Below are 115,343 nucleotides of genomic sequence, written 5' to 3'. Positions count from 1 at the left end.
CGGCAGGTGCGGAATGGGCGCAATCAGGTACAGGTAGTTCATGCCCTCGCCCGCGCTCAGCACGGCCGTGGCCATGTACGACAGGATGGTGAGGCAGGCCGCAATGGCGGCGTTGCTCTTGCTGGTGGTGTTTAGCAGCACGTTGTAGGCGCCGCCGTTGAGGGGCAGCGCTCCTACTACCTCGCCGTAAATCTTGCGGAACAGGTACAGCAGCCCCGCCACAATGAGCAGGGCAATCCAGGCATACTGCCCGGCAAAACCGATGGAAAGTGCCGATACGTAGAGGCACGACGACGAAATATCGTTGCCGCAAATGGCCGTGGCTTCCAGCTGATTCAGCTTTTTATGATGAACGGCGGGTAGGGGAGTGGGCATAAGGAGCGGGTTGGAGGAACAAAGCGGGTGGCGTGAGCGGCGGCTCACCCGGGTGGGAGTGAGGTAAAGAAACGAGAAATTGCCGGCCGTGGCCGAACCGACGGCCGATTATTCGGCTTTAGTACTTACTCCCAGGCGCTACCGCCCAGCGGCCGGCCTGTTATCTTTGCTGAAATTCCCACCTCCAACTCCCAATCTCCGCCCATGTCCTCCGAAGCCGACGTTCTCTCCCCCGAAGCCAAAGCCCACACCGCCCAGAAAGGCAGCACCAACGCCAACGGCTTCACCGATTATTTCGACCTCGACGGCCTGCTGACCGAGGAGCACCTGCTCATCCGCCAGTCCATCCGCGATTTCGTCAAGAAGGAAATCAGCCCCAACATCGAGAAATGGGCGCAGGACGCACACTTCCCGAGCGAAATCGTGAAGAAGTTCGGCGACGTGGGCGCTTTCGGTCCCACCATCCCGCAGGAGTACGGCGGCGGCGGCCTTGACTACATTAGCTACGGCCTCATCATGCAGGAAATTGAGCGCGGCGACTCCGGCATGCGCTCCACCGCCTCGGTGCAGGGCTCGCTGGTGATGTTCCCCATCTATGCCTACGGCTCGGAGGAGCAGCGCAACAAGTACCTGCCCAAGCTCGCCAGCGGCGAGTGGCTGGGCTGCTTCGGCCTCACCGAGCCCGACCACGGCTCGAACCCCGGCGGCATGACCACCAACATCAAGGACATGGGCGACCATTACTTGCTGAACGGCGCCAAGCTCTGGATTTCGAACTCGCCCGAGTGCCAGGTGGCCGTGGTGTGGGCCAAAAACGAGCAGGGCCGCATCAAGGGCGTCATCGTGGAGCGCGGCATGGAAGGCTTCAGCACCCCCGAAATCCACAACAAGTGGAGCCTGCGCGCCAGCACCACCGGCGAACTGGTGTTTGAGGACGTGAAAATCCCCAAGGAGAACATTCTGCCCAACATCGACGGCCTCAAAGGCCCGCTGTCCTGCCTCGATTCGGCTCGCTTCGGCATTGCCTGGGGTGCCATCGGCGCGGCCATCGACTGCTACGAATCGGCCCTGAAGTATTCGCTGCAGCGCGAGCAGTTCGGCCAGCCCATCGGCGGCTTCCAGCTCCAGCAGAAGAAGCTGGCTGAGATGATTACCGAAATCACCAAGGCCCAACTCATGGCCTGGCGCCTGGGCGTGCTCAAAAACGAAGGCAAAGCCACCAGCGCCCAAATCTCGATGGCCAAGCGCAACTCGGTCGATATGGCCCTGCACGTCGCCCGCGAAGCCCGCCAGATTCACGGCGGCATGGGCATCACGGGCGAGTATCCCATCATGCGCCACATGATGAACCTGGAGTCAGTGATTACCTACGAGGGCACGCACGATATTCACCTGCTGATTACGGGTGCAGATATTACTGGAATTCAGGCGTTTAAGTAGGTTTTGGCCGAAGTTTGCTTAGATACTAGTCACATTGCCGGCCGCTTCATCTGAGGCGGCCGGCTTTTATTTACCTCAAACCAGCGGCACCTTCTACTTGGAATTAATTCTTATTCTTGTCTTAGCTGCTGTAGTGCTTGGAGCAATATGTTACCCGCTGGGCTGGCGTGGCACGTTGCTTTGGTTGCTTGCTTGTGGCATAGTAACGCTGTTCGTGAGGGGCATAAACTGGAGGGGTGACGGCGGCTGCGATGGAGGCCTGTGCATATTTGGTTACTTAGCCGGTGGTGTAGCTTGGTTAGCCGGCTGTGTAATCGCTTGGTTAATCTCTTTTAATGTGCTGTCGGCAGAATACCGCCATTGGTGGGACCGTAAAAACCCGCCGCCTATGCCGTAATTTGGCCCCATGATGAAAGTCGTCCCTGCTACCGAACCCCTCGTGCTGCTCGAATGCCTCGTGGCCGGCACCTCGCACCGCCCCAACTTGGAGAAGTACGAGCCCAAGCTCAAAGTGGGGCAGGCCCTGCAGCTCAGCCGCGAGCCCGACAACCACTACGACGACTGGGCTGTGCAGGTGCACACCGCCCCCGCCACCGACCCCGCCAACGTCTGGCTCGGCTACTTGCCCGAGGGCCGCAACGAAACCGTGGCCCGCCTGCTCGACGCCGGCAAGCACCTTACAGCGCGTCTCAATCACAAATCCTGGGAAACCGACTGGCTGCATCTGGACATTGAAGTGCTGCTGCACGAGTAGTAGCGGTTTTTGTTAAGAAGCACGTCATGCCGAGCGCAGCCGAGGCATCTCGCTCGCTTCATTGACCGATTGGGTCACTATTGCACGCGAGATGCCTCGGCTGCGCTCGGCATGACGTTATTTATTCTTTGCCAAAGGAGCTTTTTTACACTCAAATAAGTTACTCATTAACTTAGCAAAAAGCGACCAATCATTTTAGCAATATCATTATGCGCGAAGCCTATCTCACCGGCGACAACGAGCACTTCGATGCCACCGACAAGGACATCGATAAAGCCCTTCGTCCGCTCAGTTTCGATGATTTCACGGGCCAGGAGAAGATTCTGGAGAACCTGAAAGTCTTCGTGGCCGCCGCCAAAATGCGCGGCGATGCCCTCGACCACGTCCTGCTGCACGGCCCTCCCGGCCTGGGCAAAACCACCCTCTCGCACATCATCGCCAACGAACTGGGTTCGGGCATCAAGATGACCAGCGGCCCGGTGCTCGACAAGCCCAGCGACCTGGCCGGCCTGCTTACCAACCTGGAGCCGCACGACGTGCTGTTCATCGATGAAATCCACCGCCTCAACCCCGTGGTGGAGGAGTACCTGTACTCGGCGATGGAAGACTACCGCATCGACATCATGCTCGATTCGGGCCCGAATGCCCGCTCGGTGCAGATTTCGCTGTCGCCCTTCACCCTGGTGGGCGCTACCACGCGCTCGGGCATGCTCACGGCCCCGCTGCGGGCCCGCTTCGGCATCTCGGCCCGCCTCGAATACTACGACTCGAAGCTGCTGACTACCATTGTGCTGCGCTCTGCCGAAATTCTCGGTACGCCCATTCACGAGGATGCGGCCTTTGAAATTGCCCGCCGTTCGCGCGGTACCCCGCGCATTGCCAACAACCTGCTGCGCCGTACCCGCGACTTCGCCCAAATCAAGGGTGATGGCACCATCACGGTCGAAATCGCGCAGTTTGCCCTCAATGCCCTCGACGTGGATGCCCGTGGCCTTGACGACATGGACAAGCGCATTCTCACCACCATCATCGACAAGTTCAAGGGCGGTCCGGTGGGCATCAGCACCATTGCCACGGCTTGCGGCGAGGAAGGCGAAACCATCGAGGAAGTGTACGAGCCGTTCCTGATTCAGGAAGGATACATCAAGCGTACCAGTCGTGGCCGTGAGGCCACGGAGGCGGCGTACCAGCACTTGGGGCGGCTGTTGCCAAACCACCTGCGCGGCAACAACGGCACCAGCCTGTTCGACGAGATAACGTCGTAGTCTACCGTGGACTCTGCGAGTCCGCGAATGAACAATACTCGAACTACCCACGCGCGGACTCGCAGAGTCCACGGTACACTCAACGGAACGCGCCGCCCTCAGCGGCGCGTTTTCTGTTTCTTTGCAGCCCCTTTAGCCCCATTGCCCATGCTTCCCCAATCCCAATGGGCCCCGTTCATAAAGCGCCGCGCGGCGGAGCTCGGCTTTATGGCCTGCGGTATTTCAAAGGCCGAATTTCTGGAGGAAGAAGCCCCGCGCCTCGAAACCTGGCTCACGCGCCGCATGAATGGCAAGATGGGCTACATGGAGAACCACTTCGACAAGCGACTAGACCCGCGCCTACTGGTGGACGGGGCCAAATCGGTGATTTCGCTGCTGCTCAACTACTACCCCGCGCCCGAAACCCAGCAGCCTGATGACACCCTGAAAATCAGCAAGTACGCCTACGGCCGCGACTACCACTTCGTCATCAAAGACAAGCTGAAAACGCTGCTGGGCGACATGGAAGCCGAAATCGGGGCCATTGGCGGGCGCTGCTTCGTCGATTCTGCGCCGGTGCTGGACAAGGCCTGGGCCAAGAAATCGGGCCTCGGCTGGGTGGGTAAAAACGCGAACCTGATAACGCCCGGCCACGGCTCGTTCTACTTCATCGCCGAGCTGATTGTGGACGTAGAACTGCCCGCCGATGGCCCCATCCGGGACTACTGCGGCACCTGCACCAAGTGCGTGGACGCCTGCCCCACCCAGGCCATCACCGAGCCTTACGTGGTGGACGGCAGCAAGTGCATCAGCTACTTCACCATCGAGCTCAAAGACCAGATTCCGACCGAAGTGGCCGGGCAGTTTGGCAACTGGGTATTCGGCTGTGACATCTGCCAGGACGTGTGCCCGTGGAACCGCTTTTCGAAGCCGCACAACGAGCCCCAGTTCAACCCCGCGCCCGGTCTCAAAGACCTGACGCCCGGCGACTGGCGCGAAATCACCCACGAATTATTTACGGAGCTGTTCCGGCAGTCGGCCGTGAAGCGCACGGGCTACGAAGGCCTGAAACGGAACATCAAGTTTGTAACAGATGTGCGGTAAGCTTTAGCTTGCCGAATCAACGAAAAACTGACTAACAGCAAGCTAAAGCTTACCGCACAGGGCTACATGCCCAAGCTAAGCTCGCCAAATACCCGCTTCAGCACCCGCCGGTAGATGCGGGCAAACTGCCGGTAGCACCAGGTGCGGAAATCAGGCACCTCAATGGAGGGGATTACATTGAGCGCCTTGCGCAACTCTTTCTCAAATAGGGCCTTGTTGAAGCTGACTTTGGTCAGAATCATTTTCATGTAGTCTAGCATAGCGGAAGGAAAAAGGACGGTGAAATAACAGGTAAATAAGCAGCCGGTTTTATTGGTAAGCCAGACTGCGCGATATTAAAGTTACTATATATACTCGATATTTTCACAATCCCCGAGGCACCTGAAGCGGTACATCAGCTGCCCCGATACGCAAAAAGAGCAGCCAGGGCCACTCTTTTCGAATAAAAAGCCGAAATCTTACAACTACTGCTCAGACGAACAGGTTGAGGGCCGTCTGGGCTACTGCGCTGCTTACGGGCTCATCAAAAGCCTCAGCCAGCGCCGGGTCGTGAATAGCCGTGTTGGTGCTGATGAGCAGGAACGAAGCGAACGGCACCGGCACCCCCGGCGTCAGGTACTGAACGCCCGTTTCCTCGCCGCCGGTAGCGGCCGTGGTCAGGCCCTGCGCGGCGGTGGGCCGCACAATGGCGGCATCTTCCTCGCTGGGCCAGTGCTGCACTACTGCGCCCCGGCTCTTGCGCAGCCCCCGAATGTGGGCCGAATGCTCGGCCTCAACGGAGTGAATGCGCAGGAATGCTCGGAGAAGCTGCGGGTCGGTGATAATGAAGATGTAGTTCTTGTAAATGCGCACGCCCAGGTCTTCCAGCTGCTGGGCCAGGGCCAGAAAGGCATCGTAGCTGGTGAGCACGGCCGGGAACAGCTCCGGGTTGGTGGCTACGCTGTGCCGGCCGCTGAAATCGAACCGGGGCAGGACCGGCACCACCGCGCCGGCATCCTGCAGCGCTTTCAGCAGCAGGGCAGCATGCTGGGTTTGGTGGGCCAGCATGCGCTGGAAATCGGCGGTCTGGGCCGTAGGGATTAGGCCGGGGGCCGCCAGGCCCTGGGTGTAAAGCGCCACCTGAGTACGCTCCAGCAGGAGCAGCTGCGTTACGGCATCGTAGGACGTGTCGGTGGGCGCGGCGGCGACAGACAGTGCCGTGGCACCCAGCGGCAGTGCCGCCACGGCGGCGCGGCCCAGTTGGGCCAGCAGGGCGCGGCGGGGAGCCGGCGCGGCAGTGGCTGGGGTGGCGGCCAATTGGTCGAGAAGGGAAATCAGCTTCATACAGGAACAGCCAGGCCGGCCACGGAAATAACGTAAGGAGCGAAGTAGGGGGCCAGGGCCGCTATCACCTCGGTAGGGGTTTTGGTGAGCAGCTGGCCGGCACTGTCCACCACGTCGCTGTTGGCAAACGAGCCGGGCGTGAGCAGGTCGCGTACGGCCGCCGCGTGGCGGGCCTGTACCGATGACATCTTGAGAAGCAGGGTGCGCTGCGGAATGCTGCTGGTAGTGAACAACGTCAGCAGCACGGGGTAGGCCGCGGCGGCCAGGTCGGCCAGCTGTTGCGCGGCAGCCAGTACGCCGGCGCGGGTGGTCAGCGTGAACTTGCTGAGGCTGAACGCAAAATCGGTGGGCAGCAGCTGATTGATGCCCGTGGGGTCGATGAGGTAGCGGATGGTTTGCTGGTGCACTACTTTATGGTCGCGCAGGTCGACGAAAACGGCGCGTTCGGCGGCGGTCAGGTCGGTGGGTGGGGCATCCATCACCTTCTGGTAGAGGGTGGTCTGGGCCAGGGCCATCATGTAGGCGAAGTACAGCAGGCCCGGGTCGCCGGTTGGCAGCGCCAGCTGGTAGGGGTCGGCGGGGGTGGGAGTAACAGTGGTGGTGGAGCAACCCGCCGCAATCAGGGCCACTGAGGCAGCCGAAGCGGCCGAAACCCGTAGAAACACGCGTCGCCCCAGCGACTGCTCCCGCCAGGCGGGCAAAAAAGTGTGGTCAGACATTGGTAAAGTATTCAAGCCAGCCCGCTAACCCGAGAAGCCGGGTTCCAGCCATTACAAAGGTACTCGCTACCCATCTATTGGTTGCAAAGCCCTAAAAAACAAAGCCCGCCCTGCGGCGGGGCACAGCCGGCCGGCGGCCGAAAAAGTGCTGCTCAGACGTTGTTATTCCGATGCAGGAGGAATCTGGATAAAGCCAGCAAATGCCTGCCCCCGATTCCTCCTGCGTCGGATTGATAGCCGCATTTACGCCAGCAGGCCCCCAGCGCGGGAGCTGTCCAGCACCTCGGCGGCCTGCAGGGGCTCGTCGAAGGCGGCGGCGGCGTCATCGGCCAAGTAGGTGGTGCTGCCGATGCCCGTGGTGATGAGCACGGCGAGCTTGGTGCCGGCGGCTCCCTGCTGCTGGTTGCTCTCGGCCGGGCTGGGCTGGGCCGGGTTGTAGGCCGGAATGCCGTAGGTAGTGCCGCCCAGGGCGATGGCCGTCTTCGTGCTGCTGGCCACGCCGCTGGTGTAAGCAGCCTGGAACCGGGCATCGGTGGCGAGGTCGTCGCCGAGGCTCACCCAGGGCTGCTGGCCGCGCATGGTGCGGATGTGCGCCGCGTGCCGGGCTTCAATGGAGTGAATTTGCAGCACCGGCGTGAGCAAGTCGGTGCCAATCAGCTCGGCGGCGCGGCCTTTGTAGGCGCGCACGCCGGTGTCTTCCAGCACCTGGGCGTATTTCAGCTGGTCGGCGTAGGTGGCGGGCAGCAGGCTGGGGTTGAAGCGGATGCCCGTGGTGGCCGTGCCCGAAACCGGTGTGCCCCCGGCCGCGATGATGGCGGTGCGCAGGTAGGCAACGTGCACGTCTTCATGGTTTTTAATGACGGTGATGGCATTAAAGTCGGCACCGGCCGGAATCTGGCCGGCGGCGAGAAACTGGCGGTAGAAGTCGGCTTCGAGCAGCTCCAGCGTCAGGGCGTAGTTCAGAATGTCGGTGGGCAGGGAGGCCGTGCCGGCGTAGGCTTTCTGAAATAGCGCGCCCAGAAAAAGCGGCGACGTGGCCAGGGCCGTGCGCTGGGCCACTGTGCCCAGCGAGTTGAACACGGCGCGGCGCGAACTGAAACGGTCCAGTACGTCGGGGTCAGCTTCCGCCAGCAGGTCGATGATGTTGAAGAAATTCATGGCAAAGGAGAAGTCGGAAGAAGAAGATTACTGGCCGATGGTGCTGCCGTTGAGCGTCTGCTCCACGTAGTTCTGCGCGATGGTGAGCACGGCGGCGGGGGCCAGCTGCCGGTCGAAGCCGAGCACGTCGCCCGCTTCGTTGGTGGCGAAAGAGCCGGGCAGAATCAGGTCGCGCACGTAAGCCGCGTGCCGCGCCTCAACCGAGACAATCTGGCCCGCGATGCCCAGGTACACCGGGCTTTTGAGCAGCTTGGCCGCGCCGTTGTAAGCGGCCACGCCCAGGTCTTCGAAGGCCTTGGCGGCATCGAGAATGCCCAGCTTGGTGTCGGCGGGAGCCTTCACGCGCTTGGTGAAGTCGATGCTGTCGAATTTCGGGGTGAGGTCGGGGATGATGGTGCCGCCAAAGTCGCGGTTGATGGCCGTGCGCAGAAAGTCGCGGTGAATGGCCTCGTGGGTGGCCACTTTGGCAAAATACGGCACCTCGGCGGCCAGCAGGGGCGAAACTGTGAGGGCCGCTACCTTGGCGTAGAAGGCGGCTTCGAGCTGCTCCAGGGCGTAGGCATAGTTGAGCACACTGGCATCGCCGGTGCCGAAGCTCACGTTGCCCGTGGCGCTGCTGGGCGTAGAGGTATCCTTCGAGCAGCCGGCCAAAACCAGCGCCGTGGCCCCGGCCGTAGCGCCGGCATACATGAAGAAGGACCGGCGCTTGATGCGTGCCAGCAGGGGCTGCCCCGGCTGCGGGCTTTGGGAATCGGTGGGCCGAAGCGTATCGGACATAAAAAAATAGCGTTTGATGAACAAAAGGAGTGGCAAATGCGAGAGCCCACGGCCCGGCGCGAACCAGGGCGAAAGCCGCCACTCGCCCCCTGCGCCCGAATACCAAAAAGGATTCAGCAGGAAGATGCCGATACAAAGCTAACTCGTTGCAAACCCCGGAAACGAAACCCCGGCTCCGGCGGGCTGTATAAATCGCAAAGCCGGCCCCGCGTGAGCGGAGCCGGCTTTGTTGGAATTTGGTGCTTTAGAAAAGCAGCCTTCGTTGGTTAGGCACCAATCAGGCCACCAGCGCGCGAGTTATCGAGCACTTCGGCAACCTGCAGGTACTCGTCGAAAGCAGCTGCCGCATCGCTGGCAGTGTACGTAGCTCCCAGACCAGCTTTGATGTCCACGTTCGATTGGGTTGTGTTGTTCTCAACCGGGCTAGGCGCCGTGTACGGCGGTACCACGAGGCCAAAGGCCGCCGGGGTCGAGCCAGTCGTTACGCCGCTCGTGTACACGGGGTGAGCTGCCAAGTCATCAGCAGGGTTTACCCAGGCGCGCTGGCCGCGCATGTCGCGGATTTTAGCGGCGTGGCGGGCTTCCACCGAGTGGATTTGCAGCGCCACGGTGAGCAGGTCGGTACCGAGCAGTTCGCCGGCGCGGCCTTTGTAGGCGCGCACACCGGTGTCTTCCAGCAGCTGGGCAATGCCGAGCTGGCTGGTAGCAGCAGCACCGGTTTTGAAGGTCGTGAGACCCGCAAACACAGCCGCCTTAAACGTAACGCCGGTTACCGGAGTAGCGCCGAGGCCGCTGATAGCGCCGCGCAGCAAGGTAACGTGCGAGTCTTCGTGCTTTTTGATTTGGTCGATGGCCGCCTTATCGGCAGCCGAAGCGTTGGCGTAAGGCGACGAAGCCTTCACCTTGGCGTAGAAGTCCTGCTCGAACAATTCCAGGGCCAGGGCATATTGCAGCACCTCAACTCCGGTGGCAGCAGTGCCAGCGTAAGCCTTCTGGAACAAGGCACCCAGGAACAGCGGCGTAGCGGCCAGAGCCGAGCGCTTGGCAGCAGTGCCCAGCGAGCCAAACACCGCGCGGCGCGAGTTGAAGCGGCCCAGTACGTCAGCGTCCACTTCCGAAAGCTGGTCAATTATTTTGAAGAAATCCATAACAAAAATTGATTACAAGTGAAGGGAAGGGGGGTTATTTGCCAACCGTGCTAGCGTCCAGCTTCTCCGTGATGAAGTTCTGGGCGATGGCGATAACATCCGTGGGCGACTTCTGGTCGTCGAGGCCCGAAGTGGCGTTCACGATGTCGTCGGCGGCAAACGAGCCCGGCGTAACCAACTCGCGGATATAAGCCGCGTGGCGGGCTTCTACCGATACAATTTGCCCAGCAATAACCAGGTAAGCGGGGGTTTTGATGAGCTTGCCGGCGCCGTTATAAGCAGCTACGCCAAGGTCTTCGAATGCTTTGGCCGTGGCCAGAATGTTGGTGCGGTCTGTGAACGTAGCAGCCGGGTACTTGGGATTGAGGCCGCGCAGCACCTGGCCGCTGGCGTCACGCGTCAACGCCGCCTTAAAGAAGTCGCGGTGAATGGCTTCGTGCTTGGCTACCTCCTGGAAGTAGGTGTACTCGCTGCCGGTAAGAATGCCGGAAGGCAAAGCGGCCACTTTGCTGTAGAAGTCGGCTTCGAGCTGCTCCAGAGCATAGGCGAAGTTCAGCACGCCCACATCGCCCGAACCCAGGCTGATGGCACCGCTGGAAGTCACGCTATTGCCGGCGGGCAACGAAGGAGTTGCGTTGTTGCTGTCTTTCGAGCAGCCGGCCAGTACCAAGGCCGAAGCCCCGGCCGTAGCGCCGGCATACATGAAGAACGAGCGCCGCTTAATAGGAGTGTATAGCGGCTGAGCGAACGAGGTGTCGTCGGAGCCGCGGGGCTGGAGGTTGTCAGACATGAGCGTGGATTAATTAAGTGAAAATTGAAGCCAGCGGAGAAGGCAATACAATTCTGGACGGTGCCAAAAGCCCGTCTGTGAAATGAAAAACCGCAACCGTGAGGTGATTTGTGACCAGATACGGCAATTGCCGGGGCAAAGGATTGATTTGGCCCGCATTTTTTGCAGTGAGGCTGGGATTGGCCTGCGAATTCCGGAGTATGATTTTGGCTGGAATAGCTGAATTCAGCGCTTTCTGCTACTTTTAGGGGGTGATAATGCGCTAGTGACTATGGGAGGACTTTTTTGGGCGTTGGGACTGCTGCCGGGGCTGCTACTGGCCGGACCGGGCCAGGCCCCACCAGTGGCCCCACCCAAACCGAACCCGGCCGCGCCGGCTGCCCAGCCCCGGCCCCCGGCCACCCCGCCGGCCGATGTGGAGCTGCTGCCCGGGCCGGCCACGCTGCCCGTTACGGGGATATTCACGCTGGCCTTCCGGCTGCGCGGCGGCGCGCTCGACAAATACTCGGAGTTTCCGGAGCTGGAGGGCTTCAAGAAAAGCGGCAAAACCAGCACCACCACTACGCGCATCGTGCAGGGCCGGCGGTTTTCTGACCTCACCATCACCCAGCGCTACGTGCCCTACGGCGAGGGCGAAATCGTTATCAAGCCCTTCCAGCTCACGGTGAATGGCGTGGTGCTGCGTAGCAAAGCCGCCACCGTGCGCGTGGAGCCGGCCAGCCCGCCCAATCCGGGCGCTATCACCAAACCCGCCAACCCTACGGCCCCCCTGCAAGCCGTGGCCGACCTCGACAAAATGTTTGGCAAGCCCAAACCGGTGCTTTACGAAGAGCGGGCCGACCACGCCTTCCTGGCCGTGGTGGCCGACCGGCCGCGCGTGTTTGTGGGCGAGGGCGTGCGCGTGGGGCTGTATTTCTACCTCAAGCCCGAGGACCAGGCCCTGCTGGCCTTCCACGATTTTACCGACCAGCTGCCGCCCCTGCTGCACGAGCTGCACCAGTCCACCGCCTGGCAGGAGCCCGGCCCCGAACCCAGCGTGACGCCCGACACCGTGCGCCACCTGGGCCAGAAATACCTGCGCTTCCGGCTGGCCGAAAACCTTTATTATCCCCTCACGGCCCAGCCCCTGCGCTTCCCCGCCCTGGCCCTCACCATGGTGAAGTTCAAGCTCCTGAAAAAGCCCGAGCCCGGCCAGGAAAACCGTCTGGCGGGCTACAAAACCTATACCTCGCCCGGCGTGGAGGTGGCAGTGCAGCCGCTGCCCCCGGCCGCCCCTGGCAGTCCGGTGGCCGTGGGCCGCTTCACGCTGCAGGAGGCTGTGAGCCGGACGAAGTTCCGGGTGGGCGAGTCGTTTACTTACACCTTTGGCGTGGCCGGGTCGGGGAATTTATCGGCGGTGCTGGCCCCGGTGGTGGCCCCCTGGCCGGGCCTGGACGTGTACGGCCCCGACGTGCGCGAGGAGCCCGCGCCGGGCGGCGGCCGCAAGCTGTTTCGGTACCGGCTGGTGGTCCGGCGGCCCGGCGCGCTGCCCCTCGATAGCCTGTTGCAGCTGGTGGTGTTCAACCCCGCTACGGCCCGCTACGAGGTGCTGCGCCCCGGCCTGCGGCCGCTGGTGCAGGGCGTGGTAGCCGCCATCGAGCCCCTGGCCCGGCCCGAAGACGACCCGTTCTACGGCCCGGCGCTGGCCGGGGCCGATACCACCATGCAGTCGCTGGACGTGTACCGCGACGTGCGCCGCTACGCCGACTGGCTGCTCATCGGGCTGGCGGGCGTGGCTGCCTTCGGCTGGTGGCGGGCGGGGCGGCGGGCGTAGTTTTGCGGAGATTTGTGGCTGTCCCGCCTGTCATCCTGAGCTTGCGAAGGACTTTATCAAGCCAGAACAGGTTGCAATGATATCAATCAGCGCAAGCGTGAGAAGGTCCGCTGCGCTCAGGATGACAGGTCCCAGGCACCAAGCACCAACAACCAAGCACCCCAAAAAATGTCCAATACTTTCGGCTCCCTTTTTCGCATCACCACATTTGGCGAGTCGCACGGGGCGGGCATCGGCGTGATTATCGATGGCTGCCCAGCGGGCGTGGCCGTCGATGCCGCTCACATTCAGGCCGCCCTCGACCGGCGGCGGCCCGGCCAGAGTGACCTCACCACTCCGCGCAAGGAGGCTGATACCGTGCACATTCAGTCGGGCCTGTTCGAGGGCGTGACCACCGGCACGCCCATCAGCCTGTTCATCCCCAACGCCGACCAGCGCTCCGACGACTACTCGCACATTGCGAATGCCTACCGCGCCAGCCACGCCGACTACACCTACGACGCCAAGTACGGCCGCCGCGACTATCGCGGCGGGGGCCGCAGCTCGGCCCGCGAAACGGCCGCTCGCGTGGCCGCCGGCGCGGTAGCCATGCGCCTGCTGGCCCATTTCGGTATCGAAATCGCGGCCTATGTCTCGGCCGTGGGCGAGGTAGAAGTGCCCATGGGCTACGAGCTGCTCGATTTGAGCCTCATCGACAGCAACCTGGTGCGCTGCCCCCACCCCGAAACGGCCGTGCTTATGGAAGCCCGCATCCGGGCCGCGCAGGCCGCGCACGACACCGTGGGCGGCGTGATTACGGGCGTGGCGCGCCACGTACCCGCCGGCCTCGGCGAGCCGGTATTTGATAAGCTGCCCGCCCTGTTGGGCCAGGCCATGCTCAGCATCAATGCCGTGAAGGGTTTCGAGTTCGGCTCGGGTTTCGAGGGCACCAAGCTGCCGGGCTCCGAGCACAACGACGAGTTTTACACCGATGCCCTGGGGGCCGTGCGCACCCGCACCAACCACAGCGGCGGCAGCCAGGGCGGTATTTCGAATGGCCAGGATATTTATTTTCGGGTGGCGTTCAAGCCCGTGGCCACGCTGCTCCAGCCCCAGCAAACCATCAATGATAAGGGCGAGGCCGTGACGCTGGTGGGCCGTGGCCGCCACGACCCCTGCGTGCTGCCCCGCGCCGTGCCCATCGTGGAAGCCATGACCCAGCTGGTGCTGGCCGATTTGCTGCTTCGGGCGCGGGCCAACCGGCTGTAACGTGGCCGCTGCGAGTCCGCGAGTGGGCGATATTCAAACGTCATCTCTCATGCGCGGACTCGCAGGGGCCACGGTATCTGAAATTCATGTACGTACATTTGCAACCTCCACCGCCCCGTTGTGGTTGTACCTTTGCAGCTGCCGCCACGGCGGCGCTTCCCCCTGATTTTAAGCCCCGAAACCATGTCTGCTGTTTCCATTTATGCCGAAGCCTCTCCCAACCCGGAGAGCATGAAGTTCGTTCTTAACCAAAACCTGCTGGTGGATGGTGTGAGCGTGGATTACCCCAATCTCGAAGCCGCCGCTAACTCGCCGCTGGCGCAGGAGCTGTTCGGGTTCGACTACGTGGGCCGCGTGTTCATCGCCCAGAACTTCGTCACCGTCACCAAATCTCAGCCCGAGTTGGCCTGGACCCAGCTCATTCCTGAGCTGCGCCAGTTCCTGAAAAGCTACGTGGAGGCCGGCGGCCCCATTTTCCTCGTCGACCCCGCCGCCGAGCAGAAAGCAGCTCAGGCCGCCGTTGCTGGCGACCCCACCCAGCAGGACGGCCAGATTGCCCAGAAAGTCATCGACTTGCTCGATAACTACGTGCGCCCCGCCGTGGAGCAGGACGGTGGCAACATCACCTTCAAAAGCTACCACGAAGGCATCGTGACCGTGAATCTGCAAGGTTCGTGCTCCGGCTGCCCCTCGGCCACCGTCACCCTGAAATCCGGCATCGAGAATCTCCTCAAGCGCATGGTGCCCGAAGTGCAAAGCGTAGTAGCCGAAGGTATTACGGTTTAGCCAGCATTATCCCGGCTCGCGCCGGCCAGAAAAAGCCCCGACGTCCGCAAGGTCGCCGGGGCTTTTCGTTTGTGTCGACCGTAGCGGGCAAACACACGGCTGGCCCACCTCATCAGCCGCAAAGCGGCGACACGTTGGTAGTAGTAAGCTGAAAACAGCGCAGAGCCGCAAAGCGGCGGCACCCTCGCCCGCGCCAGTGGTGCCGCCGCTTTGCGGCTCAACATCCGCCAACAACAGACTACCAACGTGTCGCCGCTTTGCGGCTAATGAAACGGCGCAACCGCGTGTCCGGCAGGCACAAAAAAAGGCTGCCCGAAGGCAGCCTTTTTTCAATAAGGTCAATCGAAATAATCGGCCACGCAAGCCGAGAAATCCGTGGTTCAGACTAAACCGTGGTGGTGCTCAGCTTGGGGGCGTCGCCCGAGAGGTTGCTCACGTCCTCACCAGCGGCGAGGCGCTCACGCTCCTCTTTCTTGCCGTAGGTGTCGAGGATAATCGGGGTGGCGATGAACAGCGACGAGTAAGTGCCGAAAATCACACCGATAATCATGGCGAAGGAGAACGAGCGCAGCGTTTCGCCACCGAAGATGTACATCACGAGCACCACCAGGAATACCGTGGTGAACGTAATCATCGTCCGCGAGAAGGTCGAGTTCAGGGCCGGGTTCACCACTTGGGCAAACGTCAGCTTGGGGTTCTCGCGCAGGTACTCGCGGATACGGTCGTAGATAACCACCGTGTCGTTCATCGAGAAGCCGATAACCGTGAGCACGGCGGCCACGAAAATCTGGTCCATCTCGTAGTTCAGGCCGAAGAGGCGGGCAATCGGGTAGGCCGCGATTACCAGCAGCGCATCGTGGAACAGGGCCACTACGGCCGCCATCGAGTACTGCCACTTATCGAAGCGGAACAGCACGTACACGAAGATGCCCAGCAGCGTGAGACCCAGCGACAGCACCGAGGTGCGCTTGATGTCGTCGGCAATGGTAGCACCTACTTTCGAGGTCGACTTGATAGCCGGGGCATCGGCGCTGTACTGCTGCAGGCCCTGGTTGAGGGCGGCCACTACTTTGGCATCGGCGGCGGGGCTTTCGTCCTCAGCCAGGTAGCCGGTGGTAATGCGCAGGCGGTCGGGGGCGCCGTACTGCTTCACTTCGAGGCCGGCATCCTGGAACGCGGGACGGATTTTATCGGCCACGTCGGAAGCTACCATCGTCTTGTTGAAGTCGACCACGTAGGCGCGGCCACCTTTGAAGTCCACGCCCAGGTTCGGGCCGCCCTGCACGTACATCAGGCCGAAACCGATGAGGATGAAGATGGTCGAGAAGGTATAGGCAATTTTGCGCTTGCCCACGATGTCGAAGTTCAGGTTTTTAAACAGGTTGCGCGAAATCGAGGTGCTGAAGGTCATCGGGTGGTTCTCGTTGCCCTTCACCATCCACTCGATGATAAGGCGCGACACGAACACAGCCGACAGGAACGAGGTGAGCACACCAATACCGAGCGTAATAGCGAAGCTTTGCACCGGGCCCGTGCCGAAGAAACCGAGAATCACGGCAATCAGCATGGTCGTCACGTTCGAGTCAAAGATGGCCGAGAAAGCGCGCGAGTAGCCTTTGTTGATGGCATCCATTAGCCCCAGCCCGTGGTCCAGCTCTTCCCGAATCCGTTCGAAAATCAGTACGTTGGCATCTACCGAAGTACCCATCACCAGAATCAGACCGGCGATGCCGGGCAGCGTGAGGGCGGTGCCGAACTGCGCCAGCACCCCCAGAATCAGGAAGATGTTGAAGAGCAGCGCAACGTCGGCCACTACGCCGGCACGGCCGTAGTAGAAGGCCATAAACAACATGATAATCACCACACCGGCCAGCGACGAGTACAGGCCCTGGTTGATGGCCTCTTTGCCGAGCGAAGGACCAACTACGGCCTCTTCCACAATGCGCGTAGGAGCGGGCAGCTTACCAGCTTTCAGCTGGTTGGCAAGGTCCTGGGTATCTTCGATGGCGAAGCTGCCGGTGATGCTGGTGCCACCGCCCGAAATCTCGCTCTGCACCACGGGGGCCGAGCACACGTAGTCGTCGAGCACCATGGCCACCTGCTTGCCAATGTTGGCGGCGGTCATTTTCTGCCACTTGCGGGCGCCCGAGGGCGTCATGCTCATCAGTACTTCGGGCTGGCCGTTCTGGCCAATGTCGGAGCGGGCATCGCTCACTACTTCGCCGCCCAGGGGGGGCACGCCGTCGCGGGTTTTGCGCACCGGAATCAGCTCCAAGTACTCCTGCTTGTCAATGGTGGTCGGCTTCAGGCTCCAGAGCAGGGCCAAGGTGGGGGGCAGGGTCGCCTTGGCTTCGGGCGAACGCAGGATGGTGTTCATGGCCGACGTGTCGCGCAGGTTCACGCCCAGGCGGCCGGGCATGGTGAAGAGCTTGGCCAGCGCACCAACCTTGTTGGCAGCGGCCGACGAGTCGGCGGCACCGCCCGATTTCTTCGCCAGCTGCTTAGCCAGCGAGGTAGCCGAGTCGCCCGTAGCGGCGGTAGTAGTGTTGTCGGCCATGTTGATGGCGGCGGCGGGGCCGGCTTTGGCGGCGGCGTCCCGGGCCTGCAGCTGCTTGTCGAGGGCTACCAGGTAGGGGCCCACTTCGTTCTGGTTCCACACTTCCCAGAACTCCAGCTTGGCCTGGCCTTGCAGCAGTTTGCGCACACGGTCGGGGTTGTCTACGCCGGGCAACTCGATTTGCAGGCGGCCGGTGCCTTTCACCCGCTGAATGGTGGGCTGGTTCACGCCGAACTTATCGACGCGGGTACGCAGGATGTTGAAGGAACGGTCGATGGCTTCTTCTACTTCCTTATCAATCGCGCCAATCACCTTCTCGTTCGAGGAGTTGATGTCGATGTTGCGGCTCTTGTTGGTGGTGTTGGCAAAAATGCGGGCCAGCGGCTGGCCGGGCGCGTTCTGCTGGTAAGCCTGGGCAAACAGCGCCGTGAAGGGCGTGCCCGAGTTGGTTTTCTGGGCCTCCTGGGCCTGTTCCAACGCCTTGTTGAAGGCCGGGTCTTTGCTGTTGCCGCTCATGGCGCGCACGATTTCCACTGGCGAAACTTCCAGCGTCACGTGCATGCCGCCTTTCAGGTCGAGGCCGAGACCGAGCTCGCTCTGGCGCACCTCGCGGTAGGTGAAGGGGCCGAATACGGGTGCCCGCCACACCGAGTCGAGGTAATGCTGGCGCTGGCCTTCGTCGAGTTTGCCATCGTGGGTGGCATAGGCTACGGCCTTCTGCTGCACCCCACGCGAGATGTAGGTGAAGAACAGAAAGTACGCGCACAACGCCGTGACGACGAGGGTGAGCGCGATGATTAATCCTTTGTTACGCATTATTAGAAGTGTTGAGTGTTAAATGTTGAGGGTTGAATTCCCGAAGTTGAAAACGGAGAATAAGCGAAGCGGAAATGGAAAGGGTTGAATGCTGCGTGAGGCTTCCACCATTTGGCGAAACCTCATTCAACATTCAACCCTCAAAAATCAACACTTCATTAGGGTGCCTGCGGCGACAGAGCCACGGCCAGCAGCCGTGCCCGGAAAATCTCGCCGGCCCGCACGCCCGCCAACGGGCGTGGCACGGCCATAGCGCGGCGCAACGCCGGCAGCCAGGCGGTGCCCAGCGTGGGCAGGGGCAGCCAGGCATCGGCCGGCGGGGCCACGAAATGCTTGAGCGAAGCCGTGGCTTCAAACTGCACCTTCTGCTTCACTACCGTGGCCTTGGGCGGGGCGGCGAGGTGGCTTTGGTCCGTGCCCTGGGGCAGGCGCAGCACGCTCACGGCCCGCTGGTTCAGGCCCAGCACCAGCAGCACCGTGGCAGCAAGCCAGGCGAAGCGGAGCGAAAACCAAAAACGAGCAATCAGTTGGGACATGGCGGCAAACGGGGTCTGCAAAGATACCAATTTGAGGCGAATAGGCGCAAGCACTGTCGCCGCCCCTCAAACGCGCCTCCTCACCGCCCCCGAAACGAAGCCTGTAAAGCCGGGCAGCCATAGTACAGGCGGTATCTATTGGCCGGCGGCTGCCGGCGGGCACACCCACTGCGACAGGTGCTTACCTCGCCGCACGGTCAGCTCAACGGAGTGAGGGCGCTTGTTGATGGAATCGCCGGAGTGTAGGTATTGGTTCAGGCTGCCGCCGTCCGACCGGAGTTGCTCCTGGCCCTTTGCCAGCGTGAAGGCGTCGAAGTCGTACCGGGTAGTCGTCTCATCGTTTAGGAAAAAGGAATGAGAGTCCCGGACATGAACAACGCCGCTGACGCGGCCTTTCAGTGCCGTGTCCGTCACCACTTCTATGCGAGGAAAGCGGTGCCGGATGCCGTACGAAACCCCGAGATAAGCCAGTAGCGCCACCACACCCAGTACAAGAATAAGTTTAGTAGACATGGCAGCAATATAGCGCCCGCTACTTCAGCGCATCAAACGAATACTGCGCATCGGCCCAAAACGCATCAAGCGCAATGAGCCGGGGCTTGAAGAACGAAATCAGCGCCGGCCAATCTTCGCGGTTGAACAGGTTCACGCCCGGCAGGTCGTGGTAGATGCGGCTCAGCGGCTGGCCCTGCGCATCGGTGGTATCGGCCGACCAAGTCCAGGTTTCGCCCAGGGTTTCGTGCAATAGGGTCTTCAACTCCAGAAACTGCTCCCAGAACAGCTCGCGGATGCCCGCGTCGGGGTGCGTGAGCTCAATGGCGATGCTGGCCCGCGCCTTATCAGCCTGCATCCGGAAATACACGTTCTTAACGCCCGTCTTGTAGTTTATCCAGTTGGTCGTGTCGCCCTCGGCCGAAGGCACCGGGGCCATGTACTGCCCAAATGCCGTCCAGAAGGCCTGGCGTAGTCGGGTGATTTCTGCTTTGCTATACATTTAGAGGTAATTATGAATTAAAAATTATGAATTATAAATTCACAGAAAAGCCGTTTCCGCAAATTCATAATTCATAATTTTTAATTCATAATTTAAAGTGGTGTGGCCCACCAGCCGGCTTCGTTGTTTTGAATAGCCACGCCGCCCGCGTTCTGGTAATACTCCGACACGCACTCCCGGAAGCCGGGGTTATAGGTGCTGGCAAAGCACACGGCATGGTCGGCGGTGGGCAGCGGGCCGGTGTGCACGGCAAACATACTGCCGCGCTCGGCCTTGGTAATGATGAGGTAGGTGGTGTCGCTCAGCTTGCTGGTCGACGCGTCAAATGCCTGGTCGTATTCCTTGTCGGGCGTCACGGGCACGCGCAAAGCCTTGTTTCCTGCCGGGTGCTGCAGCACGCCGGTCTGGCCATTTTTGTCACAGCTGGTCAGCCCCACCAATCCCGCCACCGCCAGCACCACTAGTTGAAAAGAACCCTTCATCGTTGTAAGAATAGCGTGTAAAAGAGAATTATACGGAACATTCTACCCTTTGGCCAACCCCGACCGGTGCGCCTTCAGGAATGATTTTGTTTCGATTTTGGTCCAATATAATCTATTTTAACTGCTAATTATACGAAGGCTGCAAAAAGCGCTGGCCGGCTTAGCCCGCTGTTTTGCGTAATAATGGCCTTCTACGGCAGTCTTTCTGTTGCTAAAAGCCTTATTCTCCGGCGTTCACCTTGGTGCGCAGGAAGCCCACCAGTACCTCCAGGCCGCGCTCGAAGTGGCGGTTGTTGGGAATAACGATATCGGCGTAATGCTTGTAGGGCGCGATAAACTGTTCGTAGGTGGGCGCTACGTGGTGCGTGTAGCGGTAGAGCACGTCGGCCAGGTCGTAGCCTCGCTCGTCGCGGTCGCGAATGATGCGGCGGTGCAGCTTCACGTGCTCCTGGGCATCGATGTACACTTTCAGGTTGAGGAGCTTGGCAATTTCCTCGAAGTGAAACACAAAAATGCCCTCTACCACCACAATGGGGGCGGGCCGGAACACCAGCTCCTGCGGCGTCACGGCGGCATTATTGAAGGTGTATTCCTTGCGGCGCACCTCGCGGCCCTGGCTGATGCTGAGCACATCGGCCGCGTAAGCAGCGGCGTCGATGCTGGCCGGCAGGTCGAAATTTTCAACCCCCATGTCGTCGCGCAGCTGTTTTTCGCGCGGGTGATAATAGTTGTCCTGCGAGATGAGGCAAATCTGTTCCTCCGGGAATGCTTCCAGCAGCCGGCGCAGGAAGGTGGTTTTGCCAGAAGCGCTGCCGCCGGTAATGCCAATTAAGTAGGGGGTCTGCATAGCTGGCAAAGGTAGCAGTTGAGATGGAGAATATGGGGTAGGGGAGGCGGGATAAGCATGAACGTCATGCGGCGCGCAGCGCCGCATGACGTTCATGCTTTATTGTTCCTACGCTTCATTCAAAAACGCCACCAGCCCGGCCACAGCCCGCGCCCGGTGGCTGATGCGGTTCTTCTCAGTCCCGCTCATTTCGGCAAACGTGCGGCCGTCGCCCTCGGTGGGCGCAAACACGGGGTCGTAGCCGAAGCCGCCGGTGCCCCGCTGGTCTTCCGTAATACGACCGGCTACTTCGCCCGCAAACTCGTGCATCGTGCCATCGGCTCCGGCCAGCGCCACCACCGTGCGGAAGCGGGCCGAGCGGTCGGGCTGGCCGGCCAGCTCCTGCAGGAGCTTGGCCACGTTGTCTTCGGCCAGGCGCTGGGGGCCGGCGTAGCGGGCCGAGTACACGCCCGGCGCGCCGCCCAGGGCGGTTACTTCCAGGCCGGTATCGTCGGCGAAGCAGGCCATGCCGTAGTGCTGGCGCACGTATTCGGCCTTCTGGCGGGCGTTGCCTTCCAGGTTGTCCTGGGTTTCGGGCAGCTCTTCGTGGCAGCCGATGTCGGCCAGGCTCAGCAGTTCCAGGCTGGCCGGCAGCAGCGGGCGGATTTCATCGAGCTTGTGGGCATTGTTGGAAGCGAAGCAGAGGCGCATTTTGGCGGAATGGTGGGTTGGTGGAGTAATGGGTTGATGGGCTGGGTGCAAAATGACGTAAAAAAAGCCGCGTTTACTATAACGTGGCCTCAGCTTCAATAAAACCCCTCCCCTCCGTTATTCCACCAATCCACCATCTACCGGAACATCGACTTGATGGTGCCCCAGGAGCGCTGCACGGCGCTGGGCGTGCCGGCCAGCCCGGTGAGGTAGCTCTGGTCGGCCCCGGGGCCGCGCACCGTGAGGCGATAGGTATAGGGGCCGTTGCCGGCCGAAGGCGCGGGCGTGGTGCCGCCGGTGGTGCGGTATACGTTGGCATCGAGGTACTGGTAGTGGCGCATGCCGGTAACGGCGGTGGTATTCACCACGGTGTAGCTGGTTTCGGTGGCTCCCTTGCGGGCCAGCTCGAAACCGGTGACATCGGTTTCGGTGTTCACCTCCCAGTCGACCTGCACCATGGCGCCGGAGTAGGCCGCCGTGAACACCGTGAGCGTGGCCGCATACACCACCGCCACGCTCCACAGCACCAGTAGCAGGGCTACGGGGCCGGAACGGCGCAACAGATGGCGAACGAGTACAGATTTCAGCACACGCAACGGGCCGGCCCCGAGTGTAGGTCGAATTCAAATGTACAACCTTTTCAGAAAGCCAACAAGCTCAGCCGCACGGGGTGGCGAGGGCCGTTGCGGCGAAAATATTGGACCCAGAGTTGGGTATTTCCGAGCTAAGCCGTACTTTTGCAGTCCCTTCCGCAAAATCGGCCGGGTTCAACTGGTAAAATAGGCCCTCGATATGAAAAAAGACACGCACCCCGAGTATCAGGAAGTAGTATTTCAGGATTCTTCTTCCGATTTCAAGTTCATCACGCGCTCCACGATGAAGCCGACCGACACCATTGTAATGGAAGACGGCAAAACGTACCCGCTGGTGAAAATCGAAGTTAGCTCCGCTTCGCACCCCTTCTACACCGGCAAAAACATGTTCATTGACACGGCCGGACGCGTGGAGAAATTCCGCAGCCGCTACGCCAAGAAAGAGCAGGCCAGCGCCAACAAAGAATAGCTGCTTTTCAGCTTTTAGCCAATGGCTGATAGCTGTTAGCTTTTTAAAAACTCCTTTCGGGAATACCGGAAGGAGTTTTTTATTGGCCCTTTGCCAAGTCGTCTGCCGTAAATTTGGGCCTATTTCAAAAGAAGCTAACAGCTAGGGGCTATTAGCTAATAGCTTAAGAAAAATGCACGTTCTCCTCTTCGACGACCCGGCCATTCGGCCGCACCTGCTGCCCTTCACCTTCACGCGGCCCGTGGCGGCGCTGCGTTGCGGCATTCTCACGCTGGCCGAAAAGTGGCAGCACCGGCTGGGGGTTGATGCCGTGGGCTACCTCACGCAGCCTTACCTGCAGGCCAAGTACCCGGCCGGCGAGGTGAGTGGCCCGGCCCTCATCATCAACGGCGCGGTGTGCCCCGACGACCTGCTGACCCGGCAGGTGCAGGCCCTGCAGCCCGGCCAGGCCCTGTATTGCGACGAGCTGCTGGTGGCCGCGCACGTTGCCGATGCTTCGCTGGTGGCCGAACTCATTCAGGACGGCATTCCTGAAACCCGGCAGGTAGCCGAGCCCGTGACGGTGATTGACCGGCCATGGCAGCTGTTTCTGCGCAATGGCGTGGAAATCCGCCGCGACTTCGCGCTCCTCACCAAGGGCCGCACCTCGCAGCCGGTGGGCGACGCGCATACCATTGTGTATGGGGCCGAAAACATCTTCATCGAACAAGGCGTGAAAATCCGCGCGGCCATTCTCAATGCCGAGGATGGCCCGATTTACTTGGGTAAGAACTCGCAGGTGCACGAGGGGGCCATCATCAAAGGTCCGCTGGCGTTGTGCGAGGGCTCGCACATCAACGCCGGGGCCAAAATGCGCGGCGACAACACCGTGGGCCCGTTCTCGAAAGTGGGCGGCGAAGTGGGCAACAGTATCCTGCTGGGCTACTCCAACAAGGGCCACGACGGCTACCTCGGCAACTCCGTCATTGGCGAGTGGTGTAACCTTGGGGCCGACACCAATACCTCGAACCTCAAAAACAACTACGCGCCCGTCAAAATCTGGAGCCACGTTGAGAAGCGCTTCGTGGATACCGGCCAGACCTTCTGCGGCCTGATGATGGGTGACCACAGCAAGTGTGGTATCAACACCATGTTCAATACCGGCACGGTGGTGGGCGTGGGGGCCAATATTTTCGGGGCCGGCTTTCCGCGCACCTTCATCCCGAGCTTCAGCTGGGGCGGCGCGGCGGGCTTCGAAACCTTCAAGCTGCCCAAGGTGAACGAGGTGGCCGAGCGCGTGATGGCCCGGCGGAATTTACCGTATGATGCGGTGGAGCAGGGGATTATGAAGACGGTGTTTGAGGCTACGGAAGAGGACCGGGTTTGGGAGAAGGCAAAAGCATGACCTTCGCCGACATCCCCAACCAATCTGCCGTTAAGGCCCTGCTACGCCAATCCGTGGCGCGGCAGCACGTAGCGCATGCCCAGCTTTTCCGGGGGCAGGAGGGCGGCGCGGCGCTGGCCCTAGCCCTCGCCTACGCCCAGTTTCTGAACTGCGAAGCCCGCGCCGCCGATGCCCAAGACAGCTGCGGCCACTGCCCGGCCTGCACCAAAACGGTCAAGCTCGCCCACCCCGATTTGAACTTCATCGTGCCCGTGACCACCACCAAGTCGGTGGCCAAGGACGCGGTGAGCAGCAAGTTTATGGGCGAGTGGCGAGCATTCGTGCTCGACAACCCCTACCAGGGCCTCAACGACTGGATGCAGCACATCGGGGCCGAGAACAAGCAGGGCAACATCAGCAAGGACGAGGCCGTGCAGATTCTGAAGCTGGTGAGCCTGAAAGCGTTCGAGGCGCGCTTCAAAATCGTGATTCTCTGGCTGCCCGAGCTCATGCACCCCGCCGCCGCCAACGCCGTGCTGAAATTGCTGGAGGAGCCGCCGCCCGCTACCATTTTCCTGCTGGTGAGCCATGCGCCCGAGCAGCTCATGCCCACCATCATCAGCCGGGTGCAGCCGGTGGTGGTGCGCCCGTTTTCGGAGGATGACATCACCGATTTCCTGCACGAGCACTACCAGGTGCCCGAAGTGAAAGCCCGCCAGGTCGCCCAGCTGGCCGAAGGCAGCCTGGGCGCGGCCATTGCCAGCCGTGACGCCAACGCCGACCACGACTACTTCGAGTTCTTTAGCGGCTGGATGCGCCTGTGTTTCAGCTATGGCAGCAAGGCGGGCGACATTCTGAAGAAGAGCGAGGAATTTCAGAAGCTGGGCCGCGAAAACCAGAAGGAGCTGCTGAGCTACTCGCTGGGGCTGGTGCGCAAGGTGCTGCTGTTCGGCATCGACCCGAAATTTGTGCCCCACCTGGCCACCGGTGAGCAGCAATTTGTGACCGGCTTCGCCAAATTTGTGACGCCCCGCAACGCCGATTTACTAACCAAAGAGCTGACCGATGCCCACTACCACATCGAGCGCAACGCCAACGCCAAAATGGTGTTTGTGGATAGCTCGCTGCGGCTGGGCGGCTTTTTAAGAGTTTGAGTGTTGAATGTTGAGGGTTGAGTTGCTGCTACCGGCCGCGTAGCACTTCGCGAGTTCCCACTCAACATTTATCATTCAACCCTCAACCCTCAAAACTCAACCCTTAGAATGACCATTCGCCTCGCTACCCGCGCCAGCCGCCTCGCCCTCTGGCAGACCGAGCACGTTGCCCACCTGCTGCAAAAAGCCGGTTTCGAAACCGAAATTGTGCCTATGCAAACCACCGGCGACGCCGTGCAGGACCGTAGCCTGGCCAAAATAGGCTCCAAAGGCGTGTTCACCGAAGAGCTGGAAAACAGCTTGTTGCGTGGCGAAACCCATCTCGCCGTGCACTCGGCCAAGGACGTGCAAAGCAGCATCCCACGCGAGCTGGAGCTGCTGGCCTTCTTGGAACGCGAGCAGGTGAACGACGTGGTGCTCAGCTTCGACGAGAATTTTTCGCTTGACAAGCCGGGTATCGTGCTGGGCACCAGCAGCACCCGCCGCAAGGCCCAGCTGCGCCGCTTCTACCCCAATGCCACCACCGCCGAGGCCCGGGGCAACCTCCAAACCCGCCTGCGCAAGCTCGAAGAAGGCCAGTTTGATGCGCTGGTGCTGGCCTACGCCGGCGTGCACCGCATGGGCTACGAGCATCTGGTGCGCCACACGCTGCCCGCCCACCAATTTGTGCCCGCCACCGGCCAGGGCAGCATCGCCATCGAGTGCGCCGCCAACTTGGACGAAGCCCTGAAGGCACGCCTAAAAGCTGCCCTCGACCATGCCGCCACCCATACCTGCCTGCTGGCCGAGCGCGCCTTTCTGCACACCATGGAAGGCGGGTGCAGCATCCCATCGTTCGCCCTGGCCACGCTCGACGGCGACCGGCTGCGGCTGCACGGCGGCCTCATTAGCCTCAGCGGCGAGGAGTACGTGGAGGAAATCCAGACCGTCGAGACCACTGCTGAAGCCCTGGCGCTGGGCATCTCGGTGGCCGATGCCGTGCTGGGGCGCGGGGGGCGCGAAATTCTGGCCAGCATCCGCGAGCATCGCGGCTAGGGGCTATTGGTGCGGCCCGGGCGCTTGGTCGGGGCCTGCAAATCCACGTAGTTTTGGGGCTTTAACCCCTTATTTCTGCTTTTTATTTTATGAAATCCTTTCTGTTCTCCTGGGCTAGTACGCTGTTTCTGGCTCTGTTGTGGCTGACTTCACCCTCCTTTGCGGCTGATAAGCCGGCCAAGCCCGCCAGGCATAAAAACAAGGATGAAGTCGTAACCATCACCACGGCTCAGGGGACTATTCGCCTAGTTTTGTTCGATGACACGCCCCTGCACAAAGCCAATTTTCTGAAGAAAGCCAAGAGCGGATTCTACAACGGCACCAGCTTTCACCGCGTTATCGACGGCTTTATGATTCAGGGCGGCGATGCCAATTCCAAAGACGCCGACCCCAGCAACGACGGCCTGGGCCAGCCCAACGAAGGCACTGTTCCCGCCGAGCTCGCGCCCGGCCACCAGCACAACTACGGTTCCCTGGCCGCGGCCCGCATGGGTGGCCCGGCCGGTACGCCCAGCAGCATCACGCAATTTTACTTGGTTGAGAACCACGACGGTGTCCATTTTCTCGATGGCCAGTACACCGTTTTCGGCCAGGTAATTCAGGGCCTCAGCGTAATTGATAAAATTGCCAAGCTTCCCAAAGACGGCCGCGACCGTCCCCTGGCCGATGCTAAAATGACCATGAAAGTGGAGAAGATGCGGCGCAAGAAAATCACGAAAGAATACGGCTACACCTATCCGTAAAGCACTGAGGCATCGTGCTGATTATTAGTATAGGTGAGGGTATTAGGTAATAACCGATTGCAATGGCGTACCGCATGAAAATCCTGCTCACGGGTTCCAACGGCCTGCTCGGGCAGAAGCTCGTGGCCTTACTGCGGCAGCAGCCCGACGTAGCCCTCGTCGCCACATCGCGGGGCCCCAACAAGTTGGCCGGCTTATACCCGGGCGTTCGTTTCATAGAATTGGATGTGAGCGACGCCGCTCAGGTGCAGCAGGTGCTGGCCCGGGAGCAGCCCACCCACCTCATCCACACTGCCGCTATGACCAACGTGGACGAGTGCGAGCTTAACCGCGAAGCCTGCTGGCAGCACAACGTCACGGCCGTGGAGCACCTGGTGCAGGCCTGCGCCCGGCAGCAAATTCACCTCACGCACCTCAGCACCGATTTTATTTTCAGCGGCGAAGCCGGCCCCCTGGCCGAAGATGCCGTTCCGGAACCGGTCAATTTCTACGGCGAAAGCAAGCTGGCCGCCGAGCAGGCCGTGCAGGCCAGCCCGGGCCCCTGGGCCATTGCCCGCACCGTACTGGTGTATGGTGTGGCGCACGATTACGGCCGTACCAACCTGGTACTCTGGGTGCGCGACTCCCTACGCGCCGGCAAGCCCATCAAAGTAGTGGCCGACCAGTGGCGCACGCCCACCCTGGCCGAGGACCTGGCCCAGGGCTGCTGGTTGCTGGCCCGGCAGGCTGTCCAAGGCATCTACCACCTCAGCGGCGATGAAATGCTCACGCCCCACGCCATGGCCCTGCGCGTAGCCGCGCATTTTGGCCTCGATGCGAGCCTGATTGAACGAGTAGACGCCAGCACCTTCACGCAGCCCGCCCGGCGGCCGGCCCGTACCGGCTTCATCATCGCCAAAGCCCGGCACGACCTCGGCTACCGCCCCCACACCTTCGCCGAAGGCATTGCCCTGGTTAGCGCCCAAAACGAAACGGCCGCCAGCTAGCAGCACCTGGTATCGGGCGGGGCATTGGTTGCCGCGCACCGGACAAAAAAAACCCGCCGGGGTAGACGGCGGGTTGAAGCTCAACTGGGGTAGCCGGTGAGCGGTAGATACTGGATTATGGGTAGCATATTATACCAGATTCGGGAAGGGTAGTCGAGGGCTGGAAATCGAGAAACAGGAAAGGTGGAACAGCAGTGGAAGCACAGGCTACGCCTGTGGCCATACCCCAACAAGAAGCCCTCCTACCAAAACGGCCGTGTGGCCCAGCAACGCAGCTTCACCCAAGGCTCGGGGTACTACCATTCCGTCGGGAGTGACGAAATCGAGGCCCGTTGAGGTTGGGCGAGCGGTTTCATTCGGGGCTTTTGGCCGGCGAGGAGTGCTCAATGACGGGTATATGAGTAGGTACATAAGAATATAGATAAGACGTCGGTAGAAAAAGATGCGCTACCTGGGGGAAGTAGCGAGGGCTTGGGTTAAAATCAATACAATGTTACGGCGGCACTTATGCCCATAAAAGGACATTGTGCTACCAATTGTGACATTGAAAAAGTAGGCTAATGTGGTGTTTGCTGAAAATTTATAGTGAATAAAATCATATTCAACAAAATATATATAAAACGTGTTTTTGTCAAACAAATGATTTTCAGATGAATAGTTGTAATCGGCGCTCGATGTAAAAGGCCCTTAGCTCTCTGAAAAAAGAACCAATTGTGACATCGGATTAACATCCTCGTTCTGCTTAATTATTAAACGACCGCCCCTTTTTGTACGCCGGGAATTAAGCCCTTGATGTGGACATCCGGCTTAAGGTATTTAAGCTCAAGATGCTCAGGGTGAGTAATAAAGAGGGGAACAGCAGGGCCCACCAGGCACTGGGCTCATCGCGCACGGTGGCGAGCAGCCGGCCCCAGCTGGCTACCTCCGGGGGCAGGCCAATACCCAGAAATGACAGGGTGCTTTCCAGGCCCAGCAGCCCCGCAACGCTCAGCGGCAAGGCGGTGCGGAGCGGGTGCAGGGCGTGGGGCAGCGCGTGCCGGAACCATATCTGCCGTTCCGGGAGACCGGCCGCCCGCGCTGCTTCTATAAACGGCAGCTGGCGCACGCGCAGCATTTGGGCCCGCACCAAACGGGCCATTGGCGGCCACGCGGTCAGGACCATTACCGCCAGCAGGCCGGGGGCCGAAAGCCCGATACTCGCCACCACGGCCACCACCACAATCAGGCGCGGGATGGTGTCGAGGGCCGTGGCCGTGCCCACCACCAGGGCATCGACCGGGAGTGGCCAGGTGGGGAGCGGGCGGTTTTGCAGGCGCGCCAGCAACGCCAACAGTGCGCCGATAAGCATCAGCCCCAGTCCCAGCATGGGCAATGGTAGCTGCAAAACCCACCATGTGCCGCCCGTGCCCACCAGCCAGTAGGCCAGGGGCACCCGGGCAGAATTTTCCCAAAAGCCGGCGGCGGCCCCGGCCAGGCCCCCCACCAGTGCCGCCAGCAGGGCGGCCGGCAGCGTGAGCAGCACGGCCGTGCGGGCACCATATACCAGAATGCTCAGTACATCGCGCCCCTGAGGGTCGGTGCCCAGCCAGTGCCGGGCGGCGCTGAATGGTGGCACGGCCATGTTGGCCAAATCGGGCAGGCCCGGCGGGTAGGGCAGGGGCAGCAGGGGCGCTACTGCCGCCACCAGCACCAGCAAAACCAACCAGCCCAACGCCAGCCGCTGCCACCAGGTGAAGCGGAAGGCGGTCAGGACTGCCAACGGATGCGGGGGTCGGCCCATAAATAACACAAGTCGGCGAGGAGCAGGGCCAGCAGGCGAACCGCACCGGTGAGCAGCACGCCGCCAATCAGCACGGGATAGTCGCGGGCGGCGGAGGCCTCCGCCAGCAGGCGGCCCATGCCCGGCAGGGCAAACACGACCTCTACCACCACGGCCCCGGCCACGAGGGCGGGCAGGAACTCGGCGATTTGGGCCAGGGTGGGAAGCAAGGCATTGCGCAGGGCATGGTGCCGCACCACGGCCGCTGCCGACAGGCCTTTGGCGCGGGCCGTGGTGGCGTAGGCCGTGCCCAGCTCCTGCTGCAGGGCTGCGGTGAGCTGAAGCGTGAGCTCGGGCACGGCCGTAATAACCAGCGCTGATACGGGCAGAATTAAATGCAGGAAACCATCGGCCAGCTGCTGGCTGGTGCTCGGGTTCAGCTCATTGGGGCTGCCGAGGCCATACGTGGGCAGCCAGTCCAGCACATCGGGATTGGCAAATACCAGCAGTAGCACCAGGGCCACCACGAACAGCGGTAGCCCGTGCACGGCCACCAGCACCGCCCGCATAGGGCGCTGCCACCACGGGGCCGTGGCCAGGCGCTGCGCCAGAGCCAGCGCGCTCAGCACCGCGAGCACGGCCGCCGTGCCCGTGAGCGGCAGCGTGAAAGCCAGGGCGTGGCGCAGGCTGCCAGCCACGCCCTGGCCCGTCCGAAACGAGGTGCCCCAATCGCCGTGCGCCAGCCCCCGCAGCCACTGGTGGTACTGGTTGCGGCCGCCATGCCAATGCCAGGGCCGCACCCCGGCGGGCGAAGCCGGCCCGCGGCTCACATAAAAAACGGGTAAGTCGAGGCCAAAACGCCGGCGCAGGGCCTGCTGAGCAGCCTGCTGGTTCTCGGGTAGCAGGGCCGCGCCGGAGCCCGCTTGGCTGGCGGCATCGGGCAGCGACAAGCGCAGGGCCGTGTCGAGGTCGTGGCGGCTCAGCAGAAATACGCCCGATGCCAAGGCCCAGATTGCCAGGAAAGTGCGGGCCAATCGCCAGAAAATAAAGCCGGCCATGCGCTACGGAGCAGGAGTAGCCCGGGCCGCGCGCACGATGGTAGTGGCCAGGTAGCCCGGCTTGAGGCTGCCCACGTTCAGCCCGCTCAGGCGTTTATCGGCTACCGTGCGGCTCGGTAGGAAAAACAAGGGCACCATGGGCATCTCCTGTTGCATAAGGGCCTGGAACTGGCGCAGAAGCCGTTGCCGGGAGGCGTTGCTGCTGGCGGTGGCAATGGCTTCGATGAGGCGGTCGCTGGCCGGGGTGGTGAACCGCGTGAAATTGCCCACCCCAATGCCCTTCGAATGCAAAAAAGGTGTGAAGTTAAACATAAACGGATTGCCTTTCAGCACCTGGGCATACATGTCGAAATCGCCGACGCGCAGGACCTCCGAAAAAGACCCCGCTTCGGTGGGCAGCAGCGAAACCGGGATATCGAGCGGGGCCGTAGCTGCCTGAAACTGCAGCGCGATGGTGGTAAGCAAGGGGTCGCCGGCGCGGTAGCGCATGGTCAGGCGCAACTGCTGGCTCGTGCCAGCGGGGCCCGGCCGGAACCAGCCGGCCGTGGGCGCGGCCGCCCGCCGCCAGCCGCCCTGGCGCAATAAGGCCGCTGCCTGAATGGGGTCGAAGGGGATGAGGGCCAGCGCACGGTTGTAGTTCGCCGTGTCGGAGGGACTGATGAAGCCCACGGTGCGCTGGCCGGCCCCCAGCTGGGTGGCTTTCATCAGGCGGCCGGCATCAAAGCAGCGGCTCAGGGCCCGGCGGGTAGCGGCATCGGCCAGGACCGGGCGGCTGGTATTGAAGCCCGCCGTCACCACATTGTACGAGTCCGTGGTGTAAAACTGCAGGGCTGCCCGCGTGGCCGGGGCGGTGCGCAGGCGCTCAAATTCGCGGGCCGGCATTTGCGGAAATACATCCAGTTCGCCGCGTCGCAGGGCGAGAATTGCCGTGGCCACATCCGGAATAATGACGTATTCCAGCTGCTGTGGCTTGGCCCGGAGCATTAGGGGCGCGGGGTGCAACTGGTCGGCCCACCAGTGGGACTTGCGCCGCAAATGCAGGAAACGGTCTTTTTCCCAAGTCACCAGCTCGTATGGCCCGCAACCGGGCAGTTGCCCCGGCGGGTGGCCGGCATAGCCTTGCTGGTATTGGCGGGCCAGGGCTTGCAGGGCCGTATCGGCGGGGGCCGTTGGCGCGCGGTGTTGCAGCTCGGCCAGGGTGAAGCGGCTGAGGCGGCCGGCGGGGTCCAGCGTGGCGGCCGGCAGGATGCAAAAATCACCGGTGGCCTTTACGTATTCCGGCGCCTGCCCCCGGCACACAATGGTGAACCGGCGCGGGGTGGCCGGGTCCGTAATTACCGCTTTAATAAAGTGGTATTGGTTCCTGACTACTTCATTAGGCAGGCCCGGGCAAAACATGAGCTTGACGGTGAAAGCTACGTCGCTTCCCAGTATGGGGCGGCCGTCGTCCCATGCGGCCACCGGCCGCAGCTCATAGGTGATGTGCATCAGCGAGTCGCCAACCAGCCGCACTTCCGGCAATGCAGCGGCCAGGGCTGGCACGTACTGGTGGTTTGTTAGATTGGCCTGTATCAGGCTGAGATGAAGCAGGTTATTTACCTCAATGGCGGCCTGGTTAGTGAGGGCCATCGGGTTAATGGTTTCGGGGTCGTGGACCCATCTTATTCGGATGGCTTCATGCGAACTGCCTTTTGAGGAGCAGCTACAAGCCAGCAGCGAGCTGAAGATGAGCCAAAGCAGAACTCCTGAGGGATTTTTCTTTGGAACGAGCATCGAATATTACCATTTCACCAAGGTGAATAGGCAATATAAGGATGAAATTGTGCCGCCCGTTTAGGCGATGTCGCCGCCCCAGCCGCCCGTGCCGCCATCGAGGGCGATATCGCCGCCCCAGCCACCCGTGCCGCCGTCTTTAATCATGGCAATGTCTCCACCCCAACCGCCGGTGCCGCCGTCCTTGGTCATGGCAATATCGCCGCCCCAACCGCCGGTTCCGCCATCAAGGGTAATATCGCCGCCCCAACCGCCAGTTCCGCCGTCATTAGCCATGGCAATATCACCACCCCAGCCACCGGTACCACCATCAAAAGCAATATCACCACCCCAGCCGCCGGTTCCGCCATCAAGGGCAATATCACCGCCCCAGCCACCCGTGCCGCCGTCGAGGGCGATGTCGCCGCCCCAACCGCCGGTGCCGCCATCCTTGGTCATGGCAATATCGCCGCCCCAGCCGCCGGTGCCACCGTCGAGGGCGATGTCGCCACCCCAGCCACCGGTGCCACCGTCTTTAATCATGGCAATGTCGCCGCCCCAACCGCCGGTGCCGCCGTCTTTAATCATGGCGATGTCGCCGCCCCAGCCGCCCGTGCCGCCTGGCAGAATTGAGGTCACGATAGTCGGGGTTGCCAAAGCCTGTTTGGCAACGTTTGACTGTGCGCCAACAGAAGAAAAGCTGGCAACTTGAATGAGGGCGATGGCGAGGAGGTTCAGCACGATATGGAGGAGTTAGAAGATGTGTCAGGCGATTGATTGACACAAAGTTGCGGCCTCCATGGGGCTTAGAAAAGGACTATATTGAGCTAAAGTTGACTAGAATTATATTAATAAATTAAATAAACAAAAAAAGTTTTTTTTCTGAAAAGTCTATTGGGTAGAGACAGTCACACATTTTTTATTTGAACTTTTGGAAAAAACAAGCCAAATTGTGACATCATCGCTCAGAAATACCCTATTGCGTCACGATACAAAGGTGATTGTTGTGTTGAGATTAAAAAAGGAAAGTATACCGGTTTTTAAGACATCGGTTTTAAGAGGAAAAATTTTACAAAAAGCCTGATTTATGGCTTGTAAGGCACTTTTTCCATGAATGAAATTGCGAATTTGGCGCGAATTGTGACATCGCGTAGTCTGTCTTCTCTGCCAATCCTGGATTTGCGGAACAACCAGGCAAACAAAGAAAACCAGTTCGTGGAATCCCTGAATAAGTCGCCGGAAGCCACCCAATTACAGGTGGTGAAAGCCTTATATGGCAAGACCACGCAGGCCAATGTGCGGGCCCTGCACAAGCTGCAGTCGCGGGTGCGCAGCAAGCTGCTCAACCAGCTGTACTTCCTGGACCACTCCGACCCCCGGCTGCTGGTGTCGCGGCGCTACGAGCTGGAATGCCTGGACCTGCTGCACAAGGTGAGTATTCTGTATGCCGAACGCGAGTACAAGCTGTCGGAGCGGCTGCTGCAGCGCTGCCTGCGGCTGGCCGAAGCCGGCGAGTTTACGCAATACGTGGTGATGTGCGCCCGCATGCTGCGCAACCTGCACGCCGAGCGGCAGCAAACCACTCTATATAAGAAGGCAGCTAAGGTGTTTCAGCGTGCGCAGCAGGTATTGGCCTGGGAGGACGAGGCCGAGCAGCTGCACACCGAAACCCAGCTAGCCCTGAGCGGAACCGTAGCAACCCGCCGGGCCGTGCTGGCCGTGCTACCCGACCGCATTGCCCAACTCGACGCCCTGCACCGCCGGGCCCGCAGCTTCACCACCTATAACATTGTGTACCGGGCCCGGCTGGCTTACGAGGAACTGCAAGGCAACTACCAGGAGATGATTCGGGTGACGGCGCTGGCCTCGCGGCGGCTGCGGGCGGGCAAGCTGAATGACCGGCGCTTTGATATTCGCTTCAACCACTTTGTGAGCGTGTATGCCTACCTGCGCAGCCGGCAGCCGGTGCAGGGCCTGCGGCTGGCCGAGGAGTACAACCGGGATTTTCACCCATCGTCCCACAACTGGTTCTATTTTCAGGAGCACTACGTGCTGCTGGCCCTGCACGCCCAGCAGTACGAACGGGCGCAGCAGCTGATGAGCATTATTGCCAAGAACCCGGCCTATTCCATTCAGCGGGATACGGCCTTGCAGCGGTGGGACTTATATCGGTCGTACGTCGATTTTGTGATGCCGCCCGCCCGCAACACTACGGCCCGCCAGCGGCAGCTGGCCCAATGGGTGCTGATGCTGCCCGAATACAGCCGCGACAAGCGGGGCCACAACGTGGCCATTCTGGTGCTCCAGTTGCTACACTTCCTGCGCGAGCGCAACCTGGAAGCCGTGATGCAACGCCTGGAACGCCTGCGCAAGTACCAGCAGCGCCATCTGTACGAAGCCAATACGCTGCGGAGCCGCCTGTTTCTGCGTCTGCTGCCGATTATCGTGGAAAAGAATTTCGACGCCGACCGCATTGCCGAGCGCGGCAAAGCCCTGCTCCAGCAGCTGCGCGACACGCAGCCACCCGGCGAGGCCTTTGCCGAGGTCGAAATCATCCCGTACGAGCATTTGTGGGAGCTGGTGCTGGACTTGCTGCGCGAAGGCCCGCCGGTACCAAACGAAGCGCCGTAGCACGAGCGGCAGCATTGACTCAGAATACAGGAGTTTCTAAGCGCTTGTCATTCTGAGCGGAGCGAAGGACCTGCTCACGATTACACCGACTCGATTACTGCAAATCGTTGGGTCGTGGGAAAGTACTTCGCTCCGCTCAGGGTGACGTTCTTACCTAACACGGTATCAGCCCCGCCAGGGGGGTATATCTTCCCCTCAGCTTAGGGCTCGACTACGATTTCGCGCGAAACGCAGTGGCTGGCCACGCAGTCCTGCGAGCCGTAGCCGCGCATGCTGAAGCGCACCGAATACGTGCCAGGCCGGCGGAAGCTATGCTGGGCCGTGCGGCCCTGCGTAATGGTGCCATCGCGAAAATCCCAGACATACTGCACGTTGCGGCAGGTGATGAGCTGGGCCTCGGGCGAATCGAAGGACACGGGCTGGCCCACGCGCACGCGGGTGGTGGTGGTAGTGAAATCGACGATATCCTGCTGCACGAGGTTGACGGGAATGTACTTCTGGCCGCGCCGGATTTCGCCGGTTTTGTCCACGATGACGTCGAGCTCGACCACGTAGTTTTTACGCTCCTTGTAGCAGTAGCTCACCGTGGGGCCGGTGAGGGTGGTGCCGTCGCCCATATGCCACTGGTAGGTGAAGGGCCCGGCGGGCTCGTCGATGGACGGGCGGCCGTCGAGGTCTACGCACAGCATGCGGGGCAGCGGCGGGCCGCAACTTATGCTGGTGGTATCGCCGGCCTGCTGGGCCTGGGCGGCAAAGCCCACCAGCACGAGCAGGGCGGCCAGCAGCGAGGTTTTGGCGGAAATAACGGCTAATGAAAAGCGCATATCAGAGAAGTAGACAGGAGGAAAGCGCGGTGGCTAGAATTTGTTCAGGCGCTGCATGACCTCGCGCAGGTAGGTCTGGCCCACGGGAATGTGCTTGGCTTCCACAATAACCGAGTTGTCCTCAAGGGCCTGAATGCGGTTGAAATTGACAATGAATGAGCGGTGTACGCGCACGAAGCGGTTGCTGGGAAACTTCTCCTCCACGGCCTTCATGGTGCTGTACACGATGAGTTTGCTCTGGCCCGTGACGATGTGCACGTAGTCGCCGAGGGCTTCCACGTAGCGCACTTCGTCGAAGCCCACGCGCACGAGCTTGTTGTCGACTTTCACGAAGGTGAAATCGGCGTCGGCGTCGGGCACCTCGATGGCGTCGGGGGTGGTGGAGGCGCGGCGCTCGGCCATTTCCAGGGCTTTTTGGGAAGCCTGCAGGAAGCGGGCGTAGCTCACGGGCTTCACCAGGTAATCGACCACGGCATGCTCAAAAGCCTGCACCGCGTAGTCTTTGCTGCTGGTGATGAGCACGACCAGCGGCGGGTGCTGGAGCATGCCCAGTAGCTCGATGCCGGAAAGCAGCGGCATTTCCACGTCGAGAAACAACAGGTCGACGGGCGCGGTACGCAGGGCCTCAGCTGCTTCGATGGGGTTGGTAAAGCTGCCGGTGGCCGTCAGAAATGGCGTGTTGTTGATGCAATTGAGTACTACCTGAACCGAGAGCGGGTCGTCATCAACCACTAAGCAACGCAGATTAGAAACAGCCATATACAAGCAAAATTGAGAGGATTTTGGTAACGAATGTAGGGCGTACCGGTCAATTTTCAAGTTCCGGCCCGCTCCTCCAGTTGCGGGTACAGCTCGGCCAGCTGCTGGCGGATGGTGTGGAGCAACGGCTCGCAGTAGGGCAGGGCCGGGTGGCGGGCGGCACGCTCCAGCTCATCGAGCTGGGTGTGCAGCACCGGCACGCCAAAGTAGGCCACCTGGCCCTTGAGCTTGTGGGCGGTGCTTGCCAGGGCGGCGGGGTCGTGGGGGCAGGTGGCGGCCAGCAGGGCTTCCAGGGCCGGGGCTTCATTGAGGAAGGTGGTGATGATTTGGCGCAGGAAGCCTTCGTTGCCGCCGGCTAATTCTTCCAGGAGGTGCCAGTCGGGCTTGATTAGGCTTTTAAGGGTAGGAGGGTAGGAGGGTGGAAGGGTAGGAGTTTTGGGGCCTGCATCTTCAGAAGTCGCCGTGGAAGTCACTGCTTGCGCACTGAATTCGTTCCCGGTTTCCTCAATCTCATCGCCCTCCTGCCCTCCTGCCCTCCTACCCTCATACCCTAAAGTGAAGTGGGCAATGCGGGCGTAGAGCACGGCCGGCTCGAAGGGCTTGGCGAGGGTATCGTTCATGCCGGCGGCCAGGGCCAGGGCGCGGTCTTCGGGCAGCACGGAGGCCGTGAGGCCGATGATGGGCAACTGGCCGGCATCGGGGAAGTGCCGGCGGATTTCGCGGGTGGCCCCGTAGCCGTCGAGCTCGGGCATCTGCACGTCCATCAGAATGGCGTCGAAGGGCTGGGTGGCGCCGGTGATGGCCTCCACGGCCAGGCGGCCGTTTTCGGCGATGACGACCTGCACGTTCCAGGCTTCGAGGGTTTTGCGGGCCACCAGCTGGTTGAGGGCGTTGTCTTCGGCCACCAGGATGCGCAGGGCGGGCTCGAAGGGCGTGAGCAGGCCGGCGTGGGCGTCGGGGCGGGCGGCGCTGGCGTCGGCCGCTTCGTAGGGCAGCTCGAAGAAGAACTCGGAGCCGTGGCCTTCCTCGCTGGTCACGCCGAGCTGGCCGCCGTGCAGCTGCACCAGGTTGCGGGCAATGCTCAGGCCCAGGCCGGTGCCGCCAAACTCGCGGGTAGTGGAGGTGTTCGCCTGCGAAAAATCCTCGAAAATGGCTCCCAGCTTATCATTCGGGATGCCAATGCCGGTGTCGCGCACGGCGAAGCGGATGAGTGGGTTGGTGGATTGGTGGGTTTGCGAGTCCGGACCTGCTACCTCTTCCACTGTCACCGTGACGCCGCCGGTGCGCGTAAACTTGATAGCGTTGCCTACCAGATTTACCAGAATTTGGTTCAGGCGCACAGGGTCGCCGAGCACGGCGGCGGGCACGTTGTCGGCCACATTCACCGCGAAAAACAGGCCCTTGCTCTCGGTGGCAAACTTGAACATAGCCCCCAGGCGGCGCACGGCCTCGGGCAGGCGGAAGGGCACCTGCTCCAGGGTGAGCTTACCGGCCTCCATTTTGGAGCTGTCGAGGATGTCGTTGATAATCACCAGCAAATTCTGCGACGACGACTCGATGGCCGTGAGGTATTCGGCTTGCTCGGTGTTGGGTCGGGTGGCTTGCAGCAGGTTGGTAAGGCCGATAACGGCGTTCATCGGCGTGCGGATTTCGTGGCTCATGTTGGCCAGAAACTGTGCCTTGGCCCGGCGCGAAGCCTCGGCCGCGTCGCGGGCCACCACCAGGTCGGCATTCATGTCTTCGATGTGGGCTTTTTGCTGGCGCAGCTCAGTGGTGCGCTCGCGTACGGTGCGCTCCAGCACAAACTGCGTGCGGCGCAGCGTGCGCTCACGGAAGCGTATCAGCCCATAAGCCAGCCCCGCCAGCGCCAGCAGCGCCAGCGTGCGGAACCACCAGGTGCGCCAAACCGGCGTGGCCACGCCAAACGCGGCCGCTACCACCGGGCTCCACGGGCCGGCCGCACCGCGCCGCACCCGCGCCTCAAACACGTACTGGCCGGCATCGAGGCCCGGAAACTGGGCTTCGGCGGCGGGGCCGGGGTGGCTCCATTCTTCGGCGAGGCCGCGCAGGCGGTGCTGGTACATCAGCGCTTCGCCGGGGTTGAGGCTGATGCCTTGGAAGGTGAAATTCACGCGGTGGCGGGTGGCCGACAAGGTGCCCAGCGCATCGAGGGCGCGGGGCTCGCCGTCGATTTCGACTGCGGTAATAGCCAGGCCGGGCCGGCGGGCAGCCACGAGGTGGCGGGCAGCATTTACATCCACGCGCAGCAGGCCGGCGCGGGTGCTTAGCCACGCTACCGCATCGGCGCCGGGGCCGGCGGCCAGGGCAGCAGGGCCGAGGCAGTCGCGCACCAGCGGGTCGTCGGTGGCGGCGAGGGGGGTGAAGGCGTGGGTGCGGCAGTCGAGCAGCGTGAGGCCCTGGCGGTGCACCAGCAGCAGCTGCGGGCCGGCGTGGCCGGCCGTGGCGGGCAGCGGCAACAGGCCATACGCATAGTCGGAAGGCAGCTGGCTGGCGGCGGTGAGATGCTGCCACTGGCCGGAGCGCTGGCGGCAATAGATGCTCTGGCCCTCGGTGCCCACCCAGATGCGGCCGTCGGCATCCTCGGCCAGGCTGCTGGCGTCGAGGCCCACGGAGCCGAGGCGGTTGTGCATGAATTCGTCCAGCCCGGGGTCGTAGGCGGCGATGCCGGTGCCGTGCGTGGCCACCCACACGCGGCCGGTATGGTCGGCCAGCAGGGCGTAGGTGGTGTTGTGCAGCAGGCCGTTGGCGGTGGTGAAATGGCGGATGCGCAGCGAAGAGTCGGCGGGCAACAGGTAGATGCCGTCAGCGGCGGTGCCCACCCAGAGGCCGGAGCCGGGCGCGTAGGCCAGGGCCGTGACGTTGAAATCGGTGTTATTTGATAGGCCCGGGACCGCCTGCGCCGGTTGGCCGGGATTGGAAGTAGTGTAAAGCCCCGTCGAAGTGCCCACCCAGAACCCGCCGCCCAGCCGCGCCGGGCGCGGCAGCAGGGCTTTCACGGGCTCGCCGGGCAGGGGTGGAGCGAGGGCATTTCCTGCTACATAAGGAAGGGAATGATGGGGGCGCAGCTGAAAGAAACTGTTGCCACTGAAAGTGCCCCAGGCTTCTGCAATACCTTTTGCCGTCACCGTCGCCAGTGCTGGCCCCTGACCAGAGCGGACAGCCGGCTGAACTTCCATTCGCAAATGCCGGTCCGAATGCCGCAGCAGGCCCTGGCCGGCGGTGCCCAGCCAAGCATTGCCCTCGCGGTCTTCGAGCAGGCAGGTGATTTCGGTGCCGACTGGCAGGTGCAGGTGGTAGCGCCGCAGGTAGCGGCCAATGGCGGCGGTATCAACGGGCGGCGGGCCGTCGGCAGACAGGTGCAGGCCGGCGGGCACGGCACTGCGCTTGGCGGAGATGAAGGAGCCGGCGGCCGTTTTCTTCACCGAAATGCCGCCCTGGTAGTGGCCCACCCAGAGCCGGCCGGTGGCGGGCTCTTCGCGCAGCGACACCACAAAATCCTCGGCTAGTCCGTCTTTTTTGGTGAAAGTGATGAACTGCGTGCCGTCGTAGCGGATGAGGCCTTCGCCGGTGCCCAGCCAGAGGTAGCCCTGCCGGTCCTGCAGCAGTGCGTACACGAAGGCCGGGCGAAAGCCTTCGGTGGGGCCAAACTGGCGCAGATAGACCTGCTGCGCCCGGGCCGACCGCGCCCAAAACAGCAGCAACCCGAGCAGCGCCAGTAGCAGCAGCCCCAGCCGGCGCATATAGAAAAAGCGGAGAAGTAGTTTCAAGCGGAAAATGCCACCTGCCGGATTGGGCAGCGGTTTAGACGCTGCAAGGTAGACCGGGGCGTGTGGCGGCGGGCCGGGTTTACGATTATCAAAGTGCAGAACCCGACGAATACGGCGTTTTGCCCGATGTCAGCGCAAACTTTTAGCCCGCGTGTAGGTCCTTCAGGCGCGGACTAAAAGTCCCTCCGGGTACGACCGCGCCACAACTCACTTGGCGGTCACCTTGAACTCGGTGCGGCGGTTGAGCTGGCGGTTGCCTTTGCTGGTGTTGGGCACTTCGGGCTTGCTTTCGCCGTAGCCCATGGCCGTGAGGCGGGCGGCGGCGATGCCGTGCTGCGTGAGGTAACTCACCACGGCCTGGGCGCGGCGCTGGCTCAGGTCCTGGTTCATGGCGGCTTCGCCCACGTCGTCGGTGTGGCCGGCCATTTCCAGCTTCAGGGCGGGCGTTTCCGTCAGGAGCTTTTGCAGGCGCTCCAGCTCGGCGGTGCTTTCGGGACGTAGGGTGGCTTTGCCGGTATCGAAGAAAATGTTGCGCAGCACAATGGTGGTGCCGATTTCGAGCTTCTTGAGCGGAATGTCCTTCACCACTTCGGCGAAGGCCGCGCCGGCGGGCAGGTCGAAGTTTTCGGAGTGAAACAGGTAGCCGTCCTGCCGCACCACGATGCCGTAATTGGTGCCCGAGGGCAGGCTGACCAGGTAGCGGCCCGAGGTGGCGTTGCTGCGGAAGTTGGCAATGGTCTGGCCGCTGGTGTTGTCGATGAGGTCGATGGCGGCATCCACGGGCTGCTTGGTGGCGTCGTCGGTCACGGTGCCTTTCAGAATGGTGACCTGGGCCGTGGCCACTGCCACCGCCGGGGCCAGCACCGTTTGCTTGATGGGCGCGAGGCGCGAGGCCAGTAATTGGTCTTCTTCGCTCAATAAAGGCTGTTTTTCGGGCCCCAAGAAGGTGATGCGGTAGATGTCCTTTGCGCCGAGGCCGCCGGGCCGCTCGCTGCTGTAGTAGCCGTGCCGCCCCGAGGCCGAGGTTACGAAAAACACGTCGTCGTCCGGTGTATTAATTGGCCAGCCCAGGTTTTCGGGCGTGCTCCACTTGCCATTCTCCAGCACCGATTTGAAGATGTCGTAGCCACCCATCGAGTTGTGGCCTTCGGAGGAAAAATACAGCGTTTTGCCATCGGGCGCCATAAACGCGCCTTCTTCCCCATAGGCCGTATTAATGGCCGGGCCCAGGCTCACGGGCGTGTTTTTGCCGGCGAGGTCCACCTTATATATATCGGAGCCGCCCGCGCCGCCGGGCCGGTCGCTCACGAAATAGAGGTAGCGGCCATCGGGCGAGTAGCTGGCCGAGGTCTCGTGGGCGTTGGTGTTGATGCGGCTGTTGAGGCGGCGGGGCTTGTTCCAGGTGCTGCCGCTGAGGGTGGTTTCGAGCAAGTCGCCGCCGTTGGTGCCCACGTACACCAGCATGCGCTGGCCGTCGGGGGCCAGGCCCACGGTGGCGTTGTGGTCGTCGGTGTTCACGGGTGCGCCCAGGTTGGTGGCGCGGCTCCAGACCTTACCCTTCCAGGTCGATTGGTAGATGTCCTCAAAATAGCCGTCGCCCGCCGGGTCCTTCTTGCCGCCCGTCGAGCCCTCGCGGCGCGAGGTGATGAGGATGGTCGACTCATCGGCCGATACCACCGGGCCGTAGTCCGAGGCCGGCGAATTCAACTCCGGCCCGGCGTTGTCGATGAACACGCGGGTGGGGTGGGCCATCAATTGCTGGCCGTTGCGGCACTCCTGCATGCGGCGCTGCAAGTCGTTGGGCGTGATGGTGCCCGCGTCGCCGTTGCGGGTATTGCTGGCCACGGGCGGGGCCAGCTGGTATTCGGCCATGGCCTCGCGCCACTTCGCGCTCAGGTGTAGGGCGCGGGCCAGCAGGTAGTGCGTGCGTGCATCGGCGGTTGCATCCAGTTTGGCGGCCTTTTGCAGGTAGGGCAGGGCGGCGGTCTTGGTGGCCGAATTCAGGTAGCAGTCGCCGATTTTAACGTTCAGGGCCGCGTTGTTGGGGTTGAACAGCTGGGCCGCGAGGAAGTGCTGCAGGGCCTGGGCGTAGCGCGGCGGGTCGTCGCGGTAGTCGTCGTCGCCGGCTTTCAGCTCGCGGTTGGCTTCGCGCAGGCCGTCCTTGTCGTTGCTGAAATTGTCTTTGGTGAAGGCCACGCTTTGGGCCGCGGCGGGCAGAGTGGCGCTGGCGCAGAGCAGGAGGAGTAGCAGGCGATTGAGGAAAGGCATCGCAGTAATTTAGGGATAAGTGTGGCCGTCATGTCGAGCGCAGCCGAAACATCTCGCTCGAAGTCGTTGAATCGATTGGATTGCTATTGCACGCGAGATGTCTCGGCTGCGCTCGACATGACGTTCTGATTGTTGGCTCCTTGCTCGTTCTCCACTACTCCGCCGCCTCGCCCGCACAGCCGGCGGCGGCGGCGTAGCTATTGCCCACCGCAATGCCCAGCTCGGCGGCTTTGCGCCAGTCCTGGCAGGCCTCATCGGCCTGGCGGAGCATTTCGCGGGCGTGGCCCCGGTTGAGGTAGGCTTCGGCGTAGTCGGGTTTCAGCTTGAGGGCGGCGCTGGCATCGGCGGCGGCATCGGCGTATTTCTCCAGCTTGAGGTGGGCGGCGGCGCGGTTGTTCCAGGCGTAGGCGTACTTCGGGTCGAGCTGCAGGGCCTGGCTGAAATCGGCAATGGCGCCGGCGTAGTCCTTGTTTTCGAAACGGGCGCTGCCTCGGTTGTTGTAGGCCAGGGCATTGTCGGTTTTCTTCGCCAGGTAGGCGTCGTAGTCTTTCAGGGCCTGGGGCAGCTGGCCGGTGCGGCGCTCGGCGGTGGCGCGGTTCAGCAGGGCCGAGAGTAGCTCCGGCTGCAAGGCCAGGGCCTGGGTATAGTCCTGGGCGGCGGCGGCGTAGTTGCCAAGCTTCTGCTGGGCGCTGGCGCGGTCGTGGTAGGCGTAGGCCAGCTTGGGGTCGGCTTTGATGGCCCCGTCGAAATCGTCGCGGGCGGCCTGGTAGTCGCCTTTCTCGAAGCGCAGCACGGCGCGGTTGTACCAGGCCGGCGCGTAGTCAGCCCGGGCCTTCAGGGCTTCGGAATAGTCGGTTTCGGCTTCGCTGCGCTGGTTTTGGGCCTCGTGGGTTCGGCCCCGGCCGAAGTAGCCGGCGTAGTTGCCGGGCTCCAGCTTCAGGGCCTGGTCGTAGTCGGCCAGGGCGGCGGGGTACTCCTTCAGCTCGTAGCGGGTGGCGGCGCGGTTGGTGTAGGCAGCGGCGAAATCGGGCCTGGCCGCAATAGCCTGGTCGAAGCTGGCCAGCGCCGCCGGGTAGCGCTGCTCGCTGAAGCTGGTCAGGCCGCTGTTATAGGCTTTTTCGGCCAGCTGCGGGCCGGGCAGCGTGCTGGCCCGCACGGTATCGACCTGTGCCCGCCCAACCAGCGGCGCGCCCAGCAACACGAAGAAAAACAGACTCTTTTGTATCATAGCCAGATGCCAGAGCGAATGGGAAGCGTAGATGGCGAAGATATTGGATTTTTTGGTTTTGGGCTAATAAAAAAGACCGTCATGCCGAGCGCAGCCGAGGCATCTCGCGTGGGGTAGTAAATCTTAACGTCAGGATTACTACCCCACGCGAGATGCCTCGGCTGCGCTCGGCATGACGGCCAAATTCCGCTGACGTTCGCCAGAATGCCTAGTCCTACTTCGCCGCCTTCACCTTCCCAAAAATGCTCTTCGGCAAAATCATGTGGGCCCCGCGCGTGCCGTCCACTACCTGCGTCACGTCGAGGTCGCCGGCCACGCTGCAGAGCATGTAGGCATCGTCGCGGGTGAGGTGCTTTTCGGTGACTAGGAAGGCAATCATTTCGCGCACCGCGTCTTTGGCGGCGAGGGTTAAATCCTCGTTCAGGCCCATGCTGATGTAGGCGGTGGGCGTTTCGGCGCGGGGCAGGGTGAGGTGCATGTCCTTGCGCACAATGAACTGCAGCGTGCCGGTGAGGGAGGTTTCAAGCCCCGTGATATCGACTTCGCCGTTGCCCTGGCCGGCGTGGCCATCGCCCACAAAAAACAGCGCGCCCGCCGCGTGCACCGGCAGATACAGCGTGGTGCCGGCCACCAGCTCCTTGTTATCGAGGTTGCCGCCGTGGATGCCGGGCGGCGCACTGTTGATGCGGCCCGCCGCAGCCGGCGGGGCCACGCCCATGCTTCCAAAAAATGGCCGCAGCGGCACATCAATGCCCGGCAGGAAATGCGCCACCATCTGCTTCGCGTCGAGCGGAATGATGCGCATTTTGGCGTAGCCGAAATCTTCCGGAATAAAGCCGTTTTTGGGCCCGAAAGCGTTGTAGGCGTAGGGAATGGCCAGGTCGACGCGCTGAATGCGAACTTCCAGCACGTCGCCCGGCTCGGCGCCTTCCACGAAGATGGGGCCGGTGAGGATGTGCCCGCCCGGCCCTTTGTTGGTTACGTGCTCGGTGATGTCGCGCAGGGTGGGCTCGACCTGCGCGGCGGGCAGGCCCGCGCCTTCCAGCCGCGATGGCGTGGAGGTGATGAGCGTGTGCACCCGCACCGTTTCGCCGGATTTGATGCGCAGCACCGGCGGCGCGGCGGCATCATAATAGCCCCAGGCGGCAGTGGCCGGCGTGATGGGCAACTCGTGCGAGGCGGCTTTCTGGGCCTGGGCGCGGGATGACAGGCCCAGCAGCGCGGCCAGGACGAAAAACGGGAGGTAAGCTTTCATGCCGGTAAGTTCGCTCCGGGGGCGCGGTTGTTCAACCGGAAGCCTGGGCGACAGGCCGGGCGGGTGGTGGGCACGGGTTAGCCGTTGGGTGAAGTCGTCCGTGTCCGCATCGCCAAAAAGTGGGGCTGTGAGCTTAAAATAAGGTTTGGTAGGCCATTTAATTATTATGTTAAATAAAAAGCACTCGTAAAAAAGTCCGTTTTGCCAACCCGTAGTTTTGAGTACTTCGGCAAATGTAGGGCAGAGGCCCGTCCGAATGCAATGCGCTACGGTAGCGCTTGCCCAGGTAACGTCAGGACCGCAACGGCTGCCGGTGCGCCGCTCCCACCCGAGATTTGCAGAAGTATTGCGCCAATTGCGTCAGCCAACTGTTTCAGCAGGCCGACGCAATGTGCTGAAGCACGTAATTTCCGCTACCACCATGACCCCAGCCACCGCCCCGCTTTCCGCCGCCGAAACCAACCGCTACAGCCGCCACTTGCTGCTGCCCGAAATAGGCCCGGCCGGCCAGCAGAAGCTCAAAGCCGCCCGCGTGCTGGTGGTGGGCTGCGGCGGCCTGGGCTGTCCCGTGCTCCAGTACCTGGCCGCCGCCGGCGTGGGCACGCTCGGCCTGCTCGATTTTGATACCGTAGACGACAGCAACCTGCAACGCCAGGTTCTCTACGCCACCGCCGACGTGGGCCGCCCCAAAGCCGTGGTGGCCGCCGAAAAGCTGCAGGCTCAGAATCCCTTCATTGCGCTGCAGCCGCACCAGGTGGTGCTTTCGGCGGCCAATGCGCTGGCGCTGTTTGCCGAATACGACTTGGTGGTAGACTGCTCCGATAATTTTGCCACCCGCTACCTCGTCAGCGATGCGTGCGTGGTGCTGGGCAAGCCGCTGGTGTTCGGGGCCATCTTCAAGTTTGAGGGGCAGGTTTCGGTGTTCAATTACCAGGACGGTCCCACCTACCGCTGCCTGCACCCGGTGCCGCCCGCCCCCGGCGACGCCCCCAACTGCGCCGAAATTGGGGTGCTGGGCGTGTTGCCCGGCCTCATTGGCACCATGCAGGCGAATGAGGCCCTGAAAATCATCCTCGAAATAGGGGAGGTGTTGAGCGGCCGCCTGCTGCTGGTGGATGCCCTGAGCATGCGCTTCCAGACCATCCGCTTCCAGCCCGTGGCGGCCAACCGGCAGCTCACCGCGCTGGCCCCGGATTACGCGGCTTTTTGTGGCGAAGCACCCCTCGAAGTCGCCCCGGCCCGCGCCCCCGAAATATCAGCCGATGAGCTGAAGGACTGGCAGGCCAGCGGCCGGCCGCTGCAGCTGCTGGACGTGCGCGAGCCGCACGAGCACGCCCGCCGCAGCATTGGCGGGCAGCTGGTGCCGCTGGGGCAATTGGCCGCGCAATTGGCTGGCTTTGAGTCCGACGTGCCCGTGGTGGTGCATTGCGCCAGCGGCGTGCGCAGCCAAAAAGCCGCGCAGCTGCTGCTGGCCAATGGCTTTGCCGAAGTGTACTCGCTGCGCAACGGCCTGGCCGACTATTAAGCGCCGGCTACTGGGCTGGGCCAGGCCGCCAGGCGCGCCCGGATGTGCGCCAGCCGGGCCTGCTTGGGCGTGCTGCGCCGGGCCAGGGCCGTGGCCGTCCAATACCGATGGCCCGTGAGGAAATGCTCCTGCAGCTGAAACCACGCGTACTCACTGGCAATGAGCTGACGGGCCGTCAGCTCGCGGAAAAGGCTGGTGGAGATGGGCACGAAATCGGGCCGGCCGAGGTAGTCTAGGTCGGCATCGCAGAGGATTTGGGCCAGGTGGCAGCGGGGGGCCTGCGGGTACTGGGTGGCAATAATCAGGGCACAAATCAGCTCAATCTGGCCCGGCGAGTAGCCGAAGTCCGGCAGCGTGGCACGGCCCATCTCGCAGCCCCGGGTTTCGTGGCCCGCGTAGGTGTGCAGGAAGCCCGCATCGTGGTACAGGGCCGCCGTGCGGAGCAGCGCCAGGGTTTCGGCATCGGTCACGCCTTCGGCGGCGGCCAGCGTCTGGGCCGCTTGCGCCACGTCGAGGGTATGGGCCAGGCTGTGGTAGTAGAGGGTGGGGGCCAGGCCCCGGCGCAGCTCGCGCACAATAAACGCTTCGGCAGATGAGGCTCGCATAGGGAAGGGGCGAATGCGGTGAGCGAATGAAACCCGTGGGACAAGCCGACAAAAAGCGCAGGCAAAAACCAAAACCTGGCCCAATGGCAGCTGCTAATGCACTACTGCTGAGAAATTAAGAAGCTGCAATAAATTTAGATATGATTTATTACAAGGCAAAATTATTCGCTACCTTGATTGGGCATCGATTTTGGCCAGCCAATTATGAAGCAGCAGGCTAATTTCAAAAAACAGGTTTTCAGGAAGTAATATATTGAAAATTAAGTCAATATGTTCGTTCGCTGATATCTGTTAAAAGAGTAGTGGCGTAATTAATTCATCTTTGCGCAGCCAAAGAGGGCCGGCACCTCTTCGGGGTCTGTCGATGCCGTTCGGCCCGGTGGTCTGGCCGTATTTTTCACTCAGTTCCCACTCGCTTCTGCCCGCGATAATGTCCTGCCAACCCTCCTGCTTTTCGTTCCGGCCGCCTTGGCTGCGCCCAGGAATGCGGTATGGGCAGGCCACGCGCTTTCTCATCGCCGCCAAGACCCCACCTTGCTTATGAGATGGATTCTTACGGTGTTGATTTTCTGGGTAATGTGTGGGCCGGCGGTTGCCAGGCAGCCCTATTGGGAGGCCGATTATGATTCGCTGACCCGTGCCCTGCCGCAGCAAACGTCTGACACGGCCCGCCTGCGGGTGGTGCAGCACCTGCTAGACCTGCACCCCACCAACGTGCAGGCCCTGCCGCTGCTCGACCAGCTGCTGCGGCTGAACCAGCAGCTACAGCTGGTGGAGGCGGCCCCTTACCGGCACCTGCGCAACGGCCTGGTGCTGTGGCAGCAAGGTGGCGCCGATGCGGCCGCCCTGGATACCATGAAGGTAGCCGTGACGGAATTTGACCGCCTGGGCCGGCCCATTCCGTGGCTGCTGATTGACCTGGTGACGCTCTACAACCGGCTGAACCGCATGGATGCCCGCAAGCGCTACTACGAGCAAAAGCTGGCCTACTACCGGGTGCACAACGCCACCGAGAACATCGCCGCCTGCTACGTGTCGCAGGGCGGCTACTACCGGCGCATGGGCGACTACAACCGGACCCTGAACAGCGTGCTGCGCGCCGCCGACCTGGTGCGCACCTACGACCGGCTACTCTACCTGCGTGAGCTGCTGGTGGCCGGGGCCGTGTACGCCGACTGGGGCAACCGCGCCAAGGCCGTGCAGTACCTGGGCCAGGCCCTGCGCCTGCCGGAGTTTCGGCGCATCCAAGGCATGGAGCGGGTATTTACTTTTCTGGCTTTGTCGCGCCTCTACGCCGAGGGCGACCACCCCGCCACCGCCCTGCGCATGGTGGATTCGGTACTGACCACCCACAGCGGCGATGCCAATGAGCGCAAGCTCAGCCAGGCCTACGCGCTGGTGCAAAAGGGCCAGGTGCTGCTGCAAATGCAGCGGGTAGCGCCGGCGGGCCAGCTCCTGAAGCAGGCGCAGCAGCTCGACGATTCGCTGCACATCCCCATGTCGGGCAAGCCGGGCGAGTTTGAGTTGGACGCCGCCTGGGCCCGGTACTACACAGCCCGGCACGACGATGCCCGCGCCGAAAAGCACTGGCTGCAGGCTTACCGCAAAGCCACGGCCGCCCGCGTTGAGCGCCTGCGGCCCGAATACCTGAAGCAGCTCATCGCCTTCTACGACGACCGCAACCGGCCGGCCGAGGCCCAGCGCTACTCCCGCGCCTACATTGCCCTCACCGATACACTCAATGCGGCCCAGAACACGTTTCATGTGGCGCAGTACGAAAGCGAGCGGCTGGAGCAAACCCAGAACGCCCGGATTACCAGCCTGCAACAGGACCAGGCGGTGCAGGCCGTGCGCCTGCGCCTGGGCCAGTGGCTGCTGCTGGGCGCCCTGCTCACGGTGCTGCTGGTGTCGGCCCTGGGCGTGTTTATCTACCGCCAGCTGCAGGTGAACCGGCGTACCCTGGACCAGCTGCGCCAAACGCAGAGCCAGCTGGTGCAGGCCGAGAAAATGGCTTTTCTGGGCGAGCTCACGGCCGGCATTGCCCACGAGCTGCAAAACCCGCTCAACTTCATGAAAAACTTCGCCGAAGTCAGCACCGACCTCGTCGATGGCATGAACCCGCAGCGCAACGGCCACGTGCCGGTGCTGGAAACCGAGATTCTGGCCGGCCTAAAGCAAAACCTCCAGCAAATCAGCCAGCACGGGCAGCGGGCGTCGTCCATCATCAAGGACATGCTGGAGCACTCGCGCTCCGGTACCGGCGAGTGCGTGCCCGGCGACCTGAACGCGCTTGCCGCCGACTCGCTGGCGCTGGCCTACCAGGGCCTGCGCACCACCGATAAAGATTTTTACGCCACCCTGAGCAAGGAGCTCGACCCCCGCCTGGAGCCGGTGGTGATGGTGACGCAGGACATGGGCCGCGTGCTGCTGAACCTGTGCACCAACGCCCTGCACGCCGTGCGCCAGCGCCAGCGCGACCTGGCGCAGCCGGGAGCCGGCGGGCCGGCCAACTACCAGCCCACCGTGACGGTGCGCACCCGCCGCTCTGCCGATAGCCCGGTGGTGGAAATTCTGATTGCTGACAATGGCACGGGCATGTCGCGCCAGGTACGGGAAAAAATCTTCCAGCCCTTCTTCACCACCAAGCCGCCCGGCGAAGGCACCGGCCTGGGCTTGTCGCTGAGCTATGACATCGTGACCAAGGGCCACGGCGGCACCCTCACCGTGGAAACCCGCGAGGGCGAAGGCACCGAATTCCTTATCACCCTGCCCGCCTAAGCCGTGGAGAAGCCAGCTAACCGGACGAGTGGCGGTGCCGCCACCTGCTGGGCCCCCGGCCTATGCCGCGCGGTGCGGCAGTGGAGCCTGCGCGGGGCCATAGCCGGCGGGCTGCTGCTGAGCGGCTACCTGCCCGTGCATGCCCAAGCCCACACCACCGACCGCCTGCGAGCCGAAGTACGCGCCCACCCCCAGCCCGATTCCGGGCGCGTCAATCGCCTCAACGCCCTGGCCCTGGAGCAGCGCAACAATGCCCCCGATGAGTCGGCCATCCTGTTTGAGGAATCGCGCCAGCTGGCGCAGCTGCTGGGCTACACCGCCGGCGCGGCCGAGGCCGAGCTGGGCCTGGGCTTCTACCACCGCCACCGCGGCGAGTACATCCTGGCCGAAAGCTTTTCGGAGCAGGCCCGGCACGACTTCGAGCTGGGCGGCGACCTGCTGGGGCAAACCCGTAGCCTCTACAACCAGTCGAGCGTGTACTCGGAGCAGGGCCTGTATGCCAGGTCGTTGCAGGTAAACCTGCGCGGCCTGGCCCTGGCCAAAGCGGCTCGTAGTGAGAAGTGGCTGGCCTTTCTCAATACCCAGCTGGGCATCACCAGCACCTACCTGCACGAGTATGGCAATGCCCTGCGCTACCTCACGCAGGGCCTGAGCTGGGCCAAGCGCTCGGGCGACCAGAACGGCATTGGCCACGCCTACACCGGGCTGGGCAACCTCTACCGTGCCCAGGGCCAATGGGCGGCGGCCCAGCGCAGCTACGAGCAGGATGCCAACGTATTGCGGCAGACCAGGGACGAAGCGGGGCTGGTTTTTGAGGAAATTAATATTGGCGATATGCAGGAGCGGCAGGGTCACTATGCCGACGCTTTGGCCAGTATTCGCCGGAGCCTGCGGCGCGCCCACCGCCTGCAGGCGCCGAGCGAAGTGCCCCGGGCCCAGCTGGTGCTGGCCCGCACGCTGCTGCACACCGGCCACCCCGATAGTGCCATGGTATATGCCCTGCGGAGCTTGCAGACCACGCGCCGCAGCGGGGACCGGAAATACAGCCGCGACGCCAGCCAGATACTGGCGCAGGCCTCGGCCCGGCTCGGCAATTTCGCGGCGGCTTACCGGTACGAGGAACTGTTTGGCGCTTACCGCGACAGCCTCAACAGCAGCGACCTGCAGCGGCAGGCCGCCGTGCTGGAGTACCGCGCCGAGCTGGCCAAGAAGCAGGCCCAGATTGGGCTGCTCACCAGCAACAGCCGGCTCATTCAATCCCAGAACCGCCAGCAGGGCTGGCTGCTGCTGGCCGCCCTGCTGGGCCTGGGGGCCGTGGGCACCCTCAGCGCCGTGCTCTGGCGCAACAACCGCGAAAAGCAGCGGGCCTACGCCCTGCTCAAGCACCAGCAGGACGAGCTGCACGCCGCCCAGAGCCAGCTGGTAGCGGCCGAGAAATGGGCTTTCGTGGGCGAGCTTTCGGCCGGCATTGCCCACGAGCTGCAGAATCCGCTGGCGTTCATGAAAAACTTTGCCGATGTGAGCGTGGGCCTGCTCGACCACGGCCCCGCCGCGCAGCCCGCCGGCCTGGAACAGGAAATTATGGCCGGCCTGAAGCAGAACCTGCTCAAAATCAGTCAGCAGGGCCAGCGGGCTTCCGCCATCATCACCGACATGCTGGCCCATGCCCGCACCGGCGCGGGGCCACGCGTGCCCACCGAGCTCAATGCCCTGGTGGCCGAGGCGCTGGCGCTGGCCTACCAGGGCCTGCGCGTGCAGGACGCCGCCTTCCACGCCACGCTGGTGCAGGACTTTGCCCCCAATCTGGGGCTGGTAGCCGTGGTGCCCTCCGACCTCACCCGCGTGCTGGTGAACCTGTGCACCAATGCCCTGCACGCCGTGCGCCAGCAGGCCGGGGCCGCCGAGGCGGCCTACCAGCCCACCGTAACGGTAGGGACGCGCCAGACCGCCGCTGGCACCGTCGAAATTACCGTGCACGACAACGGCACGGGAATGTCGGCGCAGGTGCGGGAAAAAATCTTTCAGCCCTTCTTCACCACCAAGCCGATGGGCGAGGGCACGGGCCTGGGCCTGTCGCTCAGCCACGAGATTGTGACCAAGGGCCACGGCGGCACCCTGGCCGTAGAAAGCGAGGAGGGCAAAGGCACCGAATTCATCATCAGTCTGCCAACTGGCGGCAAAGCCTAACGGCGGGGGTAGTACATTTCAGCCGTTTGGGCGGGGCCGAAAACGGGCCGGGGGAAAAATTCAGCCGCACTGCCCAACTTTGCGGTGGCCCGCGCGCCGTTTCTCTGCTCTACTTTCTTGCTTCTGCGCTTCTTCCCCTATGGCTCACTCGGCTGGTTACGGCGACCTTTTTTACCTGGCTCCGATGGCGTATGGCATCATGCGCGGCCTGAGCCGGTTTCTGGACCTGCCGCAGCGGCTGCCCCGCTGGCACCGGGCCCTAAACTATATCTGGGTGCCGGCGGCGGCGTTTCTGGTCATTTCGGTGGCGCTCAGGTTTAAGTCGCCGATGCTGGGCGATGTGTACTGGCTGCTGGTATTGTTTGCGCTGCTGGGGGTGCTGCTGGCCGTGCGGCACTACCGACCGGCGCGCACGCTGCTGTTTGCCACGGCCCCGTTTGTGGTCTACAAAGTGCTCGAAATCATCATTGAAGACTCCGATGGTAAGATTCCCAAGAGCTTCGACGCCTTCCTTGATACGACGCAGGGCTTTGTCATTATCTGGCTGATTACGTTTGTTTTCATTGCCCGCAGCCAGAAAAAGCAGCTCGAAAAAGAGCGGGTGCTGCGCGAAGAAGAAGAAAAAGCCAAGCGCCTCATCGAGGCGCAGAACGTGGAGCTGGAACGCCTGGTGGCCGAGCGCACCGCCGCCCTCACGCAGCAGGCCCAGGAACTGAGCGGGGCCCTGGTAGAGCTGCGCACCACCCAGGCCCAGCTGGTGCAGTCCGAAAAAATGGCCAGCCTGGGCGAGCTCACCGCCGGCATTGCCCACGAGATTCAGAACCCGCTCAACTTTGTGAACAACTTTGCCGACGTGAGCGCCGAGCTCATCACCGAGCTGGAGGAGGAGAAGCAAAAGCCCGACCGCGACCTGGACCTGGAAGCCGAGTTGCTGGCCGACCTCAAGCAGAACCTGCTCAAAATCAGCCAGCACGGCGGGCGGGCGGCCAGCATTGTGCGGGGCATGCTGGAGCACTCGCGCACCAGCTCCGGCGAGCGCACCCCCACCAACCTCAACCAACTGGCCGACGAGTACCTGCGCCTGGCCTACCACGGCCTGCGCGCCAAGGACAAAACCTTCAACGCCACGCTCAAGCCCGATTTCGACCCCGCCCTGCCGCCCGTCGAAGTCATTGCCCAGGACCTGGGCCGGGTGTTGCTCAACCTGCTCAGCAACGCGTTTTATGCCGTGCGCCAGCGCCAGCAGCGCGGCGAGGCCGGCTACGCGCCCACCGTGGGCATCAGCACCCGGCGGGTGGGTGAGAAAGTGGAAATCCGGGTGCGCGACAACGGCCAGGGCATTCCCGAAGCCGTGCGGGCCAAAATATTCCAGCCCTTTTTCACCACCAAGCCCACCGGCGAGGGCACCGGCCTGGGCCTGTCGCTGAGCTATGATATTGTGACGCAGGGCCACGGCGGCACGCTCTCCCTCACATCGCAGGAGGGCAGCTTTACCGAGTTTCTGATTAGCTTGCCTATTAATCAAGCTGGCTGATTACTGGCAATGCCCCGGCCCACCCTTGCCCGGCACGCCAACTGCTGCGCTCCGCTCTTTTCTGGTTCTACCATCTATTCTACTGTTAAGCCACTGAACCATTGGGTGTAGTTGGCAGTTATGGCGGAGCTTTGGCCGGCTGCCTGGCAAACAGGGACCGGCTTTATCATTCGCTTACTTCTTCCTTAGAACCAATTCGTTGATTTCTATTATTACCCGGATTTCAGCTTTCCGTAGGCTTGGCTGGCTGGGCATGTTGGTTGTGCTGCTGGCTGGCCCGAAGCCGGTGATGGCCGGAGTGCCGTCGCCGGGAGTGGCCGTGGACAGCCTGCGCCACCTGCTGGCGCTGCCCCAAACCGACTTCGACCGCGTGACGCTGCTTTGCCAAATCAGCGACCAGCTCTGGACCCAGCACACCGACTCGGCCGCCGTGTATGCCAACAAGGCGCTGGCCCTGGCCCGCCGCATCCGGTACCGGCAGGGCGAGGGCGCGGCCCTCAACCGCCTGGGGGCCGCCCTGCGCGAAAGCAATCTGGCGCGCTCGCTGGAGGTATTCCAGCAGTCGCTGCACATTGCCGAAACCACCCACGACCAAGGCCTGATAGCCCAGAACCTGCGCAGCATTGGCATCATCTACGTGTACCTGCGCGACAAGCGCCAGGGCCTGGCCTACTACTTCCGGGCCCTGAAAATAGGCGAGCAGCTGCACGACGAGCACCGGATAGTGATTGAGCTGAGCAACATCGGGCTGGCGTATGACTTGTTCGGCCAGCTCGATTCGGCCCGGATTTTTCAGGAGCGCGCCTATGCCCTGGCCCGCCGCCTGCACACGCCCACCAACTACATTCTGTACGGCCTGGGCAACGTGGCCCGCAAGAGCGGCCAGGTGGCGCAGGCGCGCACGTTCTACCACCAAAGCATTGCCGAATCGAAGAAGGTGCAGCACCTGCGCAGCCTCAACTTTGCCTACGTGGGCCTGGCCCAGCTCTACCAGCTAACCGGCCAGGCCGATTCCAGCATCTATTACGCCCGGCTGGGCTGCCAGGCGGCCCAGAACAATGGTTTTCTGCGCGGCGTGCTCAACGCCAGCACGCTGCTCACCCAGGATTTTAAGCGCCGTGGCCGCCCCGATAGCGCCCTCAAGTACCAGAGCCTCATGCTAGTGATGCAGGACACGCTGTTTGGCCAGGAGAAGGTGATGCGCCTGCAAAGCCTCAACTACCGCGAGCAGCAGCGCACGCAGGAAGTGGCCGCCAGCCAGGCCGCGCTCCGGGCCCGCTACCGCACCGCCGCGCTGGTGGCCGGGCTGGTGGGGCTGCTGGTGCTGGCCATTATTCTGGCCCGGCACGGCCGCCAGCAGCGGCGCGCCCGCATGGCGCTGGAGGAGTCGCTGGCCGAGCTCAAAACCGCCCAGGACCAGCTGGTGCAGCGCGAGAAAATGGCCTTCCTTGGCGAGCTCACGGCCGGCATTGCCCACGAGCTGCAAAACCCGCTCAACTTCGTGAAGAACTTCGCCGAAGTGAGCACTGAGTTGGTCGACGAAATCAACGGCGACCCCCACAACCCCGCCCGCGACACCACCCTGGAGCGCGAAATTCTGGATGGCCTGAAGCAGAACCTGCAGCAAATCAGCCAGCACGGGCAGCGGGCCACGTCCATCATCAAGGGCATGCTGGAGCACTCCCGCACCGGCAGCGGCCAGCGCGAGCCCACCAACCTCAACACCCTCATCGAGGAAAGCCTGCGCCTGGCCTACCAGGGCCTGCGCACAAAGGACAAAGATTTTAACGCCGAGCTTATCACCCAGCTCGACCCCGCCCTGCCGCCGATGTCGGTGGTGCCGCAAGACCTGAGCCGGGTCCTCATCAACCTGTTTACCAACGCCTTTCATGCCGCGCAGCAGCGCCAGCGCCGCCACGCCGGTCCCGGGTACCAGCCGGCCCTCACGGTGAGCAGCCGGGTGGTGGCGCAACAGGTCGAAATCAGCATTCGCGACAATGGCACGGGCATGTCTGACAAGGTGAAAGCCAAAATATTCCAGCCCTTCTTCACCACCAAGCCCGTGGGCGAGGGCACGGGCCTGGGCCTGTCCATGAGCCACGAAATAGTGACCAAGGGCCACGGCGGTACCCTCACCGTGGAAAGCCGCGAAGGCGAAGGCACCGAATTCGTGATTAGCTTGCCGGGGTGAATGCCAATTTTAACCGGGAATAATTCTGACTACCAGCAGTAGTTCGCTGCGTGGTGATTCGCTGTTGCCTAAGCGCTACATTCTGCTGCTCGCGGCCCTGGGGCTGCTTTTTGGGGTTGCCACGGCCGCGCCGCTGCCGGCCGATACTATCCGCATCGAACGCCTGCCCGAAAGCGGCCAGCTGATTCCGCTGTACGAGAACTGGACCATCCGGGCGGGGGGGCACTACCAGCTGGCCCCCGACTGGTAGGGCCTGCCGCGCTACATTTACCTGGCCGAGGCCCTGTTGCAACTCGCGCTGGGTGCCGCTGGCCATGCTGCTGGCCTACCTCATTGCCTTTCCCATTGCCGGGTAACCATGTTTGCCAACCTCACCGACTACTTCATTCCCGCCGACTTTGCCGGTAGTCCCGACCTACGGCGGCGGGTGCGTATCATTCTCAATACCGTGCTTCTGACGAGCCTGTTCTCGCTCAACTTCATGGGGCTGTGCTGGTGGGCCAGTCTGATGCCCGGTTTCTACGTGCTGCTGTTCGGGGCCGTCAGCTTTGTGCTGCTGCCGCTTGGCTACCGCGCCGGTTGGTATTCGCACGTCGTGCTGGGCTACTTGTTTCTCTTCATCGGCTACCTCACGGTGGTGGTGAACTCGGCGTATCAGGGCGGCTACTACGCGGCCACTACCTGGTGGCTGGGGCTGTGCAGCGTGATGGGCTTCTTTCTGCTGGGCCGCCGGGCCGGGCTGATTTCTTTTGGCGTGGCCCTGGCCACGGTACTGGTTTTTTGGGCGCTGGAGCAGCAGCACTATGTGTTTCCGAACCTGGTGCCCGCCGACAAGGCTCAGTTCTGGCACCTCGACATTCTGGCCGGGCTGATGCTGCTTTTGCTGGTGGTGGCGCTGGTATTTGATAACATCAACACCCACTCGCTGCGCACCGTAGAGGCCCAGAATACCCTGCTCTCGGAGCGCACCGCCCAGCTCGAACAGTCGCTGGCCGACCTGCAGGCCACCCAGGCCCAGTTGGTGCAGCGCGAAAAAATGGCGTTTCTGGGCGAGCTCACGGCCGGCATCGCCCACGAGCTGCAAAACCCGCTCAACTTCATGAAAAACTTCGCCGAGGTGAGCACCAACCTTGTCGACGATATCGGCGGCACCCACCCTGGCGGTACTCCCCGCGCCACCGGCTTGGAGGGCGAAATCCTGGCCGGGCTCAAGCAGAACCTGCGCGAAATCAGCCAGCACGGGCAGCGGGCCACGGCCATCATCAAGGGCATGCTGGAGCACTCGCGCACCGGCACCGGCCAGCGCGTGCCCACTCCGCTCAACCCCCTGGTCGAGGACAGCCTGCGCCTGGCCTACCAGGGCCTGCGGGCCAAAGACAGGGACTTCAGCGCCAAGCTCACCACCACGCTCGCGCCGGGCCTGCCCCTGGTAGTGGTGGTGCCGCAGGACCTGAGCCGCGTGCTTATCAACCTGCTCACCAACGCCTTCTACGCCGTGCAGCAGCGCCAGCGCCAGCTGCCCGCCCCGGCCGGCTACCGCCCCGAGGTAACGGTGCAGACCAGCGCCGGGCCAGGCGGCGTCGAAATCCGCATCTTCGACAACGGCACGGGCATGAGCCCGAAGGTGCAGGCCAAAATCTTCCAGCCCTTCTTCACTACCAAGCCCGTGGGCGAGGGCACGGGCCTGGGTTTGTCGCTTTCGCACGACATCATCACCACCGGCCACGGCGGCACGCTGGCCGTGGAAAGCCGCGAGGGCCAGGGCACGGAATTCGTGCTTAGATTGCCGGCCTAAAAGCCGATTTCTTCCCGGATTATTTCTACCCACGAGCTTATAGGCTGCGCGGGCCGCTTTGCCTATGCGCTACGTTCTACTGCCCGCGGCCCTGGGGCTGCTTTTCGGGGTTGCTACGGCCGCGCCGCTACCGGCCGATACGGCTGTACTCCGCATCGACCGTCTGCCCGCCGCCGGCCTGCTGCTGCAAAAGGGCTGGCGCTACCACGCCGGCGACGACCCCGCCTGGGCCCGGCCCGACTTCGACGATAGCGGCTGGAACACCGTTACTGTGAGCCGCGACGGACAGCCGCTGCCGGCCCGCGCTTTGGCTGGCAGCGGCTGGTTTCGGCTGCGCCTGCGGTTGGGCGACAGCTTGCGCCAGCAAGCCCTGGGGCTCCAAACGGAACCGGTATTGGCTGGCTTCGATGTATTCAGCAACGGCCGGCGCATCGGAAGCTACGGTACCTACAGCCCCGACCCGGCCCGGGTGCGGACCGGCAGCCCCTCCGCCCCGCCGCTGGACTTGCGCCCTTCGGCAGCCGGCGAACTGGTGCTGGCCGTGCGCTATGCTCCCCGGCAACCTACGCCTTGGCTGCGCGCCTACTTGGCCCAAAGCAAGCTGTGCGACCTGCGGCTGCGGCTGCGTGAACTGGCGCCGATTCGGCAGGAGTATACCGACAACAGCCGTGCCGCTGCTGTTTATGCCGGCATGGCCGGCATTTTTCTGCTGCTGGGCTTGCTACACCTGGTCTTTTACCGCTACAACCGCACGCAGCCCGCCAACCGCTACTTTGCCTATTACGCGCTGGGCACGGCCATTTCGGCCTTGCTCACCACTTACTGGTTTTCGGCCTCCGTAGAGGAAGATGCTGTTGCGTATGGCGTGGCCATGATTGGGCTGCTTCTGGGGGCCCTGTACTCGCTCCGGGCGCTATATGCCTTGTTCGAGGTGCGCCCCGGCTGGCTATACAAAATATTGGGTGCGAGCGCAATACCCGTGGTGCTGCTGATGACTGGCGAAAGAATGCGGAGTGAGCCAACCGGCCTCCTGTGCTACATCGGGTTTATGGTTGTGCTTACCCTCGACCAATTGTGGCTTATCGGGCGGGCCCTGCGGCAGCGGCGGCGCGGGGCCGGGCTGCTGGGGAGCGGTTTTGCGTCGGGAATAATATTGCTGGCCGCCATTTTTACGAATTTGTATTTGATACGCCAGATGCCAGCGCTGGTGGCTCTGCTGACCACGTTGGCTTTTGTATTGCCCGCGCTGGGCATCTCACTCTACCTGGCCCGCGAATTTGCCCTAGATGCGCAGTTGCTGCAAGTCAAGCTGGGCGAAGTCGAACATCTATCAGCCCAAACCCTGGCCCAGGAACAGGAGAAGCAAACGCTGCTTGCCGCCCAGAACGATACGCTGGAACACCAAGTAGCCGAGCGCACCGGCGAGCTGCAACGCTCCCTCACCGACCTGCGCGCCACGCAGGCTCAGCTGATTCAAAAGGAAAAGATGGCCAGCCTGGGCGAACTCACCGCCGGCATCGCCCACGAAATTCAGAACCCCTTGAACTTCGTCAACAACTTCTCAGAAGTAAGCACCGAACTCGTGGCCGAGTTGAAGGAAGCCCAGGCCGCCGGCGACGCAGAAGAAGTGACGGCGCTGGCCGACGACCTAGCGCAGAACCTGGGCAAAATCAGCCACCACGGGCGGCGGGCGGCGGCCATCGTGCGCGGCATGCTGGAGCACTCGCGCACCAGCACCGGCGAGCGGGCCCCTACGGACCTCAACCAACTCTGCGACGAGTACCTGCGCCTGGCCTACCAGGGCCTGCGGGCCAAAGACAAATCCTTCAACGCCACGCTGAAAACCGATTTTGCGTCGGGCCTGCCGTTGGTGGAGGCTGCCGGGGCGGATGTGGGCCGGGTGCTGCTCAACCTGTTCGGTAATGCCTTTTATGCGGTGCAAAAGCGCCAGCAGGTGGGCGAGGCCGGCTACCAGCCCACGGTTTCGGTGAGCACCAAGAGGGCGGGGGAGCAAGTGGAAATTCAGGTTTCCGACAACGGCACGGGAATTCCTGCCGATGTCCGGGCCAAAATCTTCCAGCCTTTTTTCACCACCAAGCCCACGGGCGAGGGTACGGGCCTGGGCCTGTCGCTGAGCTACGACATCATCACCAAAGCCCACGGCGGCACGCTGGCCGTGGCGAGCCAGCCCGGCCAGGGTACCGAATTTATTATCGGCCTGCCCGCCTAAGCCGGGCCGTAGCCTACCTTTGGCCCCGACTACTTTTCCAGCCTCCGCCCCATGCAAATTCTGGTTGTTGACGATGAAACCGATGTGCGCGACCTGTTTTTGCAGCGCTTCCGCCGCGAAATCCGCAACGGCGAGATGAGCTTCAGCTTCGCCTTTTCGGGCGAGGAAGCTCTGACGTATCTGCGCGCCCACCAATCCGAGGTGCTCATCATCCTCTCCGACATCAACATGCCCGGCATGAGCGGCCTCGACCTGCTCAGCCACGTCAAGGAGGAGTTTGAGATGCCGCCCACCACCATGATGATGATTACGGCCTACGGCGACAATGCCAGCTACCAGCAGGCCATGAGCCTGGGGGCCAATGATTTCCTGACCAAGCCCGTCGATTTTGCCGTGCTCAAGGAAAAGCTTCAGCACCTGCTACCCTAAGCCAACGTAGAAAGGGGAGCGGTAATCTGAGCGCCATCCTTTTCTGACGTATTTTCGTCCAACTATTCGGCCTTCTGCCAACCCCTATGAAAACCAAAATTCTGGTGGTCGATGACGAAGCCGACCTCGAACTGCTTATCAAGCAGAAGTTTCGGCGCAAAATCCGGGAGAGTACCTACGAGTTTGTCTTCGCCACCAACGGCCAGGAAGCCCTCGACCGCATCCTCGAAAACCCGGATACCGACGTCATTCTCTCTGACATCAACATGCCGGTGATGGATGGCCTCACCCTGCTCACGCGCACCCACACCGAACACCCGGCCATGAAAACGGTCATCGTATCGGCCTACGGCGACATGGGCAACCTGCGCATCGCCATGAACCGGGGCGCGTTCGATTTCGTAGTGAAGCCCGTCGATTTTGCCGACCTGGAGCTCACCATCGAAAAAACCGCCGAGCAGGTGCGCCAGCTGCGCGACACGCTCCGCGCCATCCAGGAAAACAACATCCTGAAGATGTACGTCGATGAAACCGTGCTCAATTTCATGACGCGGCCCGACTTCGAAAACCGCCTCCTGGCCTCCGAAACCGTGGAAGCCACGGTGATTTTCCTCGATATCTGCGGCTTCACCTCGCTGGCCGAAAAGCTGCCGCCCACCGACGTGGTCGGCCTGCTGAATACTTATTTCGACTTGGTGGTGAAGGAATTCATTGCTCAGGGCGGCCACGTCGATAAGTTTATGGGCGATGCCGTGATGGCCGTATTCCGGGGCGAGCACCACCTTGACCGCGCCATCGACGCGGCCCTTTCGGCCCGCACCGCGCTCCAGCAAAGCCAGGCCCCGCTGCCCCCGGGTTTCGACTATCGCCCCAAAGTGAGCATCGGCGTGAATACCGGCGAAGTCGTGTCCGGTAACATCGGCTCCGCCTCCCTCAAACGCCTGGATTATACTGTGATTGGCGATGTCGTGAATATGTCGCAGCGCCTGCAGTCGGCTGCTAAAGCCGGCCAGGTTATCATCAGCGAAGCCGTGTACTTTAAGGTGAAAGAGTCCTTTCACTGCCAGTATGTTGATGAGGTTGTGCTCAAGAACAAGGCCCTGCCCGTGAAGATTTACGAAGTGATGGAGTAGCCATGGGGGAGGCGTGAGGGGGAACGAACGTCATGCCGAGCGCAGCCGAGGTATCTCGCGTGCCACCACTAATCCTTTGTCAACGACTGAGTTACTGTTGCACGCGAGATGCCTCGGCTGCGCTCGGCATGACGTTCGTTCCCCTCACGCCTACCCCGCCAACTCGCGCATCTTCTCGTTCTGCGCCCTGATGCGCTGGCACAGCATGCGCAGGATATTGCGCAGCACCTCGCCGCGCTCCTCCATCAGGTCGTAGAAATCTTCCTGGTCGATGCGGAAGGCCAGCACCTCGCTCAGGGCCGCCGCCGTGGCCGAGCGCGGCTCGGCATCGAGCAGGGCTAGCTCGCCAAAAAAGTCGCCCGGCCCGAAGGTGGCCAGCTGCTGCGGGCCGTTGAAAACGCCCACCTGCCCATCGTGCACGATGAACAGCGAGGTGCCGATATCGCCTTTGGCAAAAATCTCCTCGCCTTCCCGAAACGTTACTTCCTTCATAATGGGCACGATGCTGCTGAGCACGTTTTCGGGCGTGGTGGCAAACAGGGCGGTGCTTTTCAGCACCACCACCCGCTCCAGGGCAGAAATGCGGGCGTCGGAAGTGGCGTGGGCGTGGCTCATTTCGAGGGGAAGATGAAGTTCGGAGAGGGGCACGCCACGGTGGGCGGCCAGCGCCCGGGCCGCTACTCCGGCGCTTTCGCGCAGTAGCAGGTAGGGCGAGGTGCAGTAGGGCCGCAGCAGGTCGGCCGCGTCGGTTTCGAGGGGTTGCCAGTGGCGCAGGGCCTGGCTTAGCGTCCAGGAGGTGAAGGCGGTGTGGCCGTGGCGCAGCAGCAGGGTGGGCAACGGCTCGGGAGTGGGCAGCGGCGCATAGTGCTGCACGTGTGGCGGTGGGGCAATGGCACTGCCGGCCGCCGCCGCTGCGCCCATTGGCACCAACGTATGATGAACGGCCGGTGCTGGCACTGCCGTGAGGCTGGCAAACAGCCGCGCCTTCTCGGCCACGGGCGAGTCATCGAGCAGGGCCTGCAAGCCTTGGTAAATGGGCCGGGGGATAAGGTTGTCGAGGATTTCGAGGGCGTTGGCCTGGCGTTCGCGGGCGGCGTGGGCTACGTTGCGCTGGGCCGTGGCCACCAGCTCGGCATCGTAGAGCTGGGCCAGCAGGCCGAACACACGCTGGTGCAACAGGGTCAACTCGTAGTCGACGGTGGCGGCCAGGGCCGGGCGGCCATCGGCCACCACGCCTTGCAGCAGCTGCGCGGCTAGGCTGAATTCCTCGCGCAACAGGTGCTCGAAGGTGGGCCGGTCGGCGGTGCGGGCCGGAAAGCGGCGCAGCGCCCGTAGCGCCACCCCGCGCGAAAACAGGTGCGGGTGCATGGCCAGCTCCAGCAGCACGGCGCGGCTGGCGGCGGTGTCGAGGCGTTCGAGCACAGTGGCCAGGCGCTGCGGGTGGGCGGGCTCGGCCTCCTGCAGCAAGGCCTGGCGCAGCAGCGGCACCACGGCCGGGCCCAGGGCCACAAGGCTGTCGGCGGCCACGGACCAGCGGTGCTTATCGTTGAGGGCGGCCAGCAGGTGGTGGGCCAGTTCGAGATGCCCCACGGTACCGATAGCGGCTAGGGCGGCGTGCGCTACCGCCGGTTCAAGGTTGGCTAGGTGGCGCTCAATCAGCTGATGCTGAATATCAAGTGGGAAGAGCGGAAGCAGGGCCAAGGCCGCCAGGTCGGCGGTGGGGCCGGGGCTACTTTCGGCATTCGGCAGCAGCAGATACAGGCTGTGTTGCGCGGCTTCGTGCCCGGGCGTGGCTTCGAGGCTACCCCGGATGGCTCCCTGGCGGGCGGCCAGGTCGGGGCCGGCGAGCAGGGCGGCCACGGCTGGCGCGTCGGGGATGGCGGCAGCCAGCTGGCGGGCGGCCGCTTCGCGCACGGCGGCGGCGGGGTCGCGCAGCGCCAGGGCCTGGAGGGCTTCGGCGGGCAGGGGGCGGGCTTCGGGCGTGGCCAGCAGGGCCAGGCGAATGCGCTCGTCGGGATGTTCGAGCAGGCGCGGGGCGTGGGCGGGCAGCGACTTCGGCTCGTGCTTGCGCAGCCAGGCCACGGCATTCAGCACCTCGGTGGGGTGGGGGCTGAGCAGGTGGGCCAGCACCACGTGGCGGGCGGCATCGGGCAGGGCCAGCTCGGCCGTTTCGGCGAAGCGACGGCCCAGGCCTTCCTTCAATTCGGCCAGATAATTCAGGTAGGTGCGACGCAAAAACAGCAGCGCCAGCCCCAATAGCGCGCCCATCCATACCAGGGGCAGGCCGCCATCGAGCAGGCCCGACGAGCGCAGGGCGAAGAACAGCCCACCCGTGAGGGCCATGCCCAGCGGCTCGTAAAAACCCTTGGCCAGTGTGTGCGCCGCCAGCCGTTGCGGCGGCGCCAGCGGCTGAAACAGCACCAGAAACACGGGGTCGAACACGGTGCGCCGCAGCACCTCCAGCAGCAGGTACAGCCCGCAATAGAAGGCCAGCTGCCCGGTGGCCGAGTAGCCGCTGGCCACCTTGTAGCCGCCAAATACTGCCAGCGCCACCAGCGCCACCACCGGCAGCAGCCGCAGGGACCATTGCACGCCGTAGCGCTCCAGCGCCTGCCGGCTCACCAGCAGCTTGAAGAACGTGGCGGCTAAGTACGTGGCCGCCAGCACCCAGCCCACCGACTGCATCACGTCCTCGGCCTCGTGAAACTTGTGCTTTACGTTCAGGAAAAACATGTACTCCACGCCCGTAATCACGGCCGCGATGGCCACCAGGCTCAGGCACATGGCCAGCACCAGCTGGCTGCCGCCGAAGAGCTGTTGCACCAGCTTCTTCGGCGGGTGCGCCACGGCCCGTACTGGCCGCGCCGTGGCCTCCACTACGTGCGACTTGAGGGTGGAGCGCAACGTGAACAAGGCTCCCAGGTAGGCCATAAACGCCACGCCCAGCAGCACGGGCAACTGCGCGTCGCCGTGGATGAGGGCGGCCAGCACCGCGCCCAGGGCCTTGGCCGGCATATCGCCCGAGCTGATGATGCTGAACAGGCGCTTGCTCTGCCGCACATCAAACACCACCGCCGAAATGCCCCAGAATTCGAGGTTAGTGAGCAGGTAGATGACCCGATAGCCAGCCATAATGGCCACGGCCGCCGCCACCGAATGGCCCACTACCACCAGCACGCCCAGCACGCCCGTGAGGGCTACCACGGCCAGCAGCACGCGCACAACCAGCTTTTTGAGCAGGTAATGGTGTTCGAAATGCGTGTAGACCTTGCTCACGGCCATCATGGCCAGCGCGCCCACGAGGTAGCCCAGCGGCAGGCTGTGCTCGGGGTGGTGCTCCAGCAGCAGCACGTTGGCTGCCACGTACACCAGCACCGAGCCGATGCCGAGCAGGAAATTGTGCAGCAAAAACAGCCCCACGGTGCGGGTTTCGCTGGCTTTGATGCCGAAGAGGCGTTGCAGAGAGGTAGCCGGAATCATGCAGAAAGGCGGCCGGCCCCACCGGGCACGGCTCCGGCCAAAGATAGGGCGAAGGCATGTAGCGCCGACTTTTCGTCCGCGCTACAGCATAATTCGCTCGGCTACCGGCTCGCGGGTGGCCGTATTCAGGCCTTTGAACTCGATGTACTTCACATTCGGCACCCAGAACGTGCCGCCCTCGATGCGCAGAAACACGCGCTCCAGCTGAATCTGCTTGCCGGCTACGGTGGTGTACACGTGGAGCGCCTTATCCGTCGGCGAGCGTAGCAGGTAGAACCGGACCTTGTTGTAGGCCGCGAATTTCAGCTCGTATTTATCGGCCGCCAGCTTTTCGGCCGTGAGGCCGTAGGCAAACTTGCGCTGGATGAAGTTCAAATCCTTGCGCTCGCCGTGCTCGTCGTAGCGCAGCCAGAACACGTTCACGGGCTCGTCCTCGATGAGGTGGCCGGCGCGGTCCACGTTCAGCTGGTAGATGACGGTATTGGTATTGGGGTCGCGCTGGAGGTAGAAGAGCTGGTTGGGCACGCCGCTGGGTACCGGGAAGGTGACGGTGGGCTTCGGCGCGGGCGGCAGGGCGAAGAGCAGGTTGAAAAACAGCAGGAGGGTCGTTGCCGACATTTTTTGGGGGAGTGGTAATGAGGCGGCAAAGGTACGGCCGGGGCCCACCGACCGGCTCACCTCACCCCCCGGCCCCCTCTCCCGCGGAGAGGGGGAGCCAGACGATTCCGTTACGCTTGCCTCACCCCCGGCCCCTCTCCGCAGGAGAGGGGCCGGGGGTGAGGTTTCGCCTACTTCATCCGCCGAAATTTCCGGCGCATCACCTCCTGCACCGGCACGCCCTCAATCTTGCTGTCGAGCCACGACACGATGTCGAGGTACAGAAACGGCCGGCTCTCGTAGGGCGTGGCGGCGATGACGATGAGCTTATCGCGCAGCCGGATAAACGCCTCGCGCACCTGGTGCGGCGCAATGCTGCCCACGGTGCGCAAAAACCGGAAAATCTCGACCTGCATGGGCTGTTGGTCGTCCATCTTGCCCAGAAAGTGGTACACCGAGCGAATCTGGTAGTCCAGGCTGGCATCGTCGCCGGCCTCGTAGTGGGCAATCAGGTTCAGGATGCGGGCGAAGCATTGCAGGTCCTCGCGCAGGCTCAGCTCCTTGTGCTGAATAATCAGGTTGAGGTATTCGATGGCCTTCCCGAACTCGCCGCTGCCGAAATACAGGCTCGCGATTTTGTAGTACAGCACCAGCGTGCGGTGCAGGTCGAGCTGCGGCTTGTAGCGCTCCAGCTGCTCCAGCAAGTCGGGGATAATAGTCAGGCCCTCGGTGAAGCGGCCTTCGAGGAAGTAGGCGTTGATGCGGTTGGTGTAGAGGTACTGGAAGAGCAGGATTTCGGTGTTGGGGCTGCTACGGCGCGTCTGGTTGGCAGCAAACTCTTCGAGGGTATTCAATACCTGCTTGAATTTGCTGTAGTACAACATGTTATACAGTGAGGCCAGCAAATTGTGCAGGCCTTTGATGTAGAGCATGGTTTGCAGCTCCTTCATGTGCGGTGCGGACTCAAACAAATCGACCCACTTCTGGGCATAGCGGTAGCCGGCCCGGAAATCCTGGTCGAGCGTGTGGTACCACACGTGGGCCTGGTAGAAGTAAAGCTTCTCGAAAAAACCGCCCGCACTGTGCACCTGCGGCGGTAGGTTCTCCCGGAAAAATGCGGTGATGTGCTCGTGGTCGGCCCGGTTGCGGGCGTGCCCGGCCTTCAGGTACAGCCCGTACAGGCGCAGCGAGGCGTTGCTAAGCGCATGCTGGTTGGCCAGGTGGGCCACGGTGTCGGTGGCTTCGGCGGTGAGGGTATCGGCCCGGTCCTTCAGGCTGCGGGTAATGTACTGGCTTTCAATTAGCTTCTCAAAATCGAGGGCCAGCAGCACGATGTGCGGCATTTCGGCCTGGCGCGCGCCCTGTTTCACCTTTTCCAGCATGCGCAGCGCCTGCTGGTAGAAGCCCTTGTTGTAGAGCACGCGGGCGTAGTCGAGCTGCTCGTGCAGCTGAATATCGGGGTTCTGGCCGGCGTGATACACGCGCAGGCTGGCCAGCAGCTGCCGGTAGAGGTTGGCTTTGAGGTTGGCCAGCTGCACCCGCTTCAGGCTGGGCACCTGGGCGAGCACGGCGGCATCGTCGGCCGTATCCAGCGCGTCGAGGGCATCGAAAAGCAGCAGGAATTTGAGGTCCTCGCTCGCCCCCGCCCGATTGGTAAACAGTCGGAAATGGCGCTTTTCCGTCCGCGTCAGGGACTTAATTAACTGAAATACGGGCTCCTGGCTTTTGGTAGGCATTGTATGGAATTAGAAAGCAAGTAGCTGATAGATAAATGGTTGTTTGATGAAATTCGGCTTTTGGAAATAGTATAATTTCCGAAAACAGGATTTTGCAGCGCGAGCGTAGGGCGGTTCTTGCCGACCTATTCACCACTACCGCCTTTCGTTTCGGGCGATTATCGCATGCCAACCCAGCAAATCCAAATCTTCGATACCACGCTCCGCGACGGCGAACAGGTGCCGGGCTGCAAGCTAAACCGCGACGAGAAGCTTCTCATTGCCCGGCAGCTCGAACAGCTCGGCGTCGACGTCATCGAGGCCGGCTTCCCGGTTTCCAGCCCCGGCGATTTTGCCGCCGTGCAGGCCATTGCCGCCCAGACCCGCGAAGCCACCGTCTGCGGCCTGTCGCGGGCCGTCGAAAACGACATTCGCGTGGCCGCCGAGGCCCTGCGCCCGGCCCGCTACCCGCGCATCCACACCGGCATCGGCACTTCCGATGTCCACATTCAGCACAAGCTCTGCACCACGCGGGAGGACGTGCTGGCCCGCGCCATCGCCGCCGTGAAGCTCGCCAAGAGCTTCGTGGAAGACGTGGAATTCTACGCCGAAGATGCCGGCCGCACCGACAACGAGTTTCTGGCCCGCGTGTGCGAGGCCGCTATCCGGGCCGGGGCCACCGTCCTCAATATCCCCGACACCACCGGCTACTGCCTGCCCCAGGAATACGGCGCGAAAATCAAGTACCTGCACGAGAACGTGACGGGCATCCACAACGTGCGCCTCTCCACGCACTGCCACAACGACCTGGGCCTGGCCACCGCCAACTCCATTGCCGGCGTGATGAACGGCGCCCGCCAAATCGAGTGCACCATCAACGGCGTGGGCGAGCGCGCCGGCAACACGGCCCTTGAAGAAGTGGTGATGATTCTGCGCCAGCACCCCTACCTCAACCTGCACACCAACATCAACACCCGCCTGCTGGCCGAAACCTCGGCCATGGTGTCGCACCTCATGACCATGCCCGTGCAGCCCAACAAGGCCATTGTGGGGGCCAATGCCTTCTCGCACAGCAGCGGCATCCACCAGGACGGCATCATCAAGCACCGCGAAACCTACGAAATCATCGACCCCCGGGAAGTCGGCGTGGCCGATTCGTCCATCGTGCTCACGGCCCGCTCCGGCCGCGCCGCCCTGGCCTATCGCCTCCAGAAAATCGGCTACGATTTCGAAAAGCCCGAGCTGAATAAAGCCTACGCCCGCTTCATGGAGCTGGCCGACCGCCAGCGCGAGGTAGTGGACCAGGACTTGCACAAACTGGTTGAACAGGAAAAGCTCGTTACCGCTAATTGATTAATTATTAATATAATGAACACCCCCGAAACGCCTTATACCCGCCTCGTTACTTCCCCCGAAAACCACCAGCCCGACCAGTCGGCGTCGCTCCCCCAGCGCTGCGCCGACTGGATAAGCTACGCTGTAGCCATAACCCAGCAGGCAGCACCCACTGCCGGAGCCGATTTTTTATCCGATTCCGAAGGCTAAGCCCACGCACCAGGCACCAATAACCAAGCACCAAAAATGGCCAAGTCCTTATTCGATAAAATCTGGGATGCGCACGTAGTGAAAACTGCGCCGGGCGGCCTGGACATCGTATATATCGACCGGCACCTCATCCACGAGGTGACCAGCCCGCAGGCGTTCGACGAGCTCGAAGCCCGCGGGTTGCCGCTGTTCCGCCCCGCGCGCATCCTCGCCACGGCCGACCACAACGTGCCCACCCGCAACCAGCACCTGCCCATCGAGGAGCCGCTGAGCCGCTCGCAGGTAGACAAGCTGACTGCGAATTGCGCCAAGTACGGCGTGGAATTGTACGGCCTGGGCCACGCCCGCCAGGGCATCGTGCACGTCATCGGGCCGGAGCTGGGCCTCACGCTGCCCGGTACCACCATTGTGTGCGGCGACAGCCACACCTCTACCCACGGCGCGTTCGGGGCGGTGGCCTTCGGCATCGGCACCAGCCAAGTGGCCCAGGTGATGGCAACCCAGTGCCTGCTGCTCAGCCGCCCCAAGCGCATGCGCATATCGGTGGATGGCGAGCTGCGGCCCGGCGTGACCGCCAAAGATTTGATTCTCTATGTAATTGCGCAGCTCGGCACCGGTGGGGCCACCGGCTACTTTGTGGAATACGCCGGCAGCGCCGTGCGCGCCCTCAGCATGGAAGGCCGCATGACGGTCTGCAACATGAGCATTGAAATGGGCGCCCGTGGTGGCCTCATCGCGCCGGATGAAACGACTTTCGCTTACGTTAAAGGCCGCCCCTACGCTCCCAAGGAAGCCGCCTGGGAGCAGGCCGTAGCCTATTGGGAAACGCTGTATTCGGACAAAGACACGGTTTTCGAGGTTGAGCACCACTTCGATGCCGCCGCCATCCCACCGATGATAACCTACGGTACCAACCCCGGCATGGGCATCGCCCTGACCGGCCACATCCCCAGCGAAGTACCGGCCAGCGAAGCCGAGAGCTTCGATAAGTCGCTGCAATACATGGGCTTTCAGCGGGGCGAATCGCTGCTGGGTAAGGAAATCAACTACGTGTTCATCGGCAGCTGCACCAACTCGCGCATCGAGGATTTGCGGGCGGTGGCGGCCTACGTGCAGGGCAAGCAGAAGGCGGGCCACGTCGAGGCCATCATTGTGCCCGGCTCGAAGCAGGTGGAGCAGCAGGCCATCGCCGAGGGCCTCGACAAGATTCTGGCCGCCGCCGGCTTCGAGCTGCGCGAACCCGGCTGCAGCGCCTGCCTGGCCATGAATGAGGATAAAATCCCCGCTGGGGCCTACTGCGTGGCTACGTCGAACCGCAACTTCGAGGGGCGGCAGGGGCCGGGTTCGCGCACGCTGCTGGCGAGTCCGCTGGTAGCGGCCATTACGGCGGTGCAGGGCAGAATTGTGGATATCACGCAGTATTTGAACTAACGTACGCCTCACCCCCAGCCCCTCTCCGCTGGAGAGGGGTGCCAGTCGACTTCAATCGAAATAAATCTGCAAATGTCTTCCATCGTCTGAACTCTCTCCCTCTCCACCGGAGAGGGGGCCGGGGGGTGAGGCGACCCGCCAGAACGACCACATGGAAAAATTCCAGACCCTGCACTCGGCCGCCGTGCCGCTGCCGCTCGAAAACATCGATACGGACCAGATTATTCCGGCCCGTTTCCTGAAGGCGACGACGAGGGAGGGCTTCGGCGAAAACCTGTTCCGCGACTGGCGCTTCAACGCCGACGGAACGCCGAAGCCCGACTTTGTTCTCAACGATGCCTGCTACGCCGGCCAGATTCTGCTGGCGGGCAAGAATTTCGGCTGCGGTTCGAGCCGCGAGCATGCCGCCTGGGCGCTGTACGACGCCGGTTTTCGGGTGGTGATTTCGAGCTACTTCGCCGATATCTTCCGGGGCAACGCGCTGAACACCGGCTTGCTGCCCTTGCAACTAACCGATGCCGAGTTGGCCCGCATATTCACCCTTGCGGAAAAGGATGGCGATACCGAATTCGTGGTGAACCTGCCCGAGCAAACGCTGCACTTGCCCGCCACCGGCGAGAGCTTCCACTTCGATATCGACGCCTACAAAAAGGAATGCCTGATTAACGGCTACGACGACATCGATTACCTGCTGAGCCAGAAACCGGCCATCGAAGCCTACGAATCGGGTCGAGCCTGGACCTGGTGATAAGTGAGGTAAGCTTTAGCTTGCCGAAAAAAAATAGAGTTTATAAGGCTGATTGTAAGTATATAACGGCAAGCTAAAGCTTACCTCACAACCATGAAAACCATAAAAATAGCCGTGTTGCCCGGCGATGGCATCGGGCCCGAAGTGTGCCGGCAAGCCGTGAAGGTGCTCGAAGCCGTGGCCGAGCGGTTCGACCACCACTTCGACCTGCAGACCTACCTGATGGGAGCCTGCGCCATCGACGCCACCGGCAACCCGCTGCCCGACGAAACCCTCGACGCCTGTCGCGCCGCCGATGCCGTGCTCCTGGGTGCCATCGGTGACCCGAAATACGACAACGACCCCAGCGCCAAGGTGCGCCCCGAGCAGGGCCTGCTGCGCCTGCGCAAGGAGTTGGGCCTGTTTGCCAACATTCGCCCGGTCGCGGCCTACGACGTCCTGCTGCCCCATTCGCCCCTCAAAACCGAGCGCATCAAGGACACCGATATGGTCATTTTCCGGGAGCTGACCGGTGGCATCTACTTCGGCGAAAAGGGACGTACCGCCGACGGCGAAGGCGCTTACGACCACTGCACCTACAGCCGCCATGAAATCCGGCGCATTGCGCATCTGGCGTTTCAGGCTGCCGCGTGTCGCCGCCAGCACCTGACGTTGGTGGACAAGGCCAATGTGCTGGAAACCTCCCGTCTGTGGCGCGAGGAAGTGCGCGAAATGGCCCACCAGTACCCCGAAGTGACGGTAGACTACCTCTTTGTGGACAACGCCGCGATGCAGATGATTCTCAACCCGAAGCAGTTTGACGTGGTTCTGACCGAGAACATGTTCGGCGATATTATCTCGGACGAAGCCTCGGTTATTGCCGGCTCGATGGGGCTGCTGCCCTCCGCCTCGGTGGGCGAGGAGGTGGCGCTGTTCGAGCCCATCCACGGCTCCTACCCGCAGGCCAAGGGCAAGGGCATTGCCAACCCCATTGCCGCCATTCTCTCAGTGGCCATGCTGCTGGAGCACCTGGAGCTTTTTTCGGAAGCTGCGCTCGTACGCGAGGCCGTGGACGAGGCCCTGAACAACAGCGTGCTGACTCCCGAGCTGAACCCCACCGCGCCTTACACCACCGAGGAAGTGGGGAATTATATCGCCTTCTGGATTGCCGATTCCAACGAGAAGCAGTGGAATAGGAACAACGTGGAGATTGGGATTAGCACTATCATCTGAGAAAGGCATTAGTTCCCCAACAACACCTCACCCCCTGACCCCCTCTCCAAAAAAGAGGGGGCACCGGAAATGCTTTCGGTAGTGCTTGTAGAAAAATTGTTCTTCCGAACCGGTGCCCCCTCTTTTTTGGAGAGGGGGTCAGGGGGTGAGGTGTCGGCGAACGAGCCGCCGCACTCAGCATGACATTTCAAAACTCATGATAACCCACTTCCCCCAAGTCATCAAATTCGTCATTATTCCTGGCCCGGCGGGCGCATAGGAACAGCATTTTGCAGCCCAGCAAAAGCCTTTCTAAGCCCCGCGCTCAGGAAGGCTTTTTCATAATCTTCTCTCTCCAGTTTCAAACACGTATGTATTTCAACCCCGATACCCTCGCCTTTGTAGACGGCGAGTTTGTGAAAGCGGAGGCGGCCCAGGTAGGCGCTTACGCGCAGTCGCTGCACTATGGCTATGCCGTTTTTGAAGGCATTCGGGCCTACGCAACGTCGGCCGGAACCCGCATTTTTAAGGCCGAGGAGCACTACGAGCGGCTGCACTATTCCTGCCGCAGCATTGGCCTGCCGTTCAAGTATTCGGTTGAGGAGCTGACCGACATCACCTACCAGCTACTAGAAAAAAACAACCTCGCCGACGCCTACATCCGCCCCCTTGTGTATGCCGGCGAACCCAACATGACCCTGAAGCACGCCAGCAGCAGCAACCTGCTCATTGCCGTGTGGGACTGGGGCAAGTACCTCGGCGACCAGAGCCTGCGCCTGAGCATCTCGCCCTACCAGCGCCCCAACCCCAAGGCCGTACCCATCGAGGCCAAAGTATCGGGTCATTACGTCAACTCCATCATTGCCAGCTCCGAAGCCAAGGGCCGCGGCTTCGACGAAGCCCTGCTGCTGGATATGAACGGCTACGTGGCCGAAGGGCCCGGTGCCAATTTCTTCTTCGAGAAAAACGGCGAGCTGTTCACCGCGCCGCAGGGCAGCATCCTGCGCGGCATCACCCGCAACACGATTATCGACCTGGCCCGCGAAGCCGGCATTTCAGTCACCGAAAAGTTCTTCACCCCCGACGAGCTACAGGGCGCTATCGGCGCTTTCTACACCGGCACCGCCGCCGAGGTAGTGGGCATCGCGGCCATCGATGAGCTGGAATTCAGCGTGCCGTTTTCAGAGACGCTGGGCGCGCAACTGGCCGAGCGCTACCGGGCGCTGGTGACCGGCGCGCTGGTCGCGCAGACTGCCTGAACGGCGCGTGCGGGGCGCCTCACCCCCTGACCCCCTCTCCGAAAAGGAGAGGGGGCACCGGTTCCGCTCTTGCGTCTGGCTCCCCTCTCCTTTTCGGAGAGGGGCCGGGGGTGAGGCGCTCCGTCAGAACGTCAACGAAGCGCATAACATACGATTCCCAACCCTATCCATGATTCTCAACAAATACAGCCGCATCTACACCCAGGACGACAGCTTGCCGGCCTCGCAGGCCATGCTCATCGGCTCGGGCCTGTCGGATGCGGATTTGCGCAAGCCGTTCGTGGGCATCTGCTCCACGGGCTTCGAGGGCAACACCTGCAACATGCACCTCGATGCGTTGGCCGACGGCGTGAAAATCGGCGTGCAGGCGCAGGGCTTGGTGGGGCTGCGCTTCAACACCATTGGGGTGAGCGACGGCATCACGAACGGCACGCCGGGCATGCGGTTTTCGCTGGTGTCGCGCGAGATTATTGCCGACTCTATTGAAGCCATGGCGGGCGCGCATAACTACGATGCCATCGCCACGGTGGTAGGTTGCGATAAGAACATGCCCGGCGCTTTGATTGCGATGGCGCGGCTGAACCGGCCTAGCCTGATGGTGTATGGCGGCACCATCAAGGGCGGCACGTTTAAGGGGCAGCAGCTCAATATTGTATCGTGTTTTGAGGCCTACGGCAAGAAGTTGCAGGGCCAGATTTCGGACGAGGACTACAGCGGTATCATCCACAATGCCTGCCCCGGGCCGGGGGCCTGCGGCGGTATGTACACAGCCAACACCATGGCTGCCGCCATCGAGGCGCTGGGCATGAGCGTGCCGTTCTCGTCGTCGCTGCCCGCCGTGAGCGTAGAGAAAACCCAGGAGTGCCTCGACGCCGGGGCCTACCTGCGCCGGCTGCTGGAGCGCGATATCAAGCCCCGCGACATTCTGGTACGCGAGGCGTTCGAGAACGCGCTGGTGGTGGTCACGGTGCTGGGCGGCTCCACCAATGCCGTGCTGCACCTCATCGCCATTGCCCACGCCGCCGGCGTGCCGCTGAACATGGAGGATTTCCAGGCCGTGAGCAACCGCGTGCCGGTGCTGGCCGACCTCAAGCCCAGCGGCAAGTACCTCATGGAGGACCTCTCGGCCCTGGGCGGCGTGCCCGCCGTGATGCGCACCCTGCTCGACGCCGGCCTGCTCCACGGCCACCTGCTGACCGTGACCGGCCAAACCCTGGCTGAAAACCTCGCCGACGTGCAGCCCCTCGGCCCCGAGCAGGACCTGCTGCGCCCGTTCAACAACCCCATCAAAGCTGACGGCCACATTCAGATTCTCTACGGCAACCTCGCCCCCAAAGGCGCGGTGGCCAAAATCACGGGCAAAGAGGGCCTGCGCTTCGAAGGCCCGGCCAACGTATTCGACTCGGAAGAAGCGCTGAACGAAGGCATTACTGCCGGCAAAATTAAGGCCGGCGAGGTCGTCGTGATTCGCTACGTGGGCCCCAAGGGCGGGCCGGGAATGCCCGAAATGCTCAAGCCTACGTCGGCCATCATCGGGGCCGGGCTGGGCGATAAAGTGGCCCTGATTACCGACGGCCGGTTTTCGGGCGGCACCCACGGCTTCGTGGTGGGCCACGTCTGCCCCGAGGCGTACGATGGCGGCGGTATCGCGCTGGTCGAAAACGGCGACTGGATTATCCTGGATGCTGCCGCTAATACCATTGATATACAGATTGACTCCGCCCTACTGGAGCTGCGCCGAAGCCAGTGGCAGCGCCCCCGCCCCAATGCCACCCAGGGCGTGCTGCTGAAATATATCCGCACCGTGAGCGACGCCAGCCACGGGTGCATTACTGATTTGCTGGAGGAGGTCGCCCTCCCCGTTCACCTCACCCCCTGACCCCTGCCGGGCACGGCCCCTCTCCCGCGGAGAGGGAGCACCGGAAATGCCTCAAATGGTAATCGCCAGGCTCCCCCTCTCCGCGGGAGAGGGGGCCGGGGGGTGAGGTGACCCCGTCGTGCCGTTTTAAGCTCAACCACCATGTTAAACTACGAGCCCACCACTATCCTAGCCGAGCCGGAAACCACCTCCTCAGCAGCGCCAGAAACTGCCCCCACCCCCAACTCCACGGGCGCGGAGGCCGTGCTGAACATCCTGCTGGCCGAGGGCGTGGACACTATTTTCGGCTATCCCGGCGGGGCTATCATACCGATTTACGATGCGCTATACGACTTCAATGACCGGCTGAACCATGTGCTGGTGCGCCATGAGCAGGGCGGCATTCACGCGGCGCAGGGGTATGCGCGAGCGTCCGGGCGGGTGGGGGTGGTGTTTGCCACCAGCGGGCCGGGCGCGACCAATCTGGTGACGGGCCTGGCCGATGCGCAGATTGACAGCACGCCGCTGGTGTGCATTACGGGGCAGGTGTTTGCGCATTTGCTGGGTACCGATGCGTTTCAGGAAACCGACATCATCAACATCACCACGCCCGTCACGAAGTGGAACTACCAGGTAACCAAGGCCGAGGAAATTCCCGAGGCGCTGGCGAAGGCCTTCTACATTGCGCGCAGCGGCCGCCCCGGCCCGGTGCTGATTGACATTACCAAGAACGCGCAGCTGCAGGCCTTTCATTTCGCGCCGTATGCGCCGTGCGCGCACATTCGCAGCTACCGGCCGGTACCCATCGTGCGGCCCGAATATATCCGCGCGGCGGCGGCGCTTATCAACCAGGCCGAGCGGCCGTTCGTGCTCTGGGGCCAGGGCGTGATTCTGGGCAAGGCCGAGCAGGAGTTCAAGGCCTTCATCGAAAAAAGCGGAATCCCGGCCGCCTGGACCATTCTCGGCGCGGGTGCATTGCCCACCGACCACCCGCTAAACGTGGGCATGCTGGGCATGCACGGCAACTACGGCCCCAACGTGCTCACCAACGAGTGCGACGTCCTCATCGCCATCGGCATGCGCTTCGACGACCGGGTGACCGGCCGCCTTGACAAGTACGCCCGCCAGGCCCAGGTGATTCACCTCGACATCGACCCCACCGAAATCGACAAAAACGTGGCCGCCACCGTGCCCGTGTGGGGCGACTGCAAGGAAACCCTGCCGCTACTCACGGCGCTGGTCAATGCCAAAAGCCACCCCGAATGGCACCAGCGCTTCCAGAACTACATGGCCGAGGAGGTGGCCGCTGTGATAAACGACGAGCTATTCCCGACCGGCGAGGAGCTGACCATGGGCGAGGTCCTGCAGCAGCTAAACGAGCTGACCGAGGGCGAGGCCATCATCGTGACCGACGTGGGCCAGCACCAGATGGTGGCCTGCCGCTACGCCAAATTCAACCACACCCGCAGCAACATCACCAGCGGCGGGCTGGGCACGATGGGCTTCGCGCTGCCGGCCGCTATCGGGGCCAAGTTTGGCGCGCCCGAGCGGCCGGTGGTGGCCATCATCGGCGATGGCGGGGTGCAGATGACCATCCAGGAGCTGGGTACCATTATGCAAACCGGGGTCGATGTGAAAATCATCATTCTCAACAACCGCTTCCTGGGCATGGTGCGGCAGTGGCAGGAGCTGTTCAATGCCCGCCGCTACTCCTTCGTGGATATCCAAAGTCCCGACTACGTGGCCGTGGCCGCCGGCTACCGCATCGCCGGCCGGCGCGTGGAAACCCGCGACGAGCTGCAGCCCGCGCTGCGGCAGATGCTGGAGCAGCCCGGCTCTTTTTTGCTGGAAGTGATGGTGGCGAAGGAGAATAACATATTCCCGATGGTGCCGCAGGGGTGCAGCGTGGCGGAAATCCGGCTGTGCTGAATGCCCCGCTGGCCGTCGTTTAGCGCGCAGCGCGTAACGGCCGGCCAACCAGTGGGGCGAGTCTCCAGACTCGCGTTGGTTCGTCCGTCCCGGGAGTCTGGAGACTCCCGGCCACTTATCGGCCAGCCGTTACGCGCTCCGCGCTAAACGGCGGCCAGCAGCTTCCGCCGTTCGTTCTTGCCCTCGACGGCAAGCTAAAGCTTACCTCATTATGACTCGCCAGGAATACAACATCACGGCTTACACCGAAAACCAGGTGGGACTGCTCAACCGCATTGCCATCATTTTCTCGCGCCGCAAAATCAACATCGAGAGTTTGAACGTGTCGCCTTCGGAAATTGAAGGCATCCACCGCTTCAACATCGTCATCACCGAAACCGAGGACGTGGTGAGCAAGCTGGCCCGCCAGATTGAGAAGCAGGTGGAGGTGCTAAAAGTGTATTACAACACCAATGCCGACGTGATTTGGCAGGAAATGGCCCTCTACAAAGTGCCGACTGACGTCATCGCCGAAAAAGCCTCCGTGGAGCGCCTGCTGCGCGAAAACGGGGCCCGCGCCGTGGTCATTCGCAAGGACTACACGGTGTTTGAAACGACCGGCCACCGCGAGGAAACCGACAATCTGATTCGCGTTTTGCAGCCCTACGGCCTCATCGAGTTCGTGCGTAGCGCCCGCATCGCCATCATCAAGGCCAGCGACGGCTTCAACCACAAGCTGCGCGAGTTCGAGCGCCGCGAGCCCAGCGAGGACGTGTCGGAAAACGAGTTTCTGAACAGCCGCGACGCGGTGTTTACGATGTAATTCGGAAGGGTTGAGTGTTGAGGGGTGAATGCTGAGTTAAGCATTTACTCCTCGCTTCAGCCCTGATAAAACAAACTCAACATTCAACCCTCAACACTCAAAATTTCAACCCCTATGGCACAAATCAATTTCGGCGGCGTAGACGAAACCGTTATCACCCGCGACGAATTCCCGCTCGAAAAGGCGCTGGAATACCTCAAAGACGAAACTATCGCCGTAATCGGCTATGGCGTGCAGGGGCCGGGCCAGGCCCTGAACATGCGCGACAACGGCTTCAACGTGATTGTGGGCCAGCGCTCGGGCACGCCGTCGTGGGACCGCGCCATCCGGGATGGCTGGGTAGAGGGCGAAACCCTGTTTTCGCTGGAAGAAGCGGCCGAGCGCGGCACCATCATCTGCAACCTGCTGTCTGACGCCGGCCAGATTGCGCTGTGGCCCATGCTCAAGAGCAAGCTCACGCCGGGCAAAACCCTGTACTTCTCGCACGGCTTCGGCATCACGTTTAATGAGCAGACGGGCATCATCCCGCCCGCCGATGTGGACGTGATTCTGGTGGCGCCCAAGGGCAGCGGCACCAGCCTGCGCCGCCTATTTGTGGCTGGTGGGGGCTTGAATTCCTCGTTTGCCGTGTTCCAGGATGCCTCGGGCCAGGCCTGGGAGAAGGCCATTGCCATGGGCATCGGCGTGGGCTCAGGCTATCTGTTCGAAACCGATTTCAAGAAGGAAGTATACTCCGACCTCACCGGCGAGCGGGGCGTGCTGATGGGCGCCCTGGCCGGCATCATCGAGGCCCAGTACCAGGTACTGCGCCAGCGCGGCCACTCGCCCTCCGAGGCCTTCAACGAAACCGTGGAGGAGCTCACCCAGAGCCTCGTGCCGCTGGTGGGCGAAAACGGCATGGACTGGATGTTTGCCAACTGCTCCGTTACCGCCCAGCGCGGCGCCCTTGACTGGAAAGGCAAGTTCCGCGAAGCCACCCTGCCGGTCCTCAACGAGCTGTACGACAGCGTGGCCAGCGGCGAGGAAGCCCGCCGCACCATCGAGCGCGGCACTACGCCCAACTACCGCGCCGAGCTGGACGCGGAGCTGAAGGAAGTGCGCGAGTCGGAGCTGTGGGCTACTGGTGCCACGGTGCGCCAGCTGCGCTCGAAGGCAGCGGAAAAGGTGGAGGCGTAGTCGTTCGGGTGGGTCACCTCACCCCCTGACCCCCTCTCCTTAGGGAGAGGGGGCACCGGATATGCACCAGTCGAAAATCGTCAGGCTCCCCTCTCCCCAAGGAGAGGGGCCGGGGGTGAGGTGACCCACCCGAACGACTAATCTGAAACGTCATGCCTCGGCTGCGCTCGGCATGACGTTCTTTTTTGCTCAATCAAAACCAAGAAGCTATGCCCAACGCCACCACCGCCCCGCCCGCCGTGCTGCTCAAAAATGTGGAGCGGGCGGCGCGCAACCTCAAGCACGTCATCTACAAGACGCCGCTGCTGCAAAACCACGGCCTTTCGCGCCTGTATGATGCCACGGTGCTGCTGAAGCGGGAGGATTTGCAGGTGGTGCGCTCATACAAGATTCGCGGGGCTTACCACAAGATGAGCACGCTGCCGCCCATCGCGGGCGAGCGGGAAATAGTGTGCGCCAGTGCCGGTAACCACGCCCAGGGCGTGGCCTACGCCTGCAAGCTCTTGGGGCTGAGAGGCTACATTTTCATGCCCGCCCAAACGCCGGCCCAGAAGGTGGACAAGGTGCGCCTGTTCGGCAAGGAATACGTGGAGGTGGTCCTCACCGGGGCCAGCTTCGATGACTCGTTTCGGGCCGCCAAGGAGTTTAGCGACAAACGGGGCAGCACATTCATTCACCCGTTCGATGACCTGGCTATTGTGGAAGGGCAAGCCACCGTGGGGCTGGAGATTCTGAAAGCCACCACCGTGCCGATTGATTACTGCTTTCTGCCCATCGGCGGGGGCGGGCTGGCCTCGGGCGTGGGCAGCGTTTTCCGGCTGCTGAGCCCAGGTACCAAGCTGATTGGCGTGCAGCCCCTGGGCGCGCCTTCGATGCACGATGCCATCCAAAACAACCAGCACGCGGCGCTGGCCAGCATCGACAGCTTCGTGGACGGCGCGGCGGTGAAGTGCCCCGGCCAGCTCACGTTTGAGCTGTGCCGCGAGCTGCTCGACGAAGTGGTGCTGGTGCCGGAGGGCCAGGTCTGCCTCGATTTGCTGAAGATGTACAACGAGGAAGGCATTGTGCTGGAGCCGGCCGGCACGCTCACCATTTCGGCCCTGCACCAGTTTGCCGGCCGCATTGCGGGTAAAACCGTGGTGTGCGTGGTGAGCGGCTCCAACAACGACATCACCCGCATGGAGGACATCAAGGAGCGCGCCGCCAAGTATCAGGGCCTAAAGCACTACTTTATGGTGAATTTCAATCAGGCCCCCGGTGCCCTGCGCCGCTTCGTGAACCGCGTGCTGCACGAGGACGACGACATTATCCACTTCCAATACATCAAGAAAAACAACAAGGAAAAAGGGCCCGTTTTTGTCGGTATTGAAGTCAAGCAGCCGCACGACGTGGACGCCATTAAGGCCCGCATGGGGGAGGAGGGCTTCAGCTTCGAATATTTGAATGGGCAGCCCGATTTTCTGGCGCTGCTGGTGTAGCTATCGAAAGAAAACAGAACGGCCATGCCGAGCGCAGCGAAGCATCTTACCCGCCACCAGTAGTCCAAACATCAGGTTACTTACCGCGGTAAAAATGCTTCGCTGCGCTCGGCATGAACGTTCTGTTTTCCGTTATACCGTGTGCAGAATGACATACAGCGATGCGCTCGAAATCACCACCCACAGCAGCACGCCCAGCACGTACGGCCGGTCCCCCACCGCGCGCACCGTTTTGGCCGACAGCCCCGCCCCGATGAAAAACAGCGTGAGCGTGAGGCCGATTTTGGCCAGCGCCACCAGCACGGGGCCCAGCGGGTGTAGCGCGGGTACGTAGGTATTCAGCAGCATGGCGGCGATGAAGCCGAAGATGAAATAGGGAATCTTGATTTTGACGCCTTTCTGCTTGAAAATAAGTGCCGTGCCGATGCTGACCGGGATAATCCAGAGGGCGCGGGCGAGCTTCACGGTGGTGGCTACCTGCAGGGCCTGGTCGCCATAGACCTTGGCCGCGCCCACCACCGAGGACGTGTCGTGGATGGCAATGGCGCACCACAGGCCAAACTGCTGCTGCGTCATGGCCAGGGCGTGGCCGATGGGCGGGAAGGCAAACAGCGCAATGGCATTGAGCACGAACACCGTGCCCAGCGCCACCGACATCTCTTCATCCTTGGCCCGCAGCACCGGCCCCACGGCCGCAATGGCCGAGCCCCCGCAAATGGCAGTGCCGCACGAAATGAGGTGCGTGACGCGGCGGCCCAGTCCCAGCCACCGCCCCGCGAAATACCCCAGCGTGAGCGTGCCGAAAATGGACACCACCGTGAACAAAAGGCCCGCCCGCCCGGCCTGTACCGCCGCGTGGGCATTCATGCCGAAGCCCAGGCCCACCACTGAGTATTGCAGCAGCTTGGCCGTGGCCGCTTTGGTCTGACTAGCGAAGGGATTGCCCAGCGTCTGGGCCAGCGCCAGGCCCAGCGCCAGCGCTACCGGCGGCGACGCCCACGGCGTGAGGCAGAACACCAGCAGCAGCCCAAACACCACCTGCCGCCCCGTAACCGGGTAGCCAGCCACCAGATGCGGCGTGTGCAAGTGCCGGAAAAAGCCGGTGGCTACCGCCGAATTGGCCGTTGCTGGCGGGGCAGGCGGGGTAGATGGTGGCAGGGTGGGATGGGCCATGAAGCAGCAGGTTAGGTGCCTCAAATTTACGGCTTAGCCAGTCGTAAGGGTAATCGAAAAAGGTAATCTTAGATTACCAGTAGTTATGACAACTGCTTCAGCTGCTGCTGGGCGAAGCTGAGAAACCGCTGGGCGGCGCGTGGTAGCTGCTTGCCCTGCACCCACACGGCCTCAAACTGCCGGGGCAGGTGCAGGTCCTCAATAGGCACAATTTCGAGTAGCCCGGCGGCCAGCTCCCGGGCCAGCGCCCGGCGCGATACAAAGCCCAGCGCGTCGGGCGCGGCTTCGAGGTAGCCTTTTATGGCTTCGGTATTGTCAAAATAAAAGGCCACTTGCAGGGTGCTAAGCTTGGTTTTAAGCTCACGCAGGGCAAACTCCAGCACTTCCAGCGTGCCCGAGCCGCGCTCGCGCAGCACCAGCGGGTGGGCCAGCGCCTCGGCCAGGGGCAGGGGCGTGGTGGGTGGGCCGGCGGAAGTGGCACGGCGCACGGCCACCAGCTCATCGGGGAGCAGCAGCTCGTAGTGCAGGTCGCGGCTGCGGGAGCGGCCTTCCACAAAGCCCAGGTCCAGCTCGCCGCGCAGCAGGGCTTCGGCAATGTGCTCGGAATTGGCGTTGGCCAGGGTGAGCTGCACGTTGGGGTAGCGGGCCTGGAAGGCCGGCAGCACGCCCGGCAGCACGTACTGGCAAAGGGTGGTGCTGGCGCCCAGGCGCAGGCGGCCAGCGGCTTCGTCGGGGTCGCGCAGGGTCAGGAGTTGGTCGGCGAGTTGCTGGTCGGCGGTGGCCACGGCTTCGGCGTGGCTCTGGAGCAGGCGGCCGGCTTCGGTGAGGGCCACGCGGTTGCCGCGCCGCTCCAGCAAGCGCTGGCCGTAGTGCTTCTCCATCTCATGAATGTGCTTGGTGACGGCGGGCTGCGTCACAAACAGCTCCCGGGCCGCTTTGGTGAAGCTTAGGTGCCGGGCCACGGCCTCAAACACGCGCAATCGGAAATCAGACATGGCCCAAAGTACGCCAGGGTTGCGTTGGTTGTATGAACAACCTCAGAACGTCATGCCGAGCGTAGTCGAGGCATCTCGCGTGCAGCAGTAACCAAACAGTTGAGTTACTAACACCAGCGAGATGCCTCGGCTACGCTCGGCATGACGTTCTTGTCTTGTCGTTCTGCTACCTTCAAACGCACGAAAAAGCCCTCGCCGGAACCGGCGAGGGCTTTGTAGTTCGGGCAGTCAAGCGAACCTATTCCACGCTCAGCGGGCGCGTCAGGCTCACGCCGTCCACGGTGAGGCGGCAGGTGTAGAGGCCGGGGGCCAGCTTGGCGGCGTTCAGCTCAGCGGTGAACTGGCCGGCGGCGCGGGGCTCGCCGTTGATGAGCTGGGCCACGCGGCGGCCGAGGTTGTCAAATACGGCCAGGCTCACTACCGACTGCTTCTGCAGGCTGAAAGGAAGCTGCGTGAGGCCCGAGGTGGGGTTGGGGTAGGCCGGGGCAAAAGCGGCAAAATCGGTGCTGATGGTGCGGGTGGCGGTGGGCACGAAACCCACCAGGCTAGGGCCGTAAAAATCGTCGAGGTAAATCTTGCGGCGGGTGGTGGTGTTGGGCGCCACCAGCAGCACAATCTCGTTTACGCTGGTATTGGCCGTAGTGCTGGGCGCGCCCAGGAAGTTGAAGCTCAGGTTCTCCCAGCCGTTGGTAACGGTGGTAGTGGCGGTGTACTCCGAGTTGCGGCCGGCCGGATAGTTGCTGGCACCGGCCACCGTCGAGTCCTGTAGCGTAATCTGGTAGAGCACGCCCGGGGCCACACTAAACACCTTCAGGGTCATGTGCAGCGCGGTGGCGGCGGTGCTTTTAAAGTTGGTTACGTCGGCCAGGGCCGCGCCCCGGGGTTGCATCACCAGCACGTCGTATTGGTTGGTTGAGCGCGTGTAGCGGGCCACGCGGGCGCTGGTGTTGCCGGCGCTTACCGAGTTGTTCAGCGTATCCAGCTTCAGCCCACCCGAGCTTTTGGGGGCAATGTACTTGATGACGCGGGTGCCGTCGTAGTTGTCATAAAGCTGGCGCACGGCCAGATTGGTGGGCGGGGCCACGGCCAGCAGTTCCGGGCCCATGATGTCGTCGAGGTAATAAGTAGCCGAGTTGTTGGAGTTGGGGGCCACCTGAAACAGCATCTGGTCGATGTCGGTCACCGTCACGCTGGCGTCGAAGTTGCCTGCGCCGGCCGGGCTGGGGGTGAAGGTGAGCACCTCCCAGGCGTTGGCCACGGTGGTCACCGCCGTGTATTCGGTGCCAAACTTGCCGGTGGGGTAGTTGGCCGTGTTCAAGCGGCTGTTTTGCAGCACCACGCCCACCGTCACGCCCGCGGCGGGGCTGCGGAACTTCACGCTGATGCGCTTGGCGCCGCCGGTGGTGTAGGCGGTCACGTTGTCCATGCGGGCGTTGTTGGGCTTCACCACCAGCACAGCGTACTGGGCGGCGGCAGCCCGGGCGTAGCTGGCGCAGGTGGGGCTGGTGTTCACGGGGTTGCTGCCGGGGTTGGCCGCGTTCTGCACCAGCGTACCCTCTACGATGGGATAGCTCACCAGCCGGGTGTTTTCAAAGTTGTCGTACAGGGTCTGGGCTGAAGCCGCCGTGGCGCAGGTCAGCAGCGCGGCGGTACTCAGCAAACGAGTAAAGTTGTTCATGTGGGAGTTGGTGAGAATGTGAAAAAATGATTGGGAAACGAGAAGCCCGTTGCCGGGAAAGCGGTGGTAGAAAGGGTAGGAAGTGGTTTTTTACTTGATAATAGCCTGTTATGCTGAGCGCCAGCTGGCATTCAGCATGACAGCTGATGCTCAAGAAGCCTTTTTCATCTCATAGAACCGCACGTAATCCACCAGCATCTGCTGGGGGAAGGCGGCTTCGTCCACACCCTTCAGGCCGCCCCACTCGCCGCCCACTGCCACGTTGAGCAGCAGGTGAAAGGGCTGGTCCCAGGGCCAGGTTTCCCAGCCGGTGCCCTCGTTGCGGTGGGCAAAATAGATTTCGCCATCGATGTAGGCCGTGATGGCTTCCGGCGTCCATTCCATGGCGTACACGTGGTAGGCCGAGGTGGCATCGGGCAGCTTGGTGATGCCCGTTTTCTGAGTGTTGATGCGGAAGTAGTAGGCCTTGCAGTGGGTGGTGGCATGAATCACATTAGGGTCATAGCCCACGTGCTCCATGATATCGATTTCGCCGTTGTCGGGCCAGCCTTTGTTGCCGTAGGGGTTCTTGTCGGGCAGCATCCAGATGGCGGGCCAGGTGCCGCGCCCGCCGGGAATCTGGGCCCGAATCTCGAAGCGGCCGTAGAGCTGGCTGCCGCCCTTGCCCCGCGATACCAGGCGGGCCGAGGTGTAGTCGTTGCCGGGCATCAGGGCCTCCTTGCGGGCTTCCACCACGAGGTGGCCGTTTTCCACGCGGGCGTTTTCGCGGCGCTTTTTGGTGTAGTACTGCTGCTCCTTGTTGCCCCAGCCGGAGCCGCCCACGTCGTAGGTCCACTTCGTGGAATCGGGCAGGCCGCTGTAGTTGAACTCGTCGGCCCAGGCCAGCTTGCTGAAGGTGTAGCGGGGCGCAGCCGGGGGCTTGGGCGGGCCGGTTTCGGATGGGCTGCCCAACAGCAGCAGCAGGCCAGTAAGTAGCGTAGAAATCATGCTATTGAAAAGTTGCGGGGAGAAGTGCCCGGCCCAAAACGGGCGCAGGAAAAGAAAACCCAATTGGCCGCCAGCCCACTGGACCGGCGGCCAACGCCCAGTCCGGCGGAGAACTCACCAAAGCTCCGGCCGGAGTGACCGTAGTAAAGGGCAGGAACCATCGGCACAGGGCCGATGGCCGGGCAATTACTTGTATTGCAGGTACTTCACGTAATCCACCTGCATCTGCTGCGGGAAAGCAGTAGAGCCATCGGGGTTGCCATCGAAATCGCCGCCAATGGCTACGTTCAGCACCACGAAAAACGGATTGTTGAACGGGTAAGGGCTGGCGTCGGCCCCGGTGAAGGCGTAGTACTGCTGCCCGTCCACGAAGAAGCGCATCTGGTCCTTGCTGCGCACCATGGAGTAGATGTGAAAATCGGCCGACAGGTCCATGTTCATCACTTGGGTGGTGCCTTTGTAGCGGTGGTCGGGCACGCTGTTGCCAAAGTGCATGGTCGAGAGGAACTGCTGGGGCTGGCTGCCGCGCAGCTCCATGATGTCGATTTCGCCGCAGCGGGGCCAGTTATTCTGGTCGATGTCGGCTCCCAGCATCCAGATGGCGGGCCACACGCCCTTGCCCTTGGGCAGCTTGGCGCGCACATCGATGCGGCCAAACTGGAAGCTCTGCTTGCCCTTGGTCACGAGGCGGCCCGAGGTGTAGGACCCCGCTGCCCCCCGGGCCTGAATGACAAGGTTGCCGCCCGCCTGGTACACGTTGTCGGCCGAGTTGGTGTAGGTCTGCAGCTCGTTGTTGCCCCAGCCGCCGCCGCCCAGCTCATAGGCCCACTTGGTCTGGTCGAGGGCGCCGCCGGTAAACTCGTCGCTCCAAATGAGCTCCGTGTAGTCGGCGTAAGCGCGGGCGTCCTCGTTGGAGGCGGTGGTCGGGGTCGTCGGGGTGGTGGGAGCCGGCGTAAAGGTGCTGCCTTTTTCGGTGCAGGCGGCTAGGCTCAGCGCCAGCAGCAGGCTGGTGCTGAGGGACAAGCTGCGGCGGCCGGTTGGGGTTAGTCTAAACATAAGCAATAGGGTAGTTGAATGGTTTTATCTGAATAAAAGAGCCGATATTCAGCTATTTAGCAACCAGCTTAATGGTGAATACAGTTCCGCCGTTGAGGCCGCTGCCGGCGCGCAGCACCATGTGCTGGGCATCGATGGACAGGATGCGGTACACCCGCTCGGTGACGGAGGCATCGGTAGCGCCAATGAAGGCGCCCACCCGCGTGAGGGTGAACTGCGCCAGCCCGGTGCCAGCCGCCGGCCCAAACACGAAGGGCGAAGTGCCCGTCTGGGGAGCCTGGCAGGAGTAGCCATTGGCCGAGAAGGTTTCGGCCTTGGCATCGTAGGAGAAAATGTTGGCGTTCGAGAACGTGTACTCGTCATCGGACTGGCAGGCGGGCAGCTGCCCGGCCAGCACGCCGGCAAAGTAGGAGGTGGGCGCAGCTTCGGTACCTACCACAATGGGGGCGTCGGCGGCATTGTCCAGCAGCCACGTTTTGGAAGAGCCGCCGGTGAGCAGCAGCTTGTAGGGGGCCGTGGCGTCGTAGGGCGCGAAGGTGAGGGTGGTGCGGGTGCCGTCGGGGTTGGTGCCGCGCAGGCGCAGGCGGGTGTCGGTGGCTTCCAGCACGTCGTAAGTCTTGTTCACCACCGAGTCCGTGAGGCCCAGGAAGGTCTTTTTGCCTTTCAGCACAATTTGCGGGTTGCCGCTGGCATTGGGCCGGAACACGAAGTCGGTCGCGAAGTTCAGCGAAGCGCCGCAGGCTCCGTTCTGGAAGGTCTGGCCGGCGCTGTTGTAGTTGATGGTGAACGCGCTGCTAAACGAAAACTGGTCGTCGAGCTGGCAGGCGGGCAGCGTGGTGGAGGTCGAAATGGGCACGCCGCCGGCAGTTTCCCGCACAATGGCGCCGGGCTGGCTCGAAAACGCCCACACCCGAATGCCGCTGCCCGCGCAGTTCACCACCTTGCTGAAGGTGGCATTGGCGCAGGGGTCGGCAATGGTCACGGTCTGCTTGGCCGAGATGGCGGTGCCGCCGCGGCCGGCCGTGGTCAGCTCTACCTGGTAGGAGCCGCCGCGGGGGTAAGTGTGCATCACCGTGGGCCCCGAGGCGATGGAGTTATCGCCGAAGTTCCACTGGTAGAGAAAGCCAGCGGTGCTGGTGCTGGTGAAGGTCACCACGGTCGGAAACTCGGTGGTGTTGGCCTGGGAGGTAAAGGTGGAGGTGGGCACGGGGCCTTCGAGCTTGCTGTCGTCGCCTGCTTTCTTGCAGGAAGTCAGCAGCAGGGGCGTCAGCAGCACGCCCAGCACGGCGGTACGAAGTATATTTTTCATGGGAATTCAGCGGAGAGGGGGTGAGATGCCTGGGGCCGGCAGCGGGGAGGCCGCCGGCCCGGCGGTCAGTTAATAGCCAGTGTTTTGCGTGAGGGCGGGGTTCACGTCGCGCTCCGACTGCGGAATGGGCAGCACAATGTTGAAGGGCTTCACGCCCTTGGCCGTGTACTGCAACAGCTCGCCGGTGCGCTTCATATCGAACCACCGGTCGTTTTCGAACGCCAGCTCGTACTTGCGCTCACGCCACACGGCGGTTTTGAAGGCCGTGGCGCTCAGGCCGGCGGCCAAATCGTGCGTGCCAGCCGTGCCAACAGCCTCCCCAAACGAGCGGCGGCGCACCTTGTTGATGGCCTCCAGGCCCTCGGCCGTGGGGCCCACGCCTTCGGCCAGAATCAGGTACATCTCGGCCAGGCGCAGCACCGCAATGTTCAGCTCCGAATCCCAGACGTTGGTATTCACCTTGCCGATAAACCACTTTTTGCAGCCGTAGCCGTGGGGCGAGCCCGGCAGCGAAGCCGGCTGGGTGCGGCCGTCGGGGTAGGCATCGCCGGGCTTCCAGATGGTCACGTCGCGGCGCAGGTCGCCGGTTTCGTAGCCGGCCACAAAGGCGTCTTCGGGAATGTTGAAGCCGTAGCCGCCCTGGGGCACAATGCCCTGGCCACGGGGCCCGAAGAACTCGTTGCCCACAAAGCCCAGGCCATTGAACGTGTACTGGTTGCGGCCCGCCACGTACTGCACCTCAAAGAGCGACTCCTTGCCGTTCTCGTTGGCTACCTTGAAGTTGTCGCCGTAGTTGGCCCACAGGCTCTTGCCGCTGTTATTGATGACGGTGCGCGCCTGGGTGGCGGCCTCCGCCATTTTGCCCTCGGTGAGGTACACCTTGGCCAGCAGGCCGGCGGCTGCCCACTTGGTGGCGCGGCCCAGCTCATCGCCGCTATACGAGGCCGGTAGTTTGGTAATGGCGTCGAGCAGGTCTTTCTCAATTACGGGATAAATCTGGGCTACCGGTGTGCGGGGCACGTTCACTTCGGCCACCGTGGTGGGCGGCGTAGTGAGCAGGGGCACGTCGCCGAAAACCCGCACCAGGTCGAAGTAGTACTTGGCCCGCAGAAACTCGGCCTCGCCAATGGAGCGGGCCTGAATGGCCGGGTCAATCTGCATAGCCGGCACCTTTTGGAGCACAATGTTGGCCCGGCCGATGCCCACAAAGCAGCCACCCCACAAGTTGGACGTGAGCGGGTTGGTGGCCGGAATATTGTAGTTGTCGAGCTGCTGCTGCTCAATGCCGTCGCCGCCGCCCCCACCGCCGGTGTAGGAAATATCGGAGCCAATGTCGCCGATGCCCCACAGGGCGTAGTTGTACTGCCCTTGCTTGCCCAGCTCGCTGTAGATGGCGTTGGTGGCCTGAATGGCGTCGGTGGTGGTTTTGTAGAAGTTGGCGTCGGTCACCTGGTCGGTGGGCGACTCGTCCAGAAACTTCTTGCCGCAGCTTGCCGAGAGCAGGCCGAGGGTGAGCAGCAGCGCGCTGCTGGCGAATTTAGGAGAAATGGTGAGTTTCATCGTCGTAAGTCGTTAAGGATTAGAAGCCCAGGTTGAGGCCGGCCAGGAACACGCGCGGCTGTGGATACACGCCCAGGTCTACCCCGCGCGAGCCCACCTCGGGGTCGAAGCCGGTGTACTTGGTCAGGGTCACCAGGTTCTGGGCCGTCACGTACACGCGCAGCTGCTTGGCGGCAATGCGGCTGGACAGGGCCGTGGGCAGGCTGTAGCCCAGCGTCAGGGTTTTGATGCGCAGGTAGGAGCCGTCCTCGATGTAGTAGCTGCTCACGCGCAGGTTGTTGTTGGGGTCGCCGGCAATGGCGCGGGGCACGTCGGTGCTGGTGCCTTCGCCGGTCCAGCGGCCCAGCACGCGGGTGCTGCCGTTGCTGTTGCCATACAGGGCGCTTTCCAGAATGTAGCGGTTCTGGTTGTAAATCTGGTTGCCCTGCGAGCCCTGCACAAACACATTCAGGTCGATGCCCTTAAAGGTCAGGCTGTTGTTCACGCCGTAGGTGAACTTAGGGTTGGGGTTGCCGATGTACGTGCGGTCGGCCGCGTTAATCACGCCATCGCCGTTCAGGTCCTTGAAGCGGATGTCGCCGGGGGCGGTGCTGGTTTGCGAGTTGGTGCCGGCGGTCTGGGTGGCGTGGTTTTTCACGTCCTCCGGCGTCTGGAACAGGCCATCGGCCACGTAGCCGAAGAACGAGCCGAAGGGCTGGCCCTGGTCGTAGCGTACAATCACGCCGCTCAGGCTGCCCAGGCCATCATAAGGCTGGCCGGCTCCCAGCGACTCCAGCTTGGTTTTGTAGGCCGAGAAGTTCAGGTTGGTGGTCCAGGTCAGGCCCGAGGCGCCGCCCTGGATGTTGCGCGAGGTCAGCGATACGTCCACGCCGCGGTTGTAGGCCGAGGCCGCGTTGCGGTTCACACTCTCGTAGGTGCCCGACACCAGCGACACGGGTACCGGCGCAATCAGGTTGGGCGAGGTGCGGTCGTAGAGGTCGATGGTGGCCTCGAAGCGGTTGTCGAGGAAGCCGAAGTCGAAGCCCAGGTTGGTCTGGTTGTTGGTTTCCCAGCGCAGGTCGGGGTTGGCCAGGCGCGTAGGCGCGGCGCCCGTCTGAATGGTGCCGCTGGGCCCGAACGGATACGAAATGGCCGAGTTGATGGAATAGAGGTAGGCGAAGCGCCCGGCGTTGTTGGGGTTGCCCACCTTGCCGTAGCCCACGCGCACCTTCAGGTTGCTGATAACAGCGTTGCCCTTGAGGAAGGATTCCTCCGACACCCGCCAGCCGGCCGATACGCCGGGGAAGAAGCCGAACTGCTGGCCGGGCGGGAAGTTGCCCGAGCCATCGTAGCGGGCAATGGCCGAGAACAGGTACTTGCCGGCAAACTCGTAGTTGAGGCGGGTAAAGTAGCTGGCCAGGTGCGAGGTGGGGTTGATGATGCCCGCGTTGGCCAGCGACGTGTTCAGCGGGCCGGTGTTAATCACCTGCAGGTCGTTGCGCAGGTAGCCCGTGCGGTAAGCTTCCACGTTGCTGAAGTTGAACGCCTGCGCCGACTGGCCCAGCAGCAGCGTCACCTGGTGCTTGTCGGCAAAGAGGTGGTCGTAGGTGGCCGTGTTCTCAATCAGGTAGCTTGGCGTGTAGCCGGCCGTGGCCGTGGCCCCGGCCAGGTTGTAGCGGGTGCTGTACACGTCGGTGCCCACGCGCAGCTCGGGAATGGTGGGCCGGAAAGAGTTATAGTTGTCAAAAATCAGGTCGGCACCCACGTTGGTGCGGAAGCGCAGGCCCTTCAGCGGCTCCACTTCTACAAAGAAGGTGGTGAGGGCCCGGTTGCGGGTGAATTTCTGGTTGTTGAGGGTGGCCGCTACAATGGGGTTTTCCTCAATAAAGTTGTCCTGGGCACCGCGCGGCTCGTAGTAGTAGCCATCGGGCCGGAACAACGGGATAATGGCCGGAATGCGCAGCGCCTGCTGCACCGTGCCATACTCGCCGTTGTTGGTCGTAATCTGCCGGTCTTCCAGGTGGGTAATCGAGATGCTGTTGCCGATTTTCAGAATCTTGTTTATCTGCAGGTCACCATTGGCACGCAGCGTAAACCGCTCAAAATTAGAGCCCACAATGGTGCCGTCCTGCTTAAAGTAGCTGGCCGAAACCGCAAAGCGGGCCTTGTCGCCCCCGCCCGTGGCCGACAGCGAATAGTTCTGAATAGCGGCCCGGCGGAACACCTCGTCCTGCCAGTTGGTGCCCGTGCCCAGGGCCTGCGGATTGCGCAGGCGGTCTACCACAATGGGCTGGCCCGCCGCGAGGCGGTTTTCGTTGTTAATCACCGCGTATTGCTCGGCCGTGAGCAGGCTCAGCTTGCGCGATACATCCTGCACGCCCCGGTAGGCATCCACGTTGATGGTGGACTGCCCGGACTTGCCGCGCTTGGTGGTGATGATGACCACGCCGTTGGCGGCCCGCACGCCGTAAATGGCCGTGGCCGAGGCATCCTTCAGGATGTCAATGGTTTCGATGTCGTTGGGGCTGATGGCATTCAGCTGGTTCTCCTGAACATTCCCGTTGGCATCCTTCGAATCGGGTAGCGGAAAGCCATCCACCACGTACAACGGGCTGTTATTGCCGGCCGAGGTAATGCCCCGCACGCGCACCGAAGTGCCCGCCGCGCCGCCCGGCGCGCCACCGTTAGAAGTCACCGTGACGCCCGCCGCCCGGCCCTGCAAGGCCTGGGTCGCATCGGCCACCGGCTGGGAGGCAATCTCCTTCGCCGTTACCGACGATACGGCGCCCGTCACGCTGCCGCGCTGCTGGGTGCCGTAGCCCACTACCACTACTTCGTTCAGCTTCTGCTCGTCCACGGCCATCGACACGGATACTGTGCCATTGGCGCTCACGGCGGCTTCCTGCGTGCGGTAGCCAATGTAACTAAAAACCAGGGTGCTGCGCTCGGGCGCATTCAGCGAGAAGCTGCCGTCGGCATTGGTCGTGGTGCCAATCGTGGTACCCTTTACAAGCACCGTTACGCCGGGCAGGCCACTGCCGCTGCCGTCGGTCACGCGCCCGCTCACGGGTACATCGGCTACGGGCCGCATCACCGGGCGCGGAGCCGAAGCCGGAGCTCCGTGCGCCAGGATGGGCATCCCGCAAGCCAGCAGCACCGCAGAGCGGCGCAGCAGAGCAATCAGGTAATAATTTCGCTTCATGGTGAGAGTTGAAATGGTGTGGTGGGAATTAGAGGCAACTGGGTATTAAAAAAAACGGGGTTATCGGGCAGTGGCGGCCGTAGCCGGGCCGGCGGTGGGGCGCACCGCGCCGGTCGTGTTGTCGGGGGCCGGGGTGGCGCTGGCCACCGGGCCGCCCGCGTAGCGGAAGCGCATCAGCTGCGAGCCCACGCGCAGGGTGTACCAGCCGTTTTCCAGCTGGGGCCGGCCCTGGCCATCGGGGTAGCTCAGGTCGCGCAGCGGGTCAATCTCAAAAGTGAGCTCGCGGCTCTGGCCGGGGGCAAAGGGCTGCTTCTCGAAGTGCTTCAGCAGGCGTACCGGGCGGGCCACGCGGCCTACCTCATCGGTCAGGAACCAGAGCACGGCCTCCTGGCCGGCGCGGGCACCGGTGTTGGCCACGCGCACCGTGGCGCGCAGCTTGGCGGCCGGCCCGGTCAGCACCGAGTCGCTCAGCGCCAGCCCCGAGTAGGCGTAAGTGGTATAGCTCAGGCCCTCGCCAAACTCCGTGAGCATGCTGCTCTTGTACTTGGCCCCGCGCTGCTCAAAGCCGGCACCGAAGTCGCTCAAATCGAGGCTGTTCTCGTTGTTGTCGTGGTGGTAGTTGGTGATGTGGCCGGCAAACTGCGGGTAGGTAAACGGCAGCTTGCCGCTCGGATTGGTTTTCCCGCTGATGATTTCGGCCAGGGCCGTGCCGCCGCCGTAGCCCGGCAGCCCCGCCCAGATAATGGCCGGCGTGCCCTCAGCCACGCTCCGGATGATGCCCGGCCGCCCGCCAATCATCAGCAGAATGGTGGGCTTGCCGCTGGCCTGGGCCGTGCGCGCCAGCTGTTGCTGGTCGTCGGGCAGGGTCAGGTCGGAGGTGTTGCCCAGGCCTTCGGTGTAGGGGCGCTCGCCCAGGGCCAGCACCACGGCATCGGCCTGCCGGGCGGCGCGGGCAATGCTGGCCAGCAGCAGGTTGCCTTTGGCGTCGCGGTAGGGCAGCATCTCTACTTTGGCCTGCGGGTACTCGCGGCGCAGGGCTTCGAGCACGGTGGGCACATCCTTGGGGTAGGCATCTTCGGGGCGGCCCTGCCAGGCCAGGGTCCAGCCGCCGCACAGGTTGGCGCGCGAATCGGCCGAGGGGCCCACTACCAGCAGCCGCTTCACCCTGGCCGGGGCCAGGGGTAGCATATTCTTCTCATTCTTAAGCAGTACCACCGACTCGCGGGCGGCGGCCACGGCCTGGGCACGCAGGGCCGGGTCGCCCACGCGGCTCAGCCGGTCGGCGCGCGGCATGGCGTTTTCAAACAACCCGATTTCGTCCTTCATCTGCAGCACGCGGCCGGCCGAAAGGTCGATGCGGGCCTGCGTGAGGCGGCCTTCCTGCACCAGCTCCTTCACGTAGCGGCAGAAGGTAGTGGTGTAGGGCGTCATAGCCATGTCTACGCCCGCGTCAATGGCCATCCAGGTGGCTTCTTTCTCGTTGGCCGCCACTTTCTGAATGCGCACCAGCCGGATAATGTCTTCCCAGTCGGTCACGGCCACGCCTTTGAAGCCCATCTGGCGCCGCAGCAGGTCCGTGAGAATGGCCCTGGAGGCGTGCACCGGCTCGCCGTTGATTTCGCCGGAGTTAATCATGATTGACTTCAGGCCGGAATCGATTGCGGCCTGGAACGAAGGCCGGAAGAACTCCTGCAGCCGTTGGTCAGGGATGAGGGCATTGGTGCGGTCCCAGCCATTGCGCGGGTCGGAGTAGCCCAGGAAATGCTTGCCGCAGGCGGCCACTTTATAGGGGGCTATTTCTGTGTTGGTCTGCATCTCCCGCACGAAGGCGCTGCCCAGCGTGGCGGCCACCAGCGGGTCTTCGCCGTAGGTTTCGTAGAAGCGGGGCCAGTAGGTGTTCACGCCCAAATCCAGCACCGGCGCGAATACCCAGTGATGCCCCAAATCAGCCGATTCGAGTATCGTGGCGCGGGCCGTCTGGCGGGCCAGCTCCGGGTTGAAGCTGGCGCCGATGTTGATGTTGTGCGGGAAGATGGCGGTGCCGCTCACGTAGCTGGCCCCGTGCATATGGTCGATGCCATAAATCATTGGGATGTGCAGCCGCGACTCGCGCAGGGCGATGCGTTGCAGCGCAGCCGAGTAGCGCAGCCATTGCGTGGCCGGCACAGCCTCCCCGTTGATGAAGGACCCAATGTGAAAATCCCGAACCAGAGCAGTTGCTTTGGCCGAATCGAGGGTTACATCGCCACCGGCTCCAGTATGATTTATCGCCGAAATATTCAGCTGGGTCATCTGACCTATTTTCTCTTCCAGCGTCATCTGCGCCAGCAGCTGCTGCACGCGCGGGCTAAAGGTGGCGGCTGGTGTTTCAGCCGCGATGCTCACGGTAGGCGGAGCAACCGTGGCCATCGGCACGGCCCCGCGCTGGCAGGCGGCCAGGAGTGGTACTACCAGCAAGAGATTGCGCCATCCGAACAAGGAAGGCTGGGCTGCCGAAGACAAGCACGAACCGGCAAGTAGACGAAGGCGAATCAGGGAGGAGAATGAGGCCATCTGGAATATTCAGTTGACCAAATGTAGTTGAGCGTGTTGAGTAAATACGACTCAATAACTGCCCTGAATGGCTTGATTTGAAGCTTTTGCTATATTTTTAAAAATGGGTTATACGCTTGCCACACACGTTGTGATTGCTGATTACCGCTTGATTTGAGTAGTGGAAGCGTTTTGGTTTTCTGCCCTGCAGGCTAAAAAACAATGAAAAAAAACAGTTATTATCAAAAAAAAACGACGAATACTTTCCAAGCGGTAGATTATCAGGTTAAATGCCGCCTGGTATAGTTCTTAATACCTAAAAAGACATTTCGATTTATCACAAACGTTACCGGAGTATTTGTTGTGCTTAACTCCCGGTTTCACTGGGCTCGCTCTCCTCTATTTCTACTTCTGTAGAGGCATCCAACAGTACATGAGTCCAGGGTTCACCGTCCTCATAGTCGGCGGCCAGGTGGCGGCGCTGCAAAGCCAGCAGCACCTTCTGGGCAAAAGTCCAGCTGGTGGCCGGGCGCAGGTCCAGCACCCGGGCCAGCTCGGCGGGGGAGTAGTTCCCTTTGTGGGCGTGCAGCAGGAAGACAGCATACAGCGCCTTGACAATGGAGAATTTGCACTTTTGCAAGAGGGTGCCGGTCGTGGCCGACTCTACGTAGCGGCAGCGGGTGCAGCGCCGGGCGTAGGGCTCGCGGGCCTCGCAGCTCTTTTCGTGGCCACACTTGCGGCACTGGTAGCTGCCGTGGCCCCATTTCAAGTCGGCCAGGTAGCGCAGGCAGGCGTCCTTATCGGGGTATATCTGGCTGAATTCGCCAAAGTCTACTTCCTTCGACTCTATGCGCGCCGCCTTCTCGGCGTGCAGGTCGCGGCTGAGGTCGCCGTTGAGCTTCTCGATGGCGGCCGATTGCAGGGCCAGCAGGCCATTGGCTTGCAATAGCTCGCGGTTTTGGGCGGCCACGGTTTCGTTCTGCTGGCGCAGCTCGGTGGTGCGCAGGGCTACCAGGCCTTCCAGCTCGGTATTGAGCTGGTCTTTAAGGGTTTGGTTTTCGCGCATTTGCACTACCAGACGGTCCTGGGCCTGGTGCTTTTTGCGAAGCTGCTTCAGCAGGCGGTGCTGCGTGAGCAGCGCGACATCCATCAGGCCCTTCAGCTTTTCGCCCAGCGCGTAGCTCAAAATCACTACTTCTACCACGAAGGCGGCGTTCAGGCTGTACACCGTGTATACATTGCTGTAGAAATTGATGCCCAGCTTGCGCATGATGAGGAACGTGAGGCTGGTGGCCACCAGCGCCTGGGCCAGCAACAGGTAGCGGGCGGGCCGCAGGCCGCTGCGATAAGCTTGCAAACCAGCGTAATACAGCAAGCCATAAGGCAGCAGGTAAAGCCAGAAGCTGAAACCCGAGTGCACCACTGCCGCATCGAGCACCAGCAGGCCCGTGCTGATGCCCACCACCCACTGCCCCGCTCGGTGCAGCCCCGGCAGCCGGGAGGCCGTGTCGAGAAAGCCACCCGCGTAGGTCGCAAACGTGAGCAGCAGCAGCACCGGGGCCAGCGCCCCAATGAAGTGGTTCAGGCGCGGGAAATCGGACCATAAGTACTGGAAACCCAGGCCATCTTCGGTCAGAAACAGCAGCGCCCCGCTGAGCACATAGAGCACGTAGTAGAGATAGGTGCGCTCACTCAGGAAGAAGAACAGAATCAGATTGTAGAGCACCATGATGAACAGGATGCCGTAGAAAATGCCCAACAGCCAGTATTGCAGCGACAGCTCCGGGATGAGGCCGGCCCCGCTGTGCAGCATGGCCCGGAAGCTGGTGCGGGTGTCGGAGTGCAGGCGCAGGTAGTAGGTGGCGGTTTCGCCGGGCCGGGGCGGCAGGTCGAACAGGAAGTTTTTGTAGGGATGCGGGCGCGTGGCAAACGATTGGTTGGCTCCCGTAGCCACGCTGTCGTAGGTGGTGCTGGAGCCGCGCTGGGGGCTGAAAAACATCGCATTGCCAATGTGCGAGTCATACAGTTCCAGGTACCAGGCCGCATTGTCGGTAGGGCGCTGGCGCACCGTGATGCGCAGCCAGTAGGTGCTGCGCGGGTGCTCGATATTGGGCGGGTGCCCTGAGCCGCGCATGGCCACAAACCGACGGCTCCACGCCGGTAGCTGCACATCGGCAAGGTGTAGCCGGCCCGTAGGGTCTTCCAGCATGCTGTAGTAGTTCTCCTCCAGGTAGAGGGCCGGCTGGGCCGGGTTCACGGCCAGGGTGTCTTCGGGGGTAGCGTGGGCGCGGGCCGGCAGCAGCAGCCAGATGCATAGCAGAGCCAGGCGGTATAGTGGGTACTTACCACCCGTCGATTGCAAACGCGAAATCAGTGAGAGAATACGAGGCATAGCAGCAGCGAACTTACAAAAACGCAACCCGAAACCGGCTGAATGAAACCGCTTCGATAAGCAGGGGTTCACGCCCGAAGTGCCGCAGGGCGTAGGCGCAATAAAAAAAGCCCGGCCGTGTCGAGACACAGCCGGGCGCTGAAACCTGAGCAGGCTGCGCGGCTACAACCGGAACTGCGCCCCCACTTTGATGCCAAAGTTGCTGGTGCCCGGCGTGTCGCGGTAGGTGAGGCGGTGAATGAAATCGACCCGAATGAATTTGAAGATATTTTCTACCCCGTAGCCGACTTCTATGTAAGGGGTCGAAATGGCGCCGGGCAGGTCGGGTGTGTTGCCGTTGATGCGGCGGGCACGGTCCGAGAGCTTGCCGTAGAGCACATTGCCGGTACCCACCAGGCGCCAGTTGAGGGCGCGGATACCCGGAATGGAGTTCACGAGCAGGCCTTCGAAATGGTGGTCGAGGCGCAGCGTGACCGAACGGTCAGTGATGAACTCAAAGTAGTTCATCAGGTTGAAAGCGTTGGCGTTATAAAATGGCGTCTGGTTGCCCAGCGGAGTTTTGAGGATGAAGTAGGGCAGCGCCGTGGGAATGTAGTTGCCCTCGGCCCGGTAGGTGAGGCGGCCCAGCTGGCCCACCGAAACGCTGTGCGAAATGGCCAGGTTGAACTTGTGGTACATGAAGTCGCCCTGCGTCCAGTCGATGGCGCCCAGCGTGTAGCGGAAGGTGAACACCGGCAGGCGCTTCAAGCCCACGGCCCGGCGGCGGGTTTCGCTCTGCACCAGATTTTCGTCGGGAGCGTAGCGCGATTCGGATACTAACTCGCTCAGATGCAGTACATCTGAGGCGGGCATTTCTGTGGGTGGCTGGCCACCTGGGCTGGGAGAGTGGCGGCGGTATTCAAACAGCGGGTTGATGTTCTGGTAGCGAAGCGTGAGCGTTTGGGTGAAGCCGTGGAACAGGTCGCGCTGCACACTCAGGGAGGTGAGGTCGCGCAGCACGGGCTTGCCCTGCCGGAAACGGCCCCACCTCGAAGCCGCAGTAAACAGGTTGTTGTTGTCGAGAAAGTCGTTGTCCAGCAGCGCGGCCTGCTCCACGTCGTGCTTGAACTCGCCGGTGAATACCGTCCAGTGGCGGCGCTCGGCCACGTAGCTGACGCGGGCCCCGTACTTGAAGCGGCCATCTTTGGTGCCGTAGGCTACGTACGCCTGCGTGAGCCAGTTGCGGCTGATTTCGGGCGTGGTGCGAAAGCCAAAGCGGAAGCGGTTGCCTTCGAAGTCGTTGTTGGCGTAGAGCGTGGAGATGGGGCCGAAATCGAGCTTGCCCACACGCTTGTAGCCGTTCACGAGCAGCTCCACCCAGTCGAGCACGTTGCGCACCGAGGGCAGCTGCTTGGCCGAGTCGAGCACGGCAAACGTCTGGCGCTCGCTCAGGCTCAGGGTATCGGGCCGGTGCAGGTCGAAATAGCCGCCCCTGCCGCCCTGGGGCAGGCCGGTGAGCAGGCTGCCCACGCCGGGCTCCTCCTTGTCGGTGGGCTCCATGAGCGACGACACGATGGGCTGGTCGTAGAAGCCGGGCTCCTCATGCACCTGGTTGCGCACGAAGTTGCTGCTCACCGTGGTGAAGCGCACCAGCATGGCCGCCTGCTTTTCGTAGGGCCGCACGCTGAGCACCATTTTGGTGCGGGTGGGCAGGCCCGCGCCGTCGGCGGGCGAGGTCAGGTCCTGGTAAATGCGCAGGTCATTCACGAAGTTGATGTTGGCTTCGGGGCTGGCCACGAGGTCGGCCCGGCGCAGGGCGTAGCCTTCCTGCGTAATCCAGATAGTGCCTTTGAAGGCCAAATCGTGGCTGCGCTTGGGTGTGACGGCAATTTTATAGCACCAGTCCTTGCCCACAAACACGGAATCCTGCAGCTCGTAGTCGTAGGTAACGCGGCCGCCTTCGGCAATGGGCGAGATGAAGTCCTTGCCCAGCACGTTTTGCCAGTTGGGGTAGAAGTCGAAGTTCTGGAAGTTGGAGCCCAGCATTTGCGAGAGCACCGAGCCTTCGCGCGGGCCCACGCCGCGCATCTGCTTGTGCAGCAGGTCTTCGCGGCGGCGCAGAGGCGAGTTGCGCTGGTACACCCGCGAGCCCACTTCCGAGGCAAAAACCGGGAGCGGGGCATCCACATCGGCGGCGGCGGCGGCCCCCTGGCGCACGGCCAGCGCCCGAATATCCTTGATAACCTTGCGATTGGACAAGCTCTTGGGCAGGTCAATCAGGCTGGTTTCGATGCGGTTGTAGGAATCGTACTCGGCGGCCTGCAGGGCGGTGCGGGCATTCTCGGGCTTGTGCCGCTGCACTTCGCGCAGAATACGGAAAGCCGGATTTTCGGGCTGGCGCGACGACACGATTACCTCGCCCAGCGCCACGCCGCCGGTTTTCATCCGGAACAGCACCGTTTGCACGGCCGCGTTGCTGAGCCGGCGCCGCTGCGTGGCAAAGCCCAGCGCCGAGGCCGCGATGGAATCGGGCGAGCCCGTGGCGGTGAGCTTGAACTTGCCATCGGCATCGGCCGTGACGCCGGCGCTGCTCTTCGGAATAAAGATGGACGCGAACGGCACCGGCTCACCGTTCGTAGCTTCCACTACTTGGCCACTGATTACGATACGCTGGGCTGCGGCTGGCAGTGCCAGGAGGCACACCAGGAGCAGCGGAGCAAGAAATTTCATACGAAGTATAAAAGAGCCAAATGCCAAAACCATAAGTAGTCCCGCAATTTACGCAAAGCGCAAGCGGCTCCCAACTAGTTCCGTGCCGAAATCAGTAAAATTTCTGGTGAAAGATTAAACCTGCCGGGCGAATGATGGTCGGGGCCCGGCCAGCGGATTTAGCCACAGTGAGCATGCACTTACCCGGCATCGCGCAAAATGGCCGGGGCAGGTAATTGCCGGGGCATTGCCCTTACCCATCGAGGCCCGGCAGCGGTGGCAGCACCAGCCATATTTCGGTGCCAGCGGGCAAATCCACGGCCGCACCGAATTCAAGCAACAGGCCCCGCTCCGGTATCGCTCCCCGGGTTATTTCTTCAACGGTGGCCGTGGCGGCGTGGCGCGCACCATCAGGCAGCACGGCCTCGGCGGCTACTGCCGCGTGCAGCTCGTAGGCGGCCAGGTGCGGGGTGGGGCCGCTGGGCAGCGCCAGCAGGCCCAGGCCGGGAAGGGGCCAGGTAGCGGCTACGCGCAGCAGTAGGGTGGGGGCTGAAGTCGTCATCAGCTGGGCTTACGGCTCTGGGACCGTCGGAGTAAAATCACGGGCTTCGGGGGCCGGTAAATTCTCCTGCGTGGCCGGGGCTGTGAGTGGCGGCCCGGCCTTGGGCAGCGGCCCGAGGTAGTTGGCTGCATTTGAAATAACGAAAACCGTGGACACGAAACCGGCAATTTTTTCCAGCAGCAGCAGCACCTGTGTGGTGCCCGCCGCCGCCGTCACGCTGCCGCCCGCGTTGCTGATGAGCGTGCCTACGCTGTAGTAAAATAATTGCCCGAAGATTTCCAGCTCGGAGCCCGGCCTTAGCCCCGTGAAAGCATGCCTGTTTACGTGGTTGAGACAGTAGAAGTCGAGCGCGAATGACAGTGCAATCATGCCCAGGTTGAGCGACACGAGGAGCAGGAATTGCTGAAACGTTTCGCGCAGGGCCGCCAGCGCCCGGAAATTATGCAGCAGGAAGTAGCCCGTTTTGCCGGCCGCCGCCGCCAGGAGCAGGCCGGTAATCACATCAGCTGGCAGGCCCTCGTGCTTGTCGAGCAGGTACAGGGCCAGGCCCAGCAGCAGCAGCAGCCCATGCTGCCACAGCAAGCGGTGGAGTTGGTGATTGAGGGGTTGAGGTTTCATCGTAGTGCAAGCAATGCGCGGCGGGTGTGGAGTGAATGAAAAAGCACGGCAGGCTGAGCGTCGCTGCTCAGTCTGCCGTGCTTTTTCTGAATCCGTCAGGTCAATCTACACCTCCACTTTCAGCGTGGCGGGCGCGGAGGTTATCTCAAAGAGCTCGCCGTGAGGCACAATGGTAATCTGGCCGTATTCCTGGAGCAGCATTTTGTAGGCCTCGGCCACGGGGCGGGGCTTACGGTCAAGGTCGAAGAGGCCGCAGGGGTTCACGGTGCCTACTTTGCGCTCCAGGCCCTTGTCCCAGTCAATCTGGTCGATGAGAGAATACCAGGTGAAGCCGAGCACGGGCACGCCTTCTTTCCGCATTCTCAATATATTCACCCACTGCTTCCAGAGCCAGTTGGGGCCGTCTTTGGCATCGAGCACGTTGGTTTCGGTGTGCATCACCGGCTTCTTGTAGCGCTGGTAGTAGTCGTGGGTAATGTTGTACCAGCCCAGCACGTCCATACTGGTCTGGATGGAGCCATCGGGCAGCATAATCTTCTCGTTGCGGCCGTAGTAGTCGTTGCCCATTATCTGGTATCCGGGCGGCTCGCCGGCCATAAACCAGTCGTATTCGCGCCGGGTCATGCCGTTGTCGTAGAGGTAGTTGACCACCTCGCCCTCGGGGTGGTGGGCATAGAGCAAGTCGAGCGAGGCGAAGCGCAGCTTGTTCTGGAGCTGCACTTCGGGCGTGTGCTCGGCCCGCAGCTCGTGGGTAAACTCCGCCGACTCGCTCTGCACGATGATGCAGTCGGGCCGGTGCTTGGCAATTCGCTGCGTGCCCATGATGCTGGCGGCCACCAGGTGCTTCAGGGCCGTCACAAAAGCCTTGTCCGACTTCAACTGCTCGTTCCAGACGCCGTCCTTGGCGCTCATCTTGGCCGTCACGTAAATCTCATTCACCGGGGTGTAGTAGCGCACCCATGGGTAGCGTTTGGCCACTTCCTCGCAGTAGGCCGCGAAATGCACCGGCAGCTCGGGGTTCTGGAAATTGCCAATGAAATCGGGCACCCCGAAGTGCATCAAATCCAGAATGGGCGTGATTTCGAGGCGGCGGATTTCGGCCATCGCGGCATCGGCGAATTCCCAGTCGTACTTATCGGGGCTGAGCTGAATTTTGTAGTAGGGCAGGCCGTAGCGCAGCACCTTTAGCCCCATTTCCTTCACCAGCGCCAGGTCTTCCTTGTAGCGGTTGTAGTGGTCGCACTCGGCCAGCAGGTCGCGGCGGGTTTTGCCGTTGTCGATGGTCGGGTAGCTGCACTCAATGCCGGTGGCGAACATGAAATTATTGGGCAGGCCGGTGGGCAGGCCGTTGCCGTTGTGGCCGGCTGCGCCGCCGTACTGGTCGCCCTCGTAGTTGCCATCGCCGAAATGGTCGTGAATTTCTGTGAGAAAGGATTTCATAAATTGGTGCTTGGTTGTTGGTGCTTGGTTTTTGGATGAATATTCGCTGGCTAAATGGTGCCAAGCACCAAGCACCAACAACCAAGCACTATTTAAGGCTCTCGAGAAACTTGTCCGCCGTGCGCAGGCTCAGGGCCATGATGGTCAGGGCCGGGTTCACGCTCAGCGCACTCGGGAACGTTGAGTTATCGGAGATGTATAGGTTGGGCACGTCGAAAGCGCGGCCGTTGGCATCCACCACCGCATCGTCGCCACTCTTGCCCATGCGGGCCGTGCCGATGACGTGCGCATACCGCTGAAACGACCAGATATCAGTAGCCCCGGCGGCTTCCCAGATGCCCCGCATGATTTTTTCGGCGTGGGCATTCATGCGGTGCTCATTTTCCTGAGCGGTGAAGTGCAGGCGGGGCTTGGGCAGGCCGCGGGCGTCTTTTTCGTCGGCCAACTCCAGAAAGTTGTCGGCGTGGGGCAGGCAGTCGCCCAGAATATTGATGCCGGCAATGTGGTTGAAGTTGCGCATGTAGTCGCGCAGGGGCTGGCCCCACATTTTGCGGCCTCGCGCCACCTGCCCGGCAAACGTCACAGGCATCACGCCGATGCTTTGCAGCAGGTAGCCGCCGATGAAGTCGGCATCCTTCGGCCGGTGGGTGTCCTGCGAAATCAGGCCGCCAGGAATACCCTTGTTGGGCCGCACTTCATCGGCAAACGTGCCCCAGACCTGCAGGCCGGGGTGGGCCATCAGGTTGCGGCCCACCTGCCCGCTGGTCAGGGCCAGCTCATTGAGCAGCAGCAGGCGCGGGGTTTCCACCGAGCCGCCGCAGAGAAACAGGTGGCGGCAGCGCTGACGCTTTTGCTCACCATTCTGTGTATACACCACGCCCGTCACGTAGCCCCGGGCGTCGCGCTCAATCTCGGTCACGAAGCTATTGGGTCGGATATCCGCCCCGTGCTTCACGGCCAGCGGAATAAACGTTACGTCCATGCTCGACTTGGCCCCGTTGGAGCAGCCGGCCTGGCAGAAGCCCCGGTTGGTGCAGGCCTCGCGCCAGCCCACGCCCTCCTGGTAGTAGCGCGCCGAAAGGGCCGCATTGGCCGCTGGCGAGGTCTTGATGCCCATTTTCTCCGCGCCGCGTACCATCAGCTGGGCGGCGCTGTTCAGCGGCAGCGGAGCCAGCGGGTAGCCCTGGCTGCGGGCAGGCCCCCAGGGGTAGGGGGTAGGGCCTGATACCCCGATAAACCGCTCCACTTCATTGTAGTAGGGTTCCAGCTCCTCGTAGCTCACTGGCCAGTCCTCGCCCTGCCCGAAGTCGCGCCGAACGTGCAGGTCGTCGGGCAGCGGGCGGGGGGTGTAGGCGGTGTAGTGTAGGGTGGAGCCGCCTACGCCGGTGCCGGAGTTGTTCTTGCCCATGGCCAGTGGGTCGCCGCCGGCGGCCAGCCGCTCGTCGTTCCAGAACAGGAAATCCTGCGCTTTTTCGTCGGTGGCGAAGTCGGTTTCGGGGGTGTGCCAGGGGCCGGCTTCCAAAGCCACCACTTTCAGGCCGGCCTGGGCCAGCCGGGCCAGCAGGGGTGCGCCGCCCGCCCCCAGTCCAATCACCACGCAGTCGACCTCATCGGCTTCGGGCTCTACCGCTTGCGGCTGCTCTTTTGGCGTGTTGGTGGGTATGGGCTCTTCGGCCAGCAGCGAGCGCAGCAGCGGGTCCTGAACTTCGGGTTGAACAGGGTTAATGACGCCTTCTTCGATGATTTCTTCGTCGGGCATATATAGTGAGGTAAGCTTTAGCTTGCCGTTGAGTAGTAGATAAGTTTCCTTGCTGGAAATGAGGGTATTGTGATGTAGTAAAAATGCTTTTATTACATCACGGCAAGCTAAAGCTTACCGCACATCAATCTCCCGGTCGTCTTTCTCATTAAGGCCGATTTTCGACCACTTGGGCAGGTCAGCCATGCCTACGTAGCCGATTTCCTCCTGGGCCAGCGGGTGGGCGTAGTAGGTTTCGGTAAGCTCGGCCAGCATTTCTTCGAAGAAGCGGCTGGCGTCCAAGGTTTCCCAGGCGGCGCCGGGCGGGGTGCCTTCGGCCAGCGCCTGAATTACGGCATCCTGCTGCTCCGCATTCAACCCCATAAAATCGGCCTGAAATAGCTCCTGCGCAATTTCCTGAATACCGCCCAAGCCCAGGCGATAGGCCTCGCGGTCGGGCGGGAGAGCATCGTAGCGCCAACCGTCGGCGCGGCCTTCGGTGAGGCGCTGGTCTACGCTGGGGGCTAGCGGGATGGGATTGTCGGGCCGGTCGGGCTGGGGGAAGAGGCGAGCGGCCACGGCTTCGAGCAGGGCGAACGTTTCAGGGGCCAGAAACTGTGGCTCGTAGGCAACCGGGGCATCGAGGCGGGCCTGCAGGGCGGTACGGGTGGCATCGGAAACGTGCGGCGTAGCGAGCAGCGCGCGCACGGTGCCAGACGGATAAATGGGAGCGGACATAGGCGAACGTAAGTCAGAAACGAGGCCGGCACTGCCAGCCCCCTTGATAACTGCTTACGGACAAAATCTTCCCGGGGCTGATAGTCGAGGTCGGAATTTCCTGGCCGCCCCGCCCCCGTATTTGCGGTTGTTGCCGCGCGAGCTACTTCAGCTGCATAATCGCGGCCATGGTTTCAATGCCGCCCCAGAGGTTGCCGAGACGGATGTTCTCGTTTTCGGCGTGCTGGTTGTTGTCGTAGTTGGCCACCGGCACCGTGATGGTTTGGGCCTGCAGCTGCTGCTCGAACACGTAGAGCGGCAGGCTGCCGCCCATGGTGGGCAGCACCACCACGGGGTCGGTGGTGGTGGTTTGCACGGCCGCGATAATCTGGCGGGCAATGGGCAGGTCGAGGCGGGTGCGCTGGGCATTGTAGCCGGGTTCGGCCTGCACCTTCACCAGCAGCGGAAACTGGGCGCGCTCGGCGTCGGTGGGCTCGGCGCTGAGGACGTGGTAGCCCTGCGCTTCGATGTGGCGCACCACTTTCTGCACCTGGCGCTGGGCATCGTTGCCGGGCACCAGGCGCAGGTCGAGCACGGCGGCGGCGCTGGTCGGAATCACGTTGGCGGCGGCCGGGTACACGTTGGCGCTCTGCATGCCGTTGATGTTGAGCGAAGGCTGGTTGAGCAGCTCCACCAGCGACTGGCCGGGGCCGTAGGGCCGCGCGAAGCCCAGCTCCTGCCGAATAGTTTCGTCGAGGTTGGGCACCTGGGCCAGGGCGGCTTTCTCGGCCGTGCTCAGCGGCGTCACGTCGTCGTAGAAACCGGCCACGCGCACCCGGCCGGTGCTGTCCTCCATTGAGGCCAGCAGGCGGGCCAGGGCCAGGCCGGGGTTGGGGGCCCAGTTGCCGTAGTGGCCGCTGTGCAGCGGCCGGCGCGGGCCATACACCGTCAGGCGCATGTTCACGTCACCCCGCGCCCCAAACACCACCTGCTTGCGGCCCGACTGGTGCACCGGCCCGTCGCAAATCACCCACACATCAGAAGCCAGCCGGGCCTTGTGCTTGGCCAGAATCTCGGCCAGGTGCGGCGAGCCCCGTTCCTCTTCGCCTTCAAAGAAGAATTTGATGTTGACGTTGGGCTTGAGCTTGCTGGCTTTCAAGGCTTCGTAGCCAGTCAGAATGGCCATCACGCCAGCCTTGTCGTCGGAAGCGCTACGGGCGTAGAGGCGCCAGTCGGGACTGAGCGGCTGGCCGGCGGGCGGCAGCTCGGTTAGCTGTCCGCCCCGGTCGAGCGGGCCCGTGGCCAGCTGCGGCCGGAAGGGCTGCAGGCCGTAGCCCCACTGAGCGGGGTTCACGGGCTGGCCGTCGTAGTGGGCATAAAAAATGACGGTGCGGGTAGCACCCGGCACGCGCACCTCGCCAAACACCACCGGCGGCACGCCCGGTGTGGGCGCGGCCAGCAGCTCGGTGGCAATGCCGCGCCGCCGCATCATGCCCTGAATGAACTGCGCCGTGCGCCGCAGCCCGGCCGAGTCGGCCGCCACGTTGGAGATGGCCACCAATTGCCCGAACTCGGCCAGCAGTTCCCGCTCGTGCGCCTGCCGAAACTGGCGTACCCGTTGCGTGGGGGGCGCGGCTGGCGCGGCGGCGAGGAGCGTGAGCAGGGCGAGGGGCAGGAGGGCTTTCATGGCGGGAAGGTAAGGCGTGGGCAGTAGTCGCCCTCCGCGTGCGCCTCACCCCCTGACCCCCTCTCCGAAAAGGAGAGGGGACACCGGTTCTGCACCTGGTGGAAATCTTTAGGTCCCCCCTCTCCTTTTCGGAGAGGGGGTCAGGGGGTGAGGCGCCCGCGGAGGGCGACTAGTGTTGGCAATTTCGCATACAAAAAAGCAGCCGACCCACCGGGCCGGCTGCTTTCTCAATCTGCTATGACACCGCCGCTATTGAAATAGCGTCAGCGCCTTAATAAAGGTTTGCGACACGCCCCAGGCCAGGGGGATGCCCACAAAAAGCCAGGCGATAACCAGCGCGCCGGTCGAGCTGGATTCGGCTGCCGGGGTGCCGAAGTTGTTGGGTTGAGGATTCATATCAAAGTCGGATTTAGAAGGGGAGAATGGCTTAGTGTCCGCCGCCCTGGGGCGTAACGGGGCCTTTTTCGAAGTATTTCTCGTTCACGGCCGTCACGGCGAAGTTGGCCAGCAGGCCTACTACCAGCAAGCCTGCCATGGTGTAAAATACCGTCTGGTAAGCCGATGCGCCCGTGAAGCCCTGCGCCTTGCGGCCCTCGTGCAGGTAGTTGACGATAAGCGGGCCGACCACGCCGGCCGTGCTCCAGGCCGTGAGCAGCCGCCCGTGGATGGCTCCTACCTGGTACTTGCCAAACAAGTCGGACAAATACGCCGGAATGGTAGCGAAACCACCGCCGTACATGCTGATAATCACGCAGGCAACTACCACGTACAGCGTGAGCTGCAGGTTGTGGCCCAGCGTAGGAATGAGCAGGTACAGCGCAATGCCGAGCGCGAAGTAGATGGCATACGTCACCTTCCGGCCCAGCTTATCCGAAGCCGACGACCAGAAGAAGCGACCCAGCAGGTTGAACATGCTGAGCAGCCCCACGAAACCAGCCGCTGCGGCCGCCGTCACAAACTTGCCTCCGCCCATCGCCGCCTTCGAAAAGGTGTCCTGAATAAGCGGCGAAGCCGTTTCGAGCACGCCGATACCGGCCGTTACGTTGGTCATCAGCACCACCCACAGCAGCCAGAACTGCGGCGTCTTAATGGCGTTGTCGGCCGATACGTTGCCGCTGGTAATCAGGGCGCTGTGCTCGGCATTGGGCACATAGCCGGCCGGAGCCCAGTCATCGGCCGGTACTCGAATGGTCCAAACCCCAAACTGCATGAACAGGAAGTAGATGATGCCCAGCGTGATGAACGTAGCGGCTACGCCCAACGTGCCGGTGCTTTTGAAGTGCGCCATGAGGGCCACCGACAGCGGGGAGGCAATCATCGCGCCGCCGCCGAAGCCCATGATAGCCATGCCCGTAGCCACACCCTTGCGGTCCGGAAACCACTTAATAAGCGTGCTTACCGGCGAAATGTAGCCCAGGCCCAGCCCGATGCCGCCCAGCACGCCGTAGCCCAGATACAGCAGCACGAGGCTGTGCAGATGAATGCCCAGCGAGCCAATCAGGAAACCGCCGCCAAAGCAGAGCGCGGCCGCCATCATGGCCTTACGCGGGCCCACGCGCTCCAGCCACTTGCCAAAAATGGCCGCCGACAAACCCAGCAGCACAATGGCAATGGAGAAAATCCAGCCAATCTGGCCTGGCGACCAGTCGGTGGGAGCAGGCGCATCTACGTTGCCGCTGATGAGCGCCCCAAGGGGTTTTTTGAACACGCTGAAGGCATATACCTGCCCGATGGCGAGGTGAATGGCCAGCGCCGCCGGTGGCACCAGCCAGCGGTTGTAGCCCGGCCCCGCAATGGTGCGGCTGCGGTCGAGCAAAGAAGAGGAATTATCGGCCATGTAAAAGTGGGAATTGATGTGAAAGAAGAAAATAGAAAACACCGCTACCAAGGGGTCTAACACCCTGAAAACGCGTAGAAAGCAGCAAGGTAATCGGCTGCTTCGGTGGTTGACTAATCGCGGCGTTAAAACTTTGCTAAATAGCTATAGCTATCGAAAAACGCCTGTCATCCTGAGCATTCCGCGCATTAAGCGGAGACGAAGGACCTTATCGCCGATGAACAGTTTGCAGTAACTCAACTAGTGCAGACGTGAGAAGGTCCTTCGTCTCCGCTTAATGCGCGGAATGCTCAGGATGACAGGCGGTTTGCCGCCGCAGCGCTACTCGTCGCTGCTGAGCTTGCCACCGGTGATGTGCACCAAGCTACCGGTCATGAAGGAGCCGTCCTGCGAGGCCAGCAGAACGTAGGCGGGCGCCAACTCCTCGGGCTGGCCGGGGCGCTTGAGGGCGACCTCGTGGCCGAATTTTTCGATTTCTTCGATGGGCATGGTGCCGGGGATGTTGGGCGTCCAGACCGGGCCGGGCACTACGCAGTTCACCCGAATACCTTTTTCGCCCAGGTACAGCGCCAGCGACTTGGTGAGGGCATGAATGCCGGCCTTCGAGCAGGCATAATCCACCAGAATCGGAATGCCTGTGATGCCCACAATGCTGCCCGTGTTGATAATGCAATCGTCCTTCTGGAGGTGCGGAATGGCGGCTTGCGCCATCCAGATGTAGCCCAGAATATTGGTGTCGAAGGTGCGGCGAATCTGCTCTTCCGGGATGTCCTCAAACTTGGCTTGGCTCATCTGGAAGGCGGCGTTATTCACCAGGATGTTCAGCCCGCCCAGTTCGGCCATGGTGCGGCGCACGGCCTGCTTGCACTGCTCGGGGTCGCGCACGTCCATCTGCAGCAGCAGGCACTTGCGCTTCTCTTTTTCCACCATCTGCTTGGTTTTCTCCGCGTCCTCCACGTTTTCGTTGAAAACGATGGCCACGTGCGCGCCTTCTTTGGCGAAGGCAATGGCCACGGCCCGCCCGATACCGGAATCGGCCCCGGTGATGATGGCAACCTTGTCTTTCAGCTTGCCCGCGGCTTTGTAGTTGGCCAGGTCTGAGTCAGGCTGCAGTTTCATGTCGGCCTGTTTGGCCGGGTAGGGCAGCTTTTGGGCGGCGGCCTTCATGTCTTTGGCTGTGGGGCGGCTTTCGGCTTTGGCGGGGGCGGCTTTTTTGGCCGGGGCTTTGGCGGAATCAGTCTTTTTGGTGGGCATAGCAGCGTAGAAGTAGTGTGCCTCTGCTTACGCGAAAAAAGGAAAAATGGCCGATGCCAAACCGCCAGCCAGTAGCCTGGGTGGCTGGTGCAGCACCCGTTGAGCAGCACTGGCCCACACGGCCCGACCGCTCTTTCCAACCCATTCTGCGCCCGTTGCTACTCGGCCGAATAATCCGGGTACACCGGCGGGCGCTCGGTAGGAGAGTGGCGGCGGCGCCAGCGGCCGTACACGATGGCCGTGACCCAGGTAGCAGCCAGCGGGCCCACAAAATAGAGCCACAATCCCGGGCTGCCCCCAGCGGCAACTGCGCTGCCCAGCGTACGGGCGGGGTTCAGGCTCATGCCCGAAAGCGGGGCCTCCACCACCACAAACAAGGCCAGCAGCAGGCCCACGAACGCGCCCGTACATTGCTTGAGGCGGGCCGAGTGCAGCGACCACAGCATCACCATCATCAATGCGCCGGAAATCAGGATTTCGGCCCCCAGCGCAATTACCCAGCCGTAGGCGCCCTCGGGTGGGCGGGTGGTGTTGTAGTGCACATCCGGGTGGCCGAACCACGGGGCCAGCAGCCAGAAGATGGCCACGCCGGCTACCAATGCCCCCGCAAACTGCGCCACCACGTACCAAATGGCATCGGCCGTCCTGATATGGCCCAGCTGCCAGAAGCCCAGCGTAACGGCCGGGTTGAAGTGCGCCCCCGAGCGCTTGCCCCAGGGCGAGTAGGCCATCGCCACAATCAGGCCGCCCACTATCAACCCCACCCCCATGCGCTGCACCCAGGCATGCGGTCCCAGCGCCCGCGCCACCGCCGAATTGGGGTGGTGGCACACCACGGCCGCTACGCTCGAAAAAACAAGAAAAGCCATGATTCCGGCCGCCTCTACCAGGTAGTGGGGCCAGTGGCGGCGAAGGGTGCGCAACAGGTGAGCGGCAAACAGCATAAACGACGGATAGAAGCTGTTGCAACACCAGCGTACCGGGGAAGTTGGCCGCCGCAACCCGAACGCATACGGGTTTTTGAGCACCATGGGGGAAGGCGCACCTACAGCCGGCGCAGCACCACGCGGCGGTTGCGGGGCCGCTGGGCGGGGTCGGCGTTGTCGGCCACGGGCTGGGTGCCGCCGTAGCCCACCGGTCGTAGCTGGGCCGTAGTCGCGCCGTGGGCCGTGAGGTAGAGGCACACGGCCTCGGCCCGCTGCTGCGAGAGCTGGCGGTTCAGCTCGGCATTGCCCACGTTGTCGGTGTGGCCCTGTACTTCGAGGCGCAGGCCGGCGCTTTTTTGCAGCATGGCGGCCAGTGTGTCGAGGGCGGCGCGGGCAGGCGGTAGCAGCCGGGCTGTGCCCTGCTCGAAATGCAGCTCGGGCAGCGTCACGGCTTCACCCACGGCCAGGCGCGCCAGTTGCGCGGTGCCGCCCGAGTCGGCCCGTAATACCGGGACTTCGGGCGCTGGCGGCACGGCCGCCTGGGGCGGTGCCAGCACTGGGCGGCGTGCCGGCCGCGCCGCCACCCGCGGCCGGGGAGACGGGGCGGCTGCGGGCACCGGGGTAGTGCGCGGCCGGGCGGCTACCGTGGGTCTGACGCCGGAAAGCGGTGGCAGCGGCTGTAACCTGGGCGGCGCTGGTGCGGCAGCCGGCCGGGGGTTATTGGCATACAGAAAGCTCGTCGGAATGGGCTCCGGCCTGGGCGTTTCTGCCGCGAGGCCCCACAGGTTGCGCCACGACGAGGGAGCCTGCGCCGCCCGGGGGGCGGGAGGCTCCCAGGTAACAAAAACCCGGGTATCCATGCTGTATTGGCAGTAGTCGACCCGCAGGCGGTAGGGCTCGCCGGCTCGCAGCTCCACGGCGGCGGTGTAGCTGCTCAGGGGCTGCCCGCGCCACTCGTTCATAATCAACTGGTCGTTCAGCCACAGCCGAATGCCGTCGTCCACGGTCACATGAAAAAGGTATTTGCCGGTGGTCGGGGGCACCAGCCAGCCCGTCCAGCGCACCGAAAACTGCTCGGCCCCGAGGCCCGGCGCGGGCGGCTGCTGGCCCCAGTTGAAGTTGATGGTGGCATCGCGGCGGGTCAAAACGAACTTTTCGAAATCCGTCCCTTCGTAGTAATCGCCTTTCAGGCCGCCGCCCGTTGGGAGAGGTGCCTGCGCCCACACGGGCGCACCCGGCAGCCACCACGCCAGCAGCAATACGTGAGCAAGCAATAGCGGCCGCCCAGGCCCCCGGTGGTGTACGCTATTCATGAGGCAACAACGGTGATTTCGACGCTTTAGTGTTGGCCCTCAGGGTTAATCAGGCGCTGCCGGGCCGGCTATTTAAACTCATTGCCGCAATGAAAGCAGTGAAACCGCTTGCCGCGCACCGGAAACCGCAGCAGCACCGATAGCAGCCCCGACCAGAACCCGTACGTATTGCGCGTAGCCGGGCCATACGCCACATCCGACGACCCGCAGCGCGGGCAGCGCGGTGTTACGGGGTCGGGCGCATCGGCGGCGAAGGAGGCAATGTCCGGGCCGGTGGCCCGTGGCACGGCCTCGTCGTGCAGAATTTCGAGCGCGGCCTCCGCGTCACTTTGCCGCACGTGCAGCCGCACGCCGCCCGTAATCGGGCTGTACAGCGGCATAATGGACACCAGATTCTCATTGCTAAGGAAGCACGGAATACCCGCCGCTTCCAGCCGGGTGCGGGCCAGGTTGGCCGCCATCGGCTCGTAGAAGGATTCGAGAAAAACGACAGAATCGGGGCTGGACACGGGAGGGGAGTTAAGAGTTGAAAGTTAGGAGTTAAGAGTTGATTAAGCGGCTTGTGATAAAAGCCAGTCAACTCTTAACTCCTAACTTTCAACTCTTAACTTATTTCTGCTGGCGGGTGGCGGCGTCGATGCCGTTCACGGCGTGGCCGGCCTGCAGGCTGACGAACTCGGCCTGCCGGGCGCGCACGCGCACTTCGTCGCGGGCGGGCATATCCAGGCGCACCTGCTTCAGCTGGTCATTCAGGCGTTGGTACACGGCGCGGGCGTAGTCCCAGTCGCGGTCGGTCCAGGTGGCGCGCTGGGTGCGGGTTTCGCGCACCAGCTGGCCGTAGGCCGCCGGTAGGTCCTGGGGCGTGAGGGAATTGATTTGGCCGTTGTAGGGGCCCAGTAGCTTGGCTTCCATGGCCAGCTGCTGGCGCGGGTCGAGGGGCCGGGCGCGGCGGGCGCGGTTGGTGGCATCGTAGGTGGCGGTGGCTTTGCCCACGCGGGCCAGCTTGTGGGCGGCTTTGCTGGCCACGTCGTCCAGCTCGCGGCCGGCGTTGCGGGCCACGGCGCGGCGCTCATTGGGCGTCGAGTCGCAGCCGGTCAGCAAAAGGGCCGCCAGCGCCGCCGCCGGGAAAAAGCGCAGACGGCGGGTTGCGTTAAAACCATCAAATAGTCGTTTCATGGGCATCTTTGGGGCTTGAAAAGGCCAACGTGGCCTCGCCTTCTACGGCTAAACGGGCAGAAGGTAGCGGCACCGGCGGCAGCCGGTCTAAAACAGCTCGGCCGCGATGCGCCGGATGCTCTCCGACTTGCCCATGGAGTAGTAGTGCAGGCAGGGCACGCCGTGGGCCATCAGCTCGCGGCTCTGGTTGAGGCACCACTCGATGCCGATGGCGCGGGCCGCCTCGTTGTCGCGGCACTGGCTGATGGCTTCCACCAGCGGCTCGGGCAGATTCAGGAAAAAGGTCCGGGGCAGCATAGTAAGTTGCCCTTTGGTGGTCAGCGGCTTCAGGCCGGGAATGATGGGCACGGTGATGCCGGCCTCGCGGCACTTCTTTTCAAACTTGAAAAACTCCTCGTTGTCGAAAAACATCTGGGTCACGATGTACTCAGCGCCCCGGTCCACTTTGTGCTTCAGGAAGCGGATGTCGGAGGCGTAGTTGGACGCCTCAAAATGCTTTTCGGGGTAGCCAGCCGTGCCGATGCAGAAATTGGTGGCCCAGGTATCGTCCTGTTCCTCATCCAGGTACTCGCCCTTGTTCAGGTTGGCCACCTGCCCAATGAGGTCGCAGGCGAAGGCATGGCCATCGGGCTCGGGCTTGAACACGCCCTCGCTCTTAATGGGGTCGCCGCGCAGGGCCAGCACCGAGTCAATGCCCAGGAAGTGCAGGTCAATCAGCGCGTTCTCGGTTTCTTCCTTCGTGAAGCCGCCGCAGATGAGGTGCGGCACGGTGTCCACGTCAAACCGGTTTTTGATGGCCGCGCAAATACCCACCGTGCCGGGGCGGCGGCGCACGGTTTTCTTCTCCAGCAGGCCGTTGGGATGGTGGCGGTACACGTATTCCTCGCGGTGGTACGTCACGTCGATAAACGGCGGCTTGAACTCCATCAGCGGCTCGATATTCGAAAACAGCGTGTGGATGTTTTCGCCCTTTTTGGGCGGCAGCACTTCAAAGGAAAAAAGGGTTTTGCCGTTGGCCTGGGCCAGGTGGTCGGTAACTTTCATGTGATAACCCCACCCCCCGGCCCCCTCCCCGGTGGGGAGGGGGTGCCAAGCGACATATTGGGGCTGTTTAAATAGTTGGAACGAAAGCCCCTCCCCATCGGGGAGGGGTTGGGGTGGGGTTACTTCGGTTCGTAGTTCAGATTCGGCATCAGCCAGCGCTCCAGCTCCGGCAGTTTCATGCCTTTGCGCTGCGCGATATCCGCCACCTGGTCCTTGCCAATGCGGCCGAGGCCGAAGTAGCGCGAATCGGGGTGGGCATAGTACATGCCGCTTACTGAGGAAGCCGGGTACATGGCCAGGTTCTCGGTGAGGGTGATGCCGGTTTTGGCACCCGCGTCGAGCAGCTGAAACAGGGTGATTTTCTCGGTGTGGTCGGGGCAGCCGGGGTAGCCGGGGGCGGGGCGCACGCCGCGGTATTTCTCCTGCACCAAGTCCTCGCTGCTCAGGTGCTCGTCGGGCGCGTAGCCCCAGAACTCGCGGCGCACCCGCTCGTGCAGGCGCTCGGCGAAGGCCTCGGCCAGGCGGTCGGCCAGGGCCTTCACCATGATGCTGGAGTAGTCGTCGTGGTCGGCATCGTACTGCTCAATCAGCTTCTCGA

91 protein-coding genes (2 of these 91 cut by a window edge) are annotated in these 115,343 nt (G+C 62.6%); 35 read left to right on the top strand and 56 right to left on the bottom strand.

The genetic code is table 11. From position 1 onward, the window contains the following. Nucleotides 1-375, bottom strand: the 5' end (the start) of a protein-coding gene (locus HBN54_RS06935) for an APC family permease (protein ID WP_168672458.1). The gene continues 1,389 nt to the left of window position 1, outside the view; only the first 375 of its 1,764 coding nucleotides appear in the window; it begins with the start codon at nt 373-375; its stop codon lies off the left edge, out of view. A 204-nt stretch (nt 376-579) separates the two neighbouring features. Between HBN54_RS06935 and HBN54_RS06930 the strand changes: the two genes are divergently transcribed. The 4 genes from HBN54_RS06930 to queG all read left to right on the top strand — a co-directional run bounded on the left by HBN54_RS06930 (nt 580) and on the right by queG (nt 4,917). Beyond that, a complete protein-coding gene (locus tag HBN54_RS06930) occupies nt 580-1,815 on the top strand; it encodes an acyl-CoA dehydrogenase family protein (RefSeq protein ID WP_168672457.1) in 1,236 nt (411 codons plus the stop codon). Nucleotides 1,816-2,221: 406 nt separating this feature from the next. After that, nucleotides 2,222-2,569, top strand: coding sequence for an HIRAN domain-containing protein (locus HBN54_RS06925; protein ID WP_168672455.1), 348 nt, complete (start codon nt 2,222-2,224; stop codon nt 2,567-2,569). Between the two features lie 209 nt (nt 2,570-2,778). Next, complete coding sequence (ruvB, locus tag HBN54_RS06920) at nt 2,779-3,834, top strand: Holliday junction branch migration DNA helicase RuvB (protein WP_168672453.1); 1,056 nt, start codon at nt 2,779-2,781, stop codon at nt 3,832-3,834. Between the two features lie 147 nt (nt 3,835-3,981). Further along, nucleotides 3,982-4,917 carry a tRNA epoxyqueuosine(34) reductase QueG gene (queG, locus tag HBN54_RS06915; protein WP_168672452.1) on the top strand — a complete coding sequence of 312 codons (936 nt, stop codon included), beginning with the start codon at nt 3,982-3,984 and terminating at the stop codon, nt 4,915-4,917. Between the two features lie 62 nt (nt 4,918-4,979). On the opposite strand, the gene HBN54_RS06910 is transcribed toward queG, so the two are convergent. From HBN54_RS06910 to HBN54_RS06880, 7 genes are all read right to left on the bottom strand, one after another. Beyond that, a complete protein-coding gene (locus HBN54_RS06910; RefSeq protein ID WP_168672450.1) occupies nt 4,980-5,177 on the bottom strand; it encodes a hypothetical protein in 198 nt (65 codons plus the stop codon). Between the two features lie 211 nt (nt 5,178-5,388). Then, a complete protein-coding gene (locus HBN54_RS06905; RefSeq protein ID WP_168672448.1) occupies nt 5,389-6,240 on the bottom strand; it encodes a ferritin-like domain-containing protein in 852 nt (283 codons plus the stop codon). Then, on the bottom strand, nt 6,237-6,959 hold the full coding sequence (locus HBN54_RS06900) for a ferritin-like domain-containing protein (RefSeq protein WP_168672447.1): 723 nt from the start codon (nt 6,957-6,959) through the stop codon (nt 6,237-6,239). The genes HBN54_RS06905 and HBN54_RS06900 overlap by 4 nt, the downstream gene beginning before the upstream one ends. Nucleotides 6,960-7,202: 243 nt before the next feature. Further along, nucleotides 7,203-8,117 (bottom strand): ferritin-like domain-containing protein, encoded by a 915-nt coding sequence (locus tag HBN54_RS23805; RefSeq protein WP_168672445.1) that lies wholly within the window; start codon nt 8,115-8,117, stop codon nt 7,203-7,205. 27 nt (nt 8,118-8,144) lie between these two features. Continuing rightward, the gene (locus HBN54_RS06890; RefSeq protein ID WP_168672443.1) at nt 8,145-8,894 is read right to left on the bottom strand and encodes a ferritin-like domain-containing protein; all 750 of its coding nucleotides are present in this window, start codon (nt 8,892-8,894) and stop codon (nt 8,145-8,147) included. 266 nt (nt 8,895-9,160) lie between these two features. Further along, entirely contained in the window at nt 9,161-10,042 is an 882-nt protein-coding gene (locus HBN54_RS06885) for a ferritin-like domain-containing protein (protein ID WP_168672442.1), read from the bottom strand. A gap of 34 nt (nt 10,043-10,076) precedes the next feature. Next, a complete protein-coding gene (locus HBN54_RS06880) occupies nt 10,077-10,832 on the bottom strand; it encodes a ferritin-like domain-containing protein (RefSeq protein WP_168672441.1) in 756 nt (251 codons plus the stop codon). A gap of 271 nt (nt 10,833-11,103) precedes the next feature. Here HBN54_RS06880 and HBN54_RS06875 point away from each other — a divergent pair, with 271 nt between their 5' ends. The 3 genes from HBN54_RS06875 to HBN54_RS06865 all read left to right on the top strand — a co-directional run bounded on the left by HBN54_RS06875 (nt 11,104) and on the right by HBN54_RS06865 (nt 14,679). After that, complete coding sequence (locus HBN54_RS06875; RefSeq protein WP_168672440.1) at nt 11,104-12,645, top strand: BatD family protein; 1,542 nt, start codon at nt 11,104-11,106, stop codon at nt 12,643-12,645. A gap of 168 nt (nt 12,646-12,813) precedes the next feature. Further along, the gene (gene aroC / locus HBN54_RS06870) at nt 12,814-13,893 is read left to right on the top strand and encodes a chorismate synthase (protein WP_168672438.1); all 1,080 of its coding nucleotides are present in this window, start codon (nt 12,814-12,816) and stop codon (nt 13,891-13,893) included. 183 nt (nt 13,894-14,076) lie between these two features. Continuing rightward, complete coding sequence (locus tag HBN54_RS06865) at nt 14,077-14,679, top strand: NifU family protein (RefSeq protein ID WP_168672436.1); 603 nt, start codon at nt 14,077-14,079, stop codon at nt 14,677-14,679. A 385-nt stretch (nt 14,680-15,064) separates the two neighbouring features. Here HBN54_RS06865 and secDF read toward each other — a convergent pair whose 3' ends face one another. From secDF to HBN54_RS06825, 8 genes are all read right to left on the bottom strand, one after another. Then, a complete protein-coding gene (gene secDF / locus HBN54_RS06860; RefSeq protein ID WP_168672435.1) occupies nt 15,065-18,052 on the bottom strand; it encodes a protein translocase subunit SecDF in 2,988 nt (995 codons plus the stop codon). 158 nt (nt 18,053-18,210) lie between these two features. Then, entirely contained in the window at nt 18,211-18,588 is a 378-nt protein-coding gene (locus HBN54_RS06855) for a hypothetical protein (RefSeq protein WP_168672433.1), read from the bottom strand. A 135-nt stretch (nt 18,589-18,723) separates the two neighbouring features. Beyond that, complete coding sequence (locus HBN54_RS06850; protein ID WP_168672432.1) at nt 18,724-19,101, bottom strand: hypothetical protein; 378 nt, start codon at nt 19,099-19,101, stop codon at nt 18,724-18,726. Between the two features lie 19 nt (nt 19,102-19,120). Beyond that, the gene (locus HBN54_RS06845; RefSeq protein ID WP_168672430.1) at nt 19,121-19,582 is read right to left on the bottom strand and encodes a DUF4268 domain-containing protein; all 462 of its coding nucleotides are present in this window, start codon (nt 19,580-19,582) and stop codon (nt 19,121-19,123) included. A gap of 92 nt (nt 19,583-19,674) precedes the next feature. After that, a complete protein-coding gene (locus tag HBN54_RS06840; RefSeq protein WP_168672428.1) occupies nt 19,675-20,064 on the bottom strand; it encodes a hypothetical protein in 390 nt (129 codons plus the stop codon). Nucleotides 20,065-20,284: 220 nt separating this feature from the next. Further along, the gene (locus HBN54_RS06835; RefSeq protein ID WP_168672427.1) at nt 20,285-20,911 is read right to left on the bottom strand and encodes a uridine kinase family protein; all 627 of its coding nucleotides are present in this window, start codon (nt 20,909-20,911) and stop codon (nt 20,285-20,287) included. A gap of 108 nt (nt 20,912-21,019) precedes the next feature. Further along, complete coding sequence (rdgB, locus tag HBN54_RS06830; protein WP_168672425.1) at nt 21,020-21,601, bottom strand: RdgB/HAM1 family non-canonical purine NTP pyrophosphatase; 582 nt, start codon at nt 21,599-21,601, stop codon at nt 21,020-21,022. Between the two features lie 137 nt (nt 21,602-21,738). Further along, entirely contained in the window at nt 21,739-22,161 is a 423-nt protein-coding gene (locus HBN54_RS06825; RefSeq protein ID WP_168672423.1) for a hypothetical protein, read from the bottom strand. Nucleotides 22,162-22,393: 232 nt separating this feature from the next. Between HBN54_RS06825 and HBN54_RS06820 the strand changes: the two genes are divergently transcribed. The 6 genes from HBN54_RS06820 (at nt 22,394) to HBN54_RS06795 (ending at nt 27,944) form a co-directional block, all read left to right on the top strand. Then, complete coding sequence (locus tag HBN54_RS06820; RefSeq protein ID WP_168672421.1) at nt 22,394-22,663, top strand: type B 50S ribosomal protein L31; 270 nt, start codon at nt 22,394-22,396, stop codon at nt 22,661-22,663. 172 nt (nt 22,664-22,835) lie between these two features. After that, nucleotides 22,836-24,047 carry a GlmU family protein gene (locus HBN54_RS06815; protein WP_168672420.1) on the top strand — a complete coding sequence of 404 codons (1,212 nt, stop codon included), beginning with the start codon at nt 22,836-22,838 and terminating at the stop codon, nt 24,045-24,047. Then, entirely contained in the window at nt 24,044-25,180 is a 1,137-nt protein-coding gene (locus tag HBN54_RS06810; RefSeq protein WP_168672418.1) for a DNA polymerase III subunit, read from the top strand. Before HBN54_RS06815 ends, HBN54_RS06810 begins: the two co-directional genes overlap by 4 nt. 108 nt (nt 25,181-25,288) lie before the next feature. Beyond that, entirely contained in the window at nt 25,289-26,215 is a 927-nt protein-coding gene (gene hemC / locus HBN54_RS06805; protein WP_168672416.1) for a hydroxymethylbilane synthase, read from the top strand. 89 nt (nt 26,216-26,304) lie between these two features. Further along, nucleotides 26,305-26,958, top strand: a complete 654-nt coding sequence (locus HBN54_RS06800; RefSeq protein ID WP_168672415.1) for a peptidylprolyl isomerase — start codon at nt 26,305-26,307, stop codon at nt 26,956-26,958. Nucleotides 26,959-27,032: 74 nt separating this feature from the next. Beyond that, nucleotides 27,033-27,944, top strand: coding sequence for an SDR family oxidoreductase (locus HBN54_RS06795; RefSeq protein ID WP_168672413.1), 912 nt, complete (start codon nt 27,033-27,035; stop codon nt 27,942-27,944). A 781-nt stretch (nt 27,945-28,725) separates the two neighbouring features. Here HBN54_RS06795 and HBN54_RS06790 read toward each other — a convergent pair. The 4 genes from HBN54_RS06790 to HBN54_RS06775 form a co-directional block, all read right to left on the bottom strand. Next, nucleotides 28,726-29,703 carry an ABC transporter permease gene (locus HBN54_RS06790; RefSeq protein ID WP_168672411.1) on the bottom strand — a complete coding sequence of 326 codons (978 nt, stop codon included), beginning with the start codon at nt 29,701-29,703 and terminating at the stop codon, nt 28,726-28,728. Continuing rightward, complete coding sequence (locus tag HBN54_RS06785) at nt 29,691-30,737, bottom strand: ABC transporter permease subunit (protein ID WP_168672410.1); 1,047 nt, start codon at nt 30,735-30,737, stop codon at nt 29,691-29,693. The genes HBN54_RS06790 and HBN54_RS06785 overlap by 13 nt, the downstream gene beginning before the upstream one ends. Before the next feature lie 27 nt (nt 30,738-30,764). Beyond that, nucleotides 30,765-32,390 carry an ABC transporter substrate-binding protein gene (locus tag HBN54_RS06780; RefSeq protein WP_168672408.1) on the bottom strand — a complete coding sequence of 542 codons (1,626 nt, stop codon included), beginning with the start codon at nt 32,388-32,390 and terminating at the stop codon, nt 30,765-30,767. A 204-nt stretch (nt 32,391-32,594) separates the two neighbouring features. Then, nucleotides 32,595-33,152 (bottom strand): hypothetical protein, encoded by a 558-nt coding sequence (locus tag HBN54_RS06775; protein WP_168672406.1) that lies wholly within the window; start codon nt 33,150-33,152, stop codon nt 32,595-32,597. Between the two features lie 540 nt (nt 33,153-33,692). Between HBN54_RS06775 and HBN54_RS06770 the strand changes: the two genes are divergently transcribed. Beyond that, a complete protein-coding gene (locus HBN54_RS06770) occupies nt 33,693-35,144 on the top strand; it encodes a hypothetical protein (protein ID WP_168672405.1) in 1,452 nt (483 codons plus the stop codon). A gap of 200 nt (nt 35,145-35,344) precedes the next feature. Here the strand turns inward: HBN54_RS06770 and HBN54_RS06765 are convergent, their stop codons facing one another. The 6 genes from HBN54_RS06765 to HBN54_RS06740 form a co-directional block, all read right to left on the bottom strand. After that, entirely contained in the window at nt 35,345-35,968 is a 624-nt protein-coding gene (locus tag HBN54_RS06765; protein WP_168672403.1) for a PKD domain-containing protein, read from the bottom strand. 33 nt (nt 35,969-36,001) lie between these two features. Next, nucleotides 36,002-36,727 carry a LytR/AlgR family response regulator transcription factor gene (locus HBN54_RS06760; protein WP_168672402.1) on the bottom strand — a complete coding sequence of 242 codons (726 nt, stop codon included), beginning with the start codon at nt 36,725-36,727 and terminating at the stop codon, nt 36,002-36,004. Nucleotides 36,728-36,783: 56 nt separating this feature from the next. Then, a complete protein-coding gene (locus tag HBN54_RS06755; protein WP_168672400.1) occupies nt 36,784-40,515 on the bottom strand; it encodes a hybrid sensor histidine kinase/response regulator in 3,732 nt (1,243 codons plus the stop codon). A gap of 207 nt (nt 40,516-40,722) precedes the next feature. Then, nucleotides 40,723-42,783 carry an OmpA family protein gene (locus tag HBN54_RS06750; RefSeq protein ID WP_168672398.1) on the bottom strand — a complete coding sequence of 687 codons (2,061 nt, stop codon included), beginning with the start codon at nt 42,781-42,783 and terminating at the stop codon, nt 40,723-40,725. A gap of 154 nt (nt 42,784-42,937) precedes the next feature. Further along, on the bottom strand, nt 42,938-44,011 hold the full coding sequence (locus HBN54_RS06745; protein ID WP_168672396.1) for a tetratricopeptide repeat protein: 1,074 nt from the start codon (nt 44,009-44,011) through the stop codon (nt 42,938-42,940). A 214-nt stretch (nt 44,012-44,225) separates the two neighbouring features. Beyond that, complete coding sequence (locus tag HBN54_RS06740; protein ID WP_168672394.1) at nt 44,226-45,266, bottom strand: acetamidase/formamidase family protein; 1,041 nt, start codon at nt 45,264-45,266, stop codon at nt 44,226-44,228. Nucleotides 45,267-45,687: 421 nt separating this feature from the next. On the opposite strand from HBN54_RS06740, the gene moeB reads away from it, so the two are divergent. Then, complete coding sequence (gene moeB / locus HBN54_RS06735) at nt 45,688-46,791, top strand: molybdopterin-synthase adenylyltransferase MoeB (RefSeq protein ID WP_168672392.1); 1,104 nt, start codon at nt 45,688-45,690, stop codon at nt 46,789-46,791. On the opposite strand, the gene HBN54_RS06730 is transcribed toward moeB, so the two are convergent. Next, the gene (locus HBN54_RS06730) at nt 46,788-47,396 is read right to left on the bottom strand and encodes an HD domain-containing protein (protein ID WP_168672391.1); all 609 of its coding nucleotides are present in this window, start codon (nt 47,394-47,396) and stop codon (nt 46,788-46,790) included. The genes moeB and HBN54_RS06730 overlap by 4 nt on opposite strands. Nucleotides 47,397-47,936: 540 nt before the next feature. Between HBN54_RS06730 and HBN54_RS23945 the strand changes: the two genes are divergently transcribed. The 9 genes from HBN54_RS23945 (at nt 47,937) to HBN54_RS06685 (ending at nt 61,673) form a co-directional block, all read left to right on the top strand. Beyond that, entirely contained in the window at nt 47,937-50,174 is a 2,238-nt protein-coding gene (locus tag HBN54_RS23945) for an ATP-binding protein (RefSeq protein ID WP_210427966.1), read from the top strand. A gap of 3 nt (nt 50,175-50,177) precedes the next feature. Beyond that, nucleotides 50,178-52,361 (top strand): ATP-binding protein, encoded by a 2,184-nt coding sequence (locus HBN54_RS23940; RefSeq protein WP_317170181.1) that lies wholly within the window; start codon nt 50,178-50,180, stop codon nt 52,359-52,361. 139 nt (nt 52,362-52,500) lie between these two features. Further along, a complete protein-coding gene (locus tag HBN54_RS06715; RefSeq protein WP_235955415.1) occupies nt 52,501-53,895 on the top strand; it encodes an ATP-binding protein in 1,395 nt (464 codons plus the stop codon). Between the two features lie 253 nt (nt 53,896-54,148). Further along, nucleotides 54,149-56,086, top strand: coding sequence for a tetratricopeptide repeat-containing sensor histidine kinase (locus HBN54_RS23410; protein WP_235955414.1), 1,938 nt, complete (start codon nt 54,149-54,151; stop codon nt 56,084-56,086). Nucleotides 56,087-56,150: 64 nt separating this feature from the next. Beyond that, nucleotides 56,151-56,336 (top strand): hypothetical protein, encoded by a 186-nt coding sequence (locus HBN54_RS06705; protein ID WP_168672390.1) that lies wholly within the window; start codon nt 56,151-56,153, stop codon nt 56,334-56,336. Nucleotides 56,337-56,444: 108 nt separating this feature from the next. Then, nucleotides 56,445-57,881 carry a sensor histidine kinase gene (locus HBN54_RS06700; protein WP_235955413.1) on the top strand — a complete coding sequence of 479 codons (1,437 nt, stop codon included), beginning with the start codon at nt 56,445-56,447 and terminating at the stop codon, nt 57,879-57,881. A 64-nt stretch (nt 57,882-57,945) separates the two neighbouring features. Next, nucleotides 57,946-60,111: a sensor histidine kinase gene (locus HBN54_RS23195; RefSeq protein ID WP_210427965.1), complete on the top strand. Its 2,166-nt coding sequence runs from the start codon at nt 57,946-57,948 to the stop codon at nt 60,109-60,111. Between the two features lie 51 nt (nt 60,112-60,162). Next, complete coding sequence (locus tag HBN54_RS06690) at nt 60,163-60,540, top strand: response regulator (RefSeq protein ID WP_168672389.1); 378 nt, start codon at nt 60,163-60,165, stop codon at nt 60,538-60,540. Between the two features lie 86 nt (nt 60,541-60,626). Next, complete coding sequence (locus HBN54_RS06685; RefSeq protein WP_168672388.1) at nt 60,627-61,673, top strand: adenylate/guanylate cyclase domain-containing protein; 1,047 nt, start codon at nt 60,627-60,629, stop codon at nt 61,671-61,673. Between the two features lie 150 nt (nt 61,674-61,823). Here HBN54_RS06685 and HBN54_RS06680 read toward each other — a convergent pair whose 3' ends face one another. The 3 genes from HBN54_RS06680 to HBN54_RS06670 form a co-directional block, all read right to left on the bottom strand. Next, nucleotides 61,824-65,153: a cyclic nucleotide-binding domain-containing protein gene (locus HBN54_RS06680; protein ID WP_168672387.1), complete on the bottom strand. Its 3,330-nt coding sequence runs from the start codon at nt 65,151-65,153 to the stop codon at nt 61,824-61,826. Nucleotides 65,154-65,234: 81 nt separating this feature from the next. Continuing rightward, nucleotides 65,235-65,771 (bottom strand): DUF4833 domain-containing protein, encoded by a 537-nt coding sequence (locus HBN54_RS06675; RefSeq protein WP_168672386.1) that lies wholly within the window; start codon nt 65,769-65,771, stop codon nt 65,235-65,237. Between the two features lie 170 nt (nt 65,772-65,941). Continuing rightward, a complete protein-coding gene (locus HBN54_RS06670; protein ID WP_168672385.1) occupies nt 65,942-67,486 on the bottom strand; it encodes a hypothetical protein in 1,545 nt (514 codons plus the stop codon). A gap of 165 nt (nt 67,487-67,651) precedes the next feature. Here HBN54_RS06670 and HBN54_RS06665 point away from each other — a divergent pair, with 165 nt between their 5' ends. The 11 genes from HBN54_RS06665 to ilvA all read left to right on the top strand — a co-directional run bounded on the left by HBN54_RS06665 (nt 67,652) and on the right by ilvA (nt 80,882). Then, entirely contained in the window at nt 67,652-68,818 is a 1,167-nt protein-coding gene (locus tag HBN54_RS06665; protein ID WP_168672384.1) for a 2-isopropylmalate synthase, read from the top strand. Nucleotides 68,819-68,833: 15 nt separating this feature from the next. Beyond that, nucleotides 68,834-69,010, top strand: coding sequence for a hypothetical protein (locus tag HBN54_RS06660; protein WP_168672383.1), 177 nt, complete (start codon nt 68,834-68,836; stop codon nt 69,008-69,010). 36 nt (nt 69,011-69,046) lie between these two features. Next, nucleotides 69,047-70,441, top strand: a complete 1,395-nt coding sequence (gene leuC, locus HBN54_RS06655) for a 3-isopropylmalate dehydratase large subunit (RefSeq protein WP_168672382.1) — start codon at nt 69,047-69,049, stop codon at nt 70,439-70,441. Nucleotides 70,442-70,592: 151 nt separating this feature from the next. Next, nucleotides 70,593-71,189, top strand: coding sequence for a 3-isopropylmalate dehydratase small subunit (gene leuD, locus HBN54_RS06650; protein WP_168672381.1), 597 nt, complete (start codon nt 70,593-70,595; stop codon nt 71,187-71,189). A gap of 93 nt (nt 71,190-71,282) precedes the next feature. Further along, nucleotides 71,283-72,401 carry a 3-isopropylmalate dehydrogenase gene (gene leuB, locus HBN54_RS06645; protein ID WP_168672380.1) on the top strand — a complete coding sequence of 373 codons (1,119 nt, stop codon included), beginning with the start codon at nt 71,283-71,285 and terminating at the stop codon, nt 72,399-72,401. A 350-nt stretch (nt 72,402-72,751) separates the two neighbouring features. Beyond that, entirely contained in the window at nt 72,752-73,639 is an 888-nt protein-coding gene (locus HBN54_RS06640; RefSeq protein WP_168672379.1) for a branched-chain amino acid transaminase, read from the top strand. A gap of 169 nt (nt 73,640-73,808) precedes the next feature. Then, a complete protein-coding gene (gene ilvD, locus HBN54_RS06635; protein WP_168672378.1) occupies nt 73,809-75,518 on the top strand; it encodes a dihydroxy-acid dehydratase in 1,710 nt (569 codons plus the stop codon). 141 nt (nt 75,519-75,659) lie between these two features. After that, entirely contained in the window at nt 75,660-77,426 is a 1,767-nt protein-coding gene (gene ilvB / locus HBN54_RS06630) for a biosynthetic-type acetolactate synthase large subunit (protein WP_168672377.1), read from the top strand. A 211-nt stretch (nt 77,427-77,637) separates the two neighbouring features. Continuing rightward, complete coding sequence (ilvN, locus tag HBN54_RS06625) at nt 77,638-78,228, top strand: acetolactate synthase small subunit (RefSeq protein ID WP_168672376.1); 591 nt, start codon at nt 77,638-77,640, stop codon at nt 78,226-78,228. Between the two features lie 114 nt (nt 78,229-78,342). Further along, complete coding sequence (gene ilvC, locus HBN54_RS06620) at nt 78,343-79,404, top strand: ketol-acid reductoisomerase (protein ID WP_168672375.1); 1,062 nt, start codon at nt 78,343-78,345, stop codon at nt 79,402-79,404. A 209-nt stretch (nt 79,405-79,613) separates the two neighbouring features. Continuing rightward, complete coding sequence (ilvA, locus tag HBN54_RS06615; protein WP_168672374.1) at nt 79,614-80,882, top strand: threonine ammonia-lyase IlvA; 1,269 nt, start codon at nt 79,614-79,616, stop codon at nt 80,880-80,882. 132 nt (nt 80,883-81,014) lie between these two features. On the opposite strand, the gene HBN54_RS06610 is transcribed toward ilvA, so the two are convergent. The 26 genes from HBN54_RS06610 to metH all read right to left on the bottom strand — a co-directional run. Then, nucleotides 81,015-82,055, bottom strand: a complete 1,041-nt coding sequence (locus HBN54_RS06610; protein ID WP_168672373.1) for a YeiH family protein — start codon at nt 82,053-82,055, stop codon at nt 81,015-81,017. A gap of 83 nt (nt 82,056-82,138) precedes the next feature. Further along, nucleotides 82,139-83,050 carry a LysR substrate-binding domain-containing protein gene (locus tag HBN54_RS06605; RefSeq protein ID WP_168672372.1) on the bottom strand — a complete coding sequence of 304 codons (912 nt, stop codon included), beginning with the start codon at nt 83,048-83,050 and terminating at the stop codon, nt 82,139-82,141. Between the two features lie 238 nt (nt 83,051-83,288). Then, the gene (locus HBN54_RS06600) at nt 83,289-84,728 is read right to left on the bottom strand and encodes a T9SS type A sorting domain-containing protein (protein WP_168672371.1); all 1,440 of its coding nucleotides are present in this window, start codon (nt 84,726-84,728) and stop codon (nt 83,289-83,291) included. Nucleotides 84,729-84,878: 150 nt separating this feature from the next. Then, nucleotides 84,879-85,715 (bottom strand): glycoside hydrolase family 16 protein, encoded by an 837-nt coding sequence (locus HBN54_RS06595; RefSeq protein ID WP_168672370.1) that lies wholly within the window; start codon nt 85,713-85,715, stop codon nt 84,879-84,881. Nucleotides 85,716-85,901: 186 nt separating this feature from the next. Next, entirely contained in the window at nt 85,902-86,771 is an 870-nt protein-coding gene (locus HBN54_RS06590) for a glycoside hydrolase family 16 protein (RefSeq protein ID WP_168672369.1), read from the bottom strand. 52 nt (nt 86,772-86,823) lie between these two features. Next, nucleotides 86,824-88,080: a PKD domain-containing protein gene (locus tag HBN54_RS06585; RefSeq protein ID WP_168672368.1), complete on the bottom strand. Its 1,257-nt coding sequence runs from the start codon at nt 88,078-88,080 to the stop codon at nt 86,824-86,826. Between the two features lie 69 nt (nt 88,081-88,149). Beyond that, nucleotides 88,150-89,640 (bottom strand): RagB/SusD family nutrient uptake outer membrane protein, encoded by a 1,491-nt coding sequence (locus HBN54_RS06580; RefSeq protein ID WP_168672367.1) that lies wholly within the window; start codon nt 89,638-89,640, stop codon nt 88,150-88,152. Between the two features lie 19 nt (nt 89,641-89,659). Beyond that, complete coding sequence (locus HBN54_RS06575) at nt 89,660-92,821, bottom strand: SusC/RagA family TonB-linked outer membrane protein (RefSeq protein WP_168672366.1); 3,162 nt, start codon at nt 92,819-92,821, stop codon at nt 89,660-89,662. 60 nt (nt 92,822-92,881) lie between these two features. After that, complete coding sequence (locus HBN54_RS06570) at nt 92,882-95,278, bottom strand: glycoside hydrolase family 3 N-terminal domain-containing protein (RefSeq protein ID WP_168672365.1); 2,397 nt, start codon at nt 95,276-95,278, stop codon at nt 92,882-92,884. Between the two features lie 442 nt (nt 95,279-95,720). After that, on the bottom strand, nt 95,721-97,745 hold the full coding sequence (locus tag HBN54_RS06565; protein ID WP_168672364.1) for a 7TM diverse intracellular signaling domain-containing protein: 2,025 nt from the start codon (nt 97,743-97,745) through the stop codon (nt 95,721-95,723). Nucleotides 97,746-97,907: 162 nt separating this feature from the next. After that, nucleotides 97,908-100,454, bottom strand: a complete 2,547-nt coding sequence (locus HBN54_RS06560) for a DUF5686 and carboxypeptidase-like regulatory domain-containing protein (RefSeq protein WP_168672363.1) — start codon at nt 100,452-100,454, stop codon at nt 97,908-97,910. A gap of 232 nt (nt 100,455-100,686) precedes the next feature. After that, nucleotides 100,687-100,995, bottom strand: coding sequence for a hypothetical protein (locus HBN54_RS06555; protein WP_168672362.1), 309 nt, complete (start codon nt 100,993-100,995; stop codon nt 100,687-100,689). Nucleotides 100,996-101,004: 9 nt separating this feature from the next. Beyond that, on the bottom strand, nt 101,005-101,613 hold the full coding sequence (locus HBN54_RS06550) for a hypothetical protein (RefSeq protein WP_168672361.1): 609 nt from the start codon (nt 101,611-101,613) through the stop codon (nt 101,005-101,007). A 105-nt stretch (nt 101,614-101,718) separates the two neighbouring features. Then, nucleotides 101,719-103,053, bottom strand: coding sequence for a family 1 glycosylhydrolase (locus tag HBN54_RS06545; protein WP_168672360.1), 1,335 nt, complete (start codon nt 103,051-103,053; stop codon nt 101,719-101,721). A gap of 88 nt (nt 103,054-103,141) precedes the next feature. Then, complete coding sequence (locus tag HBN54_RS06540) at nt 103,142-104,812, bottom strand: GMC family oxidoreductase (RefSeq protein ID WP_168672359.1); 1,671 nt, start codon at nt 104,810-104,812, stop codon at nt 103,142-103,144. A gap of 114 nt (nt 104,813-104,926) precedes the next feature. Continuing rightward, nucleotides 104,927-105,529: a gluconate 2-dehydrogenase subunit 3 family protein gene (locus HBN54_RS06535; RefSeq protein ID WP_168672358.1), complete on the bottom strand. Its 603-nt coding sequence runs from the start codon at nt 105,527-105,529 to the stop codon at nt 104,927-104,929. A gap of 142 nt (nt 105,530-105,671) precedes the next feature. Then, a complete protein-coding gene (locus HBN54_RS06530; RefSeq protein ID WP_168672357.1) occupies nt 105,672-107,195 on the bottom strand; it encodes a M20/M25/M40 family metallo-hydrolase in 1,524 nt (507 codons plus the stop codon). Between the two features lie 249 nt (nt 107,196-107,444). Then, nucleotides 107,445-107,591 (bottom strand): MFS transporter small subunit, encoded by a 147-nt coding sequence (locus HBN54_RS06525; RefSeq protein WP_168672356.1) that lies wholly within the window; start codon nt 107,589-107,591, stop codon nt 107,445-107,447. A 31-nt stretch (nt 107,592-107,622) separates the two neighbouring features. Beyond that, a complete protein-coding gene (locus tag HBN54_RS06520) occupies nt 107,623-109,032 on the bottom strand; it encodes an L-lactate MFS transporter (RefSeq protein ID WP_168672355.1) in 1,410 nt (469 codons plus the stop codon). 321 nt (nt 109,033-109,353) lie between these two features. Beyond that, nucleotides 109,354-110,286: an SDR family oxidoreductase gene (locus HBN54_RS06515; RefSeq protein WP_168672354.1), complete on the bottom strand. Its 933-nt coding sequence runs from the start codon at nt 110,284-110,286 to the stop codon at nt 109,354-109,356. A 158-nt stretch (nt 110,287-110,444) separates the two neighbouring features. Continuing rightward, the gene (locus tag HBN54_RS06510; RefSeq protein WP_168672353.1) at nt 110,445-111,230 is read right to left on the bottom strand and encodes an MIP/aquaporin family protein; all 786 of its coding nucleotides are present in this window, start codon (nt 111,228-111,230) and stop codon (nt 110,445-110,447) included. A 101-nt stretch (nt 111,231-111,331) separates the two neighbouring features. Then, complete coding sequence (locus HBN54_RS06505) at nt 111,332-112,525, bottom strand: PA14 domain-containing protein (RefSeq protein ID WP_168672352.1); 1,194 nt, start codon at nt 112,523-112,525, stop codon at nt 111,332-111,334. A gap of 68 nt (nt 112,526-112,593) precedes the next feature. Then, complete coding sequence (locus HBN54_RS06500; RefSeq protein ID WP_168672351.1) at nt 112,594-113,034, bottom strand: putative signal transducing protein; 441 nt, start codon at nt 113,032-113,034, stop codon at nt 112,594-112,596. Between the two features lie 100 nt (nt 113,035-113,134). Beyond that, entirely contained in the window at nt 113,135-113,701 is a 567-nt protein-coding gene (locus tag HBN54_RS06495) for a hypothetical protein (protein ID WP_168672350.1), read from the bottom strand. Between the two features lie 87 nt (nt 113,702-113,788). Beyond that, on the bottom strand, nt 113,789-114,745 hold the full coding sequence (gene metF / locus HBN54_RS06490; RefSeq protein WP_168672349.1) for a methylenetetrahydrofolate reductase [NAD(P)H]: 957 nt from the start codon (nt 114,743-114,745) through the stop codon (nt 113,789-113,791). A 119-nt stretch (nt 114,746-114,864) separates the two neighbouring features. Then, nucleotides 114,865-115,343, bottom strand: the end of a protein-coding gene (gene metH / locus HBN54_RS06485; RefSeq protein WP_168672348.1) for a methionine synthase. It continues 3,313 nt past the right edge of the window; the window shows 479 of its 3,792 coding nt (coding positions 3,314-3,792); its start codon lies beyond the right edge, outside the window — the gene reads right to left on this strand; it ends in the stop codon at nt 114,865-114,867.

Source organism: Hymenobacter artigasi (genome assembly GCF_012275535.1).
Classification (GTDB): domain Bacteria; phylum Bacteroidota; class Bacteroidia; order Cytophagales; family Hymenobacteraceae; genus Hymenobacter; species Hymenobacter artigasi.
Note: the sequence above shows the minus strand (reverse complement) of the source record. Positions and strands in the feature narration are given on the sequence as shown.

Coding starts and splice junctions, on each gene's coding strand:
- HBN54_RS06930 (WP_168672457.1), top strand. CDS start 580: ATGTCCTCCGAAGCCGACGTTCTCTCCCCCGAAGCCAAAGCCCACACC.
- HBN54_RS06925 (WP_168672455.1), top strand. CDS start 2,222: ATGATGAAAGTCGTCCCTGCTACCGAACCCCTCGTGCTGCTCGAATGC.
- ruvB (WP_168672453.1), top strand. CDS start 2,779: ATGCGCGAAGCCTATCTCACCGGCGACAACGAGCACTTCGATGCCACC.
- queG (WP_168672452.1), top strand. CDS start 3,982: ATGCTTCCCCAATCCCAATGGGCCCCGTTCATAAAGCGCCGCGCGGCG.
- HBN54_RS06910 (WP_168672450.1), bottom strand. CDS start 5,177: ATGCTAGACTACATGAAAATGATTCTGACCAAAGTCAGCTTCAACAAG.
- HBN54_RS06905 (WP_168672448.1), bottom strand. CDS start 6,240: ATGAAGCTGATTTCCCTTCTCGACCAATTGGCCGCCACCCCAGCCACT.
- HBN54_RS06900 (WP_168672447.1), bottom strand. CDS start 6,959: ATGTCTGACCACACTTTTTTGCCCGCCTGGCGGGAGCAGTCGCTGGGG.
- HBN54_RS23805 (WP_168672445.1), bottom strand. CDS start 8,117: ATGAATTTCTTCAACATCATCGACCTGCTGGCGGAAGCTGACCCCGAC.
- HBN54_RS06890 (WP_168672443.1), bottom strand. CDS start 8,894: ATGTCCGATACGCTTCGGCCCACCGATTCCCAAAGCCCGCAGCCGGGG.
- HBN54_RS06885 (WP_168672442.1), bottom strand. CDS start 10,042: ATGGATTTCTTCAAAATAATTGACCAGCTTTCGGAAGTGGACGCTGAC.
- HBN54_RS06880 (WP_168672441.1), bottom strand. CDS start 10,832: ATGTCTGACAACCTCCAGCCCCGCGGCTCCGACGACACCTCGTTCGCT.
- HBN54_RS06875 (WP_168672440.1), top strand. CDS start 11,104: ATGGGAGGACTTTTTTGGGCGTTGGGACTGCTGCCGGGGCTGCTACTG.
- aroC (WP_168672438.1), top strand. CDS start 12,814: ATGTCCAATACTTTCGGCTCCCTTTTTCGCATCACCACATTTGGCGAG.
- HBN54_RS06865 (WP_168672436.1), top strand. CDS start 14,077: ATGTCTGCTGTTTCCATTTATGCCGAAGCCTCTCCCAACCCGGAGAGC.
- secDF (WP_168672435.1), bottom strand. CDS start 18,052: ATGCGTAACAAAGGATTAATCATCGCGCTCACCCTCGTCGTCACGGCG.
- HBN54_RS06855 (WP_168672433.1), bottom strand. CDS start 18,588: ATGTCCCAACTGATTGCTCGTTTTTGGTTTTCGCTCCGCTTCGCCTGG.
- HBN54_RS06850 (WP_168672432.1), bottom strand. CDS start 19,101: ATGTCTACTAAACTTATTCTTGTACTGGGTGTGGTGGCGCTACTGGCT.
- HBN54_RS06845 (WP_168672430.1), bottom strand. CDS start 19,582: ATGTATAGCAAAGCAGAAATCACCCGACTACGCCAGGCCTTCTGGACG.
- HBN54_RS06840 (WP_168672428.1), bottom strand. CDS start 20,064: ATGAAGGGTTCTTTTCAACTAGTGGTGCTGGCGGTGGCGGGATTGGTG.
- HBN54_RS06835 (WP_168672427.1), bottom strand. CDS start 20,911: ATGCAGACCCCCTACTTAATTGGCATTACCGGCGGCAGCGCTTCTGGC.
- rdgB (WP_168672425.1), bottom strand. CDS start 21,601: ATGCGCCTCTGCTTCGCTTCCAACAATGCCCACAAGCTCGATGAAATC.
- HBN54_RS06820 (WP_168672421.1), top strand. CDS start 22,394: ATGAAAAAAGACACGCACCCCGAGTATCAGGAAGTAGTATTTCAGGAT.
- HBN54_RS06815 (WP_168672420.1), top strand. CDS start 22,836: ATGCACGTTCTCCTCTTCGACGACCCGGCCATTCGGCCGCACCTGCTG.
- HBN54_RS06810 (WP_168672418.1), top strand. CDS start 24,044: ATGACCTTCGCCGACATCCCCAACCAATCTGCCGTTAAGGCCCTGCTA.
- hemC (WP_168672416.1), top strand. CDS start 25,289: ATGACCATTCGCCTCGCTACCCGCGCCAGCCGCCTCGCCCTCTGGCAG.
- HBN54_RS06800 (WP_168672415.1), top strand. CDS start 26,305: ATGAAATCCTTTCTGTTCTCCTGGGCTAGTACGCTGTTTCTGGCTCTG.
- HBN54_RS06795 (WP_168672413.1), top strand. CDS start 27,033: ATGAAAATCCTGCTCACGGGTTCCAACGGCCTGCTCGGGCAGAAGCTC.
- HBN54_RS06780 (WP_168672408.1), bottom strand. CDS start 32,390: ATGGCCCTCACTAACCAGGCCGCCATTGAGGTAAATAACCTGCTTCAT.
- HBN54_RS06765 (WP_168672403.1), bottom strand. CDS start 35,968: ATGCGCTTTTCATTAGCCGTTATTTCCGCCAAAACCTCGCTGCTGGCC.
- HBN54_RS06760 (WP_168672402.1), bottom strand. CDS start 36,727: ATGGCTGTTTCTAATCTGCGTTGCTTAGTGGTTGATGACGACCCGCTC.
- HBN54_RS06750 (WP_168672398.1), bottom strand. CDS start 42,783: ATGCCTTTCCTCAATCGCCTGCTACTCCTCCTGCTCTGCGCCAGCGCC.
- HBN54_RS06745 (WP_168672396.1), bottom strand. CDS start 44,011: ATGATACAAAAGAGTCTGTTTTTCTTCGTGTTGCTGGGCGCGCCGCTG.
- HBN54_RS06740 (WP_168672394.1), bottom strand. CDS start 45,266: ATGAAAGCTTACCTCCCGTTTTTCGTCCTGGCCGCGCTGCTGGGCCTG.
- moeB (WP_168672392.1), top strand. CDS start 45,688: ATGACCCCAGCCACCGCCCCGCTTTCCGCCGCCGAAACCAACCGCTAC.
- HBN54_RS06730 (WP_168672391.1), bottom strand. CDS start 47,396: ATGCGAGCCTCATCTGCCGAAGCGTTTATTGTGCGCGAGCTGCGCCGG.
- HBN54_RS23945 (WP_210427966.1), top strand. CDS start 47,937: ATGAGATGGATTCTTACGGTGTTGATTTTCTGGGTAATGTGTGGGCCG.
- HBN54_RS06715 (WP_235955415.1), top strand. CDS start 52,501: ATGGCTCACTCGGCTGGTTACGGCGACCTTTTTTACCTGGCTCCGATG.
- HBN54_RS23410 (WP_235955414.1), top strand. CDS start 54,149: ATGTTGGTTGTGCTGCTGGCTGGCCCGAAGCCGGTGATGGCCGGAGTG.
- HBN54_RS06700 (WP_235955413.1), top strand. CDS start 56,445: ATGTTTGCCAACCTCACCGACTACTTCATTCCCGCCGACTTTGCCGGT.
- HBN54_RS23195 (WP_210427965.1), top strand. CDS start 57,946: ATGCGCTACGTTCTACTGCCCGCGGCCCTGGGGCTGCTTTTCGGGGTT.
- HBN54_RS06690 (WP_168672389.1), top strand. CDS start 60,163: ATGCAAATTCTGGTTGTTGACGATGAAACCGATGTGCGCGACCTGTTT.
- HBN54_RS06685 (WP_168672388.1), top strand. CDS start 60,627: ATGAAAACCAAAATTCTGGTGGTCGATGACGAAGCCGACCTCGAACTG.
- HBN54_RS06680 (WP_168672387.1), bottom strand. CDS start 65,153: ATGATTCCGGCTACCTCTCTGCAACGCCTCTTCGGCATCAAAGCCAGC.
- HBN54_RS06675 (WP_168672386.1), bottom strand. CDS start 65,771: ATGTCGGCAACGACCCTCCTGCTGTTTTTCAACCTGCTCTTCGCCCTG.
- HBN54_RS06670 (WP_168672385.1), bottom strand. CDS start 67,486: ATGCCTACCAAAAGCCAGGAGCCCGTATTTCAGTTAATTAAGTCCCTG.
- HBN54_RS06665 (WP_168672384.1), top strand. CDS start 67,652: ATGCCAACCCAGCAAATCCAAATCTTCGATACCACGCTCCGCGACGGC.
- HBN54_RS06660 (WP_168672383.1), top strand. CDS start 68,834: ATGAACACCCCCGAAACGCCTTATACCCGCCTCGTTACTTCCCCCGAA.
- leuC (WP_168672382.1), top strand. CDS start 69,047: ATGGCCAAGTCCTTATTCGATAAAATCTGGGATGCGCACGTAGTGAAA.
- leuD (WP_168672381.1), top strand. CDS start 70,593: ATGGAAAAATTCCAGACCCTGCACTCGGCCGCCGTGCCGCTGCCGCTC.
- leuB (WP_168672380.1), top strand. CDS start 71,283: ATGAAAACCATAAAAATAGCCGTGTTGCCCGGCGATGGCATCGGGCCC.
- HBN54_RS06640 (WP_168672379.1), top strand. CDS start 72,752: ATGTATTTCAACCCCGATACCCTCGCCTTTGTAGACGGCGAGTTTGTG.
- ilvD (WP_168672378.1), top strand. CDS start 73,809: ATGATTCTCAACAAATACAGCCGCATCTACACCCAGGACGACAGCTTG.
- ilvB (WP_168672377.1), top strand. CDS start 75,660: ATGTTAAACTACGAGCCCACCACTATCCTAGCCGAGCCGGAAACCACC.
- ilvN (WP_168672376.1), top strand. CDS start 77,638: ATGACTCGCCAGGAATACAACATCACGGCTTACACCGAAAACCAGGTG.
- ilvC (WP_168672375.1), top strand. CDS start 78,343: ATGGCACAAATCAATTTCGGCGGCGTAGACGAAACCGTTATCACCCGC.
- ilvA (WP_168672374.1), top strand. CDS start 79,614: ATGCCCAACGCCACCACCGCCCCGCCCGCCGTGCTGCTCAAAAATGTG.
- HBN54_RS06610 (WP_168672373.1), bottom strand. CDS start 82,055: ATGGCCCATCCCACCCTGCCACCATCTACCCCGCCTGCCCCGCCAGCA.
- HBN54_RS06605 (WP_168672372.1), bottom strand. CDS start 83,050: ATGTCTGATTTCCGATTGCGCGTGTTTGAGGCCGTGGCCCGGCACCTA.
- HBN54_RS06600 (WP_168672371.1), bottom strand. CDS start 84,728: ATGAACAACTTTACTCGTTTGCTGAGTACCGCCGCGCTGCTGACCTGC.
- HBN54_RS06595 (WP_168672370.1), bottom strand. CDS start 85,715: ATGATTTCTACGCTACTTACTGGCCTGCTGCTGCTGTTGGGCAGCCCA.
- HBN54_RS06590 (WP_168672369.1), bottom strand. CDS start 86,771: ATGTTTAGACTAACCCCAACCGGCCGCCGCAGCTTGTCCCTCAGCACC.
- HBN54_RS06585 (WP_168672368.1), bottom strand. CDS start 88,080: ATGAAAAATATACTTCGTACCGCCGTGCTGGGCGTGCTGCTGACGCCC.
- HBN54_RS06580 (WP_168672367.1), bottom strand. CDS start 89,640: ATGAAACTCACCATTTCTCCTAAATTCGCCAGCAGCGCGCTGCTGCTC.
- HBN54_RS06575 (WP_168672366.1), bottom strand. CDS start 92,821: ATGAAGCGAAATTATTACCTGATTGCTCTGCTGCGCCGCTCTGCGGTG.
- HBN54_RS06565 (WP_168672364.1), bottom strand. CDS start 97,745: ATGCCTCGTATTCTCTCACTGATTTCGCGTTTGCAATCGACGGGTGGT.
- HBN54_RS06560 (WP_168672363.1), bottom strand. CDS start 100,454: ATGAAATTTCTTGCTCCGCTGCTCCTGGTGTGCCTCCTGGCACTGCCA.
- HBN54_RS06555 (WP_168672362.1), bottom strand. CDS start 100,995: ATGACGACTTCAGCCCCCACCCTACTGCTGCGCGTAGCCGCTACCTGG.
- HBN54_RS06550 (WP_168672361.1), bottom strand. CDS start 101,613: ATGAAACCTCAACCCCTCAATCACCAACTCCACCGCTTGCTGTGGCAG.
- HBN54_RS06545 (WP_168672360.1), bottom strand. CDS start 103,053: ATGAAATCCTTTCTCACAGAAATTCACGACCATTTCGGCGATGGCAAC.
- HBN54_RS06540 (WP_168672359.1), bottom strand. CDS start 104,812: ATGCCCGACGAAGAAATCATCGAAGAAGGCGTCATTAACCCTGTTCAA.
- HBN54_RS06535 (WP_168672358.1), bottom strand. CDS start 105,529: ATGTCCGCTCCCATTTATCCGTCTGGCACCGTGCGCGCGCTGCTCGCT.
- HBN54_RS06530 (WP_168672357.1), bottom strand. CDS start 107,195: ATGAAAGCCCTCCTGCCCCTCGCCCTGCTCACGCTCCTCGCCGCCGCG.
- HBN54_RS06525 (WP_168672356.1), bottom strand. CDS start 107,591: ATGAATCCTCAACCCAACAACTTCGGCACCCCGGCAGCCGAATCCAGC.
- HBN54_RS06520 (WP_168672355.1), bottom strand. CDS start 109,032: ATGGCCGATAATTCCTCTTCTTTGCTCGACCGCAGCCGCACCATTGCG.
- HBN54_RS06515 (WP_168672354.1), bottom strand. CDS start 110,286: ATGCCCACCAAAAAGACTGATTCCGCCAAAGCCCCGGCCAAAAAAGCC.
- HBN54_RS06510 (WP_168672353.1), bottom strand. CDS start 111,230: ATGCTGTTTGCCGCTCACCTGTTGCGCACCCTTCGCCGCCACTGGCCC.
- HBN54_RS06505 (WP_168672352.1), bottom strand. CDS start 112,525: ATGAATAGCGTACACCACCGGGGGCCTGGGCGGCCGCTATTGCTTGCT.
- HBN54_RS06495 (WP_168672350.1), bottom strand. CDS start 113,701: ATGAAACGACTATTTGATGGTTTTAACGCAACCCGCCGTCTGCGCTTT.
- metF (WP_168672349.1), bottom strand. CDS start 114,745: ATGAAAGTTACCGACCACCTGGCCCAGGCCAACGGCAAAACCCTTTTT.